The sequence below is a fragment of the Streptomyces sp. NPDC051105 genome (assembly GCF_040682795.1).
GTDB lineage: Bacteria > Actinomycetota > Actinomycetes > Streptomycetales > Streptomycetaceae > Streptomyces.
On sequence record NZ_JBFBBR010000006.1, the window covers coordinates 221,657 to 336,999 of the forward strand.

Consider the following 115,343-nt stretch of genomic DNA (forward strand, 5'->3'; position numbering starts at 1 on the left):
CAGCGACCCTGACGTGGGGGGTTATGTGCTGTGTGGTGGGGGTTTTTTAAACTTAAAACATCGCCCCTCGTCGCGTCCCGGCCGGGTCATGTTTCACGTGAAACATGACCCCGTTTCCCCGCGCTCAGCCCTGCCCGGCCCACCACTCCTTGAGTGCGGCCACCGCAGCGTCGTGCTCCATCGGCCCGTCCTCCAGCCGAAGCTCCAGCATGTGCTTGTAGGCCTTGCCGACCTCCGGTCCGGGCCGGATCCCGAGGATCTCCATGATCTGGTTGCCATCCAGGTCCGGGCGGATGGCGTCGAGATCCTCCTGCTTCTGAAGCTCGGCGATGCGCCCCTCCAGGCCGTCGTAGGCACGGGAGAGCGCCACTGCCTTCCGTTTGTTGCGGGTAGTGCAGTCGGACCGGGTCAGCTTGTGGAGACGGTCGAGCAGGGGACCCGCGTCCCGGACGTAGCGGCGCACCGCCGAATCCGTCCACTCCCCGGCGCCGTAGCCATGGAAGCGGAGATGGAGTTCGACCAGGCGTGAGACGTCCTTCACCAGTTCGTTGGAGTACTTCAAAGCCGTCATACGCTTCTTGGTCATCTTCGCGCCGACCACCTCGTGGTGATGGAACGAGACACGGCCGTCCGTCTCGAAACGGCGGGTGCGCGGCTTGCCGATGTCGTGCAGCAACGCGGCAAGGCGGAGGATGAGGTCGGGACCGTCCTCCTCCAGCGCCACGGCCTGCTCCAGGACGATCAGCGTGTGGTCGTAGACGTCCTTGTGCCGGTGATGCTCATCGCTCTCCAGGCGCAGGGCGGGCAGCTCGGGAAGAACATGGTCGGCGAGGCCGGTGTCGACGAGGAGCGTCAGGCCCTTGCGGGGGTGGTCGGAGAGGACCAGCTTGTTCAGCTCGTCCCGGACCCGCTCGGCCGAGACGATCTCGAGACGTCCGGCCATGTCCTTCATCGCCGCGACCACCTCGGGGGCCACCTCGAAGTCGAGCTGGGCTGCGAAACGGGCGGCGCGCATCATCCGCAACGGATCGTCCGAGAAAGATTCCTCGGGCGTCCCGGGGGTGCTCAGTACACGGGCCGCGAGGTCGTCCAGCCCGCCGTGCGGGTCGATGAACTCCTTCTCCGGCAACGCCAGCGCCATCGCGTTGACCGTGAAGTCCCGCCGGACGAGATCCTCCTCGATGGAGTCGCCGTACGACACCTCGGGCTTGCGCGAGGTGCGGTCGTACGCCTCGGACCGGTAGGTCGTCACCTCGATCTGGTAGCCGTCCTTCTGCGCCCCGACGGTGCCGAAAGCGATACCGACCTCCCAGAGGGCGTCCGCCCAGGGCCGGACGATTTTCAGGACGTCCTCGGGGCGGGCGTCGGTGGTGAAGTCCAGGTCGTTGCCGAGCCGGCCCAGCAACGCGTCCCGGACCGAGCCGCCGACCAGGGCAAGCGAGAACCCGGCCTCCTGGAATCGGCGGGCGAGGTCGTCGGCGACGGGCGCCACCCGCAGCAGTTCGCTCACCGCGCGCTGCTGCGCCTGGCTCAGGGCGGAGGAAGGAGTGTCTTCATTGGCGTTCGGCACAACAGAACAGGGTACGTGGCCCGAGCGGCTCGAAGCGCCTCCATATTCCGGCAGCGCCCCACACAAAGCCTCCATACAAGGGGAGTGGGACAGCTCACGTCATACCCGCACAAGAACAGCGCTCGCCGCTTACATGAGTCTCCCGACGATACTGGATATAGGGGACGGGCCGGTCTCCTCCCCCGATCTTGTGGAGCAGACCGCGGCACTTCCGCTCAGCGCACCTCGTTACCATGCGTGGACGCACATTCCGACGACCACTGACGATGACGAGGGACGGGCGAGCGCGTGGCCGAGGCGGCAGACATCCAGGGGACGCCCTCACCTGCCCGTCGCTGGCTGCGGCGCACCGGGGCACTGCTCGCAGGTGCGCCTCTGCTGGCCGCACTGGTGCAGCTGCCCGCCGCGGTTCCGGCGCAGGCGGCCGACTCGGACACGGTGTCCGTCGCCCTGGACTCGCTCAGCCCCAGCGCCCCCACCGACGGGGACACGCTGACGGTCTCCGGCACGGTGACCAACAACGGCAAGCAGGCCGTCACGAACGCCCATGTGGACCTGCGCGTGGGTTCCCAGCTCAGTGCGCGCTCCGCGATCGACTCCGCCGCCCGGCATCCCGACGACCTGAATTCGAGCCTCGGCACCGCGGTCGGCGGCAAGTACACCGAGGACTTCGACTCGCTCGGCCCGGGGGTCGCCGAGCACTTCAGCATCTCCGTGCCGGTCGACAAGCTCGACCTGGGCCAGGACGGGGTGTACCCGTTCGGCGTCTCACTGTCCGGCCAGACGTCCGCGCAGCCATGGGAGCAGGTGCTCGGCATCCAGCGGACGTTCCTGCCGTGGCAGTCCTCCGAGGCCGGCACAAGGACCAGGACGACGTATCTGTGGCCGCTGATCTCCACCGTCCATGTGACGGCGAAGACGGGCGCGGGTGAGCTGCAGACGCCGGTCTTCCTCGACGACGACCTCGCCAAGGAGATCTCACCCGGCGGCCGGCTGGCGCAGATGCTGGCGCTCGGCAAGGACCTGGACGTCACCTGGGTGATCGACCCGGACCTGCTGGCCTCCGTGGACGCGATGACCCGCAGCTACCGGATCCAGGGTGCCGGCGACAGCACCACGACCGGCACCCATCAGGCGGTGGCCAAGCAGTTCCTGGCCGATCTGCAGGACGCGGTGGCGGACAAGGAGGTCGTGGCCCTTCCCTTCGCCGACCCGGACCTGGCCTCCCTCGCGCACAACGGCACCAGCGTGACCGGCTCGCTGAGTCATCTCAAGGACGCCACCGACGTCGCCGCCACCACAGTGGAGACCGTTCTCCATGTCACACCGAGCACCGACTTCGCATGGCCCGTGAACGGTGCCGTCGACCCGTCGATCATCAAGGTCGCCACCTCGGCGGGCGCCGACAAGGTGATCACCCGCAGCGACAGCCTCCAGGAGACCGGCGGGCTGCCCTACACGCCCTCGGCGGCACGTCCGATCGGTGGCGGCACGACAGCGGTGGTCGCGGACGCACGACTGTCCACGGCGTTCCAGGGCGATCTGACGGAGGCGGACTCGGCCACCCTCGCGGTGCAGCGGTTCCTGGCCCAGAGCCTGGCGCTGAACACCCAGACCGACAAAGAGCGCAGCATCGTCGTCGCCCCGCAGCGGATGCCGTCGGCGAGCCAGGCCCAGGCGATGGCGACGGCGATCACCGCGTTGCAGGACGGCAACTGGTCGCAGTCCCAGGACCTCGCGGCGGCCGCCAAGGCCAAGCCCGACCCCGGCGCGACCACGAAGATCCCCTCGTCGTCCGCCTACCCCTCCGCGCTGCGCAAGCAGGAGCTGCCCAGGACGGCCTTCGAGCAGATCGCCCGTACCCAGGCCAAGCTCGACAACTTCCAGGTGATCCTCAGCAACCAGTCCCGGGTGGTGACTCCCTTCGGGCGGGCCATAAACCGTGAGATGTCCACGTCCTGGCGAGGCCGCGGCAGCGAGGCCGACAGCTTCCGCACGGGCGTGGAGTCCTGGCTCGACAGCCTCATCGGCCAGGTCAAACTGATCGACAAGTCCGAGACCAAGCTCTCCGGCCGCAGTGCCACCATCCCGGTGACCGTCCAGAACAACCTGGTCCAGGGCGTCGACCACCTCGTCCTGCGGCTCACCTCGACCATGCCGACCCGACTGGAGATCGGCGGCAAGGCCTACTACGAGCAGCCGGTCGAGGTCTCCGGCGGCCACACCCAGTCCGTCAAGTTCTCCACGTCGGCCAACGCCAACGGCCGGGTGGAGGTCATCGCCCAGCTCTACACCGAGGACGGCCAGGAGTACGGCGCCCCCGTACGGTTCGACGTGAAGGTCACCGAGGTCACGCCCACCGTGATGCTGGTCATCGGCGGCGGTGTGCTGCTGCTGGTGCTCGCCGGGTTCCGGATGTACACCCAGCGCAAGCGGGCGGCCGCCCGCCGTGCCGAGGAGGGCGACGGTCCCGACGAGACGGGCGAGGGCACCCCGGACACTCCGCAGACCCCGGAGACTCCCGAGGCCCTGGAGACCGAGGGCCCCGAGGACACCGGCCGGGCGGGGAACCCCGACGCTCGTGAGGACCGTCTCCAGGAAGAGTCCGGGGCCCGCTCCGGGGCAGACGACCCGGAGCAGCCGAGTGACCCGACACCGGACACCGCACCGGAAAGCGCCGACCCGTCCGGGACGGGTGAGAGAGTGGACCGTTGAGCGATGTCGTGGCCGGTGTGGCCCGGGACGATGAGGTGGGGTAACCATGAACGCGCCGTACGACGGTGAACGCGGCCAGGGCGCGGCCGGTTCGGGCTACCCCGAGCCGCCGCCTGAGGCCGGCCAGGTCCCGCCGCAGCACGCGGCTGACATGTACCTCCAGGACGCCTACGACCAGGACCCCTACCGGGCACAGGACCTCTCCGCCCAGGACCCGGTCGCCGAGGCGCTCTATGACCGCGCCGCGCACCCCCCGCCGCCCCCGGGCACGTACCCGCAGCAGCCGCTGTACGGCCAGCCCGCGCAGTCGCCGTACGCCCCGGACCCGCATGTGTGGGCCCAGACCCCGCCGCCGGAGCCGGAGGGCCCGACCCAGTACCTGCCGTACGGCGACAACCCGCGCACGACCCAGTTCGTGGGCGTGGACGACCTGGTCACGCACTCCGGTGAGGAGCGCCACGAGCCGGACGCCTTCGCGCACCTCTTCCGGGACCAGCAGCAGGGCAGCGGCAGCCCGCAGACGGACCCCCGGTCCGTACCGGGCCCCGCGGGCCAGTACCCGCCGCCTGCCGGCCAGTACCCGCCGTCCTCGGGCCACTACCCGCCGTCCTCAGGCCAGTACCCGTCGCCGCCACAGGTCCCCGCCGCCCAGAACCAGTACGCGGCCCCCCAGTTCCCGCAGGCACCGTCCGCTCCCGGGGCCCCCGCCGCCGAGCCGGTCACGACCGCCCCGGCGGCCCCCGCATCGCCCTCGGCCCCCGCGGCCAAGAAGGGCGGGCGTGCCTCCGGGCTGCTGAAGTCCAGTGCCGTGATGGCAGCGGGCACGATGGTCTCCCGTCTCACGGGTTTCGTCCGCTCCGCACTGATCGTCTCCGCCCTGGGCGTGGGTCTGCTCGGTGACACGTTCCAGGTCGCCTACCAGCTGCCGACGATGATCTACATCCTGACCGTCGGCGGCGGCCTCAACTCCGTCTTCGTGCCGCAGCTGGTGCGGGCCATGAAAGAGGACGAGGACGGCGGCGAGGCGTTCGCCAACCGCCTGCTGACCCTCGTGATGGTGGCGCTGGGCCTGCTCACCGCGGCCACGATCGCGGCCGCGCCCTTCCTGATCCGCCTGCTGTCCGACTCGGTTGCCAGCGACCCGGCGGCCAATGACGTGGGCATCACCTTCGTCCGCTACTTCCTGCCCTCGATCTTCTTCATGGGCATCCACGTGGTGATGGGTCAGATCCTCAACGCCCGGGGCAAATTCGGCGCGATGATGTGGACCCCGGTCCTCAACAACATCGTCATCATCGTCACCCTCGGCCTGTTCATCTGGGTGTACGGCACCGCCGCGCACTCCGGCATGAAGGTCACCACCATCCCGCCGGAGGGCCAGCGGCTGCTCGGCCTCGGCGTGCTGCTCGGCCTGGTGGTCCAGGCCCTGGCGATGATCCCCTACCTGCGCGAGACCGGCTTCCGGATGCGGCTGCGCTTCGACTGGAAGGGCCACGGCCTCGGCAAGGCCGCCACACTCGCCAAGTGGACCGTGCTGTTCGTCCTCGCCAACCAGGCGGGCGCGCTGGTCGTCTCCCAGCTGTCGACCTCGGCCGGCAAGAAGTCCCCGGTCGACGGCACCGGCTTCGCCGCCTACGCCAACGCCCAGCTGATCTGGGGCCTGCCCCAGGCCATCATCACGGTCTCCCTGATGGCGGCCCTGCTGCCACGGATCTCCCGCTCGGCCGCCGAGGACGACACCGGCGCCGTCCGCGACGACATCTCCCAGGGGCTGCGGACGACCGCCGTCGCCATCGTCCCCATCGCCTTCGGTTTCGTGGCACTCGGTATCCCGATGTGCACCCTGATCTTCGGCTCCTCGGGCATCCACGAGGCCACCAACATGGGGTTCATGCTGATGGCCTTCGGCCTCGGCCTGATCCCCTACTCGGTGCAGTACGTCGTCCTGCGCGCGTTCTACGCCTACGAGGACACCCGCACCCCCTTCTACAACACGGTCATCGTCGCCGCGGTCAACGCGGGCGCCTCGGTCGCCTGTTACGTCCTGCTCCCGGCCCGCTGGGCGGTGGCCGGCATGGCCGCCTCCTACGGCCTCGCCTACGCGATCGGCGTGGGGGTCGCCTGGAAGCGGCTGCGCAAGCGGCTCGGCGGCGACCTGGACGGCTCCCAGGTCACCCGCACCTACGCGCGGCTGTGCTTCGCCTCCGTCCCGGCCGCTCTGCTCAGTGGTGCGGCCTGCTACGCCATCGGCCACACTCTGGGGCAGGGCGTGATCGGTTCCTTCGCCGCGCTGCTGGCCGGCGGAGCGGTACTGCTGGGTGTCTTCTATGTGGCCGCGCGCCGCATGCGGATCGAGGAGCTCAACTCCCTCGTGGGTATGGTGCGCGGGCGTCTGGGTCGCTGAGGTAGGGGTACGCGCACAACCATCGTCCGTCGCCGTGTGTCGTGCATAGCGGCAGACTGTGGGCACAATTGGTTTCGGCGTCGGACAGCGTGCAACGGATGGGGAGGCAGGGAACGACGGTGGCGGAACGGAGCACGGCTGCCGTCGACGTGGCAGACAACAGCGGTGACAAGCCGCTGACCGCCAAGGCGGAGCAGTCCACGGCCGACGGGGTGGCCCAGAACCCGGAGCGGGACACGGACAGCGAAGAGGCACAGGGGAGCGGCACAGCCGCGAGCCCAGGGAAGAAGGCTCTGCCTCCCGAACTGCACAGCGGTCACAAGCTCGCCAGACGCTACCGTCTTGAGGAGTGCGTCACCCGTCTGGACGGATTCAGCAGTTGGCGTGCGGTCGATGAGAAACTGCGGCGTGCCGTCGGCGTGCACATCCTGCCGGCCGACCATGTGCGCACCCGCGCCGTGCTGGCCGCGGCCCGCTCTGCGGCGCTACTCGGGGATCCGCGGTTCGTACAGGTCCTGGACGCGGTCGAGGAGAACGACCTCGTCTACGTGGTGCACGAGTGGCTGCCCGACGCAACCGAGCTGACCGCGTTGCTCGCGGCCGGCCCGCTGGAGCCGCACGACGCCTACCAGATGGTCAGTCAGATCGCGTCCGCGATGGCAGCCGCGCATCGCGAGGGACTGGCCCATCTCCGGCTCAACCCCAACGCCGTGCTGCGCACCTCCACCGGTCAGTGGCGTATCCGCGGCCTCGCGGTGAACGCGGCGCTGCGCGGCATCAGTTCCGAGACTCCGCAGCGCACCGACACCGAGGCGATCGGCGCCCTGCTGTACGCGGCGCTCACCCAGCGCTGGCCCTACCAGAGCGACGCCTACGGTCTGCCGGGGCTGCCCAAGGACGTCGGCCTGATCGCACCCGACCAGGTGCGTGCCGGTGTCCACCGCGGCCTGTCGGAGCTCACCATGCGAGCACTGATCAACGACGGAGCCACCGCCTCCCGCCACGAGTCCGCGTGCACCACGCCGGAGGAGCTGGTGAAGGCGATCGGCGAGATGCCCCGCATCCGCCCGCCGGAGCCGTCGTTCACGGCACCGCCCGAGTACCAGCGCACCACGTACCAGCAAGGCACCTACGGCCGCCCCACGCCTCCCGGCATGACGCAGCCCATCCAGGCGCCGCCGCCCCCGCTCCAGAGCCGTACCGGGAAGGCCCTCAAGTGGGCGGTCTCCGCCCTGCTGATCGCCGCGCTGGGACTGGGCAGCTGGCAGCTCGCGGACGCCCTGATGGACCAGGGCGACAAGCCCGGGGACGCCAACAACACCCAGACCTCGGACGACGGCGACAAGAACAACGCCAGCCCGGCGCCCGCCGCCGCGATAAAGATCCAGAACGCCCAGGAATACGTCGCCAAGGGTGAGGCCCAGCATCCGAACGACGTCCAGAAGACGTACGACGGCAGCACCTCAACGTTCTGGAGGACGAACACCTTCGTGTCCGGCCCGAAGCTCGCGCCGTACAAGCCGGGTGTGGGCATCGTCTACGACCTCGGCTCCGCCAAGGAACTCGCCACGGGGACAGTCTCCCTTCGCTACGCTGGCGATCACACGACGGTCGAGTTGTACGCGGCCGACTCGTTGACCCCGGCGTCGATCGACTCGATGACGAAGATCGGCAGTGTCACCACCACCGGGAACACCGCCACAGTGAAGGTCAGCAAGAAGGTGAAGAGCCAGTACGTGCTCGTGTGGATGACCGCCGTACCGAAGTCTGGTGCGGACCCCGCCGCGTACGCACAGGCCGGCTACAAGCAAGCCATCACCGAAGTGAAGTTCACAGGCTGACGTCTCACCGCAGGCACCGAAGACGGAGGCACCGAAGGCGGAGGGGCAGATGGCGGAGGGGGCCGGATACGACGGAGTGAGCGATCAGGATCTGCTCGCCCGCCATGTGGAAGGTGACCCCGACGCCTTCGGTGAGATCGTGCGGCGGCACCGGGACCGGCTCTGGGCGGTCGCTCTGCGGACTCTGGGGGACCGCGAGGAGGCTGCTGACGCCGTCCAGGACGCCCTGGTGTCCGCCTATCGGGCCGCCCACACCTTCCGGGGCCAGTCAGCCGTCACGACATGGCTGCACCGGATCACGGTGAACGCCTGCCTCGACCGGGCCCGCAAGGCGGCCTCCCGCAAGGCCGCCCCCGTCGACGACACCGAGCGGCTGGAGCAGTTGCTGGAGCCGCACGAATCGGCCTCGGCTCCGGCCGAGCGCAACGATCTGCACCGCCAGCTCCTCGAAGCCCTCGGTACGCTGCCGCACGATCAGCGCGCCGCCCTCGTCCTGGTCGACATGCAGGGCTATCCGGTCGCGGAGGCGGCCCGGATCCTCGATGTGCCCACGGGGACGGTGAAGAGCCGCTGTGCCCGCGGCAGAGCCAGACTCCTGCCGCTGCTCACCCATCTACGGCCGGAAAACACCGGCGACGAGAACGTGCCGGGCCCGGCACGGAACCGGGCGGAGGGGACATCCGTCCCACCGACAGCGAGGCCTCAGGACGGGGGCTCACAGGAAACCGGGCCGAGTGATTCAGCCGCAGTGAAGGGCGGAGGTGGGCGAGCGTGACTTCCACGACAGACACGTCCGGGCACCCGGACGTCGCGGAGATCTCCGACCTCACCGAAGGCCTGCTCCCGGATGCCCGGACCGCGGAGGTACGACAGCACCTGGACGAGTGCGAGCTCTGTGCCGATGTCCACGCTTCGCTGGAGGAGATCCGGGGCCTGCTGGGCGCACTGCCGGGGCCGCCGCGTATGCCGGCCGACGTCGCGGGCCGGATCGACGCCGCCCTCGCCGCTGAGGCACTACTGAACGCCACGGCACCACTGAACGCCACGGCACCCGAGACGCATGTTTCACGTGAAACATCGCCCCTCGCTTCGTCCCCAGTGAACCGTCCCGCCGGACGGTCGAGCGCTTCGACCGGTCCCGGCCGCAAGGACCGCGGACCGGACCGCGGACCGGACCGCGGACCGGACCGCGGACCGGACCGCGGGCAGGCGCACGGAAAGGGACGCGGCCGACGCCGTCGGACCGTCGTTCTCGGAGCTGTCTTCACTGCGGCCGTCCTCGGCGCGGGCTCATTCTTCCTCCAGTCGCTCGGCGGCGATGGGCCCACGACCGCGCAGGGCAAGCCGACAAGCTCGGCCGAGGGCTTCTCCAAGGGCACCCTCCCGACGGAGGTGGAGAACCTCCTCGCCACGAAGGCGAGCCCACGTGGCTCCAATAAGCCGGACCTGGGACTCCAGGGCGAATCCACCTCTCCCGGCTCCAAAGACACGCCCTACACCACCCGGATCAAGCCCTCGGTGCCGGTGCCGCCGTGCGTCCGCCAGGGCATCAGCCAGAACGACGACGTCCTAGGTGCGAAGAGGGGGACGTATGAGGGGAAGGACGCGTTTCTCGTCGTCCTCCCCGATACCTCCGACAGCACCCGGGTGACCGCCTTCATCGTCGACGCCACCTGTGAGAGCCGGTCGTCGGCCTCCCCCGGCGAGGTTCTGCTGACGGAGTCCCTGGCACGTCCCTGAGTGGTCGTGGACCCCTGGGAGCGGAGGGACGCATCGTCCCGCCCTGGCGTGGAAATCCGTACGGTGTGGGATGCCCGTGTGCCCGGACACACCGGGAATGCGCGCCCCGTAGGATCCGTTGGGTGGGGTGAGAGCTTCTGACAAGAACTCCCACCGGTCGAATGACGTAGACCAGAGACGAGGAATCAAGTCGTGAGCGACGTCCGTAACGTGATCATCATCGGCTCCGGGCCCGCCGGCTACACGGCGGCGCTCTACACCGCGCGCGCGTCGCTGAAGCCCCTCGTGTTCGAGGGCGCCGTCACCGCGGGCGGTGCCCTGATGAACACCACCGAGGTGGAGAACTTCCCGGGCTTCCGCGACGGCATCATGGGTCCCGACCTCATGGACAACATGCGTGCCCAGGCCGAGCGCTTCGGTGCCGAGCTGATTCCGGACGACATCGTCTCCGTCGACCTGACCGGTGAGATCAAGACCGTCACCGACACCGCCGGTACCGTGCACAGGGCGAAGGCCGTCATCGTCACCACCGGCTCCCAGCACCGCAAGCTGGGCCTGCCGAACGAGGACGCTCTCTCCGGCCGCGGTGTCTCCTGGTGCGCCACCTGTGACGGGTTCTTCTTCAAGGAGCAGGACATCGCTGTGATCGGTGGCGGTGACACCGCGATGGAGGAGGCCACCTTCCTCTCCCGGTTCGCCAAGTCCGTGACGATCGTCCACCGCCGGGACACCCTGCGCGCCTCCAAGGCGATGCAGGAGCGCGCCTTCGCCGACCCGAAGATCAAGTTCGCCTGGGACAGCGAGATCGCCGAGCTCCAGGGCGAGCAGAAGCTGGCCGGTCTGAAGCTGCGCAACGTCAAGACCGGTGAGCTCTCGGACCTGCCGGTGACGGGCCTGTTCATCGCGATCGGCCATGACCCGCGGACCGAGCTGTTCAAGGGCCAGCTGGACCTGGACGAGGAGGGCTACCTGAAGGTCGCCGCGCCCTCGACGCACACCAACCTTACGGGTGTGTTCGCCGCCGGTGACGTGGTGGACCACACGTACCGCCAGGCGATCACCGCGGCCGGTACCGGCTGCTCCGCTGCTCTCGACGCCGAGCGTTTCCTCGCCGCCCTCGCGGACGAGGAGAAGGCAGAGCCCGAGAAGACCACCGTCTGATCATCCCCCCTTCCGCCTCACCGCACGAACGAGTAAAGGAGCCCGCCGTGGCCGGCACCCTGAAGCATGTGACCGACGCCGACTTCGAGGAGGTCGTCCTCAAGAGCGACAAGCCCGTCCTGGTGGACTTCTGGGCCGAGTGGTGCGGCCCGTGCCGCCAGATCGCCCCGTCTCTTGAGGCCATCGCCGCCGAGCATGGCGAGAAGATCGAGATCGTCAAGCTGAACATCGACGAGAACCCGACGACGGCCGCCAAGTACGGCGTCATGTCGATCCCCACCCTGAACGTGTACCAGGGCGGCGAGGTTGCCAAGACGATCGTCGGTGCCAAGCCGAAGGCCGCGCTCCTGCGCGATCTCGACGACTACATCGCCGAGTGACGTTTCACGTGAAACACGAATGGGCCAACCCCCCGGGGTTGGCCCATTCGTTTTGAAGACGCCTTTCGATCAAATGCAGGGCACTCTCAAAGCGGCCGCAGCGCTGGCTTAAAGCGGCCGCAGCGCTGGTTCCTTCTGTACGGCTCCCAGGAGGCGGTCGAGCGCCAACTCCACGTCCTCCTTCCAGGAGAGCGTCGTCCGCAGCTCCAGCCGCATCCGTGGATGCACGGGGTGCTGCCGGACCGTCTTGAAGCCCACGGCCAGCAGATGGTCGGCGGGCAGCAGACAGGCCGGCTCCTTGTAGCGGGCGTCGCCGAACGCCTCGATCGCCTTGAAGCCCCGGCGCAGCAGATCCTTGGCGACTGTCTGGACCATCACGCGCCCGAGCCCCTGCCCCTGGTAGCCGGGCATGATGTAGCCGGTGATGAGCTGGACGGCGTCCGGTGACACCGGGCTCGTGGGAAATGCCGTGGCGCGCGGGACGTAGGCGGGCGGAGCGTAGAGCACAAAGCCCACAGGTACGTCGTCGACGTACACCACCCGGCCGCACGATCCCCAGTCGAGCAGCACGGCGGAGATCCAGGCCTCCTTCTCCAGCGCGGGTGTGCCCGCCCTTACCGCTGCTTCGCCGCTGACGGGATCCAGTTCCCAGAAGACACACGAGCGACAGCGCTTGGGAAGGTCCTGAAGGTTGTCCAGCGTGAGCGGTACGAGCCGACGCCCCATGAAGGCTGATCCTCGCTTCCTTCGCCCGCAGCATCGCGAGCGGCTGTCAGAGCACTGCGTTGCCTGAGCAGACTGCCGACGAATCCGACGGTCGCGCCCAGTCCCAGGCCCGCGCTCACCAGTCCGGTGCGGCTCATCGATGGCATGGCTCCCGCCTCCCATTCAGAGGTGCTGCCAGCTGTCAGGTGGATCCGCCGTACCCGAACGCATCGTATCCACACAGCGATTCCATCGATAGCGCCTGAAAGCAAAGAGCGGATCGTGTCCGATACACACCGGACACGATCCGCTCTCCGAGCGACAGGGCGCCGCCGAGGCGGGAAACACCCGGTCCCGCGCGAGAAGCACCCGTCACGGCCCCGAGCAGAGCGCCACCGGACGGGGTCAGTCCTCGAACTCCTCAGAGCCCGCGGGGTCGGCGTCCTGGATCCCCTGAGGGAGGACCGGACCCTCGCCCGGGGCAAGCGTGCCGAGGATCCGCTCAAGGTCTTCCATCGAAGCGAACTCGACGGTGATCTTGCCCTTCTTCTGGCCCAGGTCGACCTTCACCCGCGTCTCGAAGCGGTCCGAGAGCCGGGTAGCAAGGTCACTCAGCGCCGGGGAAACCCGGGCACCCGCACGCGGTCCCTTGGCACGGGCCGGCGTCTGCGGCCGCGAGCCCATGAGGGTCACGATCTCCTCGACCGCCCGCACCGACAGACCCTCGGCCACGATCCGGTGGGCGAGCCGGTCCTGCTCCTCCGAGTCATCGACGGAGAGCAGCGCCCGAGCGTGCCCGGCCGACAGGACACCGGCAGCCACCCGGCGCTGCACGGCCGGAGAGAGCTTCAGCAGCCGCAGGGTGTTGGAGACCTGCGGACGGGAGCGCCCGATGCGGTCAGCCAGCTGGTCGTGTGTGCAGTTGAAGTCCTTCAGCAGTTGGTCGTAGGCGGCGGCCTCTTCCAGCGGGTTCAGCTGGGCGCGGTGGAGGTTCTCCAGCAGTGCGTCCAGAAGGAGCTTCTCATCGTCCGTCGCCCGGACGATGGCCGGGATCGCCTCCAGGCCGGCCTCACGGCAGGCCCGCCAGCGCCGCTCGCCCATGATGAGCTCATAGCGCGAGGGACCCAGCTGGCGTACGACGACCGGCTGGAGAAGGCCCACCTCCTGGATGGAGGTGACCAGCTCCTGCAGTGCGTCCTCGTCGAAGACCTCTCGCGGCTGGCGCGGGTTCGGCGAGATGTCGTCGAGGGGGATCTCCGCGAAGTGGGCGCCCACGGGGGAAGCGAACGCTTCCGGAGCCACACCGAAGACCGACGGCTCCTCGGTTTCATGTGAAACAGCCGGCAGCGTCGTCACCTTGGCGGCGGCGACCCCACGGTCGGTCGTCAGCACCGGGACCGCCGCAGGGGACGAAGATCCCGTCCCGCCCACCGCTGTCTGGGCCGGGGTCTTCTCTGTCGGGGCAGCTGGGATCAGTGCGCCGAGACCACGCCCCAGCCCCCTCCGTCGCTCGCTCACTGGATCCCCTCCACCATGCTCGGATTGCTCTGTGCGCCAATGTGGGCCTGCGTCGGGTCGTAGCTGACGCCGAGGCCCTTGAGCGCGATTTCTCGGGCCGCCTCAAGATAGGAGAGGGCACCGCTCGATCCAGGATCGTAGGTCAGTACCGTCTGCCCATAGCTCGGCGCCTCGGAGATACGGACTGAGCGAGGAATACTCGTCCGCAGCACCTCGTCGCCGAAGTGGCTGCGCACCTCATCCGCGACCTGGGAAGCAAGACGCGTCCGGCCGTCGTACATGGTGAGCAGGATGGTCGACACATGCAGTGTGGGGTTGAGGTGCCCCCGCACCAGGTCGACATTGCGCAGCAGCTGACCGAGGCCCTCCAGAGCGTAGTACTCGCACTGGATCGGGATGAGCACCTCGGCGCCCGCGACCAGCGCGTTGACCGTCAGCAGGCCGAGCGAGGGCGGGCAGTCGATGAGGATGTAGTCCAGCGGCTGTTCGTACGCCTGGATCGCCCGCTGAAGCCGGCTCTCCCGTGCCACCAGGGACACCAGCTCGATCTCCGCACCGGCGAGATCGATCGTGGCGGGCGCGCAGAAGAGGCCTTCGACGTCCACTACCGGCTGGACGACCTCGGCCAGCGGCTTGCTCTCGACCAACACGTCGTAGATCGATGGAACTTCGGCGTGATGATCGATCCCCAGCGCAGTGGAGGCATTGCCCTGTGGGTCGAGGTCGATCACCAGGACGCGGGCACCATGGAGTGCCAGCGATGCGGCAAGGTTGACGGTCGTCGTCGTCTTGCCCACACCGCCCTTCTGGTTGGCGACCACCATGACTCGGGTCTGCTCCGGACGTGGCAGGCCTTCGCCGGCGCGGCCCAGAGCCTCCACCGCAAGTTGGGCAGCACGACCGATGGGAGTGTCGTCCATCGGAGGCGGTGTTTCACGTGAAACATCCGCCCCCATCGACTCGGTACGGGGACCGGGGACCGGATCGGTCATCGGTCCCGCGATGTTGGCGTCGGACCGCAAGGATTCACTCTCCTCGACTTCAGGCTCGCAATGAACAGAGCCTCCCATGCCGTCGGGGTCGTGAACCAGTGAGGCCCGTTCTTCTGTGGAGAAATCCACCTCTGTGGACAACTCCCTGCCCCGCAGGAGGGACGGAGTGTCACCAGAGGCCTCTTCTCTGAGGGACCCGAGGGGCTTTCGGTCGCGCGGTTCGGCCGCAGCGCGGCCCCGGCCGATGATGCCGTGCAACAGTGAGCGACGTTTCACGTGAAACACGATGCACAGCGAGCAGTACCGAAAAGCCGCGACACTCCGTCATGCGTAGGTTTGGCAGCTTGTGTGGAGTACGTCTGGTCGTCAGGACGGATCAGCGACGCCTACGCGCCCGACCCGTACGAGCCGCCTTCGCCCGCTTCGCAGCGAAGCGCACACCGCCCGGGCTCTCCCCGACCTCCACCCGCACGACGGTGGACGGCGGGTCCACGACCCCCTCACCCACGTGCAGGATGGACGTGGACACCGCGCCGAGCTTGGTGAGGGCGGTCGCCGCAGCCTTCAGCTCCTCCTCCGCCGTGTCCCCCTTCAGGGCGAGCATCTCGCCGTAGGGACGCAGCAGCGGGATGCCCCAGGTGGCCAGCCGGTCCAGCGGGGCCACGGCACGCGCCGTCACCACATGCACCGGAGGCAGCTTGCCCATGACCTCCTCGGCGCGCCCCCGCACGACGGTCACATGGTCCAGGCCCAGCAGCTCGACGACCTCGGTCAGGAAGTTGGTGCGCCGCAGCAGCGGCTCCAGCAGCGTGATGTTGAGGTCTTCCCGGACCAGCGCCAACGGAATGCCCGGCAGGCCGGCACCGGAGCCGACATCGCACACCGTCACCCCTTCGGGGACGGCCTCGGAGAGCACCGCGCAGTTCAGCAGGTGCCGCTCCCACAGGCGAGGTACCTCCCGTGGGCCGATCAGACCACGCTGCACACCTGCCTCGGCGAGCAGCTCCGCATAGCGGACCGCATCGGCGTAGCGCTCGCCGAACACTTCCCGCGCCTGCTCAGGCGCCGGGGGGAGCTCCGCAGCCTCCGTCACGGGGACCGTCCTTCCGTACAGCGCCGGCGCTCCACGCACCGGCCACCAGAACTACCAGGCTGACAAAGTTCGGCCCCGCCTGCTCAACAGACGGGGCCGGTGAAACGAGGGGACCGATCAGGCGGGCAGCACGACGACGAACCGCTGCGGCTCCTCGCCCTCCGACTCGCTGCGCAGTCCGGCGGACTTGACCGCGTCGTGCACGACCTTGCGCTCGAACGGGCTCATCGGCTTGAGCTTCACGGGCTCGCCGGTGCTCTTCACCTCGGCAGCGGCCTTGGCACCCAGCTCGGAGAGCTCGGCGCGCTTCTTGGCGCGGTAGCCCGCGATGTCGAGCATCAGCCGACTACGGTCACCGGTCTCCCGGTGCACAGCCAGGCGGGTCAGCTCCTGAAGCGCCTCCAGCACCTCGCCGTCACGGCCGACCAGCTTCTGCAGGTCGCGGCCGCCCGCGTCGCTGATGATCGACACAGAGGCTCGGTCGGCCTCGACATCCATGTCGATGTCGCCGTCGAGGTCGGCGATGTCCAGCAGACCCTCGAGGTAGTCCGCCGCGATCTCGCCCTCCTGCTCCAGGCGGGAGAGGGTGTCTGCACCCTCGGCAGCGGAGGTGGTGCCTTCCGTCACGGGATGGGCTCCTTCTTACTTCTTGGACGGGGACTTGGGGCGCTGCGGACCGCCCTTGCGCTGACCGGACTGGGCCCTGCTGCGGCCGTTGGAACCGCCCTTCGGGGGCTGCTGCCGGGCGGCCGGCTTGGCGTCCTGCGGCTCGTCGGACTTCTCCAGCGAGGTCGTCGGCTCGGCGGAGTCCTCCTTCTCGGCGGAGGCCGCCGGCTCACCGGCCGCCTTCGCGCTGCCGGACTGGCGCTGGGCCTTGGTCTGGCGCTTGGGCTGCTGGCGCTTGGCCGCACCGGTGGTCGCGACACCGTCCTCGGTCCCCGCGGTGGCCTGAGCCTCGCCCTTCACCACGGTGCCGTCGGTCTGGGCCACGAGGCCCGCCTTGGTCAGCGCGTTGATGAACTTGCGCTCGAACTCGTTGCGGTCACGGCCCTTGGCGACGATCGCCTTGATGATCGTCTTCTCGCTGCGGCGACGGGTCTTGCCGTGGTGCGTGACGTGCTTGGTGAGGCGCTCCAGGTAGGCGGCCTGGGCCTTGGAGCCCGGGGTCGGGTTGTTGCGGATGACGTACATCTGCTGGCCCATGGTCCACACGTTGGTGGTCAGCCAGTAGACGAGGACACCGACCGGGAAGTTGATGCCGAAGACGGCGAACATGACCGGGAAGACGTACATCAGCATCTTCTGCTGCTGCATGAACGGCGTCTTCACCGTGGTGTCGACGTTCTTCGTCATCAGCTGGCGCTGCGTGTAGAACTGCGACGCCGACATCAGGACGATCATGATCGCGGTGACGACCCGGACGTCGGTCAGGGAGGCGCCGAGCGCCTCCACCTTCGACGACCCGTCCGTGAACTTCGCGGCGAGCGGAGCACCGAAGATGTGCGCCTTACGAGCGCTGTTGAGCAGCGAGTCGTTGATGACGCCGATCGTCGAGCCCGTCGCGATGCCGTTGAGCACGTGGTACAGGGCGAAGAAGAACGGCGACTGCGCGAGGATGGGAAGGCACGAGGAGAGCGGGTTGGTACCCGACTCCTTGTACAGCTTCATCATCTCTTCGGACTGACGCTGCTTGTCGTTCTTGTAGCGCTCCTGGATCTTCTTCATCTCAGGCTGCAGCGTCTGCATGGCCCGGGTCGCCTTGATCTGCTTCACGAAGAGCGGGATCAGGCAGATGCGGATCAGGATCACCAGAGACACGATGGACAAGCCCCAGGCCCACCCCGTGTCGGGACCGAAGATCTTCCCGTACACCGAGTGGAACTGGACGATGACCCATGAAACGGGTGTCGTGATGAAGCTGAAAAAGCTGGCAATCGTGTCCACTAATCATGCTCCTTGGGCATGGGACGAAGTCTCTGCGGCCGGGCTCGAAGGAAGCTCGGAAGCAAGCTTCTCCTCGGTGGCCGGTTCGGCGGCGGAGGGCCCGCCCTTGCGTGTACGCCAGGCGTCACGCAGCTTTTCGTGCCACCGCGGTCGCTTACGCGGAGGAACATGATCCACACCACCGAGCGACCACGGATTGCATCGCAGGATGCGCCAGGCAGTAAGCGCCGTCCCCTTGATCGCACCGTGCCGGTCGATGGCTGTATAGCCGTAGTGGGAGCACGACGGGTAGTACTTGCACACCGGCCCCAGCAACGGACTGATCGTCCACTGGTACAGCTTGATCAGAGCCAGCAGTGGGTACTTCATCGCGCGCCCCCTCCCAGCAGCCGCTCGATGGCGGCGTCCAGGTCTCGGGCCAGCTGTCCATGGTCGGCGTCGCCCGCTCCGGGCAGCGCTCGTACGACTACCAGGCTACCGGGGGGAAACAGGGCGACTCGGTCACGCATCAGGTGACGCAGTCTGCGCTTGACTTTGTTGCGCACGACCGCGCCACCCACTGCTTTGCTCACGACGAAACCCGCACGCGTCGAGGGAGCGCTCTCCCCAGGCGCGTGCGGGTCCGTGGCACCGCTACGAAGATGGACGACGAGGGACGGGCGGCCGGCCCGGCGACCCCGTCGTACCGCGGTCGCGAAGTCCTCGCGCCGCCTCAGCCGATGCTCGGTAGGCAGCACGACGTCATGACCTGATCAGGATCAGGCGGACAGGCTGGCGCGACCCTTGCTGCGGCGGTTCGCCAGAATCGCGCGACCGGCACGGGTGCGCATCCGCAGGCGGAAGCCGTGGGTCTTGGCACGACGACGGTTGTTCGGCTGGAAGGTGCGCTTGCTCACTCGGGGGCTCCAGAAATCAAATCGGTGTGGCGGGTGCCGTCCTGGCTGTCACCGTGCGCCCACGAGTAGCTCGCATCACGCCCGAGTGCACCGCTTCCCGATCACCTTCAGCGATCTGTGCCCATCGGAGGCAGGCGGCAGCAGCCATCGACAACTCGACCTGGTTACGGTACGCGGGGCTACGCCATTCGGTCAAACCAGCAGTGACGGAGAGACACTATCCACAGGCTGGGGACAACAACTTGAACCGCACCCGCCACGCTGACTACCGTGGCTGAACTCCGATTCGTTCCTTTATCCCCGCCCGACCCGATATTCATCCCGACCCGTCCTCGAACCACACGTTCGTGGGACCTGTGAGAGAGCGTGCCCTGTGGCTGACGTACCTGCCGATCTTGCCGCAGTGTGGCCACGAGTACTGGAGCAGCTCCTCGGTGAGGGCCGCGGTCAGGGTGTGGAGGGCAAGGACGAACACTGGATCCGGCGCTGCCAGCCGCTCGCCCTGGTCGCGGACACCGCTCTGCTCGCGGTACCGAACGAATTCGCGAAAAACGTGCTGGAGGGCCGTCTCGCGCCCATCGTCAGCGAGACGCTGAGCCGCGAGTGCGGGCGCCCGATCCGAATCGCGATCACCGTGGACGAATCCGCGGGCGAACCCCCGACCCCGCCGGCACCCCCCGTGCAGACACAGCGTTACGAGGAGCCCGAGCTCCCCTCCCCGCAGTACGAGGGCGGATACGGCCGGCATCACGCCGACCACCCGCCCGAGCAGGGCGGCCGCGACCAGCCGCCGCCCCCGCGCGCCGACCAGCTTCCCACCGCCCGGCCGGCCTACCCCTCCGAGTACCAGCGCCCCGAACCCGGCGCCTGGCCCCGCCCGGGGCAGGACGAATACAGCTGGCAGCAGCCCCGCCTCGGCTTCCCCGAACGCGACCCCTACGCCTCACCGTCCCAGGACACCTACCGCTCGGACGGTTACGGCGACTCCTACTCCCAGGACTACCGGCCCCAGCAGCCGATGGACCGGCCCCCCTACGACCAGCAGCGCACGGAGTACGAACCGCAGCGCCCCGACTACGACCGTCCCGACTACGAACGGTCCGACTACGACCGTGGCGACTACGACCAGCGGGACACCGGCCGCCGCGAGCGGTCCGAGCCGCCGAGCGGCCCGGGCCAGGGCCGCCGGGGCGGTCCGGGACGCCCGGACCTGCCGGCCGCCGCCGGCGCGCCCGGACCACTGGGCGCCAAGCCCGCACCGGCGTCCGGTCCCGGCGAACCGACCGCCCGCCTCAACCCCAAGTACCTCTTCGACACCTTCGTCATCGGCGCGTCCAACCGCTTCGCGCACGCGGCCGCGGTCGCCGTCGCCGAAGCGCCCGCCAAGGCCTACAACCCCCTCTTCATCTATGGAGAGTCGGGGCTCGGCAAGACGCACCTGCTGCATGCGATCGGGCACTACGCGCGGAGCCTCTACCCGGGCACCCGCGTGCGCTACGTGAGCTCCGAGGAGTTCACCAACGAGTTCATCAACTCGATCCGCGACGGCAAGGGCGACAGCTTCCGCAAGCGCTACCGCGAGATGGACATCCTGCTCGTCGACGACATCCAGTTCCTCGCGGACAAGGAGTCGACGCAGGAGGAGTTCTTCCACACCTTCAACACGCTCCACAACGCGAACAAGCAGATCGTGCTGTCCAGCGACCGGCCGCCCAAGCAGCTGGTCACCCTCGAGGACCGGCTGAGGAACCGTTTCGAGTGGGGTCTGATCACCGACGTCCAGCCGCCGGAACTGGAGACGCGCATCGCGATCCTGCGCAAGAAGGCGGTCCAGGAGCAGCTCAACGCACCGCCGGAGGTACTGGAGTTCATCGCCTCCCGCATCTCGCGCAACATCCGTGAGCTGGAGGGCGCGCTGATCCGGGTGACGGCGTTCGCGTCGCTCAACCGGCAGCCGGTCGATCTCGGCCTGACCGAGATCGTCTTGAAGGACCTGATCCCCGGGGGGCAGGACTCCACGCCGGAGATCAGCGCCACGGCGATCATGGCGGCGACCGCGGACTACTTCGGGCTGACGGTCGAGGACCTGTGCGGCAGCTCGCGCGGCCGGCAGCTGGTCACGGCGCGGCAGATCGCGATGTACCTGTGCCGAGAGCTCACGGACCTGTCACTGCCGAAGATCGGAGCGCAGTTCGGCAACCGGGACCACACGACCGTGATGCACGCCGACCGGAAGATCCGAGCGCTGATGGCGGAGCGGCGGTCGATCTACAACCAGGTGACGGAGCTGACGAACCGCATCAAGAACGGTTAGTTCTACGGCGTTCAGGGCGCCCTCGGGAGAGATCCCGGGGGCGCCTTGTCGCCTCCTGGGGTGGTTCGGCCAGGGGCCGCCGCGGGTCCGTCGGTGGTTGCTCGAGCAGTTCCCCGCGCCCCTGACGGGGCGCGTCCACCGAGCGGCGCCGCGAAGGCGTGCCCCCCGCTGTTCGATTACCGGCCCGGGTTACGGGCGTCCTCCACAGATTTGCCGACTTTCTTGCGTCCACACCCTGGGGACTGTGAAGTTGTCCCGAACGCCGTCCACAGGCGGGCAGGCGAAAACGCATCGGGCCAGCTCAGGTGGCTGTGGAATGGTGGACGACGGATCTCCACAGCCTGTGGACGAGGAGAGCTTCCACAGCCTGTGCATGAAGTTGTCCACCGGTACCTCACAGGCTGAGGGGTGGTTGTCCCCAGCGATCCCCAGCTTCTCCACATGGCTGTCCACTGTTCGGCAACGTGACGCGCCTGCTCACCGTGGCGAGTGAAAGGCGTCACACGAAGCTGCCGGGTTGGCCTGTGGGAAAGGTGGGTAAAGCTGGGGACGGCGCTGGGGAGAAGTCGCCTCGGGCTGTGCACGGTGTGTGCAGAACTTTCTGTTCTCCACAGGAGCACCCGGTTGTCCACCGGCTTAACCCACAGGGGCAGTGGACAAAATCTGGCCTCTGAGCTGGGAAAACGGGGTTATCCACGGTATCCACAGCCCCTACTACTACTTCCAACTAGAGAGAGCTGGGAATCCGTTTCGAAGAGGGCCCTGTGCACAACTCGCTCTTCGGCCTCTGACCGCGCCTCGTCACGACTTGACCTCGACGGGCACCAGCTGTCAGTGCGGTGCGTCAGACTGGTCCCCGGTGTTCTTCCCCTCCCGGGGCTCACGACACCGAGTCAGACGACGAAGACGCAGCAGGGCGAGAAGCCCCGGCAACAGCAGGAGGCGGGCTTACGGTGAAGATCCGGGTGGAACGCGACGTACTCGCGGAGGCAGTGGCCTGGGCGGCACGCAGCCTCCCGGCCCGTCCGCCGGCGCCGGTCCTCGCCGGCCTGCTGCTGAAGGCCGAGGACGGCCAGCTGAGCCTGTCCAGCTTCGACTACGAGGTCTCCGCGCGGGTCAGCGTCGAGACCGAGGTCGAGGAGGAGGGCACGGTCCTGGTCTCGGGCCGGCTGCTCGCCGACATCTGCCGCGCCCTGCCCAACCGGCCGGTGGAGATTTCCACAGACGGTGTACGGGCCACGGTGATCTGTGGATCGTCCCGGTTCACGCTGCACACCCTGCCGGTGGAGGAGTACCCCTCGCTGCCGCAGATGCCGAACGCGACGGGCACCGTCCCCGGCGAGGTCTTCGCCTCCGCCGTCTCCCAGGTGGCCATCGCCGCCGGGCGTGACGACACGCTGCCGGTGCTGACCGGTGTGCGGATCGAGATCGAGGGCGACACGGTCACCCTGGCCTCCACCGACCGGTACCGCTTCGCGGTCCGTGAGTTCCTGTGGAAGCCGGAGAACCCCGAGGCGTCCGCGGTGGCCCTGGTGCCCGCCAAGACGCTCCTGGACACCGCCAAGGCCCTCACGAGCGGCGACAGCGTGATCCTGGCGCTGTCCGGCTCGGGCGCCGGCGAGGGGCTCATCGGTTTCGAGGGCGCGGGCCGGCGGACGACCACGCGGCTGCTCGAGGGCGACCTGCCGAAGTACCGCTCGCTGTTCCCGACCGAGTTCAACTCCGTGGCGGTGATCGAGACCGCCCCCTTCGTGGAGGCCGTCAAGCGTGTCGCCCTGGTGGCCGAGCGGAACACCCCGGTGCGGCTCAGCTTCGAGCAGGGCGTGCTGATCCTGGAGGCCGGTTCCAGCGACGACGCACAGGCTGTGGAGAGGGTGGACGCGCAGCTGGAGGGCGACGACGTGTCGATCGCCTTCAACCCGACCTTCCTGCTCGACGGTCTGAGCGCGATCGACTCGCCGGTCGCCCAGCTGTCGTTCACGACGTCCACGAAGCCGGCGCTGCTGAGCGGGAAGCCGGCGCTCGACGCCGAGGCGGACGAGGCGTACAAGTACCTGATCATGCCGGTGCGGCTGAGCGGCTGACGTTGTCCACAGCTGTGCACAGTGCCGCCGCCTTCCTGCGGGTGGCCGGCGCTGTGCCCGTGTGGGTTTCCCCAGGTGAGCGGCTGGGCCCACAACTGTGCACAAAGGGTCGCGATTAGGCTCGGGCGCGGCACGAAAGTGCCTCTCCTGCCACACCGCAACCTAAGGAACCAACTGATGGAGCTCGGTCTCGTCGGCCTCGGCAAGATGGGCGGCAACATGCGCGAGCGGATCCGCCGCGCGGGCCACACCGTCGTCGGATACGACCGCAACCCGGACCTCGCCGACGTCCACAGCCTGGAAGAGCTTGTGGGCAAGCTCAGCGGGCCCCGGGTGGTGTGGGTGATGGTCCCGGCCGGGGCGCCGACCCAGTCCACGATCGACGAGCTTGCCGAGCTGCTCGAGCCCGGTGACGTGGTCGTCGACGGCGGCAACTCCCGCTGGACGGACGACGAGAGGCATGCCGGGGAGCTGGCGGCCAAGGGCATCGGCTTCGTCGATTGCGGGGTCTCCGGCGGTGTCTGGGGCCTGGAGAACGGCTACGCGCTGATGTACGGCGGTGACGCCGAGCACGTCGAGAAGGTGCGGCCGGTCTTCGACGCGCTCAAGCCCGAGGGCGACTTCGGTGCGGTGCACGCCGGCAGGGTCGGCGCGGGTCACTTCGCGAAGATGGTCCACAACGGCATCGAGTACGCGATGATGCAGGCCTACGCTGAGGGCTGGGAGCTCCTGGAGAAGGTCGACTCCGTCACGGATGTGCGCGAGGTCTTCCGCTCCTGGCAGGAGGGCACGGTCATCCGTTCCTGGCTGCTCGACCTCGCGGTGAACGCCCTCGACGGGGACGAGCACCTGGACCAGCTGAAGGGTTATGCACAGGACTCCGGCGAGGGCCGGTGGACGGTGGAGGCCGCGATAGACAACGCGGTGCCGCTTCCCGCGATCACCGCCTCGCTGTTCGCGCGGTTCGCCTCCCGGCAGGAGGACTCGCCGCAGATGAAGATGATCGCCGCGCTGCGCAACCAGTTCGGCGGCCACGCCGTAGAGCCGAAGTAGAGACGAAGTAGCAGGTCACGGGGAGGTCGGCGAAACACCCATGCACGTCACGCATCTGTCGCTGGCCGACTTCCGCTCCTATGCCCGGGTCGAGGTCCCGCTCGACCCGGGCGTCACCGCCTTCGTCGGCCCCAACGGCCAGGGCAAGACCAATCTCGTAGAGGCCGTCGGTTATCTCGCCACTCTCGGCAGCCACCGGGTCGCCTCCGATGCTCCCCTGGTCCGGATGGGCGCCGAGCGGGCGGTCATCCGGGCGCAGGTCCGGCAGGGCGACCGGCAGCAGCTGGTCGAGCTGGAGCTCAACCCGGGCCGGGCCAACCGTGCCCGTATCAACAGGTCCTCGCAGGTCAGGCCGCGGGATGTGCTGGGGATCGTACGGACGGTGCTGTTCGCGCCGGAGGATCTCGCGCTGGTGAAGGGCGACCCTGGTGAGCGGCGGCGCTTCCTGGACGAGTTGATCACGGCGCGGTCGCCGCGGATGGCCGCTGTGCGGTCCGACTACGAGCGTGTCCTCAAGCAGCGGAACACCCTGTTGAAGAGCGCGGCCCTCGCCCGGCGGCACGGTGGCCGTTCGATGGATCTGTCCACGCTGGACGTGTGGGACCAGCACCTCGCGCGGGCCGGTGCCGAGTTGCTCGCCCAGCGGCTCGACCTGATCGCCGCGCTCCAGCCGCTTGCCGACAAGGCGTACGAGCAGCTGGCGCCGGGTGGTGGCCCGGTCGGGCTGGAGTACCGGCCGTCGGCGCCCGGTGAGGCGCACACGCGCGAGGACCTGTACACCCAGCTGATGGCGGCCCTGGTGGAGGCCCGTAAGCAGGAGATCGAGCGGGGTGTCACGCTGGTCGGTCCGCACCGCGACGACCTGGTCCTCAAGCTGGGGCAGCTGCCCGCCAAGGGTTATGCCTCGCACGGCGAGTCCTGGTCGTACGCGCTGGCGTTGCGCCTGGCGTCGTACGACCTGCTGCGTGCGGAGGGCAATGAGCCGGTGCTGGTGCTCGACGACGTGTTCGCCGAGTTGGACGCGCGGCGCCGGGAGCGGCTGGCGGAGCTGGTCGCGCCCGGGGAGCAGGTGCTGGTCACCGCTGCTGTGGACGACGATGTGCCGCACCTCCTGACCGGTGTGCGGTACGCCGTGGCGGACGGGGTGGTGGAGCGCGCGTGAGTTCCGACGGATCCGCTCCGAAGAAGGAACCCTCCGGTGTCGACCTGGCGCGCGTGGCGCTCAGGGCGGCGAAGGAGGCGGCACGCGCGCGTGGTGACGCGGCGCAGCAGAGGAAGCAGGCGCGGCGTGGTGGTCTGCGCTCCGGCGCGCGCGCCGACGGTCGCGATCCCATGGCGCTGGGTTCGGCGATCAACCGGTTGATCACCGAGCGCGGCTGGGAGACGCCGGCCGCGGTGGGTGGGGTGATGGGCCGCTGGCCGCAGATCGTGGGCGAGGACCTCGCCAAGCACTGTGTGCCGCAGCGGTACGACGAGGACGAGCGGGTGCTGGTCGTTCAGTGCGATTCCACGGCCTGGGCGACGCAGCTGCGCCATCTCTCTCCGGCGCTGGTCGCACGTCTGAACGAGGACCTGGGGCATGGCGCCGTGCGGATGATCAAGGTGCTCAATCCCGGCGGTCCGCCCAGGCGCTACGGTCCGCTGCGCGCCCCCGGGAGCACCGGTCCCGGCGATACCTACGGGTGACTTGCGTCACGCCGTCAGCCGAGTGTGGAGCCTTGATGCGACCCCCTCGGCTGATCGTCGTACAACCGCACGCGGTTGCGAATCGCGACCTGACCCCGGAGTAGCCAAGGGTTGACGGGTGGAAGCGCTGAGTGCCTCTGTGAGCCTCTTGGAGCCCCCATCCGTATATCGGGAGTCGGCGGAGGCGGGTTCAGGGCGGCACATGCGGACTCAGGTACCGGCAAACCCCCATCACTGTCGGCGCTACCGGTAGACTGGAAGACAATCCCGCCCCGAACGTGGGGACCGTCCGGGAAAAGCTGAGCAACGCTGATCAAGGCTTACCAACGCAACATGCCGCAGCCGCTCCGGCAACCCGCCGACGAGCCCGGCTCGTGCTGTGCCAGAAAGGGCGCTTCGTGGCCGATTCCGGCAACCCCAACGAGAACATCCCGTCCACCGACGCCGGCGCGAACGGTGAGGTCACCGCCTCCTACGACGCCAGCGCCATCACCGTGCTCGAAGGGCTGGACGCGGTCCGCAAGCGCCCCGGTATGTACATCGGCTCCACCGGTGAGCGCGGCCTGCACCACCTCGTGTACGAGGTGGTGGACAACTCCGTCGACGAGGCTCTGGCGGGCCACGCGGACACCATCGACGTGACGATCCTGGCCGACGGCGGCGTGCGTGTCGTCGACAACGGTCGTGGCATCCCGGTCGGCATCGTGGCGTCCGAGGGCAAGCCGGCCGTCGAGGTCGTGCTGACCGTGCTGCACGCGGGCGGCAAGTTCGGCGGTGGTGGTTACGCCGTCTCCGGTGGTCTGCACGGTGTGGGTGTCTCCGTCGTGAACGCCCTGTCGTCCAAGGTGTCGGTCGAGATCAAGACCGACGGCCACCGCTGGACGCAGGACTACAAGCTGGGCGTCCCGACGGCTCCGCTGGCGCAGCACGAGGAGACGGGCGAGACCGGCACCTCGGTCACGTTCTGGGCGGACCCGGACATCTTCGAGACCACCGAGTACTCCTTCGAGACGCTCTCGCGGCGCTTCCAGGAGATGGCCTTCCTCAACAAGGGTCTGACGATCCGGCTCACCGACGAGCGCGAGTCGGCGAAGGCCGTCGCGGGCGCCGACGAGGCGGGCGCGGACGAGAAGGCCGAGGACAAGACCGTCTCGTACCACTACGAGGGCGGCATCGTCGACTTCGTGAAGTACCTCAACTCCCGCAAGGGCGACGTGGTGCACCCGACGGTGATCGACCTGGAGGCGGAGGACAAGGACAAGAGCCTGTCCCTCGAGGTCGCCATGCAGTGGAACAGCGGCTACAGCGAGGGCGTGTACTCGTTCGCCAACATCATCCACACGCATGAGGGCGGCACCCATGAGGAGGGCTTCCGCGCGGCGCTGACCTCGCTGATCAACAAGTACGCGCGCGACAAGAAGCTGCTGCGGGAGAAGGACGACAACCTCACCGGTGACGACATCCGCGAGGGTCTGACCGCGATCATCTCGGTCAAGCTGAGCGAGCCGCAGTTCGAGGGGCAGACGAAGACCAAACTGGGCAACACGGAGGCCAAGACCTTCGTGCAGAGGGCGGTCTACGAGCACCTGAACGACTGGCTGGACCGCAACCCGGTCGAGGCGGCGGACATCATCCGCAAGGGCATCCAGGCGGCCACCGCGCGCGTGGCGGCCCGTAAGGCCCGTGACCTGACCCGCCGTAAGGGTCTCCTGGAGTCGGCGTCCCTGCCGGGCAAGCTCTCCGACTGCCAGTCGAACGACCCCACCAAGTGCGAGATCTTCATCGTCGAGGGCGACTCCGCCGGCGGTTCGGCCAAGTCCGGCCGTAACCCGCAGTACCAGGCGATCCTCCCGATCCGGGGCAAGATCCTCAACGTCGAGAAGGCGCGGATCGACAAGATCCTGCAGAACCAGGAGATCCAGGCGCTGATCTCCGCGTTCGGCACGGGTGTGCACGAGGACTTCGACATCGAGAAGCTCCGCTATCACAAGATCATCCTGATGGCGGACGCCGACGTCGACGGCCAGCACATCTCCACCCTGCTGCTGACCTTCCTGTTCCGCTTCATGCGGCCGCTGGTCGAGGCCGGGCACGTGTACCTCTCCCGTCCGCCGCTGTACAAGATCAAGTGGGGCCGGGACGACGTCGAGTACGCGTACTCGGACCGTGAGCGGGACGCCCTCCTGGAGATGGGGCGGCAGCGCGGCAAGCGGGTCCGCGAGGACTCGATCCAGCGCTTCAAGGGTCTCGGCGAGATGAACGCCGAAGAGCTGCGTGTGACCACCATGGACCAGGAGCACCGGGTCCTCGGCCAGGTCACGCTCGACGACGCCGCCCAGGCCGACGACCTGTTCTCGGTCCTGATGGGCGAGGACGTCGAGGCCCGCCGCGCGTTCATCCAGCGCAACGCCAAGGACGTCCGCTTCCTCGACATCTGAGTCGGTCTCAGCTGACCGCACCAGGAAGGATCTTCACCGGCTATGACCGACGAGAACACTCCCGTCACCCCTGAAGAGGGCGGCGAGGTCGCGATGCGTGTCGAGCCCGTCGGGCTCGAGACGGAGATGCAGCGCTCGTATCTGGACTACGCGATGTCCGTCATCGTGTCCCGTGCGCTGCCCGACGTCCGCGACGGCCTCAAGCCCGTGCACCGCCGCGTCCTGTACGCGATGTACGACGGCGGCTACCGGCCCGAGCGCGGGTTCTACAAGTGCGCCCGTGTCGTCGGCGACGTCATGGGCAACTACCACCCGCACGGCGACTCCTCGATCTACGACGCCCTGGTGCGCCTCGCCCAGCCGTGGTCGATGCGGATGCCGCTGGTGGACTCCAACGGCAACTTCGGCTCCCCGGGCAACGACCCGGCGGCCGCCATGCGGTACACCGAGTGCAAGCTCGCGCCGCTCTCGATGGAGATGGTCCGTGACATCGACGAGGAGACCGTCGACTTCACGGACAACTACGACGGCCGCTCCCAGGAGCCGACCGTCCTGCCGGCCCGCTTCCCGAACCTGCTGATCAACGGCTCCGCCGGGATCGCGGTCGGCATGGCGACCAACATCCCGCCGCACAACCTGCGCGAGGTCGCGGCCGGCGCCCAGTGGTACCTGGAGAACCCGGAGGCCTCGCACGAGGAGCTCCTGGACGCGCTGATCGAGCGGATCAAGGGTCCCGACTTCCCGACCGGCGCCCTGGTCGTCGGCCGCAAGGGCATCGAGGAGGCCTACCGCACGGGCCGCGGCTCGATCACCATGCGCGCGGTCGTCGAGGTCGAGGAGATCCAGAACCGCCAGTGCCTGGTGGTCACGGAGCTGCCCTACCAGACCAACCCCGACAACCTCGCGCAGAAGATCGCCGACCTGGTGAAGGACGGCAAGGTCGGGGGCATCGCCGACGTCCGCGACGAGACCTCCTCGCGCACCGGCCAGCGTCTGGTCATCGTGCTGAAGCGGGACGCGGTCGCCAAGGTCGTCCTGAACAACCTCTACAAGCACACCGATCTGCAGTCGAACTTCGGCGCCAACATGCTGGCGCTGGTCGACGGTGTGCCGCGCACGCTCTCCCTCGACGCGTTCATCCGGCACTGGGTGGCGCACCAGATCGAGGTCATCGTCCGCCGTACGCGCTTCAGGCTGCGCAAGGCCGAGGAGCGGGCGCACATCCTGCGCGGTCTGCTGAAGGCGCTGGACGCGATCGACGAGGTCATCGCGCTGATCCGGGCCAGTGACACGGTCGAGATCGCGCGTACGGGCCTGATGGGGCTCCTGGAGATCGACGAGATCCAGGCCAACGCCATCCTGGAGATGCAGCTGCGCCGGCTGGCCGCCCTGGAGCGCCAGAAGATCATCCAGGAGCACGACGAGCTCCAGGCGAAGATCACCGAGTACAACGCGATCCTGGCCTCGCCGGTCCGCCAGCGCGGCATCGTCAGCGAGGAGCTGGCCGCGATCGTCGAGAAGTACGGCGACGACCGCAAGACCATGCTGGTGCCCTACGACGGTGACATGTCCATCGAGGACCTGATCGCCGAGGAGGACATCGTCGTCACGGTCACGCGCGGCGGATACGTCAAGCGGACCAAGACGGACGACTACCGGGCGCAGAAGCGCGGCGGCAAGGGCGTACGCGGTGCGAAGCTGAAGGAAGACGACATCGTCGACCACTTCTTCGTCTCGACCACGCACCACTGGCTGCTGTTCTTCACCAACAAGGGCCGGGTGTACCGGGCGAAGGCGTACGAGCTGCCGGACGCCGGGCGTGACGCGCGTGGTCAGCACGTGGCGAACCTGCTGGCCTTCCAGCCGGACGAGGCGATCGCCGAGATCCTCGCCATCCGCGACTACAACGCGGCGCCCTACCTGGTGCTCGCCACCAAGGCCGGTCTGGTCAAGAAGACGCCTCTGAAGGATTACGATTCGCCCCGTTCCGGCGGTGTCATCGCGATCAACCTGCGGGAGCGCGAGGACGGTTCCGACGACGAACTGATCGGAGCCGAACTGGTCTCGGCGGACGATGATCTGCTTCTGATCAGCAAGAAGGCACAGTCGATCAGGTTCACCGCCTCCGACGACACTCTGCGCCCCATGGGCCGGGCCACCTCGGGTGTCAAGGGCATGAGTTTCCGCGAGAGCGATGAACTTCTGTCGATGAATGTTGTTCGACCCGGTACGTTCGTGTTCACTGCCACCGACGGGGGGTACGCGAAGCGGACCCGTGTCGACGAGTACCGCGTTCAGGGGCGCGGCGGCCTCGGCATCAAGGCCGCCAAGATCGTGGAGGACCGCGGTTCGCTCGTCGGCGCGTTGATCGTCGAGGAGAACGACGAGATCCTCGCCATCACCCTGTCCGGCGGTGTGATTCGTACGCGAGTCAGCGGGGTCAGGGAGACGGGCCGTGACACCATGGGCGTCCAACTGATCAACCTGGGCAAGCGCGATGCCGTGGTCGGCATCGCACGTAACGCCGAGGCCGGCAGCGAGGCGGAGGAAGTCGACGGTGTGGACACCGTGGACGAGACCGTCGAGGGTGTCGTGACCAGCGGTACGGACGAGGGTGAGGCGCCCTCGGCCGAGTAGCACGAGGAGAGAGTCATCGTGAGCGGAGCCACGGGCGCCGGATCGGCCGGTACCTCGACGGGTACGGATGCGGACGGCGGCGGCCGTGGCTCCGCCGCGTCCGGCGGGGCCACCGAGGGCGGTGCGCAGCCGATGGATACGCACACCACCCAGCTGAAGGCGGTGAAGGCGTCCGCGCCGGATGCGCAGGGAACCCAGGGGGGAACCGTGACCGACACCCGAGGCCAGGCCGCGGCGGGCGCCCAGCCGGCGTCCGCGCAGCAGCCGAACCCCTCCCCGCTGCCCGGGGAACGGCGCTCGGAGCAGCCCGCAGGGCCCTACCACCCGCCGCAGGCCTATCCGGCGGCCCAGGCCGCGCAGGCACCCGCGGGGACGCCTGCGGGGGCGGTACGACGGCCGCGCACCGGCGCCGGGGCACGCACCGCGCCGCGCACCCGCAAGGCCCGGCTGCGGGTCGCCAAGGCCGATCCGTGGTCGGTGATGAAGGTCAGCTTCCTGCTCTCCATCGCGCTGGGCATCTGCTCGATCGTGGCGTCGGCGGTGCTGTGGATGGTCCTGGACGCGATGGGCGTGTTCTCGACGGTCGGCGGCACGATCTCGGAGGCCACCGGTTCGAACGAGTCGAACGGCTTCGACCTCCAGTCGTTCCTGTCCCTCCCGCACGTCCTGATGTTCACGGCGATCATCGCGGTCATCGACGTCGTCCTCGCGACGGCGCTGGCGACTCTCGGCGCGTTCATCTACAACCTGTCCGCGGGCTTCGTCGGCGGCATCGAGCTGACCTTGGCCGAGGACGAGTAACCGGAGTTCAAACCTCTGCTGACGGTCCTCCGACAACCGATTTTGGGACTGCCCCGGTCGTGCGCTAATCTTCAGGAGTCAGCGCGCGGGACACACACCGCAGAGCGCGGCGGGGCTATAGCTCAGTTGGTTAGAGCGCATCCCTGATAAGGATGAGGCCACAGGTTCAAATCCTGTTAGCCCCACCAGCACGAAGGCCCCCGGTCCGGATGGATCGGGGGCCTTTGGCGTTCGTGGCCGGGGGCCGGGGTGTTTCGCGTCCGGCTCCGGGTATGGAAAGGCCCGGTCGCTGGCGACGGGGGATGCACCAGCGACCGGGTTGCGGCCAGCCTAACAAGGTGGCCTGTGCGGCGGGGGTCAACTTCTCGACCGTCGTGAGCAGTTGTGATCGGGATCACTCAGAGGCGGTCGCGCGGAGGGCCGGTTCAGTCGTCGCAGGGCGGGGCGTAGGCGAGGCGGGGGAGGTACTCCTGCCACTTCGCCTCCGTCAGGACGTTCCGCGTGACCGAGCAGATACGGCTGACCGCCTGGTCGACGTCCAGGCTCCACAGCCGGACCGTGTCGGCGCCGCTGGAGACGCCCAGCATGTTGCTCTTCGGGCTGAAGGACAGGAAGTTGCCCGTCTTGGCGTTGGGGCTCATGGACTGGCCGATGGGGTGGGCGGAGGACGGGGAGGAGACGTTCCAGAGGCGGACCGTGTTGTCGTTGCCGCCGCTGGCCAGGGTCCTGCCGTTCCGGCTGAAGGTCAGGGACACCACCGCCTCGGTGTGGCCGGTGAGGGCCGAGCCCAGCCGGGTCGCACGGGCCGGCTCCGAGACGTTCCAGAGGCGGACCGTGTCGTCGTCGCTGCCACTGGCCAGGGTCGCCCCGTCGGGGCTGTAGGCGAGGGTGTTGATGGGGCCCAGATGGCCTTTGAGGGGGCTGCCCAGGGCCTTGGCACGGGCCCGGTCCGAGACGTTCCAGAGGCGGACCGTACCGTCCGCGCTGCCACTCGCCAGGGTCCTGCCGTCGGGGCTGAAGACCAGGGCGTTGACGTAGCCGGTGTGGCCCTTGAGGGGCTTGCCGAGCTGTTGGGGGTGGGCCGGGTCCGTGATGTCCAGGAGCTGGACCGTGCGGTCGTCGTAGTCGGCGGCCACGGTGCGCCCGTCCGGGCTCAGCGCCAGTGCCTCGGCGCCCGCGTACCGGGTGTTCAGCCGGACCGGCGCACCGTACTGGCTGGGGTGGTCGGGGTCGGAGACGTTCCACAGCTGTACCCAGTTGACGTCGTTCTCGCCGGTCATGATGACCAGAGTGCGGCCGTCGCGGGTGAACACCATCGAGCGCAGGTCCCGCTGCCCGGTCCTGAACGGCTCGCCGAGCGCCGTCGGCCGGGCCGGATCCGTGATGTTCCACAGCCGCATCCGGCTGTCGCCGCCCCCGGTGGCCAGCACGCGGCCGTCCGGGCTGAACGCTCCCGCCTGGCCGATCATGTCGGCCCCCGGGATCGACCACAGCCGTACCTTGCCGTCGCCGCTGCCGGTGGCGAGGGTGTGTCCGTCGGGGCTCCAGCCGACGGCGTACATCTCCCCGCTGCTGCCCGCGAGCGGCTCGCCCACCTGGGAGGGGAAGGCCGGGTTGCCCACGTTCCACACACTCGCCGTGGAGTCCGCGCTGCCCGCGGCGAGCATCGAGCCGTCGGGGCTGAAGGCCACCGACCAGACGGGCCCGGTGTGCCCGGTGAGCGGCGCGCCCAGGGCCCTGGCGTGCGCCCGGTCGGTGACGTCCCACAGCCGTATGGTGTCGTCCTTGCTGCCGCTCGCGAGGGTGTGGCCGTCCGGGCTGAAGGCCACGGAGTGCACGGTCCCGGTGTGCCCGGTCAGCGGCGCCCCGACACGCTTGGGGCGCCGGCTGTCGGAGACGTCGTACAGGAGGATCGAGTTGTCGTCGCTGCCGGCCGCGAGTGTGCGGCCGTCGGGGCTGAAGGCGAGGGAGCGGACGGCTTCGGTATGACCGGTCAGGGTGCCGGCCGACGTGGGGTGGCGCGGGTCGTGCACGTCCCACAGGCGGACGGTGTGGTCCTCGTCGGCGGTGGCCAGGGTATGGCCGTCGGGGCTGAAGGCGACCAGGTAGATCGTGCCGTCGTGACCGCTCAGCGGGGTGCCCAGGGATGCCGGGTGGATCGGGTCGGAGACGTTCCACAGGCGTACCGTGCCGTCGTCGCCGGCGCTGGCGAGGGTCCTGCCGTCCGGGCTGAAGACCGCGCTGGAGACCCAGCTCGTGTGGCCGAGCAACGGCTTGCCGAGAGCCTTGGGCCGGGTCGGGTCGCTCACGTCCCACAGGCGGACCGTGCGGTCGTAGGCGGCGGTGGCCAGTGTCTTGCCGTCGGGGCTGAAAGTGGTGAGGTAGACGGCACCGGTGTGGCCGAGCAGCGGTGTGGCCAGCGGTGCGTTGACGATCGATATCAGGCGGTTGTTGGCGCCCTCGTCGTCCGGGCGCAGACCGTGTGCGACCAGGTCCAGCTGGGCGGAGAGCGCCGGGTCCGAGTACTGGAACCGGTCGGCCTCCGCGATCACCTGCTCGAACATCGCGTCGTCCCGCTGCTGCCGGGCGATCACGGCGGCTCCGCCGGCCAGTACCGCCAGCGCGACCAGCGCCGCAACGGCGGCTCTGCTGATCCACACCGTCCGGCGGCGCAGCCGGACCGAGGCCGCCAGGAACTCCACCGCGCTGCGGGTCAGGAAGGTGTCACCGGCCGACTTCGCCCAGGTGTGGGCCTGCTCCAGCCGTGAACCCCGGTACAGCAGGGCGGAGTCGTGGCCGGACTCGTCCCAGGACCTGCCGTCCTCCTCCAGACGCTGGCGCAGCAGATTGCCGTTGCGGTCCTCGTCGAGCCACTCGCGCAGCCGGGGCCAGGCGTGCAGCAGCGCCTCATGGGTGATCTCCACAGTGTCCGCGTCGAGGGTCACAAGACGGGCCCGGACCAGCGCTTCGAGTGACTCCTCCGTCTTGTTCGGGTCGGTGGACTCGGCGGCCAGCTGACGCCGGGTGCCACGCCTGCGGGTCGCCTGGGTGTCCTCGCCGAGGCGGACCAGGCGGAGTAGCAGCAGCCGGGCGGCGGTGCGGGCGGCCGGGTCCAGGCTGGACCAGGCACGCTCGGCGGTCGCGGCGACAGCGCCCTGGATACCGCCGGCCGCCCGGTACCCGGCCAGTGTCAGACGGCCCCCCTTGCGGCGCTGCCAGGTGGCGAGCAGAGCGTGCGAGAGCAGCGGGAGGACGCCGGCGTCATGGGCGCCACGCGGGCCGTCGGCACTCACCTCGCGGACGATCAGCTCGGCGAGGCCGGGCTCCAGTTCCAGGCCCACCGCCTTGGCGGGGGCGGTCACGGCGTCGCGCAGCTCGGCGGTGGTCAGCGGGCCCAGCACCATGTGCCGGTGCTGGAGCGCGTCGGCCAGCTCGGGATAGCCCAGGCACTGCTCGTAGAAGTCGGCCCGGATACCGAGGACGACCAGGGCGGGGGGCGGTTCGCCGGGGGCAGCGGAGGTACTGGCCGCGTGCAGCAGCCGGACGAAGGTCCGCCGGTCCGCCTCGTCCGCGCACAGGGTGAAGGTCTCCTCGAACTGGTCCACGATCACGACCGGACGAGTCGTATCGGTTCCCGAGGGCCATGTTTCACGTGAAACATTCCCGGCCTTGCGCCCGGCCCAGGCCGTGACCGCTTCCCGCGCGGCCTCCGGATCGTCCAGGTCCCTTAGATCGGCCAGCTCCGGTATACGACAGGTCAGTTCCTTGACGGGGTCCGCTCCCGGGACGAGCTGAAGGACCTCGTGCGGGCGGTTCTCCTCGTCGGCCAGGGCGCCGCTCTGCAGAGCGGTGACCAGGCCGGCGTTCAGCAGCGAGGACTTGCCCGCCCCCGAGGCACCGACCAGCATGACCAGACCGCCGCCCGCCTTCGCCGACCGGAGCTGGGCGACCAGGGCGTCGGTGCTGCTCTCCCGGCCGAAGAACCAGCGCGCGTCCTCACGGCGGTAGGAGGCCAGGCCGCGGTAGGGGCAGACGCTGTCGACCGCCGGTGGTGCCTCCGTCTCCTCCGCCGCCTCCGGCCCGGGCAGCTCGCCGACCGGATCGGCCACGGCCCGCTCCCACAGCTTCTGCCACTGGGACAGGTCGTACAGCCCGGGGGAGACCGGCGCCGGCTGGGAGCGCCGGGCCTGCGGGATGAGGACCTGGAGTACGGCGGAGAGCGCGGCGAACTGCGCGGGCACGTTCTTCGCCCGCCGCCAGTCGCTGATCCGCTGGGCGGAGACCCGCACGGGCCGGCCCCGCTCGTCGACGCGGTGCAGTCGGCCGACCGCCTCGGCGACGCGTTTGAGCGGAGGATTGCCAGCCTCCTTGTACAGCAACGCGAGACGTTCCGCGAAGGCTGTGCGTGCCCCTGCGTCGGGACCCAAGGCTCTCCACCCCTTACTTCCCCCGCTGCTGGCCATCCGGACCGGAAAACTCACTTTATATGGCTGACCTGCGGCGAAGCCCTGGACCGGACGTCATGGCCTCCTCAGATGTGCACCTCGACTGGCAGGATTTCGCCGCAGTAAGGCGGTGGTCGGGCGTCGCCCGGCGGGCCGACCAGCTCAGCGTCCGCAGAGACAGTGCACGGCACCGCATGTTCTCGGTCAGGTTCCACCGGCGATTACCCGCCGGAGTGGCGCGACGACAGCGGCTGCTCTCTCCGGCCGGGCGGGCCGCGGGGCCTGAGGCCATCCGCGCCGTTCGGCACCGGTCCCCACGTGGGGAGGGACCGGAGCCGAGCGGCACGGGGGCACCGTTCTCGTGGGCCGTCGTGGGCGGTCGTAGGCGGTCGTGGGCCGTGGTGGGCCGTCGTGGGCGGTCGTAGGCGGTCGTGGGCCGTGGTGGGCCGAGGTGGGCCGTCGCGGCACCTGGCGCGATGGGCTCGCGCGCCCTGAGCCGCCGCCGTATCGCCGTGGGGCGCTGTGCCCGTCCGCCGCCGGGTCGGGTGCGGCTCCGTGGTGGCTGGTCGCGAGGTTCCCCGCGCCCCTAGGGGGCGAACAGTCCCAGTACCGAGTCCAGGGACCAGCTCTGCCAGCACAACGCGAAGAGGCCGACCGCGGAGATCAGGGCCATCATCAGGTTCTGTCCCTGCTCCGCCCAGTCGTGGATCATGAGGGTCAGGTAGATCAGGTTGAGCAGGAACCCGGCCACCAGGGCGATCGGTGTGAGGAAGCCCAACGTCAGGCCCAGGCCGAGGGCCAACTCCGCATACGCCACCACGTAGGCCATCAGCCGGGGACGTGGCGCGACGACCACGTCGAAGCCCCGCCGGACCACCGGCCAGCGGTGCTTCTCCGCGACACCGGCCGCCCAGCCGATGCCCCCGCCGCCGAACCACTGCTTCTTGTCCTTGTGCCGCCAGCTCTCCAGCCACCACAGACCGAGCCCGATGCGGAGCACCGCGAACCACTCGGCACCGCTCAGCAAGGCTGATCGCATCCCGCACCCTCCCCGGATCCGTCCACTCACCTGACGATCCGTCAGTTCAGCGGAAGGCGGCGCGGGTCGCAAGAGGTCGGGCGGCTCTTGCTGGTACCGGCTCCTGGGCCTAGCCTGAAAGCCGAACCGAAATCTGATGGTCCGTCAGATAATCGGGCATCCAAGCAGGCAGCAGGGGGTAGGCATGGCAGAGAACACGACCGGCACCCAGGATCTGCCCAGGGTCGTCAGCGTGGACGACCACGTGATCGAGCCCGCGCACCTCTTCGAGAAGTGGCTGCCGGGCAAGTACCGCGACAAGGGACCCAAGCCCTTCACGGCCGGCATCGGAGAACTCGCCTACGTCGGAGGCAAGTACCGCTTCACCACCGACCCCGAGGGCCAGATCACGGACTGGTGGGAGTACGAGGGCCTGCTCTTCCCGTACAAGCGGATCATCGCCGCCGTCGGCTTCTCCAGGGACGAGATGACGCTCGACGGCATCACCCGAGAGCAGATGCGGCGCGGCTGCTGGGACCCCAAGGCCCGCCTCGACGACATGGACATGAACCATGTGGAGGCCTCCCTCTGCTTCCCCACCTTCCCCCGCTTCTGCGGGCAGACGTTCGCCGAGGCCGACGACAAGGAGGTCGCGCTGGCCTGCGTCCGCGCCTACAACGACTGGATGGTCGAGGAGTGGTGCGGCGACAGCGGCGGCCGGCTGATCCCGCTGTGCCTGATCCCGCTGTGGGACATCGACCTGGCCGTCGCCGAGATCCGGCGCAACGCCGAGCGGGGCGTCCGCGCGGTCACCTTCAGCGAGATCCCCACCTACCTGGGCCTGCCGTCCATCCACTCCGGCTACTGGGACCCGTTCTTCGCGGTCTGCGAGGAGACCGGGACGGTCGTCAACATGCACATCGGCAGCAGCTCGCAGATGCCCGCCGCCTCCCCCGACGCCCCGCCCGCCGTGCAGGCCTCGCTCAGCTTCAACAACGCCATGGCCTCGATGATGGACTTCCTCTTCTCCGGCGTCCTGGTGAAGTTCCCCCGGCTGAAACTCGCGTACAGCGAGGGCCAGATGGGCTGGATCCCGTACGCCCTGGAGCGCGCCGACGACGTCTGGGAGGAGCACCGCGCCTGGGGCGGGGTCAAGGACCTGGTCCCGGAGCCCCCGTCGACGTACTACTACCGGCAGATCTTCTGCTGCTTCTTCCGCGACAAGCACGGCATCGAGGCGATCGAGACGGTCGGCGTGGACAACGCGACCTTCGAGACGGACTACCCGCACGTCGACTCGACCTGGCCGGAGACCAAGCGGGTCGCCCAGGAGCACGTGGGCGGGCTGGCGCCGGAGGTGGCCTACAAGCTGCTGCGCGGGAACGCGATCCGGATGCTGGAGCTGCCCTTCACGTAACCCGGTTCGGCGGGGCGTCCGGTGGGCAGGGGACTTTCCATGAAGGTCTCCGTCGACGCCGATGTCTGTTACGGGTCGGGTGAGTGTGCCTTCCGGGCACCCACTGTGTTCGGCTTCGAGGACGGGTACGGTTTCGTCCTGCCCGGACGGGAGGAGTCCGGAGACGACGAACTGATCCGGGACATCGCCGAACGCTGCCCGTCCCAGGCGATCCGGATCAACGGCAAAAGGGTCACTGACTAGCGGATGAGCACCATCGGCACGGAACTCAGCGGACGCACCGGACGCACCGGACGCACCGGACTCGCCGGACTCGCCGAACTTCTGGTCACCCTCGGCCGCGGCTACGTCCGGGACTTCCCGGGGCCCTGGGGCAAGACTCTCGCCGCCCGCGCGCTCAACCCTTACCTGCGCGACCACCCGCGCCGACGGGTCGTGCAGACGCGCTCCGGCGCCCGGTTCGCGGTCGACACCCAGGACCTCATCCAGCGCTACCTCTACCTCTTCGGGGTGTGGGAACCGCACATGACCCGCTGGCTGCGCGGCCGGCTGGCGCCGGGGGACTGCTTCGTCGACGTCGGCGCCAACGTCGGCGTCTTCAGCGTCCTCGCCTCCCAGCTGGTCGGGGACCAGGGCCGGGTCGTGGCCGTCGAGGCCTCCCCCGTCTTCCACCGCCGCCTCGAACAGCAGAGCGCGCTCAACGGCTGCCGGAACATCCGGGCGGTCAACGCGGCCGTCTCCGACGCCCACCGCACCCTGACCTTCGTGCTCGCCAGCTCCCGCAACATGGGCGCCAACAGCATCGTCCCGTGGGACGGACCGGCCGAGTCGAGCTTCGACATCGAGGCCGTGCCGCTGCCCGAGCTGCTGCGGCCGGAGGAGATCGAGAGCGCGCGGGTCATCAAGATCGACGTGGAGGGCGCCGAGGGCGCGGTGGTGCGCGGGCTGGCCCCGCTGCTGGAGAAGCTGCGCCCGGACGCCGAGATCACCGTCGAGGTCACCCCAGACCGCATGGCCCAGCTCGGCGACTCGGCGGACGACCTGCTGCGCACCATGACCGACGCCGGCTACCACGTCTACCGGCTCGCCAACAGCTATGCGGCCGACAGCTACCCCGGGGCGCTGTACGGCGAGCCGGTGGCCCCGGTCCGCTGGTACGGACCGGTGACCGAGGAGAGCGACCTGGTGTTCTCACGGACCGACGCGGCGACGCTCTAGCCGGTCGATGCCGCACACGTGCGCCTTCCCGTCGCGGCCCGCACGCGTGCGTCTTCCCGTCGTGGCCGGACGCGTGCGTCTTCCCGTCGTGGCCGGACGCGTGCGCCTTCCAGCCGAGGGCCGGGTAGGTGCGCCCTCCACTCGGCGGTCTCAGCCGTGCGGCGTCCCGTCGGCCGCCGGACGCATGCGCCCTCTTGTTGGCCTAGTCGGGCTGGTCGGGCTAGTCGGCTCAGTCGGGCTAGTCGGCCGCCGTCGTCGGGTACTGCCAGCCGAACTCCGCCAGTGCTCGTGCCCGGGCCGCCACGACCGCCATCCGGGCCTGCCGTTCGGCCGGGTCGGTGTGGGCGGGCTGCCCGGTGACCTGGCCCTCCCACTTGCGGTAGAGCAGCCCGGCGTCCGCCGTGAACCAGCCCCGGCTCACCGCGTTCAGCGCGAGCAGCAACCCGGTGTCCTCGGAGGCCGGCAGCGCCATCCAGCCGCCCAGGGCGAGCAGCAGCTCACGGCGGACGAAGAGGCTCGCCGGGTGGACCTGGGCGAGGTAGCCGTTGGCCGTCCAGAAGTCGAGCACGGCTCCGCGCTCGATCGGGCCCTCCTCCGGGTCGCCGGGGAAACCGGCCGTGGAGCCGTCGGACAACAGGTCGAGGACGCGGGAGGTGGCCCAGCCGACCGCCGGACGGGCCTCGAGGACGGCCAGATCGCGGGCCAGCGCACCCGGCGTGAGCTGGTCGTCGGCGTCGAGGATCCTGACGTACGCCCCCTCGGCCCGCGCCAGCGCGATGGTGCGGGCGACCCCGGGACCGCCGGTGCGGCCCTGCCGGAACGACACCCGGGTGTCGTCGGGGACGTACGGGCGGACCTCGTCCCCGTAGCCGTCCTCCTGGATCAGCCACTGCCACTCCCAGCCGTCCGGCAGCCGCTGCTCGCACAGTGACTTGTACGCCTCCGGCAGGAAACGGGCCGACGGCGCGTGGACCGCGGTGACGACGGTGACGAGAGCGACGCACCGGCTCACGGCGGCGCTCACCACCTTTCCAGGTGCGTGGTGAAGACCAGTTCCGTGCGGTCGCCCGGAAGCGTGACGACGGAGATGTCCACGATGCGGTCGTGGATGTCGTACGACGTCTTGCGCAGCAGGATCACCGAGGTGCCGGCCGGCAGGTCCAGCTCCCGGGCCTCCTCGGGCGTCGGCGGCCGGGCGGTGAAGCGTTCCTCGACGCGGGCGACCTCGATGCCGACGGTGTGCAGCTGGTTCTGGGTGCCGCCCGGCCAGGGCTCCCTGGTCTCGTCCAGGAGCGCCGGGTTCGCCGCGATCATGTCCCGGACGAGATAGGAGCTCACCAGGCTGAAGGGGGCCGACTCGGCCGAGTACCGGGTCCGGTAGGTGCGTTCCAGGAGCATGGTGCCCTCCGGTACCCCGAACGCGTCGGCGAGGTCGCTGGGCGCGATCAGCTCGCGGTACCGGGCGAAGAAGACCAGGTCGTCGAGGACCAGACCGGTCTCGTGCTCGGTCGCGCCGGTCGCGGCCCGGGTCGCCTCCGGCATCCTGGCGCGGTCCTTCTCCCACTGGTGCCGGGTGTTGTCACGGATCGCGCGGGTGCGGGGCTTGCGCACGAAGGTGCCGCTGCCGTGCCGCTTGTCGATCAGACCCTCCGCGCTCAGCAGCCGCAGCGCGTTCTGGATCGTGGGCACGCTCCGGCCGTGGTGCCGGGCCAGCTCCGCCTCGGAAGGCAGCCGCGCACCGGGCTTGAGCTCGCCGTTCCTGATGGAGCGGCGGAGGTCGTCGGCGATCTCCTCGTACGCCTTGGGCACTGCTTCAGCCTACGACTCCTCAAGAGGAGTTGGAGAGTCGAGCGCCCCACCGACGAGGCCCACCGACGAGGCCCCACCCAAGAGGCCCCTCCGAGAAGACGCCACCGAGAAGACGCCACCGAGAAGACGCCACCGACGAGACGCCACCGACGGGGCCGGACATGCGAAGACCCGCGACCGGTTCCCGGTCGCGGGTCTCTTCGCAGTAGGCGCTGGTACGTACGCAAGTCGCCCTTGCGCCGTTGCGTCTGAGCTGTCTGGGGAGGGTCAGCAGTCGAGGGGCGCCGCGGGGGGTTCGGCCGGGTTCTCCTCCGACTCGGTCGTGTCCAGGGGCCGCTGGCGGCAACCGGGGGTCTTGCCGTGGGCCTCGGCCCGGATGCGCTGCTTCATCGTGGGGGGCAGGGACCTTGCCTGGGCCCAGAGCCAGTGCGTCTGTGCCGGGATCATCACCCGGCCGGCCGGGCTGTGGTCGTCGCCGCTGCTGTTGCGCGGGGCCTCGGTCTGCGGTACCGCGGTGGCGGTGGCGGCCGAGACGAATCCGAGCGCCGTGCACAGCGCGAGGAAGGCGGTGACGATGGCGGTCCACAACTTCATGACCTTGGCGTTCCTGGCCATGGCCCCTCACTTTCGGGTTGGGCGATTTGCGTACTTTCCTCATGATGTGTATGGGGATCGCGAAGTGGGGGACGTCGACCTGTGGCGCGGCGATGTTCCGATGAACACCACCCGGACGGACGCATGAGGTCCGAAAAATCGGAAGAAAGGTCCTGAAGGCGGGCGAGACGGAGCAAAGTAACCGTCCGTGGAGGTGTGATCACCCTCCGATCGGAACGGCCCCGTCTTCTCCAACGGCTTGTGCAACACCTTGTGGTGGGCCGGAGTTGGGGTCGGATGCCAGGTCACCGATCGATATCGGTCGGTGTGTATAGTCGGGCGCCAGAGGTCCCCTACGTCAAGGAAGAGACGAGGTCGCGCGGTGAAGAAGCTTCTCCTGGTCGCACTGGCCGCCATCGGCGGGCTCCTCGTGTACCGCCAGATCCAGGCGGATCGCGCCGAGCAGGATCTGTGGACGGAGGCGACTGACTCCGTGCCCACGGGTTCGTGAGTACCGACAACGAACGACACTGAGACCCCGACCGCCTCGCGGTCGGGGTTTTGCGTTGTCCGGGGGGCGCGGAGATCGCGCGAGGCGGGCGTTTCGGACGGTCGTACAAATTGCCGGGTGGCGCGGGGGCGCGAGCGGCAGTATGGGGCCGGGGCCGGACCGGGGCTTCGACGGCTGACGAGCGACGGCTGGGGGCGCGCGTGATACGGCGGTGGCGTACGGCGGCGGGATGGCGCGGCATCGGCACGACGGCCGCCCTGGCACTGACGGCACTGCTGCCGGCCTCTCCGGTTGCGGCGGACGGCGGCAGCGGTTACGGCTTCGCCCCGGGCGCCCGCACGATCACCGGAGCGACGGGCACCGCGGCCGCCGTACCGCTGGAGCCCGGTACGACCTACCGCAGCACCCTGCCGGAGAAGGGCGAACTGTATTTCCGCCTCGAACTCGCCGCCGGCAGCACGGCCTACGTCCCCGTCACCGCCGTCCCGCCGGCCGACGCCACCGTCTCCGCGAGCGACGGCATCGGCGTCTCGATCGAGGACGCCAACGGTGTCTCCTGCGGCTACGACGGCGCCCGCTTCGGCGCCGGACTGAGCCCCCGGCCGGTCACGGCGCTGGGACGGCGGGACACCGGCAAGGCGCTCTGCGAGGGCGCGGGCACCTACTACGTCGTCGTCGAGCGGCTCGCGTCCGGCTCGCGGACCACGTCCCCGGGCAGCTGGGACCTGGAGATCGCCCCCGTCACCGAACCGGGCCTGGCCAGGGCCGGTGCCACCACCGCCCCGGAGACCTGGAACTCCGCGTCCCCCGAGCCGCTCACCGGCGACCCCGAACGCCGCACCGCGGGCGCCGGTTTCACCACGGCCCGCACCCTCGACACGGGCGTCTGGCAGACCGGCATCACCCCGGGCCAGACCCTCTACTACGCGGTCCCGGTCGCCTGGGGACAGCAACTGCACGCCACCGTCGACCTGGCCAGCATCAGCGGCGACGCCCACGGCTACGTCAGCGCCGCGCTCAACCTCTCCCTCTACAACCCCGTTCGCGGCTACGTCGACGACATCTCCCTCGGCTACGACGGCACCCAGAAGTCGTCCTCCCTCGACCCCCTGCCACCCGTGGCCTACGCCAACCGGTACGCCGTCTCCGGCGAGGAGAACTCCGTCCGCTTCGCCGGCGCCTACTACCTCGTCGTCCACCTCACCGGGCAGACCGCGGACACGTTCGGGAAGGGGCCGTACGACGTGACACTCCGGGTCCGCGTCGACGGCACCCCGAACTCCGGCCCCCACTACGCCGGTTCGCCCGTCCCGAAGGACGTCTTCGACCCGCCGTCGGACCAGGGCGGCGGCCTGGCCGCCGCGGCAGGCGACGACGACACGGCGATGCGGGTGCTCGCGGCCGGCGGGATCGGCACGGGTACGGCCCTGCTTCTCGTCCTGGGCGTGTGGACGCTGACCGCCCGTCGCGCTCAGATCCGGGTCAACGCCCAGAAACCCACGACGTAACAGGCCAGCGCCAGCAGCAGGATGGGCACGGCGGCCTTCGCGGGCGGCCCGGGCCGAGGCACCCGCCGCCGACGCCGGCCGTGAGTACGCACCGGCAACTGCGAGACCCGCGACGCCGGCTGCGGGTCACGGGCGGTGTAGGTGGCCGTGTCGGTGGTCTCGGTGGGGTCGGTATGCGGCCGGGCCGGGGGGAGGGGTTGCGCGGGGGGCCAGGGGGTGTGGGGCTGCGGGACGGAGGAGGCCGGAGGCTGTTGCGGCCGCGGCTGCGGTCGAGGCTGCGGTTCGGATTCCGTTCCTGGCCGCGGGTCCGGGCCCGGCCACGATTGCGGCTCCTGGTGGGCGGCGTGCGGCGGGTACGGCGGTGTGGGCTGCGGCGGCTCCGCGTACGGGGCGGGAGGTACCGGCGTCTGAGGCGGTGGGAGCCGGAAGCTGCCGGTGTCGGACATGCCGACGGCGGCCGAGGGAGAGCCGGCGGGGCCGGTGGAGGTGGCCGGGGGCGCGTACGCGGTTCCTGCCTGGGCTCCGGCCGCCGAGCCGGGGTCCGTGCCGGTTGGCGTGCCCGATGCGGCCTCCGGTGCCCTGTCGGATGCGGGCTTCGGTGCCGTGCGGGACGCTGCCTCCGGTGCCGTGCCGAAGCCGGCCCCTGGCGTTGTGTCGAAGCCGGCCTCTGGCGTTGTGCCGGATGCGGATTCCGGTGTCGTGTCGTAACCCGTCGGGGTGGACGCCTCTGACGGCCTCCCCCTGTCCGCTGTCGTGTCCCACCCGGTGCTGGTTCCTGTCAGCGAGGCCGGATCCGCGTCGGCCTCCGCACCCGCGGCCGTACCAGAGGCAACCCCCGAACCCGCGGCCGCCTCCGTCGTACTCCCGGCCCGCGTTCCGGTCCCCGCCGTCCCCGCCGTCCCTGTCGTACCCGTCGTATGCCGCGTCGTATCGACCCCGGACGCCACACGTAGTGGCCCCTCGGGACCGAACCCCGGTGGAAGTGGCCCCAGTTGGTCGAAGATCTCGATCGACTCGTCGTCGATGCCCGGCTCCGGGAGGAGTTCCATGGCCTGGGCGAGGGCCTTGCGGGCGCCCGTGGCCGTGCGGAAGCGGGACTGGGGGTTGGGCTGGAGAAGGGTGGCGACGACCTGCCACAGGGGGTCGGGGATGCCCTTGGGGGCTCCCGGGGTGCCGTGTTCGGCGAAGTGCTGGACGAGCGCCTTGGCGTCGGGCTTGGCGCCTTCCAGCAGGAACAGGGCGACCAGGCCGACGGCGAACAGGTCGGCCGTGAAGTCGGGATCTGCGCCCAGGAGTTGCTCGGGGGCGATGTAACCCGGTGTCCCGACCACGAGGTTGGTCTCGGTCAGCCGGGCCTCGCCGAACCGCATGGCGATGCCGAAGTCGGACAGACGCAGCCGCGGCCGGGCGGTACCGCTGGCCTCCAGCAGGATGTTCGCGGGCTTGATGTCCCGGTGGACCACCCCCTCGGCGTGCACCGCGGCGAGGCCGGAGAGCAGCTGCTCGAGGAGCGTGCAGACGAAGACGGGGGGCAGGGGACCGTAGTCCCCGACGAGGTGGACCAGCGAGCCGCCGGCGACCAAGTCCATCGTGAACAGGACCTTGTCGTCGTCGGCGGCCCAACTGGCCGGAGCCAGGACATGGGGATGGTCGATGCGCAACGCCTGCTCCCGCACGAAGCGCAGCAGCGCGTGGGCGTCGCTCTGCTGGAGCACCTTGGCGGCCACATAGCGCTTGCGCCGGTGGTCCCAGGCACGCCAGACGGCGCCCACGCCGCCATGACCGATCGGGTCGGCCAGTTCGTACCGGCCTGCGAAGACCTCACCCATGACTGCCCGTAGCCTCCCCCTCTAGTCCCCCCTGCCACACCCCCCTTGCTTCCCCCGGATGAGCGATACGACCCCTCTCGCGTGACCCCCTCGGCCAGGGCCGCGCCCCGCCCGGTCCACCGGACCCCCTCCGGTGTACCGGGCCGCGGCTCAGCTCTGGTGCGACTGGTAGTGCGTGACCGCGTCCGAGGTGCGGCCGGCGCCGTAGACCCGGAGGAACTCCGCCAGCTCCGGATGGGACGAAGCCAGCGTGTCCGCCGCGTCGATGATGTCACCGGCGGCGGCCACCGAACGCAGCAGCGACTGGATCTCGCGGACCACCCGCTTGACCGTGGGCGCTCCCGAACCGCTCGTCGTCTGCGTGGTGTTGCTGAGCACCGAGCCCCCCTGGGACTTCTTGATCTCGTCCATCCGCTCGGTCGCCTCGGCCGCGCTCACGCTGCCGTCCGCGACCTGCGCCGCCAGGTCCTGGAGCAGCTGCACCCGCTGGACCACGGCCGGGTTGCCGATCTTCGCCCGCTGCCCGCTCATCAGCTGCGACAGCATGGGTGCGGACAGTCCGAGGACCGCCGCGAGACGTGCCTGGTTGAGCCCCAGGTCGTCGATGAGCTTACGGAAGAGCGCCCCCAACGGCTCTCCGTACCAGTTCCGCTGCAGCTCCCGCGCTCTGGCGGTGGCTTCCTGCTGTGCGGCGTCCATTGCGTCTCCCCATCGCTTCCCCAAAAAATCCACGGTTCGCTACAGCGAACCCCGTCGAGCATCTTACGGAGCGTGGTCATCCGGGGGGACCCCCAATCTTTTTGTGAGGTACGGGGGGTGAACCGGTACTCTGGTCTGCGGCACCGACCAGCGGACCTTCCGCTTGGCCGGTCGCTTCCCGTACGGGGCCTTAGCTCAGTTGGTAGAGCGCCGTCTTTGCATGGCGGATGTCAGGGGTTCGACTCCCCTAGGCTCCACAGCATCGGACCCCTCTGAACTGCGAAAACGCAGTCGGAGGGGTCTTTTTGTCCCGGTCGCCCGCCGGAGAGTCATGTGCACCTTACGTGCCGGGGTGGTTACCTTGGGTGAGCGACCACCTCTGGAGAGAGCGACTGAATTCGACTTCCCCGGCTCGTCACCTGCTGGTGTGCGGGGAAGGCGCGGGCAGTTCGACGGTCATCCGCATCCCGCCGGCGACCCGCTCGCGGGGACGATCTGGCCGGAGGTCTCGATGGCCACGCCGTTCTTCTCCGCGAGGGAGAGCAGCGTTTCGGTGGTGGGCACGCCCGCCCGTCCTGCATCGACCGCACAACAAAGCCCCTCCGACCCGCGGACACGCGGATCAGAGGGGGCTCTTGTTTCACGTGAAACGCGGGGCTCAGAACTCCTTGTCGTCGCGCGACGCCTGCTCCTCCGCCTCCTTGGCCTGGACCTCGGGGTCCAGCGGAGAACTGCCGTCCACCGAGCCGAGACGGCCCGAATCCGGGACCTCCGTGGCAGCGGGAGGCTCGACCAACCAATCCGGGTTGGCCTGCTTGTCCCACCACTTCCACGCGACGAAGGCAGCACCCGCCAGCGCACCGAACACAGCGAACGCCTTGAACGCACGGCCGTACGCCGAGCGCCGCTGGTTCCTGCGCGCCAGCTTCTCGATCTGCTCGGCCGAGACATTGCCACGCAGCGCGGCGAGCGCGGCAGCACCCCGCGCAGAGGCCTCATCACGGACCGGCCCAGCCGCCGCCACGGCCTGCTCGATCCTGGGACGCGAATAATCGGCGGCCTGCCGGGCCGCCTTGCGGGTCAGATCGGCAGCGTCGTGCGCAGCCTGGTCCACCATCGGCGGCACATGCGTCCGGGCCTGCTCCAGACGCGGTACGAGACGGGCGTCATACTGGACGCGGGCCTGCTCAGCAGCCTGCGACACCACGGGCGCGAGCCGTACGCGTGCCTCCTGCGCGTAGTACGCGGCACGCTCCTTGGCCGTGTCGGCGTAGGGCGCCACCACTTCCGCTGCGTGCCGCACGCTGTCCTTCGCCGAGCTGGTCGCAGCGCGCACGCTCTCTTTGCGGGTCACGGGTTTCCTCCTCCTCGGTGGCGTACGGTATTTCGACTATCCACCCTTTTAGGGATCATGCCTCTCCCCGGCCCAAGCGGCGCGCGAGGACGGGCATACGGGTGCAACCAGAACTAAGAGGGGCTTGTCCACGACCATGCCACGGATCGGCGCCCAGCGCTCCGCCTCGGCGCGGATCTGAGGACTCCGCCGGGTTTCCGCAAGCGATTCGTGAGGATCCGCGCCGGGAGACCGCAGGCGGGCCTCCGGACCGCCATACCGTGCGAGGATCGTGCCGGGCCAACCCAGCACCGGGTCACACCCGAGCACACCAGAGCACAACGGAAGGCGGACCGTGGCCGAGCACCTCTACGCCACCCTGAAGACCAGCCTCGGCGACATCGAGGTCCGGCTCTTCCCGAACCACGCGCCGAAGACCGTCAAGAACTTCACCGAACTGGCGCAGGGCGAGCGTGAGTGGACCCACCCGGCCACCGGCACGGTCTCCACCGACCCGCTGTACGACGGCACGGTCTTCCACCGGGTGATCAGCGGCTTCATGATCCAGGGCGGCGACCCGCTCGGCACCGGCATCGGCGGCCCCGGCTACAAGTTCGAGGACGAGTTCCACCCCGACCTCCGCTTCGACCGCCCCTACCTGCTGGCCATGGCCAACGCCGGCCCGCGCACCAACGGCTCCCAGTTCTTCATCACGGTCAACCCCGCGCCCCACCTCAACCGCAAGCACACCATCTTCGGCGAGGTCCTCGACGCGGACAGCCAGAAGACCGTCGACAAGATCGCCTCCGTGACCGTCAGCGGACCGAACAAGCGCCCCGAGAACGACGTCGTCATCGAGACGGTCCTCGTTGAGAAGCGCGAGAGCTGACCGACAGCGCTGACCCGACTGAAGGAAACACCAGAGGGAAGCGCCCAAAAGGAATCGCCCGAAGGGAACCAAACGCCCCGCCCGTCCGTAAGGATGTGCGGGGCAGAGCATTGCCCACGACGAGCGAGGGGACCCCATGGAGGACCAGGCGGCAGGCAGCGCGCGGGACGCACACAGCCTGCCCATGTGCTACCGGCACCCGGACCGGGAGACAGGCGTGCGCTGCACCCGCTGCGAGCGCCCCATCTGCCCCGAGTGCATGGTCAGCGCCTCCGTGGGATTCCAGTGCCCCGAATGCGTCCGCGGCACCACCGCCGGCCCCAGCGGCCCGCCCCCCGCCGACTCCCGCCCGCGCACCATCGCCGGCGGCACCGTCACCGCCGACCCACGGCTGCTCACCAAGATCCTGATCGGCATCAACATCGCCGTCTTCCTGGTCCAGCTCTCCGTCGGAGACAGCTTCACCAGCCGTTTCGAGCTGATCGGACAGGCCTGGTTCCCGCAGTACGGCGACATCGAAGGCGTGGCCCAAGGCCAGTACTACCGGCTGCTGACCGCGATGTTCCTGCACGACAGCTCGAACCCCATGCACATCGCGTTCAACATGCTCAGCCTGTGGTGGATCGGCGGCCCCCTGGAGGCCGCCCTCGGCCGAGCCCGGTACATCACCCTCTACGTCGTCTCCGGCCTGGCCGGCAGCGCCTTCACCTATCTGCTGGCCGCCCAGAACCAGCCTTCGCTCGGTGCCTCCGGCGCGATCTTCGGCCTCTTCGGCGCGACCGCGGTGCTCATCCGCCGCCTCAACTACGACATGCGGCCGATCATCGCCCTGCTGGTGATCAACCTCATCTTCACCTTCAGTGGCGGAATCGCCTGGCAGGCCCATATCGGTGGCCTGGTCGCCGGTGTCGTCACCGGGTACGCCATGGTGCACGCCCCGCGTGAGCGGCGGAACCTCATCCAGCACGGCACCTGCGCGCTGGTCCTGGTGGTGGCGCTCGTCCTGACGGTCGTCAGGACCGCCCAGCTCACCTGACCGGACTCGCCCGGCGCCCGTTTCGCGGGTTCACGGCGGCTCGCCGCGCCGATACCGAACCGTTGTCCACAGTCGGTGGCGGATCTTGTGCACAGGGTGCGTGCACAACTGTGCCCCCTGTCCCTCACTTGCGTTTTCGCAGGTCAGGGAAGGGGGCGAACAGTTACACGAAGGGCGTTGTGGTAGTCGTACCGGCGTCAACGCCCTACGGGTTATCCACAGATCGTCTTCTTTTCCCCAGGTCCATACACAGGCCTGTGGATAACTCAGCGGATAACCCTGGGCAGAGCTACTTCCACTGTGTGGAGACGCCGAAGCCGGCCGCGATGAAGCCGAAGCCCACGACGATGTTCCAGTTGTCGAGGCTGTCGATGGGCAGCGAACCGTCGGTCACGTAGAAGACGACGATCCAGGCTAGTCCGATGAGGAACATGGCCAGCATGACCGGTGCGACCCAGCCGCGACTGTTCAGTTTGAGGGCGGTCGCCTGCTTCGCCGGGGGCGGCGTGTAGTCGGCCTTCTTGCGGATACGTGACTTCGGCACGAGGGTCTCTCCTGTCGATGCGCTGCGTGGCCGCGCAGGTAACTGGGTCGGGCTCGGAGCAGCGTACAAGGGGACAGTAAGGGCGCACTGACCGCTCCCCCGGGCGTCCGTTAGCGTAGTGCTTCCGCGGCGCCGAAGGAGATAAGGGTACGTTGAGCAATTCTGCCGACTCCAACGCGACCGGATCAACGGGTGCGGGCCCGGTCCGCAAGGGTGGCTTCCGGCCGGTGCGGATTCTCACCGTCGCGGTCTTCGCCCTGGCCGGTCTTCTCTTCTTCACCAGCTTCAACACGGCCAAGGGCACCGACATCCGCTCGGACGACAATCTGCTGAAGCTGTCCGACCTGATCCAGGAGCGCAGCCGCAAGAACAAGGACCTGGACGAGTCCAACGCGGGCTCGCGTGACCGGAACGAGAAGCTGGCCGAGCGCGACGACGGTTCCAGCAAGGCCGACGACGACAAGCTCTCCGGGCTGGAGAAGGACGCGGGAACCCAGAAGCTCACCGGCGACGCGATCACCGTCACGCTGAACGACGCCCCGCCGAACGCCACGGCCAAGCTCCCCGGCTATCCCGAGCCGCAGCCCGACTACCTGGTCATCCACCAGCAGGATCTGCAGGCCGTGGTGAACGCGCTGTGGCAGGGCGGCGCCCAGGGCATCAAGGTCATGGACCAGCGGCTGATCTCCACCAGTGCCGTGCGCTGTGTCGGCAACACCCTGATCCTGCAGGGCCGGGTGTACTCACCGCCGTACAAGATCCAGGCGGTGGGGGACCCGGCGAAGATGCAGCAGGCGCTGGCGGACTCGGAGGCGATTCAGAACTACATGGTGTACGTCAACGTGTACGGCCTCGGCTGGAAAGTCACCGAGGACGGGACGGTGACTCTGCCGGGCTACTCGGGCACAGTGGATCTGCACTACGCGAAGCCTGTGGGGTAAGCCGCTCGTCGTCTTCTGGAGCCGCCGGTGCGCGTGATCGTCAGGACCGTCAGCGAGCTCTGCATCACCATCGGTACGCTCATAGTCCTCTTCGTCGTGTATGTGCTGTTCTGGACCGGTGTGAAGGCCGACAGCGTGATGCATGACCAGATCGACCGGTTACAGCGGCAGTGGTCGGACAGTGCCACGGTGCATCCCACTGCCAAGACGTCCGCCGCCCCCGCCGAGCCGGCCGCGTACCACTACGGCAGGCCTTTCGCGATCATGTACATCCCTCGGTTCGGTTTCACGTGGAACAAGCCGGTCCTGGAGGGCACCGGCACCGATGTGCTGAAGAAGGGCCTCGCCCACTACGCCCGTACCGCCCGGCTGGGGCAGGAGGGCAATTTCGCGGTCGCCGGTCATCGGCGCACGTACGGTGACCCGTTCCTGGACTTCCCGAAGCTGCGCAGGGGCGATGCGATCGTGCTGACGGACGGTACGACCTGGTTCACGTATCGGATCGACAAAGGCCCCTACAAAACAGTTCCGACGGACGTTGAAGTGATCGACCCTGTGCCACGTAAGTCGGGGTATACGCGTCCAGGCCGCTATCTCACGCTGACCACGTGCGATCCGGAATGGGGGCACAGTCATCGGCTGATCGTCTGGGCGCATCTGGACTCCACGCAGCCTGTGGAGGCAGGCAAACCCGAGGCGCTGCGCCGTTAGTCTGGTGCAGTACGGCGGGATTCTGGTGCCGTGGTGGAACGGAAGGGACGGCATGTACGGCTGGATCTGGCGGCATCTGCCGGGCAACGTGTGGGTGAGGGCGTTGATCTCACTCGTGCTGGTCCTGGCCGTGGTCTATGTCCTCTTCCAGTACGTCTTCCCCTGGGCCGAACCGCTGCTGCCCTTCAACGATGTGACGGTGGACAACCAGTGAGCGCGCGGATTCTCGTCGTCGACAACTACGACAGCTTCGTCTTCAACCTGGTCCAGTACCTCTACCAGCTGGGCGCCGAGTGCGAGGTGCTGCGCAACGACGAGGTGTCGACGGCGCACGCCCAGGACGGCTTCGACGGGGTTCTGCTGTCGCCCGGGCCCGGTACGCCGGAGGAGGCGGGCGTGTGTGTGGACATGGTCCGTCACTGTGCCTCGACCGGGGTGCCCGTCTTCGGTGTCTGCCTCGGCATGCAGTCGATGCAGGTGGCGTACGGCGGTGTGGTGGACCGGGCGCCTGAGCTGCTGCACGGCAAGACGTCGCTGGTCGAGCACGAGGGCAAGGGGGTCTTCGCCGGACTGCCGACCCCGTTCACCGCGACCCGCTATCACTCGCTCGCCGCCGAGCCGGCCACCGTGCCGGCCCAGCTGGAGGTCACGGCCCGCACCCACGACGGGATCATCATGGGGCTCAGGCACCGTGAACTTCCGGTCGAGGGTGTGCAGTTCCATCCCGAGTCGGTGCTGACCGAGCACGGGCACCGGATGCTGGCCAACTGGCTGGTGGCGTGCGGTGACCAGGGGGCCGTGGCGAGGTCGGCGGGGCTCGCCCCGGTGGTGGGCAGGGCCACGGCGTGACCGCGCTGCGCCCCGAGCGCGAGACCGATACCCCGTACGGGGGTCAGTCGTACGGGGGGTCGAGTGCGCTCGGGGAGACGGCGTATCTCCCGCCGGTCGACGAGGAGACCGTGGCGCTGCGGATCCCCGATCCGCCGCCTATATCGGCTTCTGCGGGCACGGCAGCCTCATCTGCCCCTGGACTCCCAGGGGGCGGCCGAGCGGCCCGCAGAAAGGCAGCCAAGCGGCGTGGTGGCCGTCATGGCGGCGCATCGGAGGCGGCGCCGTCGGAGGAGACCCGTCCGTCGGGGCGGCCGCTCTCCCGGGTCGAGGCCCGTCGGCAGGCGCGGTTGCGCAAGCCGAGTCCGGCCGTCATGGCGAGCCGGGCGATAGGCGAGGTGTTCATCACCACCGGCGTGCTGATGCTGCTGTTCGTCACCTACCAGTTGTGGTGGACGAACGTCCGTGCCCATGCCCAGGCGGGCAAGGAGACGAGCAGCCTCCAGCAGGACTGGGCGAGCGGCAAGCGGGCCCCGGGTGTCTTCGAGCCGGGGCAGGGCTTCGCCATCCTGCACATTCCCAAGCTGGACGTGGAGGCGCCGATCGCCGAGGGCGTCAGCAACAAGAAGGTTCTCGACAAGGGCATGGTCGGCCACTACGGCGAGGGTGCGCTGAAGACCGCGATGCCGCAGGACAAGACCGGAAACTTCGGTCTCGCCGCGCACCGCAACACGCACGGTGAGCCGTTCCGGTACATCAACAGGCTGGTTGCCGGTGACGCGGTCGTCGTCGAGACACAGGACGAGTACTTCGTGTACAAGGTGACGTCGATGCTGCCGGTGACGTCGCCGAGCAACGTGAGTGTGCTGGACGCGATTCCGAAGGGTTCGGGTTTCACCAAGGCGGGCCGGTACATCACCCTGACCACCTGCACACCGGAGTTCACCAGCAAGTACCGGTTGATCGTGTGGGGCAAGATGGTCGAGGAACGCCCGCGCAGCAAGGGCAAGCCAGACGCGCTCGTCGAGTAAGGGCAGAGGCAGAGGAACAGTGGCAGCGACGGCCGACGACACCGAAGAGCAGACCGACGTGCCGGACGGGGCGCCCGCGCCGGGCCGTCGGCCGATCGGCCCGATCGCGATGGCGGTCAGCGTCTTCGGCGAACTCCTCATCACGGCGGGCCTGGTGCTGGGCCTGTTCGTCGTCTACTCGCTGTGGTGGACGAACGTCGTCGCGGACCGCAAGGCGGACCGGGAGGGTGACAAGGTCCGTGACACGTGGGCTCAGCAGGACACCGGTCCGGGGGCGCTGAACACGAAGAACGGCATCGGCTTCCTGCACGTGCCGTCCATGAGGAACGGTGAGGTGCTGGTCGAGAAGGGCACGTCGACGGACGTCCTGAACGACGGGGTGGCCGGCTACTACACCGATCCGGCGAAGGCCACGCTCCCCACCACCGGCAAGACCGGCAACTTCACCCTCGCCGCCCATCGGGACGGTCACGGCGCGAAGTTCCACAACATCGACAAGGTCAAGGTCGGCGATCCGATCGTCTTCGAGACGCGGGACAAGTGGTACGTCTACAAGGCGTACTCGATCCTGTCCGAGACCTCGAAGTACAACGTCAAGGTCCTCTCCCAGGTCCCCAAGGAGTCCGGCAAGACCAAGCCGGGCCACTACATCACCCTGACCACCTGCACACCGGTGTACACGAGCCGGTACCGGTACGTGGTGTGGGGCGAGTTGGTGCGGGTGGAGAAGGTCGACAGCGAGCGGACTCCGCCGAAGGAACTGCGCTGACTGAGCTCCTTGCGGGAGCTCAGTCGCCTCGCATGGCGGAGGCCCGAAGCCGCAAAACGCGGCGATGCTCAGGGCCTCCGGAGACGCTGTCGCGCAGGCTCTTCGATTCCAGCAGTGCTGATTCGTTGATCACGGTTCTGCCCTTCTGTCGGGTTCAGGGCAGAGCACTCGCACCCCATCCCATCCCATCCGATCAACGAGTCGGGACGAGGGAAGGGGCGAGCGAGTGGGGAACTCATGTGCGGCGGGCCTGGGAGACACGCCGGAGCCCCGGCGTCCTTCCGGGAGGAGGGGCGCCGGGGCTCTGTGGAACGGGTGCGGGGCTCAGCCGCTGGTACCGCCGAAGAAGTTGGTACCGCCGTTGTTGTTCCCGCCGTTGTTGCCGACGCTCACCGTGGTCAGGGTGATCTGCGTGTCACCGGGGTTGTCGACGCCGGTGTTGGCCTGCGGGTCCTGGTTGGTGACGAGCGCGTTGTCGCTGGAGTCGCCGTTGAACTGGATCTTGGTGAATCCGGCCGCCTGCAGGGTCTGCTTGGCCTGCTGCACGGTCTGGCCGAGCACGCTCGGTACGGCCGTCTGCTGCTTGGCCTTGCCGATCTGGATGTTCACCGTGGAGTTCTTCTTGACCTGCTGACCCTTTCCAGGGTCGGTCGAGACGACCTTGCCGACGAGGTTGGGGTCGTCGGTGTCCACCTCGGTGCAGTTGCCGACCAGGTTGTTCGCCTGCATCTGCGCCTTGGCATCGTCACAGCTCTTGCCGGTGACGTCGGGAACCGTGACCTTCTCCTCGGCCTTGGCGACCGTGAGGGTGATCGTGGAGCCCTTTTCGAGTTCCGTGTCGCCCGAGGGGTCCTGGCCGATGACGACACCCGCGGTCTGCTCGGAGACCTGGGTCTTCTTCTCGACCCTGAAGCCCTTGGCCGTGAGCTGCTCCTCCGCCTTGTCGAAGGTCAGGCCCTGGACGTCCGGCACAGCGACCTTCGGCGCCCCCGTCGACACCACCAGGTTGATCGTGTCGCCCTTGTTGACGTCCGAGCCGAGGACCGGGTCCTGGGAGCAGACACTGCCCTTCGGCGCACTGTTGCAGGCCTTCTTGGTCGGTGTTCCCAGCTTCAGGCCTGAGTTCACGGCCATCTTCTGCGCGTCCGCGTAAGTCTGGCCGACGAAGTTCGGGACTTTGAAGGGTTTGTCCGCGCCGTCTCCGCTGACCACCCATTTCCCGATCAGGATGGAGCCGACCAGCACCAGGATGCCGGCGACCATGAGCAGGATCGTGGAGGTGTTGCTCTTCTTCTGCTGGCGGCGGCGGTCCGGGCGTTCGTCGTAGCCGTAACCGCCGTCGTCCGGGTTCATCGGCGGCAGCATGGTGGTCGCGCCGGCGTCGGCGCGCAGCGCGGTGGTCGCCTGGTCGTCCGGGTAGCCGTAGCCCACCGAGCCCATCGCCGCGGTGGCGGCGACCGGCTGGCCGTCGAGGCACGCCTCGATGTCGGCGCGCATCTCGTCGGCCGACTGGTAGCGGTAGTTCGGGTCCTTGACCAGGGCCTTCAGGACGATGGCGTCCATCTCGGGGGTGATCTCGGGGTCGAACACCGACGGGGGCTGCGGTTCCTCGCGGACGTGCTGGTAGGCGACGGCCACCGGGCTGTCGCCCACGAACGGGGGTCGTACCGTCAGCAGCTCGTAGAGCAGGCAGCCGGTCGAGTAGAGGTCCGAGCGGGCGTCGACTTGCTCGCCCTTCGCCTGCTCCGGGGAGAGGTACTGGGCGGTGCCGATCACGGCCGCGGTCTGGGTCATGGTCATGCCGGAGTCGCCCATGGCGCGGGCGATGCCGAAGTCCATGACCTTGACCTGGCCGTTGCGCGTGAGCATGACGTTCGCGGGCTTGATGTCACGGTGGACGATGCCGCTGCGGTGGGCGTACTCCAGGCCCTGGAGGATGCCGATGGTCATTTCCATCGCGCGCTCGGGCAGCAGCTTGCGGCCGGAGTGCAGCAGCTCACGGAGCGTCGAACCGTCTACGTACTCCATGACGATGTACGGGATCGAGACCCCGTCGATGTAGTCCTCGCCCGTGTCGTAGACCGCGACGATCGCGGGATGGTTGAGCGAGGCGGCCGACTGGGCCTCCCGGCGGAACCGGGCCTGGAAGGACGGGTCGCGCGCGAGGTCCGCTCGCAGCGTCTTCACCGCCACCGTGCGGCCGAGCCGGGTGTCATGCGCGAGGTAGACCTCCGCCATGCCACCGCGGCCGAGCACGTGGCCCAGTTCGTACCGGCCGCCTAGGCGACGCGGCTCTTCCATAGTTCCCTACCAGCCCTCTCCGTCGGTCCCGACCGGCACGGGTGTGCGGTCGGAGGCTGCCGTCCGGGCCTACCGTACCCGGCTGTGTTTGTGTGACCTGGCCAAGCCCGTAACCCGATACAGGACCGGTATCGCAACGTGCGTCGATGTGAAGGAGACGTGAGCGGTGTCACGTCCCGCGGCGCCGGAGCGCCGCGGCGGGCGGGGTCACTTCTTGGAGTTGATGACCGCCTCCATCACGCTCTTCGCGATCGGGGCCGCGAGGCCGCCGCCGGAGATGTCGTCGCGGTTGGCCTGGTCGTCCTCGATCACCACGGCGACGGCGACCGGCTTGCTGCCGTCGGGGAGCCTGGCGTAGGAGATGAACCAGGCGTACGGGTTCTCGCTGTTCTCCACACCGTGCTGGGCGGTACCGGTCTTGCCGCCCACGGTGACGCCGTTGATCTGCGCGTTCGTGCCGGTGCCCTCCTTGACGACCGTCTCCATCATCGACTGGAGGATCTGGGCGTTCTCGGAGGACAGCGGCTGGCTCAGTTCCTGCGGGTCGGTCTGGGAGATGGTGTCGACGCCCGACGACTGGAGCTTGTCGATCATGTACGGCTTCATCAGCTTGCCGTCGTTGGCGACCGCGGAGGCGACCATGGCCATCTGCAGCGGGGTCGCGGCGGTGTTGAACTGGCCGATCGAGGACAGTGCGGTCTGCGACTGGTTCATGTTGTCGGAGAACACCGAGGCGCTGGAGCGGACCGGGGTGAACTGCTCCTCGTCGAAGCCGAACTTCTTCGCCTCGGCCAGCATCTTGTCGTTGCCGAGGTCGGCGCCGATCTTGCCGAAGACGGTGTTGCAGGAGTACCGCAGCGCGACCCGCATGGTCGCGTTCTTGCAGGGGATGCTGCCCTCGTTCTTCAGCTCGGTGGTGGTGCCCGGCATGACGTATGGCAGCGGGGACTTCGTGGCCTCGTCGGCGGAGGTGTACAGCCCGTTCTGGAGCGCGGCCGCGGCGGTGACCACCTTGAAGGTGGAGCCCGGCGGGTAGGTCTCGCGCAGCGCCCGGTTCAGCATCGGGTCGTTGGGGTTGTACTTCTTCTGCAGCTTCTTCCAGGCCTCGGCGTCGGTGTCCGAGGTGCCCGCGAAGGCCGAGGGGTCGTACGACGGGTAGGAGGCGAGGGCCAGGATCTTGCCCGTGGAGGGGTCGAGGGCGACGACGGCGCCCTTGCCGCCCTGCTTCTTCAGCCCGTTGTAGGCGGCGCTCTGGGCGGCCGCGTTGAGGGTGGTGACGACGTTGCCGCCCTGCTTCTGCTTGCCCGTGATCATGTCGAGGGTGTTGCGGAAGAAGAGCCGGTCGTCGTTGCCGGTGAGGATGCCGTCCTCGAGGGATTCCAGCTGGTTGGCGCCGAAGGCCTGGGAGGCGTAGCCGGTGACCGGGGCCCACATGGGGCCGTTCTTGTAGGTGCGCTTGTACTTCAGGTCGTTCAGGCCCGAGGAGCTGGAGGCGGTGGAGCCGGTGATCGGGTTGCCGCCGACGATGATGTCGCCGCGCGGGGTGGAGTAGCGGGCGATGGTGACCCGGCGGTTGGCGGTGTCCTCGCGCAGGGTGTCGGCCTTGACGTACTGGAGCCAGTTGTCGCGCAGCAGCAGGGTGAGGACCAGGAGGCCGCAGAAGATCGCGATCCGGCGCAGGGGCTTGTTCATGAGGGGCGGACCACCTGGGTCATCTCGGCGTCGGGGTTGGCGGCGGGGGCGGGGGCCGGGCGCCGGGCGGTGTCGCTGATGCGGATCAGGATGCCGATCAGGGCCCAGTTGGCGATCACGGAAGAACCGCCGTACGCGAGGAACGGCATGGTCATACCGGTCAGCGGGATGAGGCCCATGACACCGCCGGAGACGACGAACACCTGGAGGGCGAAGGCGCCGGAGAGGCCGATGGCGAGCAGCTTGCCGAACGGGTCGCGGGCGGCGAGGGCGGTGCGTACGCCGCGTTCCACGATCAGGCCGTAGATGAGCAGGAGCGCCATGATGCCGGCCAGGCCCAGTTCCTCGCCGAAGGTGGCGAGGATGAAGTCGGAGTTGGCGGCGAACCGGATGAGTTCGGAGTGGCCCTGGCCGAGGCCGGTGCCGAGGGTGCCGCCGGAGCCGAACGCCCACAGGGCCTGCATCGCCTGCTCGGAGTGGCCGGCGACGCCCTGACGGCTGAGGGTGTACTCCTTCATCGGGTCGAGCCAGGCCTGGACGCGCTGCTGGACGTGGGGTTCGAAGCTGGCCACGCCGACCGCGCCGGCCCCCGACATCAGCAGACCGAAGACGATCCAGCTGGTCCGCTCGGTGGCGACGTACAGCATGATGACGAACATTCCGAAGAACAGCAGCGAGGTGCCGAGGTCGGTCTCGAAGACCAGGATCAGGATCGAGATGAACCAGACGACCAGGATCGGGCCGAGGTCGCGGCCGCGTGGCAGGTACAGGCCCATGAAGCGGCGGCTGGCGAGGGCGAGCGCGTCGCGCTTGACCATCAGGTAGCCGGCGAAGAACACCGCGAGGACGATCTTGGCGAACTCGCCGGGCTGGATGGAGAAGCCGGCGACGGAGATCCAGATCTTGGCGCCGTAGATGTTCTGGCCGAGGCCCGGCACCAGCGGCAGCAGCAGCAGGAAGAGCGCGCCGACCATGGAGATGTAGGTGTAGCGCTGCAGGGCGCGGTGATCCTTGAGGAAGATCAGCACGACGATGAACAGGGCGATGCCCATCGCGGTGTACAGCAGCTGGCGCGGTGCCGCGGTGCCCGCCTGTTTGATCGACTGGAGCAGCTTGGACTGGTCGAGCCGCCAGATGACGACGAGCCCGAGTCCGTTCAGCAGGGTGGCCAGGGGCAGCAGCAGGGGGTCCGCGTACGGGGCGAACTTGCGTACGGCGAGGTGGGCGACGCCGGCCAGGAGGCCGAGGCCCAGGCCGTAGCTCAGCAGTCCCGCGGGGACCTTGTCGTTGATGGCCAGGCCCACGTTGGCGTAGGCGAACACCGGGATGGCGACGGCGAACACCAGGAGTGCGAGCTCGGTGTTGCGTCGGCTCGGTGTGCCGATGGAGCCGATCGTGGACGTGTGGTGCGTCGACGTGTTGGTAGTACTGCTCATCGTGTGACGGGGCCTCTCACGGCTTGCCTACTGCTTACCGCACAGCGAGACGACCTTCTGCTCATCCTCCGAGAGGGTGGGGCCGGGGCTGGGGGTCGCTGAGGGGGACGGGGACGTTGACGCCGAGGGGGACGCCGAGTTCGAAGGGCTTGGCGAGGCCTTGGACGTGAGAGAGGTCTTGGTGGTTCCCGTGGTGCCGCCGGCCTCGCCCTGGCCGGTCTTGGAGTTGGTCTTGGACTCGGAGGCGGTGCGCTCCGACTCCTTCTTGCAGGCGGAGGCCTGCACGGCCAGCTCCTGGACCTTCGACTGGGCGTCCGTGAGACCGCCCTCGGCGATGGTGGCCTTGACCTGCTTCTGCTGGTACGGCGGCAGGTACTTGAGTTCGATCTCGGGGTGGTCCTTCTCCACCTTCGAGAGCGACACCCAGGCCAGGTCCTGGCTGATGCCCTGGTACAGCGCGACGTGCTCGCCGTTGGCGCCGACGTAGTACTGGGTCTGCGTCCAGCGGTAGCCGCCGTACAGGCCCCCGCCGATGACGGCGAGGGCGAGGATGCCGTAGAAGGATCTCTTCAGCCACCTGCGGCCCTTGCGGGGCTTGACGAAGTCGTCGTCGGTGTAGTCGCCGAAGCTGCCGGCCGGGACGTATCCGGTGGTGTCGCCGGAGCCGGGCGGGCCGAACTCGCCGTCCCCGCCCTGGCCGGGCACCTGGCGGCCCAGGTTCGCGGCACGGCCGGCCGGGGTCTGCATGAAGCCGTTGTCGTGCAGGTGGTGCTGGTTCTCGGCGACGGCGCCGACCACGACCGGGGTGTCGGAGAGCTGCCCGGCGAGGGTGTCTCCGGTGTCCAGGTCGAGGACGTCGGCGATGATGACCGTGATGTTGTCGGGGCCGCCGCCGCGCAGTGCGAGCTGGATCAGCTCCTGCACGGTCTCCTGGGGCCCCTGGTAGCTGGCGAGGGTCTCCTCCAGGGTCTGGTGGGAGACGACCCCGGAGAGTCCGTCGGAGCAGATGAGATAACGGTCACCCGCGCGGACCTCGCGGATGGACAGGTCGGGCTCGACGTGCTCGCCGCTGCCCAGCGCGCGCATCAGCAGTGAGCGCTGCGGGTGGGTGGTGGCCTCTTCCTCGGTGATCCGGCCCTCGTCGACGAGCCGCTGCACCCAGGTGTGGTCCTGGGTGATCTGCGTGAGCAGGCCGTCCCGCAGCAGGTACGCGCGGGAGTCGCCGACGTGCACCAGGCCGAGCCGCTGGCCGGTCCAGAGCAGGGCGGTGAGGGTGGTCCCCATGCCCTCGAGCTGTGGGTCCTCCTCGACCATGGCGCGCAGCTGGTCGTTGGCGCGCTGCACGGCGTGGCCGAGGGAGGTGAGGATGTCGGAGCCGGGCACGTCGTCGTCGAGCGTGACCAGGGTGGAGATCACCTCGGAGGAGGCGACCTCGCCGGCGGCCTGGCCGCCCATGCCGTCGGCGATGGCGAGCAGGCGGGGACCGGCGTAACCGGAGTCCTCGTTGCCCTCGCGGATCATGCCTTTGTGCGATCCGGCGGCGAAGCGCAGTGACAGACTCATGCGCACCTCGCCTGTCGGCTCCGGGTACATCCGCACGGTGCCCACCCTCCGGTCGGGAGCGCGCAGCGGACCGGCGTCAGGTCCGCCACCGCGTGCTCGCTCCGCTCGCGCCTATCCATGATGTAGCACTACTTCCGCAGCTCGATGACGGTTTTGCCGATGCGGATCGGCGCGCCCAGCGGGATCGGTGTGGGAGTCGTCAGGCGGGACCGGTCCAGGTAGGTGCCGTTCGTGGAGCCGAGGTCCTCGACGATCCACTGGCCGTCGCGATCCGGGTAGATCCTGGCATGGCGGCTGGAGGCGTAGTCGTCGTCCAGCACGATCGTGGAGTCGTGGGCGCGGCCCAGGGTGATGGTCTGGCCCTGGAGGGCGACCGTCGTACCCGTGAGCGTGCCCTCGGAGACCACGAGCTTGCTGGGGGCGTTGCGCCGTCGGCCGCCGGAGGCGGCAGGCTGCTGGCCGCGCTGCTGCGGTGGCGCGGCCTGCTGCCGGGCGGCGGGCTGCTGCCGGCGTCCTTCTTCCCTACGCGATCCGCGCTGGGTGACGCGCGTACCGAACAGGTCGCTGCGGATGACCTGCACGGCCACGATCACGAACAGCCACAGTACGGCCAGGAAACCCAGCCGCATGACCGTGAGGGTCAGCTCTGACATTGCCCCCGCTTCACCCTTCGGCTTGCCGGTAAATGATGGTGGTGCTGCCCACGACGATCCGCGAGCCGTCGCGGAGCGTAGCGCGGGTGGTGTGCTGCCCGTCCACCACGATGCCGTTGGTGGACCCGAGGTCCTGGATCGTCGAGGGCGTTCCGGTCCGGATCTCGCAGTGCCGGCGGGAGACGCCGGGGTCGTCGATCCGCACGTCGGCCTCGGTGCTGCGGCCCAGCACGAGCGTCGCGCGGGAGATCTGATGGCGGGTGCCGTTGATCTCGATCCAGTAGCGGGTACGGGAGCCGGGCGACGGGGCGCCGACCGGTCCGGAGGGCCCTGCGGGCCGCTGGGCGGCGGGCTGGGCCGGCTGCGGGTAGCCGTAGCCGCCGGGGCGCTGCGGGGCGCCGGGCGGCGGTGCGCTCGGCATGGGCGGGGCCGCGGCGGACTGCGGGTAGCCGTAGCCGCCCGATCGCTGCGGGGCGCCGCCGGCCGCGGGCGCGCGCTCCGGGGCGGCCTGCTGGTTGCTGGAGGAGGCGAGGGTGCGGCTGCGTACCCGGTACAGGCCGGTGTCCAGGTCCTCGGCCTTCTCCAGGTTGACCTTGATCGGCCCCATGAAGGTGTAGCGCTGCTGCTTGGCGTAGTCGCGGACCATTCCGGCGAGCTCGTCGCCGAGCTGCCCGGAGTAGGGGCTGAGCCGCTCGAAGTCGGGAGCGCTCAGCTCGACGATGAAGTCGTTGGGTACGACGGTCCGGTCGCGGTTCCAGATGGTCGCGTTGTTGTCGCACTCGCGCTGCAGCGCACCGGCGATCTCCACGGGCTGGACCTCGGACTTGAACACCTTCGCGAAGGTGCCGTTGACCAGACCTTCGAGACGCTGCTCGAACTTCTTCAGGACTCCCACAGGGCACCTCCTCTGTCGCGTTGCCCGTACGGCTTGCCTTACCGCTACTGCTCACTGATCGTATCTACGCGCCCGGCAATCAGCCGGTTCCCCCAGCGGCCCCCCTTCGAACTCCTCGGCACGCTTCTTCCTGTCGAGGATCGGCGCTTCTTCTGCCAAGGATCGTAGAGGTGGCCCATGACCAGTGTCCCGCACCTGACTGTGCACCCGATCCGTCTCCTGGACAGATGGCCTCGACCGGTACGAGGTTGATACGTGAATGCCGACTGCTCGGTACGTGAGCGTCGGGACATCGCTGCCCGAGATAAGGGATGTGAACCCACCCCTTCCCACGTGCTAGTGTTCTGCGTGTCGGAAGGCGCCGGGCCGAAGGAAACAGAGGCCGGGACCGGAGGACACACCCAATGCGCGGGTGGCGGAATAGGCAGACGCGCTGGATTCAGGTTCCAGTGCCCGCAAGGGCGTGGGGGTTCAACTCCCCCCTCGCGCACAGAGGCAAAGGCCCATCGTGATCACGATGGGCCTTTTTGCTGTGCCGTTGTGGTTCACGGGGCGGGCGTGTGGTCGGCCAGCCCGGGGTGACGGTGTGATTTTCCTGCCGGTGTGAGGTGTCTCTCACTGGGCGGACCACGGAGTGGGTCACTGGGCGGACCGGTGGGTGGGTCACTGGGCGGACCGCTGGGTGGGTCACCGGGTGGACGGGTGCGGTCTTCGGGTGGCCGCGGCGGCCGGTGCGGTCGCGGCCAGGACCGCGAGGGCCGCGCAGACGGCGGTGGTGGCGCCCAGGGCCGGCCAGGGGAGGGCGAAGGCGGCCGGGGCGTGCAGGACGCGCAGGGCCACCCCGACGGCCGCCAGGTTCAGGGCCGTGACCAGCAGGCCCAGCAGGGCGCCGACCGCGACCACCGTCAGCGCCTCGGCGCCGACCAGCCGCAGCACCTGGCGCCGGGTGGCGCCGGCCAGCCGTAGCGCGGCCAGTTCGCGGACCCGGTCGGAGGTGGCCATCACCATGGTGTTGACCAGGGAGATCCCGGTGTAGAGGAGCGCGATGCCGAGGACCAGGAGGAAGCCGAGGCGAGTGGTGCGGTCGGTCCGCGGGTAGGTCGCCGCGATCCACTGGTCCGCGGTGCGGACCCGGCCGCCGTCCGCCCGGACCGCCCCGCGCAGGCCGGCGGCCACCGCGGCCGCGTCCGCGCCGTCCGCCAGGGCCACGTCGACCCGGTCGACGGCCGCGCCGGCGGCGTTGGCCGGGGTGACGTACACCCCGTTGTCGCCGGTGCCCCGTGTCATCACGGCGGCGATGCGCAGGTTCTTCCGGGTGCCGTCGCCCAGCCACACCCGCACCCGCTGCCCGACGGTGTGCCTCTCCCACTCCTCGTTGACGATGATCGAGCCGTCGTCCAGGCCGGTGGTCCGGCCGGCGGCGAGCGGGAGGCGGGCGGTGGCGGCCAGCGCGGCGGGATCGGCGGCCCTGGCCTCGGACCTGACCAGCGCGACCCCGTCCTCCAGGACGTACACCGCGCTCGCCGAGGTCATCGACACCTCGGTGCCGGGCACCGCGCGCAGCGCCTTGAGCGTCGCTCCGTCGAACCCGTCCGCCGAGGGCGTGACGACGAAGGCCGCGGTGGTCCGGTCGCGGATCTCGGCGGCCCTGGCCGCGTTGAGCGTGGCGGTGGCGCCGAGCAGCGAACCCGCGAGGGCGACCGTCACCAGCACGGGCGCCGCGACGGAGGCCGTACGGCGCACCGCGGCGGCCGCGTTCTCGCGCACCAGCAGGCCGGCGGCGCCCGGGAGCCGCGCCGGGGCCCAGGTGAGCAGCCGGGTCAGCGGGCGGACCAGGACGGGGGCCAGCAGGGCGATCGCCGTGATCAGCAGCATCGGACGGCTCACATAGCTCTTGCGGTGCAGCAGAGCGCCCGGGTCGCCGAGGAACGGGAGCACCGCCGCGGCCAGCAACAGAGCCCCGCCGCACAGCCAACGCCCCCAGGTCATCGGCCTGTTGTCCACGGCTGCCTCGCGCAGCGCCTGCGCCGGTCCGGTCCGGCCCGCCCGCCAGGACGCGGCGACCACTCCGCAGAGCGCGACCAGCACTCCGGTCGAGAAGGCCGCGCAGTACGGCCAGACGGCGTCACCCGTCTCGAACCAGTCCGGGGCGAGTCCGCCGTCGACCGTCCAGCGGACCAGGCGGGGCGCGCCGTAGCGGCCGAGCACACAGCCCGCCGCCGAGGCCATCACGCCGACCAGCAGGGCCTCGGCGGCCACCGTCCGGCGCAGTTGCCCGGGCGTCGCCCCGGCGGCGCGCAGCAGACCGAACTCGCGGCGGCGCTGGGCGACCGCGAAGGCGAACGTCGACGCCACCACGAACACCGACACGAAGGCGGTGACCCCGCCGGCCGTGCCGAAGAGGGCGTTCAGCGCGGTCAGCGCCTCGCGGTCACGGTCGGGATCCGGGTCGGCGTAGCGGCGGTCGGCGCCGGTGAGGACCCGGACGCCCGTGATGTTTTTCACCGCGTTCCGTACGGCCGCGACATCGGAGAATGTGGCCAACTGCACACTGTGGGGCTGGAGTTGCGCGGACCGTGCGTCGGTGTAGAAGACGGCGTGCTCGAAGCCGCGGTCGGCGACCGTGCCGACGACCCTGACGCTGCCGTGCTGCGTGCGCAGGCTCTGGCCGGGCTTCGCCCAGGTGCCGCTGACCACCACCTCGTCGGCGGCGCGTGGGGCACGCCCCGAGGCGATCTCGTACGGTGCGAACGCGGCGACCGACCAGGGGTGGCCGACCAGATCGCCGGGCCCGCCCCGCGCCCGTACGGCGAAGGAGCGGTCCGGGGTGAGCCGGCCGAGCCTCGCCAACTCGGCGACGGCGGCGGGGGGTACGGCACGCGGCTCGGCCAGCTTCTGGGTGCGGTCGCCGATCGGGGTGGGCACGCGCAGGGTGTCGGTGCCCTGGACGACGACCGGGGCGGCGGCGAACCGCTCCGGGGCGCGGGTCGGCGCGTCCAGCGAGGCGGCGAGGGCGAGGCCCATCACGGTGAGCAGCCCGACGCCGAGCGCGAGGGCGACGAATGCGCCGACGAAGGTGACCCAGCGGGCGCGGAGGGTACGCAGGGCGACACTCAGCACGGGAGCGCCTCCGGCTGGGGGGCGGGGGTGGTGCCGGGGGTGGTCGCGGGGGTGGTGCCGGGGGTGGTCGCGGGTGCGGTGCCCGGGGTGGTCGCGGGTGCGGTGTCGGTCGCGGTTTCGGTCCGGGGTGTGGGGTCGGTGTCGGTGGTGGGTCTGGTTTGGGGTGCGGTTTCGGGGCCGGTCGTTGTGTTGGTTCGGGGTGTGGTTCCGGTGTTCGTCGCGGCTTTGGTTCGGGGTGCGGTGTCGGTGTCGGTCGTGGGGGGTTTCTCCAGCTCGGTCATCCGTGCCGCGATGGCGTCGGCGCTCGGGCTCGTCAGTTCGCCGTTGACCCGGCCGTCGACCAGGAAGACCACGCGGTCGGCGTAGGAGGCGGCGACGGGGTCGTGGGTGACCATGACGGTTGTCTGGCCCTGGTCGTCGACCATGGCCCGCAGCAGCGTCAGCACCTCCCGGCCGGTCCGTGAGTCCAGGGCGCCGGTCGGCTCGTCTCCGAAGAGCACCTCCGGGCGGGTGATCAGGGCACGGGCCAGTGCCACCCGCTGCTGCTGCCCGCCGGACAGCTCGGTCGGCCGGTGCCGGGCGCGTTCGCCCAGACCGACCTGCCGGAGCACCTCGCGGACCCGGGACCTCGGCACGCGCCGGCCGGCCAGCCGCAGTGGCAGCGCCACGTTCTGCTCGGCGGTCAGCGAGGGCAGCAGATTGAACGACTGGAACACGAACCCGACCCGCTCCCGGCGCAGCCGGGTCAGCTTCGTCTCGCTCAGCCCGGTCAGTTCGGTCCCGGCCAGCAGGACCGACCCGGAGGTGGGCCGGTCCAGGCCCGCCGCGCACTGCAGCAGCGTCGACTTGCCGGAGCCGGACGGGCCCATGACGGCGGTGAAGGTGCCCTTCGGGAAGCCCAGGGAGACCTGGTCGAGCGCGGTGACGGCGCTGTCGCCGGAGCCGTAACGCCTGCTGACGGAACGCAAGGTGATCGCGTCGCCGGTGCCGCCGGTGCTGTCGGTGCTGTCGGTGCTGTCGGTGCTGCCGGTGCTGTCGGTGCTGTCGGTGCTGTCGGTGCTGTCGGTGCCGCCGGTGCTGTCGGTGCTGTCGGTGCTGTCGGTGCTGCCCGTGTCGCCGGTGCCGCCGGTGCTGCCCGTGTCGCCGGTGCCGCCGGTACTGCCCGTGTCGCCGATGTCGCTGGGGTCGCTGGGGTCGCTGGTCATGTGGCCTCACTGCTCGAAGGGTCGTCTGGTGGTGGCCCGGGTGGGTGGCCGGGTGATGGGTCCACGAAACCGTTCGGGGGTGGGGTGGCGCAGTGCGGCGGGACGGAGATCCGGGGTAGGGCCAGGCATACCTCCACCGCGGTGGCTGGACGGATGGCCGGGGCCGCGGCCCGCCGCCTACGGTGACCGGCATGCAGCCCCCTCCCCGCAGCGTCTGGCAGGCCATGGCCGGGCCCGGCTTCCTGGTCTCCGGCTGGCCCTGGCGTGCCGCCGGCTACCTGCTGACCGGCGCGGTCACCGGTGCCGTACTCCTCGCGGGACTGGTCACCGCGGTCACGGCCGGCGTCGCGCTCGCCGTCGTACTCGTCGGGCTGCCCCTGCTGCTCCTCACGGCGCTCGCGGGCCTTCCGGTGGCCCGGCTCGAACGGCAGCGGCTGCGGCTGGTCGACCGGCATCCGGCGTACGACCCGCATGTACGGCCTTCCGCGACCGGCCTGCGGGCCTGGCTGACGACCCGGCTGCGGGAGCGGGCGACCTGGCGCGAGCTCGGCCACGCCCTGCTGTTCGCGGGCCTGTTGTGGCTCCTGGACGCGCTCGCCGTGACCCTCGCCCTGCTCTGCCCGCTGTCGCTGGTCGCCGCCCCACTGCTGCTGGCCACGGCCGGCGAGGGGCGCGGGACGAAGGTGCTGAAGGTGTGGACGGTCAGTACCTGGCCGGCCGCCTTCGGGGTGGCGATGCTGGGGTTGTCGCTGTTGGCTGTCGGCGGCTACGCGCTGGGCGTCGCGGCCGGTGCGCGGGCCGAGCTGACCCGGTTGCTGATCGCGCCGCGCGAGGCGGAGCTGGGGTCGCGGATGGTCGAACTGGCGCGCTCCCGGGCGCGGTTGGTGGACGCCTTCGAGGCGGAGCGGCGGCGTATCGAACGCGATCTGCACGACGGCGCCCAGCAACGCCTGGTCGCCCTGTCGATGACCCTCGGCCTGGCCCTGCTGGACGCCCCGCCGGGCCCGTTCGCCGAGCAACTCGCCAAGGCCCAGCGGGAGGCGGGCGAGGCGCTCGCCGAACTGCGGGAGATCGTCCACGGCATCCATCCCAAGGTGCTCGCCGACCACGGCCTGGCGGCGGCGGTGGCCGACGCGGCCGACCGCACGGCCGTTCCCGTGGACGTCGACTTCCGGCTGCCCGTACGGCTGCCGCAACCGGTGGAGGCGGCCGCGTACTTCGTGGTGCGCGAGGCGCTCGCCAACGTCGACCGGCACAGTGGCGCGGGCCGTGCCTCGGTGCGCGGCGGGCACCGGGACGGGCGGTTGTTCCTGGAGGTGCGCGACGACGGCCGGGGCGGCGCGGACGCCTCGGCGGGCAGCGGGCTCACCGGACTCGGGGACCGGGTGTCGGTGCTGGATGGCACACTCTCCGTGTCCAGTCCGCCGGGCGGACCGACCCTGCTGCGTGTGGAGTTGCCGTGCGAACCGACCGACCGCTGCGGGTAGTCCTGGCCGAGGACAGCGTGCTGCTGCGGGAGGGGATCGTCGGGCTGCTGAGCCGCTGCGGACACGAGGTGGTCGCGGCCGTGGGGGATGCGGAGGCGCTGGTCGCGGCGGTGGCGGAGCATGCCCCGGACGTCGTCGTGACGGACGTGCGGATGCCGCCGGGCTTCCAGGACGAGGGTCTGCACGCGGCGGTGCGACTGCGCGCGGACCGGCCGACGCTGCCGATCCTGGTGCTCAGTCAGTACGTGCAGCGCAGTTACGCGGCCGATCTGCTCGACTCCGGTGACGGGACGGGCGTCGGCTATCTGCTCAAGGACCGGGTGGGGCAGGTGGCGGACTTCGTCGAGGCGTTGTGCGCGGTGGCCGACGGGGGGACGGTGGTCGACCCCGAGGTGGTACGGCAACTGCTGCGCCGGCGCCGGGATCCACTGGAGCGGCTGTCCCCGCGCGAGCGGGAGGTGCTGGCGCTGGTCGCGGAGGGGAGGTCGAACGGCGCGATCGCCCGGGAGCTGGTGGTCTCGGAGGCGGCGGTGGGCAAGCACATCGGCGGGATCCTGACCAAGCTGGACCTGCCACCGGCGGAGGAGACCCATCGGCGGGTCCTGGCGGTGCTGGCTTTCCTGCGGGCCTGAGGTGGGTCGGAATTCCTGTCCGCCCCCGAAGTTATCCACAGGGCCTGACGCGCTTCCGGCCCCCACCTGTACCGTTTCCACGAATTGATGTTCGTGCCGGTGCCGGTGCCGGTGCCGGTGCCGGTGCGGGTGCGGGTGCGGAGTACGGGGGAGGCGGTCGACGTGACCGGACTGGAAGAGCTGACGATGGCCGGCGCGCGCAAGTTGCCCTCGCCGAAGGGCTTCGCGCAGTGGCCGGTGAAGGGCTCGCCCAAGGAGGAGGGCAAGGCGCTGCGTTCGGCCGTGCCGCGCCGCAGTCATGACGCCCTGGACCTGCACGGCTCCCGGCCCGACGCGGTGAGCGCGGTCGAGGAGTCCAACCGCGACCGCATTCCGGAGCTGATCCCGATAAGGGTCGGCAGAATGGCTGCGAGCCCGTTCGCGTTCCTGCGCGGCTCGGCCGGCCTGATGGCGCACGACCTGGCCCGCACCCCGATGACCATGATCGCCACCCAGATCTGCGGCGACGCCCACGCGGCCAACTTCGGCCTGTACGGCGACCCGCGCGGCGACCTCGTCATCGATCTGAACGACTTCGACGAGACGGTGCTCGGCCCCTGGGAGTGGGACCTCAAGCGGCTCGCCGCCTCCCTCGTGCTGGCCGGCCGGGAGGCGGGCGCCGACGAGGACACGTGCCGCAAGGCGGCGGGTGACGCGGCCGGTGCCTACCGCCGCACCATGCGCCTGCTGGCGAAGCTCCCGGTGCTGGACGCGTGGAACGCCATCGCGGACGAGGAGCTGGTCTCCCACTCCGACGCCCACGACATGCTCGGCACCCTGCGCCGGGTATCGGAGAAGGCGCGCGCCAACACCAGCGGCCGGTTCGCGGCCCGTTCCACCGAGCCCACCGAGAACGGCGGGCGCCGCTTCGTCGACGCCGTGCCGGTGCTGCGCCGGGTCGTGGACGAGGAGGCGGAAGCGGTCGTGGCGGCCCTGGAGGACTACGTCACCACTCTCTCCGAGGACCGCCACCCGCTGCTCTCCCGGCATGCCCCGCACGACGTCGCCTTCCGGATAGTCGGCACCGGAAGCGTCGGCACCCGGTCGTATGTCGTGCTGCTCCTGGACCATCGCGGCGAGCCGCTGATCCTCCAGGTCAAGGAGGCCCGCTCGTCCGCGCTCGTCCCGCACCTGGCGGCGGCCGGCTTCGAGGCGCCCGCCGTCGACCACGAGGGGCGCCGGGTGGTTCTCGGGCAGAAGCGGATGCAGGTGGTCAGCGACGTCCTGCTCGGCTGGACCACGGTGGCGGGCCGCCCCTTCCAGGTCCGCCAGTTCCGCAACCGCAAGGGCAGCGTCGACCCGGCCGCCCTGTCCCCCGACCAGATCGACGACTACGGCCGGATGACCGGCGCCCTGCTGGCCCGCGCCCACTCCCACAGCGCCGACCCGCGCCTGATCGCCGGCTACTGCGGCAAGAACGAGGAGCTGGACGAGGCGATCGCCGCGTTCGCGGTGACCTACGCCGACCGCACGGAGGCGGACCACGAGGAACTGGTGGCCGCGGTACGGACGGGCCGGATCCCGGCGGAACTCGGGGTGTGACGGCCCGCGGAGATCTGGTCGCCGAGTGGGTGGCGGCCACCCTCGAGGACGACAGGCCCTAGTCTGGTCGGGTGACGACCCCGGAAGCTGAGCAGTCTGAGGCACCGCGGCCCGAGGAACGCCTGGAACAGGCCGTGCGGGCCGCCGAGCAGGCGTTGATCGAGTACGAGATCGCGGTCGAGACCTTCCGTGTCGAGGTCGAGAACTTCTCTCGCCTGCACGAGCAGAAGCTCGGCCCCCTCTATCTCCGCCTCGAGGAGCTGGACGCGCGGATCGCCGAGGCCAAGGCCGCCCGCACCGGCGACCCCGAGGACATCCGCGCCGCCGAGGAGGCCCGGGCCCGGGTCCTGCCCATCCCCGGCGTCGAGGAACTGCTGCACGGCTGGATGGACGGTCACGGCCTGTTCCCGGAGGCCGCCGCGATGCTCACCGACCAGGAGGTACGGCCCCCGCAGCGGGTGCGGCCCAGCGAGGAGGCCCGCCGGCTCTACCGCGAGCTGGCCCGCAAGGCCCATCCCGACCTGGTGCAGGATCAGGCCGAGCAGGAGCGGCGCGAGGAGTTCCTCAGCCGGGTCAACGCGGCCTACGCCCGTGGCGACGAGCCCCTGCTGCGGGAGCTGGCCGAGGAGTGGGCGGCCGGCCCGGTCCCGCCCGAGCGCAAGCCGAGCCGCGCCGAGGAGCTGTACGCCCGCCTCGAGTGGCTGGCCGAGCGCAAGGAACTGCTCACCCTGGTCGCGAAGGAACTGGAGGGCGGCCCCATCGCGGGCCTGCTCCGGCTGGCCCCCGACGACCCGGACAGCCTCCTCGACGAGATCGCCGAGAAGCTCTACAAGGACGTGGCCGAGCGGGAGGCTGAGCTGGCCGTGCTGCTCGCCCAGGAGTAGTGGTCGGGTAGCGTCGGAGCCATGAACTTCGCAGCGCGTGTGCCCACGGTCGAGGTCGCGGACCTCAAGGACGGCGACTTCCTGCTGGACGTCCGCGAGGACGACGAGTGGCAGGCGGGCCACGCCGCGGGCGCCCTGCACATCCCGATCAGCGAGTTCGTGGCCCGCTACGGCGAGTTCACGGAGGCCGCTCCCCAGGACGGCCGCGTCCACGTCATCTGCCGCTCCGGCGGCCGCTCGGCCCAGGTCACGATGTACCTGGGCCAGCAGGGCATCGACGCGGTGAACGTGGACGGCGGCATGCAGGTGTGGCAGGCGGCAGGACGAGAGGTAGTGACGGACACGGGCGAACCCGGTTTCGTCATCTGAGGCGCACCCACTGGGGTAGCGGGGCAGCCCCGCCCCGCACCGGGCCGCCCCGCACCGGGGCGCCCCGTAAGGGGCGCGGGGAACTGCGCGGCCGGCCCCCACCGCCCCGCGGTTCCCCTCCGACCGAGCGCCCCCTGACCTCTCATCCCCCTACCCCAGGGGATGCGCGGCCAGCAAATCCCCCAGCGCCTCCTCGTAGGCCCCGGCAGACCCGAGCGCCAGCTCGAGCTGCTTCGCCCAGGCGTGATACCGGTGCAGCACGTACTCCGTGTCGGCCCCGAACCCCCCGTGCAGATGCTGCGCGGTCTGCACCACCCGCCGCACCCCCTCCGCCGCCCAGATCTTCGCCACCGCCACATCCCCGGCCGCCGGCAACGCCCCGGCCGCCCCGGAGGCGATCCGCCACGCCGCCTGCCACAGCGTCGCCTCCATGGCCCGCAGGTCGATGTACCGGTCGGCGGCCTGCACGGCGACCGCCTGGAACGTGGCGACGGGATGCCCGAACTGCTCCCGCTTCCCTGTGTACTCGCCGGTCATCCGCAACACCCGCTCACCCACGCCGAGTGCCAGCGCACACGTTCCGGTCGCCAGCAGTTGCCGCAGCCACTCCCAGGCCCCCGCCGCTGTCACCACCTCCCGCTCCGCGACCCGCGCCGACTCCAGCCGCAGCTCACCGAGCCGTTCCCCGCTGGTCGACACCTGTTCGGCGAGCGTGACCCCGTCACCGGAAGGCGCCACCAGCGCCAGCACGCTCCGGTCGCCGTCGGTATGCGCCGGTACGACGACGAGCTCGGCGTCGTACACCCACGGCACCGCCGTCTGCACCCCGTCCAGCACCCAGACGCCGTCCTCCCGACGTGCGGTCACCGCAAGCTCGGCCGGGTCGTGCCCGGTGCGCCCGCCGGCGGCGACGGTCAGCACCAGCTCGCCGCGCCCCGACCGCGTCAGCAGCCGCCCCCTCAGCTCCTCGTCCCCGTAAGCCTGGACGGCCGCCATGGCCGCGCTGTTCTCCAGCAGCGGTACCCGGGCCAGCACCTTCGCCGACTCCCGGAGCACCAGGCAGAGCGCGATGGCGTCCAGCCCCGCCCCGCCGTACTCCTCGGCCGTCAGCAGACTCAGCAGGTCCGCGGCGGCCAGCCGCTCCCACAGGTCCCGGTCGAAGTGCTCGGCCACGGCGCCGGTGGTCAGCGCGGGGCTCGGCACCGCGTCCGGTGCCACCCCGGCGAACACCCCCCGTGCCGCCTCGGCCGCCGCCAGCTGCTCCTCGGTGAAGGTGAAGTCCACGGTCCTGTCCTCCCGGCGGGTCCGCTGATCTGACGGTCCGTCAAGATAGAACAGGTTCTAGAAGAAGGGAACCGAAAACCTCTGCGATCACCAGCTCCTTCCGTCGTAGGCTGACGCCCGCTGCCCGCCGACGGGGGACGGGTACACGAGGGAGGACACATGGGGATCCGAAGCCTGACCCGCACCGAGGCCGAGCGCCGGTCCGCTCTGATCACGGTCGAGCGGTACGACGTGGACATCGACCTCACCGCCCTGCCCGGCAGACCGGAGATCCGGTGCGTCTCCACGGTGGCCTTCGGCTGCGCCGAGCCGGGCGCCGAGTCCTTCGCCGACTGCGCGGCCGAGGTCCGCTCCGCCACCCTCAACGGCGCCCCCCTCACCCCCACCGACGACGGCCGGATCCCGCTGCCCGGCCTGGCCGCGCACAACGTGCTGCGCGTGGAGAGCGTCCAGGCCGACACCACGGTCAGCCCGGGCGTCCACAAGGCCGTCGACCCCGCCGATGGCGAGGTCTACGTGTGGACCAGCTTCGAACCGGACGAGGCCCGCTTCGTCTGGGCCTGCTTCGACCAGCCCGACCTCAAGGCCCCGCACGCCTTCACCGTGACCGCCCCGGCCGCCTGGACGGTCCTCAGCAACTCCGGCGGCCCCCGCGTCGAGGAGCAGGGCGCGGCCCGCCGCTGGAGCTTCCCGGACACCCCGCCGCTGTCCGTGTACAACACCGTCGTCAACGCGGGCCCCTTCCACGAGATCCGCCGCGAGGCCGACGGCCACGATCTCGGCATCTTCGCCCGCCGCTCGCTCGCCGAGGTCCTGGAACGCGACGCCGACGAGATCTTCACCCTCACCCGCCAGGGCCTCGCCTTCTACGCCGAGGCCTTCGCGATGCCGTTCCCGCAGCGCAAGTACGACCAGGTCTTCATGCCCGAGTTCGGCGGCGCCATGGAGAACTACGGCTGCGTGACCTGGTCGGACATGTTCCTGCGGCGGGCCACGCCGACGCCCGCCGAGCGCGAGCTGCTCGCGGTCGTGCTGCTGCACGAGATGGCGCACATGTGGTTCGGCAACATCGTCACCATGCGCTGGTGGGACGACCTCTGGCTGAACGAGGCCTTCGCCGAGTTCGCCTGCCACTGGGCCGCGGAGGGCGCCACCCGCTACACCGACGCCTGGGCCGGCCACCTCGCCGGCGACAAGCTCAAGGCCTACCTCTCCGACCAGGGCCCGGTCTCCCACCCGATCCACCAGCCCATCCACGACGTCGCTCAGGCCGCGTCGATCTTCGACAACATCACCTACCCCAAGGGCGCCTCCGTCCTCCAGCAGTTGATGACCTACGTCGGCGAGGACCGCTTCCGCACCGGCATGGCCGCCTACTTCGCCCGCCACGCCTGGGGCACCACCACCCTCCAGGACCTGATCGACGCCCTAGCCGAGGCGAGCGGCCGGGACCTCGCCGGCTGGCGGAAGGCCTGGCTGGAGACGGCCGGCACCGACCGCTTCACCCTGGAGCACGACGGCGAGACCGTCACCCTCGTCGCCGACGGCACCCCGCGCCCGCAGGTCCTGGCGGTCGGCGCGTACGAGCGTGACGGCGATGCCCTCGAACGCACCGCCCTGGTCCGCGTCGAGGTCACCGAGGACCGCACCCCGGTCACCGGCCTTCCCGCCACGTCCGACCTCCTCCTGATCAACGACGACGACCTCACCTTCGCCACCAGCCGCCCGGACCCCGCCACCCGGGACGCGCTCTTCCGCGCGGCGGCTCAGCTGCCCACGGCCATCTCCCGGGGCGCGGCCGCCGCCACCGTCTGGGACATGCTCACGGCCGGCGAGGCCACGGCGGCCGAAGCCGGACGGTGCCTCACCGCGGTCCTCGCCGCCGAGACGTCCGACGCCGTGATCGAGCCCTTCCTGGCCCTCGTCCTCAACATCGCCGAACTCTGGGCCCCGGACGCCGACCGCCCCGCCCTGACGGAGGCCGCGGCCAAGGCGTGCCGGCAGCTCGCCGACGACCCGGGCCGCCGCCAGGTGGCCCTGCGCGGCCTGGCCCGCACCGCGACCGGCGCCGAGGACCTGGCCTGGCTCCAGGACCAGGCCGGCGACGACATCGACCTGCGGTGGCGCGCCCTCGTCCGCGAGGCCGAACTGGGCGCCGACGTCACCGCCGCGTCCGCCGCCCTGCTCGCACGCGACCCGGACCCCGACGCCTGGGTCCGTGCCCTCACCGTCCGGGCCGCCACCCCCGACCCGGCCGCCAAGGCGGAGGTCTGGCAGCGGCTGATCGTGGACCGCACGGTGCCCGTCCAGTCGGTCAGGGCGGTGGCGGACGCCTTCTGGCGCCCCGGCCAGGACGCCCTGCTCGCCCCCTATGCCGAGCGCTATCTGGCCGAGATCCCCCAGCTGGACCAGGGCGGAATGATCCCGGCGATGGTCTACACTTCCGCGCTCTTCCCGCCGTACGCCGTCGACTCCGCATACATCGAGAAGGCCCGGCAGGCGGCCCAGGACGCGGCCCCCGTGGTCCGCAACAGTCTCCTGGAACGCGCCGACGCCGTCCGCCGTATGCTCCACGCCCGGGCCGTGAACGACTGATACACCCGCCACACCCGCTACGCCCGGTCCTGGGGCAGATCCACAGTCTCGAGGGCGCGGCCCCCGGGTTCAACCGCTGTGGAAAACCTTCGGCGCGGCCTGTGGACAACTCGCCGGGCGAGGCTCCGCGGGCCGCCCTCGTCCGCCGTCCGACCTGCTGCGACCTGGGCCGCAGGGTCCGGCGGAGCGCTGTGCGGACCGCGGCCGCCGCCGACCGGAGTGGCGATGGCCACGCCCCGGGGCCGGTCCCGGGGGCTGCGCCCGGCGGCCGGGGCTGAGTACCGTTCCGTGCGAGTGCCGGGCACCGGCACACGGGCCGGTCCAGGATGGGCCGTCCGGACGACACGGGACGACGCGGCGGGATCGGGGAACGGGGCGTAATGGACGCGTACGACAGGGACTCGGACGCCCGTCAGGGGCCGGAGGGTCCGAGCGGGACGCGTCCTGATCAGAGGCCCCTCGCGGCGGCCGGTCCGGCGCAACCGCCCCTCGGCACCCAGGAGCCCCCCGCCGCCCCCCGTACCGGCGTCGCCGCCCTCTCCCCCCGCTACCAGGTCGGCGCGGCCCTCGCGCTGGCCCTGGTCGCGGTCGCCGCCTGCGTGCACCTCGGGATGGTGTTCCTGAGCGTCGCGCCGGCGAACACGGTGACGAAGCAGCACGGCAAGGCGATCGAGGAGTGGGTGTACCCGGAGTTCGAGCAGAACTGGAAGCTGTTCGCGCCGAACCCGCTTCAGCAGAACATCGCCGTGCAGGTACGCGCCGACGTGCGGATGCGGGACGGCACCACGACCACCACCGGCTGGAACGACCTGTCCGCCCAGGACGGCAGAGCCATCGACGGCAGCCTGCTGCCGAGCCACACCGTGCAGAACGAGCTGCGGCGGGCGTGGGACTTCTTCGTCACCACCCACGGCACCGACAACCGCCCCATCGGCCTGCGCGGCTCCCTCTCCGAGCAGTACCTGCGCCGGATCGTCGTGATGCGCATGTACGAGGGGGACGCGACCAGTGAGAAGGGCACCATCGAGCGCGTCCAGGTGCGCTCCAGCACCACCAACGTGCCCCCGCCGGACTGGAGCGGTGAGAAGGTCTCCGACACCCCCGCCTACCGGGTGCTGCCCTGGTGGACGGTCACGGCGGACGAGGCCGACGGAGGTGTGCGATGAGCCGCCTCGCCCTGTGCCTGTCCCGTGCCATCGCCCGGGTCACCGAGTCCGCGCTCGGCCCGTACCAGACGGCCGTCGTACGCATCGGCTTCGCCGCCACCTGGCTGCTGTTCCTGCTGCGCGAGTACCCGCACCGCCAGGAGCTCTACGGCCCCGACGGCCCCTGGAGCTTCGGCCTCGCCCAGCAGCTGACCGCGGACAACCACGCGTTCACGGCGCTGCTGGCCTCCGACGGCCGGGCCTTCTTCGAGGTCTTCTACTTCCTGGCCGTCCTCTCCAGCGCCCTGCTGGTGGTGGGCTGGCGCACCCGCACCATGTCCCTGCTGTTCATGGTCGGCGTGCTGTCCCTGCAGAACCGCAGCGTCTTCATGGGCGACGGCGGCGACAACGTGCTGCACCTGATGTCCTTCTACCTGGTGTTCACACGGTGCGGCCAGGTGTGGTCCCTGGACGCGCGCCGGGCGGCACGCGCGCGTGCCGAACAGCAGCCGGTCACCGACCGGGTCGGACCGGCGCTGTGGGCGGTGTCCGGTCTCCTGCTGGTGCTGGCGGCCCTCACCGGCCGCACCGGCGGCGGCTGGCTGGTACCCGCTCTCATGTGGGCGACCTGGGCGGGCGCCGCCGTGTGGTGGGCGGCGGGCCGCTGGGCACGCACACCCGAGCCGCGGATCCTGCTGGACGTCATCGCCAACATCCTGCACAACGGCGCCCTCTTCGTGATCATGGCCGAGGCCTGTCTGATCTACGCCACCGCCGGCTGGTACAAGATCCAGGGCTCCCGCTGGCAGGACGGCACCGCCGTCTACTACCCGCTCCACCTGGACTACTTCTCGCCCTGGCCGGCCCTGGCCGACCTGCTGTCCGCCAACGGCACGCTGGTGATGCTGGTGACCTACGGGACGGTCATCGTGCAGGTCGCCTTCCCGTTCACGCTGTTCAACCGGCGGGTCAAGAACGTGCTGCTGGCCGCGATGATGACCGAGCACGCGGTGATCGCGGTCGTCCTCGGTCTGCCCTTCTTCTCGCTCGCCATGATCGCGGCGGACTCGGTCTTCCTGCCCACGGCCTTCCTGCTCGGGGTCGGCGACCGCGCGGCACGCGCGCGTGACCTGGTTCTCCGGCGCCGCGCCCCCGCACTGCCCCCGTCTCGCTCCCCGGAGACGGAGGAGCAGCCCCGCGTAGGCTTCGGGGCATGACCGACCCCCTGGACCACTGGGCGCGGCTGGCGGGCTCCGCCGTCCTCCTCGACGGCTTCCACGCCCTCAAGCACGCCCTGCGCTTCGGCGCGGAGGTGCCGGTGGCGGTCACCACGGACCGGGCGGCGGCGCTGGCCCTGGCGGACGAGCTGGCGCCGGACGTACGGGAGGCGCTGGCCGCCCTGCTGACGGAGGTGCCGCCGCAGACGTACGCGTCCCTGGTCTCCCGCCCGCATCCCACCGCCGTGGCCGCCCTGGCCGTACGACCGTCCCGCGAGGCCAACCTGCGCGAGCTGGCCCGCGTCCCGCGCACGGCCCCGGTCGTGGTCCTCGACGAGCCGCGCAACCTGGGCAACGCGGGCGCCGTGATCCGCCTGGCGGCGGGATTCGGAGCGAGGGGAGTCATCACCACCGGAACCCTCGACCCCTGGCATCCGACGGTCGTCCGGGGCGGCGCGGGCCTTCACTTCGCGACGGCGGTGGAACGGCTGACGGTGCCCGAGCTGCCGGAGGGCCCGCTGTACGCGCTCGACCCAGAGGGCGAGGACATCCGGGCGGTAAAACTCCCCGACGACGCGATCCTCGCCTTCGGCTCGGAACGGACCGGGTTGTCGAGGGAGCTACGCGCGCGAGCCGACCATCTCCTGCGGCTGCCGATGCGCCCTCAGGTGAGCAGCTACAACCTGGCGACGAGCGTGGCGATGACCTTGTACCACTGGAGTGCTTTGTAAGAGACGGCGACTTGAGCGCCCCGACAGGGGGCTGCATCCATGTGCGGCTCCGCCGCGTGGGCGCGACAAGCCACGATGGTGCCGCACTTGCCGAACGACCGTCCGCCACAACGGCGGGTACTGCCCGGCTCGGCACCGCCGGTCAACGCCGTCGTGGCGGGGCGCCGTTGCGGCGGACAAGAAGCCTCGCTCGGAGACCGCCGCCGAGTGATCCCCACCGGAAAGCTGCGTCGAGTGGTGATCGTCGGCGGCCGAAGCCGCGTCGGATATGCCGCGGCGGCCGAAGCCGCGGCGGCCGAAGCCGCGTCGGACCGCGGCGGCCGAAGCCGCGTCGGCTATGCCTCCCTGCGCACCTCGATCACCCGGAACCTGTTCGCCACGAACGCCCCGTCGCACAGCGCGGCGCTCGCCGCGGGGTTGCCGCCCGAGCCGTGGAAGTCGGAGAACGCGGCCGTCTGGTTGACGTACACCCCGCCGACCAGGTTCAGCGACAGCTGGGCCGCCTCCTCCAGGCAGACCTCCTCCACGGCGCCTTCCACGTCCGTGTCGACGGTGTACGCGCCGACGGTCATCGCGCCCTTCTCCCGGACCGTCCGCCGCAGTAGTTCCACCGCGTCGGCGGCCGAGTCGACGGCGACCGCGAAGGACACCGGCCCGAAGCACTCGCTCATGTACGCGGCCTCGTCGTCAGGCTTGGCCCCGTCCAGCTTCACGATCACCGGCGTGCGGACGACCGCGTCCGGGAACTCCGGGTTGGCGATCTCCCGGGAGGCCAGGGCGACCTCACCGAGTCCGGCGGCGGCCTCCAGGCGGGCCTTGACGTCGGGGTTGACGATCGCGCCGAGCAGCGCGTTCGCGCGGGCGTCGTCGCCGAGCAGACCGTCTACCGCGCGGGCGAGGTCGGCGACCACCTCGTCGTACGTCTTGGAACCTTCGTCGGTGCGGATGCCGTCGCGGGGGATCAGCAGGTTCTGCGGGGTCGTGCACATCTGGCCGCTGTAGAGGGAGAGCGAGAACGCCAGGTTGGAGAGCATCCCCTTGTAGTTGTCGGTGGACTCCACCAGCACCGTGTTGACGCCGGCCTTTTCCGTGTAGACCTGCGCCTGCCGGGCGTTGGCCTCCAGCCAGTCGCCGAAGGCGGTCGAGCCCGTGTAGTCGATGATCTTGATCTCCGGGCGGGTGGCGAGTGTCTTCGCGATGCCCTCGCCGGGGCGTTCCGCCGTCAGTGCCACCAGGTTCGGGTCGAAGCCGGCTTCGGCGAGCACCTGCCGGGCGACCTGCACGGTCAGGGCGAGCGGCAGCACCGCGCGCGGGTGCGGCTTCACCAGTACCGCGTTGCCCGTGGCCAGGGAGGCGAACAGACCCGGGTAGCCGTTCCACGTCGGGAACGTGTTGCAGCCGATGACCAGTGCGATCCCGCGCGGGACCGGCTTGAACGTCTTCGTCAGGGTGAGCGGGTCGCGCTTGCCCTGGGGCTTGGACCACTCGGCCGTGTCGGGGGTGCGGACCTGTTCCGCGTACGCGTAGGCCACCGCCTCCAGGCCGCGGTCCTGGGCGTGCGGGCCGCCCGCCTGGAACGCCATCATGAACGCCTGGCCGCTGGTGTGCATGACCGCGTGGGCGAACTCGTGCGTCCGGTCGCTGATCCGCTTGAGGATCTCCACGCACACCACCGCGCGCGCCTCCGCGCCGGCGTCGCGCCATGCGCGCCGGCCGGCCTTCATGGCGGGCAGCAGTGTGTCGATGTCGGCGTGTGGGTAGGTCACGCCCAGTTCGATGCCGTAGGGGGAGGTCTCGCCGCCCAGCCAGTCGTCGGTGCCGGGCTGGCCGAGGTCGATGCGGCCGCCGAGAAGGGCGTCGAAGGCGGCCTTGCCGGCCGCCGCGTCCAGGCTGCCGTGCTCTCCGTAGGCCTTGGGGTGCTCGGGGTGGGGGGACCAGTACGCGCGCGTGCGGATCGCCTCCAGCGCCTGGTCAAGCGTGGGCCGGTGCTTGGCGATCAACTCGTGCACGGTGAGTTCGGCGGTCATGCGGGACCAACTCCTCGTCTGATGAGCTCCCCTTCGAGCTCATGACCTGGGCGGAAACGGCCGGACAGAGTTAGAGTAACCGAACGATCGGTTGGGACAAGGGGGCCTGCCGCATCTGTGGAAAACCCCGTGCGGGAGGATCGCGCACATGACAGCACTCGACCTCAGCGGCCCCGTGGGGGTCGCCGGCGCCGGCACCATGGGCCAGGGCATCGCCCAGGTCGCACTCGTCGCGGGCCATCCCGTACGGCTCTACGACGCCGTCCCCGGGCGGGCCGGGGACGCTGCCGCGGCGATCGGGACCCGTCTCGACCGGCTGGTCGAGAAGGACCGGATGACGGCCGCCGACCGGGACGCGGCCCGCGCCCGGCTGCTGCCCGCCGAGGACCTCACCGAGTTCGCGGACTGCGCCCTGGTCGTGGAGGCCGTCCAGGAGCGGCTGGAGGCCAAGCAGGAGCTGTTCCGGGCTCTGGAGGACGTCGTCGACGGCGACTGTCTGCTGGCCACCAACACCTCCTCCCTGTCGGTGACCGCCATCGGCGGCTCCCTGCGCAGCGCCGGCCGCCTGGTGGGCCTGCACTTCTTCAACCCGGCACCGCTGCTGCCACTGGTCGAGGTCGTCTCCGGGTTCGCCACCGACGTCACGTCGGCCACGCGTGCGTACGAGACGGCCCGCGCCTGGGGCAAGACGCCGGTCGCCTGCGCGGACACCCCCGGCTTCATCGTCAACCGCATCGCGCGGCCCTTCTACGCGGAGGCGTTCGCCGTCTACGAGGCGCAGGCCGCCGACCCGGCCACCATCGACGCGGTGCTGCGCGAGAGCGGCGGCTTCCGGATGGGCGCCTTCGAACTGACCGACCTGATCGGCCAGGACGTCAACGAGTCCGTCACGCACTCCGTGTGGCAGGCCTTCTTCCAGGACGTCCGCTTCACGCCCTCGCTGGCCCAGCGCCGGCTCGTCGAGTCCGGCCACCTCGGCCGCAAGACCGGGCACGGCTGGTACGACTACGCCGATGACGCCGAGCGCCCCGAGCCGCACACCGCCGAGCCGGCCGACCGGCCCCCCTACGTCGTCGCCGAGGGCAACCTGGGCCCGGCGGCCGAGCTGGTCGCAATGATCCGCGAGGCGGGCATCCAGGTCCGCGAGGAGGACGAGGACCACGGCACCCGCCTGGTACTGCCCAGCGGCGGCCAGCTGGTCCTCGCCGACGGCCAGACCTCGGTGGAGTTCCGCGACGTCGTCTACTTCGACCTGGCGCTCGACTACCGCCGCGCCACCCGCATCGCCCTGTCCGCCGGACACGACACCCTGCCGCAGACGCTCGGCGAGGCCATCGGTCTCTTCCAGGCGCTCGGCAAGCAGGTCAGCGTCATCGGCGACGTCCCCGGCATGATCGTCGCCCGTACGGTCGCCCGGATCGTCGACCTCGCGCACGACGCCGTCGCCAAGGGCGTCGCCACCGAGGAGGACATCGACACCGCGATGCGCCTGGGCGTCAACTACCCGCTCGGCCCCTTCGAGTGGGGCCGCCGCCTCGGCCGCGACTTCGCCTACGACCTCCTCGACGACCTGCACCTGCGCGACCCGAGCGGCCGCTACGCGCCCTCCCTCGCGCTCTACCGCCACGCGTACGCCACCGAGAAGCGGGAGGGCGCCTCATGACCACGGCCAAGCGCGACACCTACACCCTCGAGACCCTGCTCTCGGTGGCCGTCCAGGTCTTCAACGAGCGCGGCTACGACGGCACCTCCATGGAGCATCTCTCCAAAGCGGCCGGCATCTCCAAGTCGTCGTTCTACCACCACGTCTCCGGCAAGGAGGAGCTGCTGCGCCGGGCCGTCAGCCGTGCCCTGGACGGCCTGTTCGGGATCCTCGACGAGGAGCACGCGCGCGTGGGGCGTGCCGTCGACCGCCTGGAGCACGTCGTGCGGCGCATGGTCGAGGTGCTGATCACCGAACTGCCGTACGTGACGCTGCTGCTGCGGGTGCGGGGCAACACCGGCACCGAGCGGTGGGCGCTGGAGCGGCGCCGGGACTTCGACCACCGGGTGGCCGACCTGCTGAAGGCGGCCGCGGCCGACGGGGACGTACGCGGTGACATCGAGGTGCGTCTCGCGACCCGGCTGGTCTTCGGCATGGTCAACTCGATCGTGGAGTGGTACCGCCCGGACGGGCGCGGCGCGACCGAGCGCGAGGTCTCCGACGCGGTGGCGCGCCTGGTGTTCTCGGGGCTCCGCGCGGCCTGACGCCGGCCGTCCCGGCCTCAGCCGCCCGGCCCAAGGTCCTCCTCCTCGAAGACCAGCAGCGTGCGGGTGCTGAGCACCTCCGGGATCGCCTGGAGCCGGGTCAGCACCAGCTCGCGCAGCGCCCTGTTGTCGGGCGTGTGCACCAGGAGCAGGACGTCGAAGTCGCCGCCCACCAGGGCGATGTGGTCGGCGCCGGGCAGCTGCCGCAACTCCTCGCGCACCGTGCGCCAGGTGTTCTGGACGATCTTCAGAGTGATGTAGGCGGAGGTGCCGTGCCCGGCCCGCTCATGGTCCACCCGGGTGCCGAAACCGCGTATCACCCCGTCCTCGATCAGACGGTTGATACGCGCGTAGGCGTTGGCGCGCGAGACATGGACACGTTCGGCGACCGACCGAATCGAGGCCCGGCCGTCCGCCTGGAGGATCTGCAGGATGTCCTGATCAATGGCGTCCAGCGGGCGCGCGGGCGGCAGCGCGGCGCGGTCCTGCGGGCCCTCGGCCATTTGTTCAGGTGGCATGTCCCCCGGCCTTCCTAGGATGGACGTAATGCGTTCATTCCAGGTTGTGGAGAACCGTTTGTCCACAGCCTGGAGCCGCCTGTAGCCAAAATGTGCTGACGACCGAACAATCGGTAGGTGAGAGGGGCACAGCCGACCCGTCTCCCGTAGCCACCCCCACGAGGAGGTGCCGTCATGACGGTCCTGGAGCAGCGAGGCGCCTACCGCCCGTCGCCGCCGCCCGCCTGGCAACCCCGGACGGACCCCGCGCCCCTGCTGCCCGACGAGCGGCCGTACCGCGTCCTCGGGACCGAGGCAGCCGCCAAGGCCGACCCGGAGCTGCTGCGCCGGCTCTACACCCGGCTGGTGCACGGCCGCCGGTACAACACACAGGCCACCGCCCTCACCAAACAGGGCCGCCTCGCCGTCTACCCGTCCAGCACCGGCCAGGAGGCCTGCGAGGTCGCCGCCGCGCTGGCCCTGGAGGAGCGCGACTGGCTCTTCCCGAGCTACCGAGACACCCTCGCGGTCGTCGCCCGGGGCGTGGACCCCGTGGAGGCGCTCACCCTGCTGCGCGGCGACTGGCACACCGGCTACGACCCCTACGCCCACCGCGTGGCCCCCCTCTCCACCCCGCTCGCCACCCAGCTCCCGCACGCCGTCGGCCTCGCCCACGCGGCCCGTCTCAAGGGCGACGACGTGGTCGCGCTCGCCATGGTCGGCGACGGCGGCACCAGTGAGGGCGACTTCCATGAGGCGCTGAACTTCGCCGCCGTCTGGCAGGCCCCGGTCGTCTTCCTGGTCCAGAACAACGGCTTCGCCATCTCCGTCCCGCTCGCCAAGCAGACCGCCGCCCCCTCCCTGGCCCACAAGGCCGTCGGATACGGCATGCCGGGCCGCCTGGTCGACGGCAACGACGCGGCCGCCGTGCACCAGGTCCTCGCCGACGCCGTGCGGCACGCGCGCGAGGGCGGCGGCCCCACCCTGGTCGAGGCGGTGACCTACCGCATCGACGCCCACACCAACGCCGACGACGCCACCCGCTACCGCGGCGACGCCGAGGTGGACGCCTGGCGCGCTCACGACCCGATCCTGCTGCTGGAGCGCGAGCTGACCAAGCGCGGCCTGCTCGACGAGGACTTCGCACGGCACGCGCACGAAGGCGCCGAGACCATGGCCGCCGACCTGCGTGAGCGCATGAACCGCGACCCGGAGCTCGACCCCATGGCCCTCTTCGACCAGGTGTACGCCGAGACCACCACCCAGCTGCGCGAGCAGCGCGCCCTGCTGCGGGCCGAGCTGGAGGCCGAGAAGGCCGACGGGGAAGGCGGCCACTGATGACGACCGTCGCCGTCAAGCCCGCCACCATGGCGCAGGCCCTCACGCGTGCGCTGCGCGACGCGATGGCCGCCGATCCCGCCGTGCACGTCATGGGCGAGGACGTCGGCGCCCTCGGCGGCGTCTTCCGGGTCACCGACGGCCTCGCCAAGGAGTTCGGCGAGGACCGGTGCACCGACACCCCGCTCGCCGAGGCCGGCATCCTCGGCACCGCCGTCGGCATGGCCATGTACGGGCTGCGCCCGGTCGTCGAGATGCAGTTCGACGCCTTCGCCTACCCCGGGTTCGAGCAGCTGATCAGCCATGTCTCCCGGATGCGCAACCGCACCCGCGGCCGGATGCCCCTCCCGATCACCGTCCGCATCCCCTACGGCGGCGGCATCGGCGGCGTCGAGCACCACAGCGACTCCTCCGAGGCCTACTACATGGCCACCCCGGGCCTGCACGTCGTCACCCCGGCCACGGTCGCCGACGCCTACGGCCTGCTGCGCGCCGCCATCGCCTCCGACGACCCGGTCGTCTTCCTCGAACCCAAGCGCCTGTACTGGTCCAAGGACACCTGGAACCCCGAGCACCCGACGGACGTTGAACCCATCGGCCGCGCGGTGGTGCGCCGAACCGGGCGCAGCGCCACGCTCATCACCTACGGCCCGTCCGTACCGGTCTGCCTCGAAGCCGCCGAGGCCGCCCACGCGGAGGGCTGGGACCTCGAAGTCGTCGACCTGCGCTCCCTGGTGCCGTTCGACGACGGGACGGTCTGCGCCTCGGTACGGCGCACCGGGCGGGCGGTCGTCGTACACGAGTCGGGCGGGTTCGGCGGACCGGGAGGGGAGATCGCGGCCCGGGTCACGGAGCGCTGCTTCCACCACCTGGAGGCGCCGGTGCTGCGCGTGGCCGGGTTCGACATCCCCTACCCGCCGCCGATGCTGGAGCGCCACCACCTGCCCGGCGTCGACCGCATCCTGGACGCGGTGGCGCGTCTGCAGTGGGAGGCCGAGGGCTGATGGCACAGGTGCTGGAGTTCAAACTGCCCGACCTCGGGGAGGGGCTGACCGAGGCGGTGATCGTCAACTGGCTGGTCCAGGTCGGCGAGGTCGTCGCGATCGACCAGCCGGTCGTCGAGGTCGAGACGGCCAAGGCGATGGTCGAGGTCCCCTGCCCCTACGGCGGTGTGGTCACCGCCCGCTTCGGCGAGGAGGGCGCCGAACTGCCCGTCGGCGCCCCGCTGCTGACGGTCGCCGTCGGCGGGGCCACCCCGGTCCCCGAGGCGGAGGGCTCCGGCAACGTCCTGGTGGGCTACGGCACCGGGGCACCCCCGGCGCGCCGCCGCCGGGCCCGTCGAACCGCACCGGAGCAGGCCAACGGCACGGCCGGCAGGGCCGCCGCCGTCGAAACGGCGGTCCACGCGCGCGTGCCCGCCTCGCCCCCGCTCGCCGAGGGCCCTGTCCCGGTGATCTCCCCCCTGGTCCGCCGGCTCGCCCGGGACAACGGCCTGGACCTGCGCCGGCTGTCCGGCTCGGGTCCCGACGGCCTGATCCTGCGCGCCGACGTCGAGGACGCCCTGCGGGTCAGCGCGGCCCGCGCCGCCACCAAGACCCCGGCCGGCCCGCTGGATGCCCCGGCCGCCCCGGCGAACGCCCGGACCGGCACCCGTACGCCTCTCAAGGGCATCCGGGGCGCGGTCGCCGACAAGCTGTCCCGCAGCCGCCGGGAGATCCCGGACGCGACCTGCTGGGTGGACGCGGACGCGACCGAGTTGATGCGCGTCCGGACCGCGATGAACGCGGCGGCCGGCCCGAAGATCTCCCTGCTCGCGCTCCTCGCCCGGATCAGCACGGCCGCCCTGGCCCGTTACCCCGAGCTGAACTCCTACGTCGACGTCGAGGCCCGCGAGATCGTCCGACTCGACCACGTTCATCTGGGCTTCGCCGCCCAGACCGACCGGGGCCTGGTGGTCCCCGTCGTCCGGGACGCCCACACTCGCGACGCCGAAGCCCTGACGGCGGAGTTCGCCCGGCTGACCGAGGCGGCCCACGCCGGCAGGCTCACCCCGGGCGAACTCACCGGCGGCACCTTCACGTTGAACAACTACGGCGTCTTCGGCGTCGACGGCTCCACGCCGATCATCAACCATCCCGAGGCGGCGATGCTGGGCGTGGGCCGTATCGTCCCGAAGCCGTGGGTGCACGAGAGCGAGCTGGCGGTCCGGCAGGTCGTCCAGCTGTCCCTCACCTTCGACCACCGGGTCTGCGACGGCGGCACGGCGGGCGGCTTCCTGAGGTACGTGGCGGACTGCGTGGAACAGCCGGCGGTTCTCCTGAGGACGCTTTAGTGCTGTGACCGGAAAGGTTTGCCGGGAAGCTCGCGGCGAGGTGCCGTGCCGGGCGTCGCGAGCCGGTGAACCTTTCCGGTCGCAGCACTAGCTCTGCAGCGCCGGCGCTCCGTCAGGTGTGCATCCCGCGACCACTCCCTGCACAGCACAGCCGCCCCAATCGGTTCCCAGTGATCCGCCCTCCCCCCATACTCGAAAGGTGACCGACACCGAGCCGCCGGCCTACGACGCGATCGTGTTGGCCGGCGGCGCAGCGAGACGCCTCGGCGGAGCCGACAAACCCTCCGTCCGGGTGGGCGGCCGTCCCTTGCTCGACCGTGTGCTCACGGCCTGTGCCGGCGCCCGGGACACCGTCGTCGTGGCGGCCCCCCGCCCCACCTCGCGCCCGGTCCGCTGGACCCGCGAGGATCCCCCGGGCGGCGGCCCGGTCGCCGCCCTCGACGCCGGCCTGCGCCACACCACCGCCGACCGTGTGGTCGTACTCTCCGGGGACCTCCCGTTCCTCGAAGAGGCGACGATGGAGCGGCTGTTGGCGGCCCTGCACACCAGCGGCGCCGACGCCGCCCTGCTCACCGACGCCGACGGCCGGGAGCAGCCCCTGGTGGCGGCGTACCGCACCGCACCGCTCCGCCGTGTCCTGTCCGCCCTCGCCGAAGAAGGCGAGGGCCCCGGTCTCACCGGACTTCCCCTGCGGCGCCTGACCGCCGCACTCGACCTCACCCGCGTCCCCGACCCCGTCGCGTCCTTCGACTGCGACACCTGGGACGACATCGCCGACGCCAGGGCACGCATCAGGGAGCATGGGCACGTGTTGGATGAATGGATCTCCGCAGTCAAGGACGAGCTGGGCATCGACCTGGACGTCGACACCGGCGTCCTTCTCGACCTGGCCAGGGACGCCGCGCACGGCGTCGCCCGCCCGGCCGCCCCGCTGACCACGTTCCTGGTCGGCTACGCGGCCGCACAGGGCAGCGGCGGCCCCGAGGCGGTCGCCGAGGCGGCCCGCAAGGCCGTCGCGCTGGCCCTGCGCTGGGAGGAAGAGGCGAAGGCTGCCGAGCAGTCGGCCTCCGGGAAGCCCGGGCCCGGCCGGTGACCGCCCCAGGCACCCGCGTCGGCGCGTCCGCCGGGGACACCGACGACGATCTCGACGTCGAGGAGGCACTCGCCCTCGTGAGAGAGCCCAGGGAGTCCCGGGATCCCCGGGAGTTCGCAGAGGGCGCCAACGGTGGCCAGACGCCCCCGCCCGCCGCCCCGGGCGAGCACGCCCACGGCGGTCGCTCGGCGCACCGGCACCGCGCCACCCCCTGGCCGCAGGCCCGCGAGATCGCCGCCCGTGCCGCCCGCTCCGGCGCCCGCCGGGCCCCCGTCTCCGTGTCGCTGGCCGACGCCCTCGGGCTGGCCCTGGCCAGCCCGCTGGACGCGCTGACCGACCTGCCCTCCTTCGACACCTCCGCGATGGACGGCTGGGCGGTGGCGGGCCCCGGCCCCTGGGACGTGCGCGAGGAGGGCGTGCTGGCCGGGCACGCGCAGCCCGAGCCGCTCACCGACGGCGAAGCGGTGCGGATCGCCACCGGCGCCCGGATCCCGGCGGACACCACCGCGGTGCTGCGCAGCGAACACGGCCGTACCGACACCCAGGGCAGGCTGCACCCCACCCGTGAGGTCGTGCACGGCCAGGACATCCGCCCACGCGGCCAGGAGTGCCGCAGCGGCGACCAGTTGCTGTCCGTCGGCACCCTGGTCACCCCGGCCGTCCTCGGCCTCGCCGCGGCCGCCGGGTACGACACCGTGCCGGTCGTCCCCCGTCCCCGGGCCGAAGTCCTGATCCTGGGGGACGAGTTGCTCACCGAGGGGCTCCCGAGCGAAGGACGCATCCGGGACGCGCTCGGCCCGATGCTGCCGCCCTGGCTGCGCGCGCTCGGCGCCGAGGTGACCGCCGTACGCCGGCTCGGTGACGACGCCAAGGCCCTGTACAAGGCGATCACCTCGTCCGGTGCCGACCTCGTCATCACCACGGGCGGCACCGCCTCCGGCCCGGTCGACCATGTCCACTCCACCTTGGAACGCATCGGCGCCGAACTCCTCGTCGACGGTGTCAAGGTCCGCCCCGGCCACCCCATGCTGCTGGCCCGCACCCAGCAGAACCAGCACCTCGTCGGCCTCCCCGGCAACCCCCTCGCCGCCGTCTCCGGCCTGCTCACCCTCGCCGAACCCCTGCTGCGCACCCTCGCCGCCCACCCGGCACCCGAGCCATACGCGCTTCCCCTGGCGGAAGCGGTGCACGGGCACCCGTACGACACCCGGCTCGTCCCGGTCGTCCTGCGGGGTGACGCGGCCGTCCCGCTGCACTACAACGGCCCGGCGATGCTCCGCGGCATCGCCGCCGCCGACGCCCTCGCGGTCGTACCGCCGGGCGGGGCACAGCGGGGTGAGGAGACGGAGCTCCTTGACCTGCCGTGGGCGGCCGCGGGGATCGAGGTGTGTTTCACGTGAAACTTCCGGGCCATGACGCCATCGCCCGCCAGGCGGACGAACATCTGGTGACCCAACGGGTGAAACTCCCGACGAAAGTGGTGGAGCGCCCGATCCGCCAGGTCAGCAAACGGCTGTCACTGGCCCTGCTGCTGTTGGTCGCCACCGCGTTCATCGTCTACGCCGACCGCGGCGGCTACAACGACACCTCGGACGGCAGCGTCGACCTCCTCGACGCCTTCTACTACGCGACCGTCACCCTCTCCACCACCGGATACGGCGACATCACCCCGGTCAGTGACGCCGCCCGGCTCACCAACATCTTCGTCATCACGCCGCTGCGCGTGCTGTTCCTGATCATCCTGGTCGGCACCACGCTCGAAGTCCTCACCGCACGCACCCGGGAGGAATGGCGCCAGAACCGCTGGAGGTCCGCCTTGCGGGATCACACCGTCGTCGTCGGCTTCGGGACGAAGGGGCGGTCGGCGATCCAGACCGTCTGTGCGACCGGGCTGAAGAAGGAGCAGGTGGTCGTGGTCGACCCCAGCGCCAAGGCGATCGACGCGGCCACCGCCGACGGGTACGCCGGGGTGTCCGGGGACGGGACCCGCAGCGAGGTGCTGAAGCGGGCCGAGGTGCAGCGAGCCCGGCAGATCATCATCGCGACCCAGCGGGACGACACGGCCGTGCTGGTGACCCTGACCGCCCGGCAGCTCAACAAGGGCGCGAAGATCGTGGCCGCGGTCCGTGAGGAGGAGAACTCCCCGCTGCTCAAGCAGTCCGGTGCCGACGCCGTCATCACCAGCGCCAGCGCCGCCGGGCGGCTGCTGGGGCTGTCCGTGCTCAGTCCGGCCGCCGGCATGGTCATGGAGGACCTGATCCAGCAGGGCACCGGCCTGGACCTGGTGGAGCGCCCGGCGATCAAGGCCGAGGTCGGCAAGACCCCGCGTGAGACGGCCGACCTGGTGGTGAGCGTCCTGCGCGGACACCGGGTGCTCGGCTACGACGACCCGGCCGTCGGCACCATCCAGCTGACGGACCGGCTGATCACGATCGTGCGGGCCTCGCCGGGCACCCAGATCGCCCCGGACATACGGCCGCTGCCCCGGGCCTGACCCGCCGTACGGTCGGTGCCCCGGGCCTGACCGGGACATACGCCCGCTGTCCCGGGCCTGACCGGGTGCGCGGCCGGTCGGGGGGTTGGGAGCTGCTGCCGGTTGACAGTGCTTGGGTGCGTTTGAGAGCGGATGAGTGAGCATTGCGGCTTCGGCGCGGGGATCCGGCGGAACATGAGTTCCTTTATCGAATGCGTGACCTTTCCGGGGGAGGTTCGTTGGCTGCGGTGAGGGATTTACGGCATCGGGCGGGGGTGAGGGGAATGGGCGGGCTGCTCGAGGTGGCAGTGCCGTTCGTCGCCCCCGGCCCTTGTGGTGTGACGATCCGTACCCGGCTCAAGGACCTGACGCCCGAGGATGAGAAGGTGCTGCGCCTGGTGGGTACGCACCTGGGCTCGCTGGCCTCGAAGGATCTCAAAGCGCGTTGCGCTGACGGCCTGGAGCATTCCGCCGAGACGTGGGCGGACCGGAAGCGGGACCTGACATCCGAGGCGTCGTCCAGGTGGGCGGGCAGCATCACGAAGGCCACGCATGATCAGTGGGCACTCGCCCGGCGCGGGCAGTCGGCGCACGTCCAGTGCCTCGAAGCGGGCATCAGGACGCTTCGGCACCGCCTTTCCCTGCCGGTCGGCGAGCAGGGAACCAGGCGCTCGCCCGGCGGCTACCGGTCGGCGCACGAATGGTTCCACAAGACACGCCGCCTGCGTGTACTCGAAGACCGGCTTGCACAGGTTCGCGCGGACCGCGAGGCCGGACGCGTCCGTGTGGCACGCGGCGGCAGACGCCTGCTGGGCACCCGCCACCACCTCGACGCCGCCCAGCTCAGCGAGGCGCAGTGGCGTCAGCGGTGGGAGACGGCGCGCTGGTTCCTGTCTGCTGACGGGGAATCGGGTAAGCGGTACGGCAACGAGACGATCCGCGTTACTCCGGACGGCGAGCTCAGCATCAAGCTGCCCGTGCCGCTGTCCGGCCTGGCCAACGCCAAGCACGGCCGGTACGTCCTCGCCGGCGCGATGCGGCTCGGGCACCGGGGCACCGAGTGGGCCGACCGCGTGGAAGCGAACCGCGCGGTGGCCTACCGCATCCACTACGACACGGGGCGCGGGCGCTGGTATGTGGACGCCTCCTGGACCATCCCGGTCACCCCGACCATCCCGATACAGACCGCACTCGCGCACGGCGTCATCGGCGTTGACACCAACGCCGACCATCTGGCCGCATGGCGCCTTGATCCCCATGGCAACCCGATCGGCCGTCCACGTCGTTTCCTCTACGACCTGTCCGGCAGCCGGGATCATCGCGATGCCCAGGTCCGGCACGCCCTGTCCCGGCTGCTGAACTGGGCCAAGACCTGCGGCGTCAAAGTGATCGCCGTGGAAGACCTCGACTTCCAGGCCGAGAAGACCAGGGAGAAGCACGGGCGCAAGAAGCGCTTTAGGCAGCTCGTCTCCGGCATGCCCACCGGCAGGCTCCGTGCCCGGCTCACCTCCATGGCCGACGCCACCGGAATCGCGGTTATCGCCGTGGACCCGGCCTACACCTCAAAGTGGGGCGCCCAGCACTGGCAGCGCCCCCTGGACTCGAAGACGCACAAGACCACCCGTCACGATGCCGCGAGCATCGCGATCGGGCGACGCGCCCAAGGGCACCCGATCCGGCGACGGACGGCACCGCCCCGTGCACACCAGAGCGATGTACACGGGCATCGGACCGTCCAGGCCGGACCGGAGACCCTTGGACGCGAGGGACCCCGCCCCCGCGTTCCCGGACCACGGACACGATCCGTGCCGCCGGACGCGGAGAGTACGCGGGCGACCAGGACACCCAAAACCGTTCGGGGCGTCCGCAGTGCACAGGTATGGGTACAACACTCACTCCTGCTCACTGATTAGGAACGGTAGCGTCGGCCGTATGTATGCGATCACGATTCCCGAACCTGGTGGGCCCGAGGCGCTGGTGTGGGACGAGGTCCCCGATCCCGTGCCCGGGGAGGGCGAGGTGCTGGTCGAGGTGGTGGCCAGCGCCGTCAACCGTGCCGACATCCTGCAACGGCAGGGCAACTACAACCCACCGCCCGGCGCCTCCGCCTTTCCCGGTCTGGAGTGCTCCGGCCGGATCGTCGAGCTCGGCCCCGGTGTCTCCGGCTGGTCGGTCGGCGACGAGGTGTGCGCACTGCTCGCAGGCGGCGGCTATGCGCAGAAGGTCGCCGTCCCGGCCGGGCAGCTGCTGCCGGTACCGGAGGGCGTGGACCTGAAGCAGGCGGCCGCGCTGCCCGAGGTGGCCTGCACGGTCTGGTCGAACGTCTTCATGATCTCCCACCTGCGTCCCGGCGAGACGCTGCTCGTGCACGGGGGCTCCAGCGGCATCGGCACCATGGCGATCCAGCTGGGCAAGTCGGTCGGCGCCAAGGTCGCGGTCACCGCGGGCACCAAGGAGAAGCTGGACTTCTGCGCCGAGCTGGGCGCGGACATCCTCGTCAACTACCGCGACCAGGACTTCGTCGCCGAGGTGCGGCAGGCCACCGACGGCGCCGGGGCCGACGTCATCCTCGACAACATGGGCGCCAGCTACCTGGACCGGAACGTACGGGCCCTCGCGGTCAACGGGCGGCTCGCGATCATCGGTATGCAAGGCGGGGTGAAGGGCGAGCTGAACATCGGCGCGCTGCTCGGCAAGCGGGCCGCGATCAGCGCGACCTCGCTGCGCGCCCGTCCGCTCACCGAGAAGGCGGCCATCGTCGCGGCCGTGCGGGAGCATGTGTGGCCGTTGATCACGGGCGGGCATGTCCGGCCGGTCGTAGACCGGGAGCTGCCGATGGCCGAGGCGGCCGAGGCCCAGCGGCTGGTGGAGGCCAGCGGGCACATCGGCAAGGTCCTCCTCGTGGCCCCTTAGACCGGCGCTCCCTGGGCCGGTCGCAGCACTAGCTCCGCCGCACCCGCAGGGCGACGAAGGCGAGGGCGAGCCCGAGGCCGATCAGGACCAGGCCGCTGCCCAGCGGCAGGATGTGCAGCACAGGCTCGGAGGCATCCTCCTCGCTGTGGGCAACGGCCTGGTGGGCGGAACGTGACGGGGATGGGGTGGGCGCCACTCCGGCCTCCCGGGGCGGCTCTGCCGAGGTGGCGGCCGGGCTCGCGCCGTCGGTCTCCTCACCGGGCTCGTCCTCACCGGGCTCGTCCTCGCCGGGCTCGTCCTCGTCCTGCCCCTGGACGGCCGCCTCCGGGCCCTGGGGCCGTCCCGGCCGCAGCCGGCCCTCACCGGCCAGGGTTCCGGCCCGGGACGGCTCGGGGGAGGCCGAGGCGCCGGCGGAGTCCGAGGACACGGGCTCGGGGTCGTACGCGACGGCCGTGTCGTACGGCAGCAGGACCGTCGCGAGGACGAGCAGCAGGCGGACGAGCGCGAGCCGTACGCCGCCGAGGGTGGATCGCGGCCTTGGAGTCACGTCGGTGACCTCCTGGAACACAGTCGTCAGAGCCGACGATCACCAGATTCACATGCACCGACAAGGCCGGCATTTCTGGTTCGGCCGATGGGTCTACGCCCGTCGGGGAGCGGCTCGGCGAGGCGGATCGGCTCCAACGGGGGGCACCACGGTGATGAGGTGCACGGGTGCGAGAGAATGACGGCATGGAGATGCCGAGGAACGAACGGTCGCCCGAGAACCCGCAGATCCTGGTCGTGGGCCAGGACGGCATGGCGCTCGGTGGCGGCAACGGGGACGAGGACTCCCGCGAGATCCCGGTGACGGAGATGGTGGAACAGCCCGCCAAGGTCATGCGGATCGGCAGCATGATCAAGCAGCTCCTGGAGGAGGTGCGGGCGGCTCCCCTCGACGAGGCCAGCCGGGTCCGGCTCAAGGAGATCCACGCCAGCTCCGTCAAGGAGCTGGAGGACGGCCTGGCGCCGGAGCTGGTGGAGGAGCTGGAGCGGCTCTCCCTGCCCTTCACCGACGACGTGACCCCGACCGACGCGGAACTGCGGATCGCGCAGGCCCAGTTGGTCGGCTGGCTGGAGGGTCTCTTCCACGGGATCCAGACCACCCTGTTCGCCCAGCAGATGGCCGCGCGAGCCCAGCTGGAGCAGATGCGGCGGGCACTGCCGCCGGGTGTCGGCCACGAGGGCGAGGAACTCGGACCGGCGGCCGGCCGTTCCGGCGGACCGTACCTCTAGGACACCCGAGCAGACTCGGCGCAGACTCCCGACACGGCGAAGGGCCCGGCGACACCGCCGGGCCCTCACTACTGCGACTGCTGTGCCGCGCCTCAGCCGGTGGCCGGGTTGCCCGTCGACACCTTGAGCTCGATGGTCGGCATGTCCTCGGGGTCGACGTCCGTGCCGGAGGACGGGAACTGCTCCATGACCGTGCCGTCACCGTACGTGTTCTCGTCCACGGAGATGATCTTCATCCGCCAGCCGGCGGCCTGGAAGCACTCCTTGACCGACTTGACGTACTTGAACTTGAAGTCCGGGACCTGGATCTTGTCGGCGTCGTCGTACGACTCCTGCGGCTCGGTGCACTCGGTCTTCTCGATGGTCTTCGCGGTGTCCGGCCCGCGGTAGCCCGACGCGTGCGAGGCCCCGGCGCTCGCGGTGCCGCCGCTTCCGCCGTTGTCGTCCTCGCTGCCGCCGCCGTTGTTCAGCGCCAGCGCGAAGATCAGACCGATCACCGCGACCAGCGAGACCGCGATCGACCCGATGACCACCGGCCGGTTGCCCCTGCCCCCACCACCGGAGGACGGCGACTGGGGGCTGATGGTGTACGGCGGCGGGGTCGACGGCGCCGGCTGGGCGTACCCGGCAGGCGTCTGGTAACCCGCCTGCTGCGGATAGCCGTACGCCGGAGCGGGAGCGGGAGCGGGACCCGGGACCGGGGCGCCGTACGGATGCGGGTTCGGGTTCGGGTTCGGCATCGGCTGGTACGGCGTCCGCACCGGCCCGGGAGGCGCCGGCGTCGCCTGGTCGACCGGCGGGAACACCGCGGAGCCGACCCCGGAACCGCTCTGCGTGGGCGGGATGCCCGGCACGATGCTGGGCGCGGCCGGCTGGAGCGAGGCGGCCACCCGCAGGCACTCGTCGCGCATGGACTCGGCGGTCGGGAAGCGCTCGTTCGGGTTCTTCTTCAGGGCGCGGGCGACCAGCGCGTCCACGGCCGGGGGAAGGGCACGGTTGACCGAGGAGGGAGCCACCGGCTCCTCCTGGACATGCGCGTAGGCGATCGCCAGCGGCGAGTCCGCGTCGAACGGCAGCCGGCCGGTGACCAGCTGGAACAGCATGATGCCGACCGAGTAGAGGTCGGAGCGGGCGTCCACGCCCCGGCCGAGGGCCTGCTCCGGGGAGAGGTACTGCGGGGTGCCGACGACCATGCCGGTCTGGGTCATCGAGGTGACCCCGGACTGCATGGCACGGGCGATGCCGAAGTCCATCACCTTGACGACGCCGCGCTTGGTCATCATCACGTTGCCGGGCTTGATGTCGCGGTGCACCAGCCCCATCTCGTGGCTGATCTCCAGCGCGGCCAGCACATCGGCGGTGATCTTCAGCGCCTTGTCCGCGGGCATCGCGCCGCACTGCGTCACGTCCGCGTCGAGCACCGAGCCCAGCGGACGGCCCTCGACGTACTCCATGACGATGTACGGCATGGTCGAGCCGTCGAGTTCTTCCTCACCGGTGTCGAAGACGGAGACGATGTTGGTGTGCGTGAGCTTGGCCACTGCCTGGGCCTCGCGGCGGAAGCGCTCGCGGAAGGCCTGTTCCCGGCCGAGTTCGGTGTGCAGGGTCTTGATCGCGACCTGCCGGTCCAGGATCGTGTCGTACGCCAGGTGCACGGAGGCCATACCGCCCGCGCCGAGCAGGTCGCGCAGTTGGTAGCGGCCGCCGGCCAGAGCCCGCCCCACGTAACGGCTGTGTGCGCCGTCCTGGCTCATTTGCCCCGTCCCCCGTCGGGCGCTCAGGCACCCTTGTTGATCGAATGTCTCATTCCCGGCCCAGTCTGCCGGAGGGCACCGACACGTCAAGCGCGGTGCCCGATCCGTGACCGTACGCGAAAGAAGAGCCGCGGAAGCGTTACAGCTGCCGTACGTCCGGTACACAGAATTTGCACGACAGCGCGTGGTACGGGTTTGATGGCCGGTCCGTCCACGGGCCGGAACCCGGACCTGGGGGTTGCGCGGAGGCTGTAGCGTGGCCGACGGAGACCGTGACAACACCGCGCGCACCGCGGGCAGAAACGACGGCGAGGACCGATGGCACAGACGCACAGCGCCCAGGGCCCGTCCGACCCCGAGGCGACTGGCGGCGGCATGTCAGACACGCCGGAGATGTGGGGCAACGGCGGCCTGGTCGGCGACGGCCGTTACCGGCTCACGCATCGGCTCGGCCGTGGTGGCATGGCCGAGGTGTTCGCCGCCGAGGACGTACGGCTCGGCCGGACCGTGGCCGTCAAGCTGCTGCGCGCCGACCTGGCCGAGGACCCCGTCTCCAAGGCCCGTTTCACGCGCGAGGCACAGTCGGTCGCCGGGCTCAACCACCACGCGATCGTGGCGGTGTACGACTCCGGCGAGGACGTGGTCGGCGGCCAGTCCGTGCCGTACATCGTGATGGAGCTGGTCGAGGGCCGCACCATTCGCGACCTGCTGCTCAACGCCGAGGCGCCGGGCCCCGAGCAGGCCCTGATCATCACGTCCGGGGTGCTGGAGGCGCTGGCCTACTCGCACCAGCACGGCATCGTGCACCGCGACATCAAACCCGCCAACGTGATCATCACCGACACCGGTGCCGTCAAGGTGATGGACTTCGGCATCGCCCGCGCCCTGCACGGCGCGTCCACGACGATGACGCAGACCGGCATGGTCATGGGCACGCCCCAGTACCTCTCCCCGGAGCAGGCGCTCGGCAAGGCCGTCGACCACCGCTCCGACCTGTACGCCACCGGCTGTCTGCTGTACGAACTGCTCTCGCTGCGGCCGCCGTTCATCGGCGAGACCCCGTTGTCGGTGGTCTACCAGCATGTCCAGGACATCCCGGTGCCGCCCTCCCAGACCTCCGAGGGCGCCGCCCCGCCGGAGCTGGACGGACTGGTCATGCGCTCGCTCGCCAAGGAGCCCGACGACCGCTTCCAGACCGCCGAGGAGATGCGCGGCCTGGTCCAGTACGGCCTCCAGATGCTGTACGACCAGGGCGCCCACACCGGCACCTGGAACACCGGCCCGGTCACCGTGCACGACGGCCGGCACGCCTCGGCGGGTGGTTTCGCCGGCACGGCGGTGATGCAGAGCCCGATGGACTCCAACGGGACCTCGCAGATCCCGCAGCCGATCCTGCCGTCCGGCTACGGCGGCGGTGACGACGGCGGCTTCGAGGGTCACGGCAACCGGGGCAGCGGCCGCGGCAAGCTGTGGATCCTGGCCGTCTTCGCGGTCATCGCCATCGCGGCGGGCGTAGCGCTGGCCCTGAACGGGGGCGGCGGCAACGGCGGCGAGGCAGGGACGTCGCAGTCGCCGAGCGCCTCGCAGACCACCAAGGACCACACGCCCAGCGCGAGCCCCTCCGACGAGGCCAGCGCCACGGTCACGGACACGGAGACCGACACCAGCGGCTCGGGCGACAACGGCAACTCCGGTTACACGCCGTCACCCACCCCGTCGTACACCCAGTCCCAGACGGAGAGCACCGACCCGACCGACGAGCCGTCGGACACGGCGAGCGCCTCGCAGCCCACCGACACCGAGAGCTCCCCCGAGACGGACCCCACCGAATCGACGGGCACGGACGGCGGCAGCGGCAGCACGGACGAGGGCAACACGATCTCCGGCGCCGGCCTGGGCAACCCCTGAAGGACACCGACGCCCCTGCGGGGCTGAGCAACGGCCCTCACCCGGCGAACGCGTCGCAGACCGCGTCGTACTCGCCGGTCCACCACCCGGCCAGCGCCGAGGCGGCCGGGAACTGAGGGTCCGCGCGGGTGTCCCCGCGCTCGTAGTGCCAGCGCAGCATCCAGAAGTCGTTGAGCCGTTCCCACCACACGCGGTGCACGGCCGCCGCCAGCTCCGAGGGCGTGGCGCCGGCCGCGCGCCGGTACGCGCGCGCGTACGCCCGCACCTTCGGCAGGTCGAGCGCTCCCGCCGGGCGCACGAAGAAGATCGCCGCGGCGCGGACGGCCTCCTCCGCGCGGGGCTGCACGCCCAGCCGGTCCCAGTCGACGATCGCGGCGGGCGCGTCGTCCTTGTAGAGCAGGTTGAACGGGTGGAAGTCGCCGTGCACCCAGCCCACGGAGGCACCGCGCGGCGGGCGCCGGCCGGCGTGCTGCTCCAGGAGCGCACGGCGTTCGAGCAGCCGGTGCCGGGCGAGTTCGTCGAAGGCGTCGGCGGGCCGGTGCCGGCTGACGTGGGCGAGCAGATCGTCGATGAGCGCGAAGGTGTCGGCGGGATCGGCGCTCTCGACGGGATGGGGGCTCGTGGCCGGGCGGGTACGCCCTTTGGGTGGCATCACGCGCTCCAGACAGGCGTGCACGGCGCCCAGGAGCGCACCGAGCCGCGCACACTCCCCGCGCCTGAGCTGTCCGCCGTGCCGGTGCCGGCCGTCGATCCAGGGGTGCAGCGCATAGGCGTGGCCGCCGACGACGGCGACCGTACGGCCCTCACGGTGGGCCAGCGGCGGGGCGACCGGGACCCCGAGGTCGGCCAGGCGCTGGGTGGCCAGATGGCGTCGCTCGATGGCGGCCGGGTCGGCGGTGTCGGGGTCGAAGTGGTGTTTCAGGAAATACCGGCCGCGGGTGGTGCGGACGCGGTAGCCGCGGTTGAGCAGGCCCTGTTCGACGGGTTCGCAGGTGAGCGCGGAACCGGCGGCGTAGAGCCGGAGCAGGGCGCCCAGAGGGGGCGCATGGGGCATGAGGGGTGGTACACATGGGCGCGGCACGCGGCAGATGCTAGGGCAACGCCTGGGCCTGTGAGCTGGGGATTGTCGCAGGCAGTCGCGGTTGGTCGCTTTCGGTCACGTGGCGGCCCGGGGCGAACGCGGGTGCGAAGGAATCGTCCCAGGACACACCGTCGCGGATGGGCTGACCGTGGGGCGCCGGTGTCGCGGGCGTGGAGCCTTGCATCTTCCCGTGGCCCGGGGTGGCGGGATAACGTGCGGTAGCTCCGGCCTCCTGCAAGGCTCTGACCAGCGACCTTCCGGCCTGTGTCGATTTACTAGGAAACCCAAGCAAAAAATACTTGGATTTCCAAGCAAAATCGCAGGTCAGAAGGGGTTTCACAGAAATGTGGAGCACTGGGTAACGTGCACCTTGCAGGGCGCTCGCCGGGGCACCTGTCACGCCTGTTCCCGGCCGAGTGGCACCCACCCCGTGCCACGGGTGTCGGAAGCAGGTGAGCCGCACTGGTTCACCCGGCAACCCCGGGGGCCGGACCGACGGAGGAGCACACGTGACCGTGGACAGCAGTGCCGCGAGCCAACCGCGACGCAGCGCCGCAGGCAAAGCCGGTACCACCGGCAGCAAGACCGGCACCAAGCGCACCACTCGCACCACCACGCATCGCACCACCACGAAGAAGAGCACCGATCCCGAACTCGTGCAGCTGCTGACCCCGGAGGGCAAGCGGGTCAAGAACGCCGAGTACGACGCGTACGTCGCCGGGATCACCCCCGAGGAACTGCGCGGCCTGTACCGCGACATGGTGCTCACCCGCCGCTTCGACGCCGAGGCCACCGCCCTGCAGCGCCAGGGCGAACTGGGCCTGTGGGCGTCCCTGCTCGGCCAGGAGGCCGCCCAGATCGGTTCCGGGCGCGCCACCCACGAGGACGACTACGTCTTCCCGACCTACCGCGAGCACGGCGTCGCCTGGTGCCGCGGGGTCGACCCGACCAACCTGCTGGGCATGTTCCGCGGCGTCAACCACGGCGGCTGGGACCCCAACAGCAACAACTTCCACCTCTACACGATCGTCATCGGTTCCCAGACGCTGCACGCCACCGGCTACGCCATGGGCGTCGCCAAGGACGGCGCGGACTCGGCGGTCATCGCCTACTTCGGCGACGGCGCCTCCAGCCAGGGCGACGTCGCCGAATCGTTCACGTTCGCCGCGGTCTACAACGCCCCGGTGGTGTTCTTCTGCCAGAACAACCAGTGGGCGATCTCCGAGCCGACCGAGAAGCAGACCCGCGTCCCGCTCTACCAGCGCGCCCAGGGCTACGGCTTCCCCGGCGTCCGTGTCGACGGCAACGACGTGCTGGCCTGCCTCGCGGTCACCAAGTGGGCGCTGGAGCGCGCCCGCAGCGGTGAGGGCCCGACGCTGGTCGAGGCGTACACCTACCGGATGGGCGCCCACACCACCTCCGACGACCCGACCAAGTACCGGGCCGACGAGGAGCGCGAGGCCTGGGAGGCCAAGGACCCGATCCTGCGCCTTCGCCGGTACCTGGAGGCCTCAAACCACGCGGACGAGGGATTCTTCGCGGAACTCGAGGCCGAGTCCGAGGCGTTGGGCAGGCGAGTGCGCGAAGCGGTCCGAGCCATGCCGGACCCGGACGACTTCGCCATGTTCGAGCACGTGTACGCGGACGGGCACGCGCTCGTCGACGAGGAACGAGCCCAGTTCGCCGCCTACCAGGCGTCGTTCGCGGACGTAGAGGGGGTCTGATCATGGCAGCGGAGAAGATGGCACTGGCCAAGGCGATCAACGAGTCGCTGCGCCGCGCGCTGGATGCCGACCCCAAGGTCCTCGTCATGGGCGAGGACGTCGGAAAGCTCGGCGGCGTCTTCCGGGTCACCGACGGCCTCCAGAAGGACTTCGGCGAGAGCCGCGTCATCGACACCCCCCTCGCCGAGTCCGGCATCGTCGGCACCGCGATCGGCCTCGCCCTGCGCGGCTACCGCCCGGTGGTGGAGATCCAGTTCGACGGCTTCGTCTTCCCGGCGTACGACCAGATCGTCACCCAGCTGGCGAAGATGCACGCGCGGTCGCTGGGCAAGGTCAAGATGCCGGTGGTCGTGCGCATCCCCTACGGCGGCGGCATCGGCGCGGTCGAGCACCACTCCGAGTCCCCCGAGGCGCTCTTCGCGCACGTGGCGGGCCTGAAGATCGTCTCCCCGTCCAACTCCTCGGACGCCTACTGGATGATGCAGCAGGCCATCCAGAGCGACGATCCGGTGATCTTCTTCGAGCCCAAGCGGCGCTACTGGGACAAGGGCGAGGTCAACACGGAGGCCATCCCCGGCCCGCTGCACAAGGCGCGCGTGGTCCGCGAGGGCACCGACCTCACCCTGGCCGCCTACGGCCCGATGGTGAAGCTCTGCCAGGAGGTCGCCGACGCGGCCGCCGAGGAGGGCAGGTCCCTGGAGATCCTCGACCTGCGGTCCGTCTCCCCGCTGGACTTCGACTCCATCCAGGCCTCGGTCGAGAAGACCCGACGCCTGGTCGTGGTCCACGAGGCCCCGGTGTTCTTCGGCTCGGGCGCGGAGATCGCCGCCCGTATCACCGAGCGCTGCTTCTACCACCTGGAGGCCCCGGTGCTCCGGGTCGGCGGCTACCACGCCCCCTACCCGCCGGCCCGCCTGGAGGAGGAGTACCTTCCGGGCCTGGACCGGGTGCTCGACGCCGTCGACCGTGCCCTGGCGTACTGAGGAGAGGGTCGTGACGACGATGACGGAAGCGTCCGTACGCGAGTTCAAGATGCCGGACGTGGGCGAGGGGCTCACCGAGGCCGAGATCCTCAAGTGGTACGTCCAGCCGGGCGACACGGTCACCGACGGCCAGGTGGTGTGCGAGGTCGAGACGGCGAAGGCGGCCGTCGAACTGCCCATCCCCTACGACGGGGTGGTGCGTGAGCTGCGCTTCGCCGAGGGCACCACGGTCGACGTGGGCACGGCGATCATCGCGGTGGACGTGTCGGGCGGGACGGCCGCTCCCGTGGCGGAGCCCGCGCCGGCCGCGGAGCCGGAGGAGAAGCCGCAGGCCCGCCAGCCGGTCCTCGTCGGCTACGGCGTCGCGGCCTCCTCCACGAAGCGCCGCCCGCGCAAGGGCCCGGAGGTGACGGTCGCCGAGGCGGCGGCCACGGCGGCGGTCCAGCAGGAGCTGAACGGCCACGGCCCTGCCGAGGTTGCCGCGGTGGTCCCCGAGGCCCCCGCCGTGGAGCATCCCCGCCCGCTGGCGAAGCCGCCGGTGCGCAAGCTGGCGAAGGACCTGGGCGTCGACCTGGCCACGGTGACCCCGTCGGGCCCGGACGGCGTCATCACGCGCGAGGACGTCCACGCGGCGGTGGCGGCCGTACCGGCGGCGGCCCCGCAGCAGGCGCCGGCCGTGCCGACGGCTCCTGCCGTTCCGGCGGTTCCCGTGGCGTCGTACGAGGGTGCGCGCGAGACCCGGGTCCCCATCAAGGGCGTCCGCAAGGCGACGGCGGCGGCGATGGTGGGTTCGGCGTTCACGGCCCCGCATGTCACGGAGTTCGTGACGGTGGACGTGACCCGCACGATGAAGCTGGTGGAGGAGCTGAAGCAGGACAAGGATCTGCAAGGCCTCCGGGTGAACCCGCTTCTCCTCATCGCCAAGGCCCTGCTGGTCGCGATCCGGCGCAACCCGGACATCAACGCGTCCTGGGACGAGGCGAACCAGGAGATCGTGCTCAAGCACTACGTCAACCTGGGCATCGCCGCGGCCACCCCGCGGGGCCTGATCGTCCCGAACATCAAGGACGCCCACGCGAAGACGCTGCCGCAGCTGGCCGAGTCCCTCGGCGAGCTCGTGTCCACGGCCCGGGACGGCAAGACCTCGCCCGGCGCCATGCAGGGCGGCACGGTGACGATCACCAATGTCGGCGTCTTCGGCATCGACACGGGGACGCCGATCCTCAACCCGGGCGAGGCGGCGATCCTGGCGGTCGGCGCGATCAAACTCCAGCCCTGGGTCCACAAGGGCAAGGTCAAGCCCCGCCAGGTCACCACGCTGGCCCTGTCCTTCGACCACCGCCTGGTCGACGGCGAACTGGGCTCCAAGGTCCTCGCGGACATCGCGGCGATCCTGGAACAGCCGAAGCGGTTGATTACCTGGGGCTGAGCCCGGATAGGTTGGGAGAGTGGGCGGTCGCAAATTCGTCTTGCGACCGCCCACTCACTTTCAGAGCTGGTTCAGCACGTAGACCGGCGCCCCTTCCTCCGTCCCGCCCCGCGAGTGGATGCAGGCGTGCTTGCGCAGCAGCCGGAGACACTCGTTGACGCGGTGCACCGTCAGGCCGGTGCGGGCGGCGATCGATTCGAGCGGCTCCCGCAGCTCACCCCGCTCGACGAGGACCGGGGCGATGACGACGGCCACCGTCCACACGTCCTCGGTCACCGACAACCGCCGACGCCAGCCGGCGAGTACGGACTCGGTGGTCGGCAGCGCCAGGGGCGGCCCGTACGGCTTACGACGTTCGAGGACGAGTTCGTCGAGCCGGTCGGCGATTCGTTCCATGGCCCGGACCATGGCCTGCTGCACGGCGAGCGTGCTCTTCTGCAACTCGATCAGTTCGCGCTGCCCGTCCGCCAACTGCTGGTCCAGCTGAAGATTGTGCGCCTCCAGCCGGACGATGGCCTCGGCGACCTGCTCCGGCATGGCGTACGCGACGGGCGCGCCCGGCTCGGTGGGCTGCACCTCGGCCTCTTCGAGAGTGTAAGAACCCTCTCGCTGGACTGTCGCGATGACTTCGGCGACCCACTCTTTGAAGGGGGCGCAGGCGGGCTTCGTGCAGCCGTTGACGAGGATGATCAGGCCCTGGAGATCGATGAGATTCATGTCTCGACGCCAGTCCCTACCTGCGGGAATGCTGAGAGCGTGACTTCCAGTCACGCTCTCGAGACTCTCTCGATGCGTCTCCGGGACGTGATCCGCCAGTGCCTTGCTGGGCGTGGTGTAACCCAGTTCCTTGCACACATCCACCGCCGGGAACCAGTGCGCCCCGTCCGGCATGGTCAGGCGTCGTACCCGGGCTCCGGTCGCCGCGTACACGAAGTCGCTGACGTCGATCGCCTCGTGGGACTTCGCGGGCTTCGCTTGCTTGTTGGGTTCGTTCATGGGAACCACCTCCGCCGCGGAATTTAGGGCGAAGAAAATCGAATATGCCAGTCAAATACTGCGATGTTCACGATTGCGAGGGAAGGATACGAGTTCTGCTGCGCCGGGTCGCTCGGGTATGCGAAAAGGCCCGCCGCAGATGGTGCGGCGGGCCTTCGTCGTCTGTGTGCCGGGCTGTCAGCCGAGGCGGGCGAAGCCGTAGTTGAGGAGCTTCGTGGCGTCCGTGGCGCGCTGGGTGACCGAGGACGACGCGAGGACGGTGCCGATGACCGTCTTGCCGTTCCGGGTCGCGGCGAAGACCAGGCAGTACTTGGCCTCGGGGCCGGAGCCGGTCTTCACGCCGATGGCGCCGCTGTAGCTGCTGAGCAGCGTGTTGGTGTTGGTCCAGGCACCCATGGTGCGGGTGGAACCGGTCTTGGTGATCGTCTTCGCCGTGTACTTCTTCGTCTTGACGACCGTGCGGAACGTGGAGTTCTTCATCGCGCTGCTGGCGATCTTCGTCAGGTCGCGAGGCGTCGAGTAGTTGTTGCCGTTGCCGATACCGTCGAAGGAATCGAAGTGCGTGTTCGTCAGGTGCAGGTTCTTGGCGGCGGTGTTCATCTTGGAGATGAAGTTGGCGACGCGCTTGGCGCGGGTCGTACCGGTGCCGTACTTGTCGGCGAGCGCGTAGGCGGCGTCGCAGCCGGAGGGCAGCATCAGCCCGTACAGCAGCTGGCGGACGGTGACCTTGTCGCCGACGATCAGGTGGGCCTGGGAGGCGTTGTTGGCGACCACGTAGTCGCTGTACGCCTTCTGGATGGTGACCTTGGCGTCCAGGTTCAGGTTCGACTGCGCGAGCACGACCTTGGCGGTCATGATCTTCGTGGTCGAGCCGGTGGACAGCCTGGTGTCCGCCTTCTTCGTGTACAGCGAGGCGGCGTTGGCGTTGTTCATCAGGTAGCCGCCCTTGGCCACAATGGTGGGCGCCGTGACAGCCTGCGCGGGCGCCGCGGTGAGGGCCCCGGTGGCGAGCAACGCGCCGGACGTGACGGCGACGGCGACAGCTCTGCGGAAGCGGGTGCCCTTAATGCCGGTAATCAAGTGAGTTACCCCGAGTCGAGTCGAATGCCCCTGTAGTGCGGCCAAGTTGAGGCGGCAGGGAAGTGCGAGCCGCACGTGTAGGACACGTAAGTAGCACAGATGGTTGTGCGGTTGCTGGGGGAGACATAGGTCACGTCCGCATGGTGGACGACCCGCCAGCATGCGTACGTGTTGTATCTATCCTGTGGGCATGAGCCTGGCCGTCAAGCAGCCCCCCGCCGCCGACCGTGTGTACTCCCATGTCAAGCAAGCTGTCCTGGACCGTCACTACGAGGGCGGCACGCTGCTCACCGAGGGCGAGTTGGCCGAGGCCGTAGGGGTGTCCCGCACCCCGGTCCGCGAGGCGCTGCTGCGCCTCGAGGTCGAGGGCCTGATCAAGCTCTACCCGAAGAAGGGCGCCCTGGTGCTGCCCGTCTCCGCGCAGGAGATCGCGGACGTGGTGGAGACCCGGATGCTGGTCGAGGAGCACGCGGTGCGCAAGGCCGTACCGCCGTCGGCCCTGCTCGTGGCCCGCCTGGAGGAGCTGCTGGACCGGCAGAAGGCCGAGGCCGCCGCCGGCGACCTGGCCGCCGCGGCCGTCACGGATCGCTGCTTCCACGCCGAGATCGTCCGCGACGGCGGCAACGAGATCCTCTCCCGCCTCTACGACCAGCTCCGCGACCGCCAGCTGCGGATGGGCGTCGCGATCATGAACGCCCACCCCGACCGGATCGCCAAGTCGCTGACCGAGCACGAGGAGATACTGGACGCGTTGCGCGCCGGGGACGCCGACCGCGCGGTCGAGCTGGTGCACCGGCACGTCGACTGGTTCGCGCACCTGGCGCGGGGTGAGGTCCGATGAGCCGCGGCAGCGTCGCGTTGCCCGGCGATCCGCCGGGCGGCCGCCGGGCCGTCGCGGTGTGGTCCATAGGCGTCTCGGTCTACTTCGTCGCCGTCATCTTCCGTACGTCCCTCGGTGTCGCCGGCCTGGACGCGGCCGACCGCTTCCACGTCAACGCCTCGGCCCTGTCCACCTTCTCGATACTCCAGCTGCTGGTCTACGCCGGCATGCAGATACCCGTCGGCCTGCTGGTCGACGGCCTCGGCACCAAGAAGGTGCTGTCCATCGGGGCGGTGCTGTTCACGGCCGGCCAGCTGGGCTTCGCGTTCTCCCCGTCGTACGGCACCGCGCTCGCCTCGCGCGCCCTGCTCGGCTGCGGCGACGCCATGACCTTCATCAGCGTGCTGCGGCTCGGCACCCGCTGGTTCCCGGTGCGGCGCGGGCCGCTCGTCGCACAGCTCGCCGGTCTGGTCGGCATGGCGGGCAACCTCGTCTCCACGCTGGTCCTGGCCCGGCTGCTGCACGGCATCGGATGGACCCCGGCGTTCGCGGGCAGCGCCCTGGCCGGTGTGGTCGTGCTGGTCCTCGTGCTGTTCTTCCTGAAGGACCACCCCGAGGGGTACGAGCCGGCGCCCTTCCCGCACCGGGGCGCGGCGTACGTACGCAAGCAGATCGTCGCGTCCTGGCGGGAGCCGGGGACCCGGCTCGGTCTGTGGGTGCACTTCACCACCCAGTTCCCGGCGATGGTGTTCCTGCTGCTGTGGGGGCTGCCGTTCCTGGTCCAGGCGCAGGGGCTGTCCCGAGCCACGGCCGGTGAACTGCTGACGCTGGTCGTGCTCTCCAACATGGTGATCGGTCTGGTCTACGGCCAGATCGTCGCCCGGCATCACGCGGCGCGGCTGCCGCTGGCGCTGGGCACGGTCGGGGCGACGGCCGTCGTGTGGGCGGCGACGCTGGCGTATCCGGCCGAGCATGCGCCGATGTGGCTGCTGGTGGTGTTGTGTGCGGTGCTGGGGGCGTGTGGGCCGGCGTCGATGCTCGGCTTCGACTTCGCGCGGCCGGCGAATCCGCCCGAGCGGCAGGGGACCGCGTCGGGGATCACCAATATGGGTGGTTTTGTGGCCTCGATGACGACGTTGTTCGTCGTGGGGGTGCTGTTGGATGCGACCGGTGACGACTACTCGGTGGCGTTCTCGTGCGTGTTCGTGCTCCAGGCGCTGGGGGTGAGCCAGATCCTGCGGTTGCGGGGGCGGGCGGCTCGGCGGGAGCGGGAGCGGTTGGTTGCGAGCCGGGTGGAGACGGTGCACGTGCCTGCGTGAGTTTTCCTCCCACCCCCGCACACCCGTTTCCGGTCGGCGGAGAGGCGGGGCGACCTGCGGGAGTGATCGCCGTCGGCGGCTTTCCGGGCGTGGATTCGGCTTTTCGCGCCGTCCCGGCCCGTTTCCAGTGGGCGGAGAGGCGGGGCGACCTGCGGGAGTGATCGCCGTCGGCGACTTGCTGAGCGTGCGATGGACCGGCCGGCGGTGCGGTGGCGGTGGGGTGGTCGTCGGCTAGTTCGTTGTTGGTACGAGGGTGAGGTAGGCCAGGCCCAGCAGGCCTCGGTAGGTCAGCCAGGCCGATCGGTGGGTGTCCAGGCGGGCGCGGGTTTCCGTGGCCAGGGGGTGGCCGGGGTGGGTCGCGAGCCAAACCTCCTGGTCCGCCTGGTACGCCGACTCGAACTCCTCCCATTCCGCCAGGCTCGCCGTCTCCGTCCACTCCGGGCGGAAGCCCGCCGCCACCGTCAGGTCGACCAGGGTCGCCAGGTCGTGATGGTCGGCGGTCGACGCGCCCGGCCACATCCCGGACAGCTCCGCCTCGGTCGGGGTGCGCTGCCAGAAGCCCTCGCCGAGCAGGACCCGTCCGCCGTCGGCCACCAGCCGCCGCAGCTCCCGCAGAGCCGTCACCAGGTCGTCGCCCAGCGCCTGACTCGCCCCGAGGCACAGCACCACGTCGGCCGGGCCGCGTCCGGTGTCCACCGCCGACTCCTCGGCGAACTCCACCCGGTCGGCCAGCCCGCGCGCCTCGGCTGCCCGCCGCCCCCGCGCCAGATCCCCGGCGTGCACATCCAGTCCGACGCCGTGTGCGCGGGGTACGGCGTCCAGCAGACGGAGCATCAGCTCGCCCCAGCCGCAGCCGATGTCGAGCACGGTGGTGGGGTGCGTGGCGGCGAGCCGCCCTACCATCGCCTGCGCCCGGGTCTCCGAGAGGGGGCCGTGGAAGGTGAGGCGGGTCAGGCGGGGTGGGAGGTCGTCGTGCGGTGCGGTGGCAGAGGTCATGCCGGGCAAGGTAGGTCTCGAAGGCTGCCGTGGCCCACCGAATTACCGGTGGCCGCCGCAGTTTCTCACCGCTGTTCCTTACGGTGCGACCGCGGATTACGGTGCGACCGCGGATTCCTACTGCGTGACCGCGAAGTTCCGCAGGATCGCCGCCGTCAGTTCCGGGTCGCCCTCCGCCTTCACCCGGTCGGTGGCCGCGTCCGGGGTGATGCGGCCGCAGGCCAGGCGGACGTAGGTCTCCCAGTCGAGGGTGAAGATGGCGGCGGGGCCGAGCGCGGGGGTGGCCTCCAGGGTGCCGCGACCCTGGATGTCGATGCGGATGGTGCGCAGGAACTCGACCGGGCCGTGCACATCGAAGATGACGGCCGAACTGCGCGGGGCCCCCGCTTCGTTGGCGACCACCCGGGGCAGCTCGCCGAGCAGCACGTCCCGGGCGATCTGCGCACCCGGCGAGTCGAGGTTGCCCGGCCGCCCCAGTGCCGTCCGCAGATCCTGCTCGTGCACCCACACGTTGAACGCGTGGGTGCGCATCGCCTCTTCGAGGGTGATCTCCTTGCCCATCGGCCCGCGCACCGCGTGCCCCGGCTCCCGCGACTCGTTGCGCAGCTGGCGGTTGCGGCGGATGACCGTGTACTCCAGCTCCGAGGTCATCTCCGGCGCCGTGTGGTGGCGTCGTACGTCGACCTGCATCTCCGTGTAGCGCTGGGCCTCGTTGGTGACGTGGTAAAGGTCGCGCGGCAGGGTGTGGATGGGCCGCGGGTCGCCGAGCATCTCGCAGTCCAGGCCGATGACATGGGAGACCACGTCCCGCACCGACCAGCCCGGGCACGGCGTCCGCCGGTTCCACTCGCCCTCGGCAAGGGGCGTCACCAGCTCGGATATCGCTTCGATGGAGTGGGTCCAGGCGTCGGCGTAGGGCTGGAGGGTGGGATGCAGACTCACGGAACGGGACCCCTCGGCGGTCGGTACTCGGGCAGGTGGTGGCGGCGCTGCCAGTGGGCGGTAGCTGCTGTCGGCGGGTGTCTTGAGACGTTAAGTTACGCTGCTGTGAGGCACCCCGGCAGTGCTTTCGTGTGACGATCGTAGGCCCGTGTGGACGGCTCGAATGCCAGGACGGTGGTAGTGTGCGCGCCTCGCTCATCCAGATCGACGTAAACGAGGGCGAATCGGTCGAATCCCGTCGGCGGCGCGTGACCGCACTGGTGCGGGAGCGGGAGGACGCCGATCTCGTCGTACTGCCCGAGCTGTGGACGACCGGTGCCTTCGCCTACGAGGAGTTCGCCACCGAGGCCGAGCCGCTCGAAGGCCCGACGTACGAGGCGATGGCGAAGGCGGCGAGCGACGCGGGCGTCTGGCTGCACGCCGGCTCCATCCCCGAGCGAGACCCCGAGGGCCCCCTCTACAACACGGCTCTCCTCTTCTCCCCCTCCGGTGACCTGGCCGCGGCCTATCGCAAGATCCACCGCTTCGGCTTCGACAAGGGGGAGGCGGTGCTGATGGGCGCCGGCCAGGAACTGGTGACCGTCCGGCTCCCGGAGACCACGCTGGGCGTGGCCACCTGCTACGACCTCCGCTTCCCCGAACTCTTCCGCGCACTCGTCGACGCCGGTGCCGAGACGATGGTGGTCTCGGCGGGCTGGCCGGAGCGGCGGCGCGCGCACTGGACGCTGCTGGCCCAGGCGCGGGCGGTCGAGAACCAGGCGTTCGTGCTCGCCTGTGGAACGGCCGGGACGCATGCCGGAGTTCCGCAGGCGGGTCACTCGATCGTGGTCGATCCCTGGGGCGAGGTGCTGGCCGAGGCGGGCGCCGGCGAGGAGATCCTCACCGTCGACCTCGACCCGGCCAAGGTCGCCGTCAGCCGCGAACAGTTCCCGGCGCTCAAGGACCGCCTGCTGGGCCTGGAACCCCCTCGCCGCTAGCCGTCCGCCGGTCTTCCAGGCCCGTCAGTCCTCCTCGCGCTCCTTGTCGGCGAGGTGGATCACGCACACCGCCACCGCGATCAGCAGCGCCGGGTCCGCGTCGTCCCGTACGACGTCGACACCGTAGGTCTCCCGGACGTGCAGCCACCGCCGGGAGACCACGGCCAGCAGCTCACCGTCGTACTCCACGGCGAACTCACGGTCGAGGATCTTGCCGCTGACGTCCAGTTCGATGCCGTCGACCAGGCGCACGCGGTAGTGGTTGCGCAGCAGCGAGAGCCGCTTGCGCCTGATGGTGGCCAGGGGTTCGCCGTCGCGTTCGATCACCATGGTGTCGCGCAGGGCGAACATCTTCTGGCGGATGTCGACGAGCACGCGCCCGTGCCGGTCCTTCAGCTCGAACGTGTCGCGCACCCGCATGGCCTTGCCGTCGACGAGGAAGACCTTGTCGCCGTGCTCGTCCTCGATCCAGTAGTCCTCGCCGAAGCCGAGGAGCCGGTCGCGTACCAGGAATCTCATGTCCGTACCCCTTCCCGGCCCACCGGCCCGAAACGCCGCCGGTAGTCCGACGGGCTGAGCCCGGTCTCGCGCCGCAGCCGTGCGCGCAGGTTGGCCGCGGTGCCCAGGCCGCTGCGCGAGGCCACCACCTCCAGGCGCTCCTCGCCGCGCTCGATCAGCCGGCAGGCGAGCGCCACCCGCTCCCCGGTCAGCCAGGCCAGCGGGGTGGTGCCGAGCTGGGCGCGGAACCCGCGGTGCAGGGTGGCCGGGGAGAGGGCCGCCCGCGCCGCCAGGTCCGCCACGGTCAGCGGCTCATCCAGCCGCTCCTGTGCCCAGGCCAGCAGCGGGCCGAGCGACTCGTCCGGCACCTCGGGCACCGGCCGCTCCACGAACTGCCGCTGTCCGCCGTCCCGGTGCGAGGCGAACACCAGCCGCCGGGAGACCGCGTTGGCGATCTCGGCGCCGTGGTCCTGCCGCCAGATGTGCAGCCCCAGATCGAGCGCGGCCGCGCTGCCGGAGGCGGTGAGCAGGTCGCCGTCGTCGACGAAGAGCACGTCCGGACGGAGCAGCACCCGGGGATGCAGCTGCCGGAAGGCGTCGGCCCAGCGCCAGTGCGTGGTGGCCGACCGGCCGTCCAGCAGCCCGGCCTCGGCGAGCGCGAAGGTCCCGGTGCAGAAACTCACCACCCGCGCCCCGCGCGCGTGCGCGCGCCGGACCGCGTCGAGGACGTCCGCACCGCGCGGTACGACATTGTCCGGGCGCCCCGGCACGACGAGGGTGTCCGCCGCGTCCACCGCCGTCAGCCCGGCCACCCCGCTCAGGGTGAAGAAGCCGTGGTTCATCCGCACCTCGCGGGTGGGCGCGCACAGGGTCACCTCGTACGGCGGCACGGACAGCCCCAGCTCCGGCCGCGGCAGCCCGAACAGCTCGGTGGCGACACCGACCTCGAACGGGTTGGTGCCCGCGTCCACGATCACGGCCACCCGGTGCGTCGACTGCGAGGATCCTTGCGCCATATGCGATTTCTAGCACTCCCCGACCGCCGGGCGAGCGCCCAGGATGAACGCCATGAACGCCATGAGCAGCGAACCCGTCTCCCTCGCCCACGCCCTCGACTCCTTCGAGGACCTGTGGAGCCCCCGGATCGTCACCGTCGTCAACGACTACGACGTCCGCGTCGCCAAGGTCCAGGGCGAGCACCTCTGGCACGTCCACGACCACACCGACGAGTTCTTCCTGGTCCTGGCGGGCGAACTGCGCATCGCCCTGCGGGAGCCGGCCGGCGAGCGCACGGTCGTCCTGCCCAGGGGCTCGGTCTTCACCGTCCCCCGCGGCACCGAGCACAAGCCGGCCGCCCCGGCCGGAGCCTCGATCCTCCTCTTCGAACCGACCGGCACCTCCACGGTCGGCGACCGCCACGACGAGATCCCACCCCACGTGGACGCGACGACGGGCCACACCCTCGCCTGACCAGGGCAGACGGGAGTTGTCCACAGGGGCGAACGCGCTCCCGCCGGCAAGTGGCACCCTTGATCCATGAGCGACACATCCCCGGCCCCCACCCCGCGCCGTGCCCGCGTCCGTGCCCCCGAGCTGATCGGCAAAGGCGGCTGGCTGAACACCGGTGACAAGCAGTACACCCTCGCTGACCTGCGTGGACGCATCGTCATCCTGGACTTCTGGACGTTCTGCTGCATCAACTGCCTGCACGTCCTGGACGAGCTGCGGGAGCTGGAGGAGAGCCACCGGGACACGGTGGTGATCATCGGGGTGCACTCGCCGAAGTTCGTGCACGAGGCGGAGCACCAGGCGGTCGTCGATGCCGTGGAGCGGTACGGCGTGGAGCACCCGGTGCTCGACGACCCGGAGCTCGCCACCTGGAAGCAGTACGCGGTGCGGGCCTGGCCGACGCTGGTCGTGATCGACCCCGAGGGGTATGTCGTCGCCCAGCACGCCGGCGAGGGCCACGCACACGCGATCGCACGGCTGGTCGAGGAGCTGGAGGCGGAGCACGAGGCGAAGGGCACCCTGCGGCGCGGCGACGGCCCGTATGTGCCGCCGGAGCCGGAGCCGACCGCCCTGCGCTTCCCCGGCAAGGCGCTGCTGCTGCCCACCGGGAACTTCCTGGTCAGCGACACCACCCGGCACCAGCTGGTGGAGCTGGCCGAGGACGCCGAGACGGTCGTACGGCGGATCGGCTCCGGGGAGCGCGGCTTCGCCGACGGCCCGGCCGCCGAGGCCGCCTTCAGCGAACCGCAGGGCCTGGCACTCCTCGACGACGGTTCGGTGGTCGTCGCCGACACCGTCAACCACGCGCTGCGCCGTCTCGACCCGGCCACCGGCGCGGTGACCACGCTCGCCGGCACCGGCCGCCAGTGGTGGCAGGGCTCCCCGACCTCGGGCCCGGCCCGCGAGGTCGACCTGTCCTCCCCCTGGGACGTGGCGGTCTTCGGCGGCAAGGTGTGGATCGCCATGGCGGGTGTGCACCAGCTGTGGGCGTACGAGCCGGAGAGCGAGACGGTCGCGGTCGCCGCCGGCACCACCAACGAGGGGCTGGTGGACGGGCCGGCGGACGAGGCCTGGTTCGCGCAGCCGTCCGGTCTCGCCGCCACCGTCGACCGGCTCTGGCTGGCCGACTCGGAGACCAGCGCGCTGCGCTGGGTCGACCTGGACGGCCGCGTGCACACGGCGGTCGGCACCGGCCTCTTCGACTTCGGCCACCGGGACGGCGAGGCCGGGCAGGCGCTGC

Annotated in this window: 95 protein-coding genes, 3 tRNA genes and 1 pseudogene (1 of these 99 cut by a window edge); 60 read left to right on the plus strand and 39 right to left on the minus strand. The window is 70.3% G+C overall.

Annotated features, from left to right (window positions below; all coding sequences use genetic code 11):
* Positions 1–124: 124 nt before the first annotated feature.
* A complete protein-coding gene (locus tag AB0N16_RS17375; protein ID WP_365797480.1) occupies positions 125–1,570 on the minus strand; it encodes a CCA tRNA nucleotidyltransferase in 1,446 nt (481 codons plus the stop codon).
* 288 nt (positions 1,571–1,858) lie between these two features.
* Here AB0N16_RS17375 and AB0N16_RS17380 point away from each other — a divergent pair, with 288 nt between their 5' ends.
* From AB0N16_RS17380 to trxA, 7 genes are all read left to right on the plus strand, one after another.
* Positions 1,859–4,285 carry a DUF6049 family protein gene (locus tag AB0N16_RS17380; protein ID WP_365797482.1) on the plus strand — a complete coding sequence of 809 codons (2,427 nt, stop codon included), beginning with the start codon at positions 1,859–1,861 and terminating at the stop codon, positions 4,283–4,285.
* Positions 4,286–4,331: 46 nt separating this feature from the next.
* Entirely contained in the window at positions 4,332–6,689 is a 2,358-nt protein-coding gene (murJ, locus tag AB0N16_RS17385; RefSeq protein WP_365797484.1) for a murein biosynthesis integral membrane protein MurJ, read from the plus strand.
* Positions 6,690–6,808: 119 nt separating this feature from the next.
* Positions 6,809–8,530 carry a protein kinase family protein gene (locus AB0N16_RS17390; RefSeq protein WP_365797486.1) on the plus strand — a complete coding sequence of 574 codons (1,722 nt, stop codon included), beginning with the start codon at positions 6,809–6,811 and terminating at the stop codon, positions 8,528–8,530.
* Between the two features lie 49 nt (positions 8,531–8,579).
* Positions 8,580–9,305 (plus strand): RNA polymerase sigma factor SigM, encoded by a 726-nt coding sequence (sigM, locus tag AB0N16_RS17395; RefSeq protein WP_365797487.1) that lies wholly within the window; start codon positions 8,580–8,582, stop codon positions 9,303–9,305.
* Positions 9,302–10,270: a hypothetical protein gene (locus AB0N16_RS17400; RefSeq protein ID WP_365797489.1), complete on the plus strand. Its 969-nt coding sequence runs from the start codon at positions 9,302–9,304 to the stop codon at positions 10,268–10,270. Before sigM ends, AB0N16_RS17400 begins: the two co-directional genes overlap by 4 nt.
* 192 nt (positions 10,271–10,462) lie before the next feature.
* The gene (trxB, locus tag AB0N16_RS17405; RefSeq protein WP_365797491.1) at positions 10,463–11,431 is read left to right on the plus strand and encodes a thioredoxin-disulfide reductase; all 969 of its coding nucleotides are present in this window, start codon (positions 10,463–10,465) and stop codon (positions 11,429–11,431) included.
* Positions 11,432–11,478: 47 nt separating this feature from the next.
* The gene (gene trxA / locus AB0N16_RS17410; protein ID WP_351695853.1) at positions 11,479–11,811 is read left to right on the plus strand and encodes a thioredoxin; all 333 of its coding nucleotides are present in this window, start codon (positions 11,479–11,481) and stop codon (positions 11,809–11,811) included.
* 108 nt (positions 11,812–11,919) lie between these two features.
* Here trxA and AB0N16_RS17415 read toward each other — a convergent pair whose 3' ends face one another.
* The 9 genes from AB0N16_RS17415 to rpmH all read right to left on the minus strand — a co-directional run bounded on the left by AB0N16_RS17415 (position 11,920) and on the right by rpmH (position 18,959).
* Positions 11,920–12,537, minus strand: a complete 618-nt coding sequence (locus tag AB0N16_RS17415; protein ID WP_365797494.1) for a GNAT family N-acetyltransferase — start codon at positions 12,535–12,537, stop codon at positions 11,920–11,922.
* 384 nt (positions 12,538–12,921) lie between these two features.
* On the minus strand, positions 12,922–14,034 hold the full coding sequence (locus AB0N16_RS17420; protein WP_365797495.1) for a ParB/RepB/Spo0J family partition protein: 1,113 nt from the start codon (positions 14,032–14,034) through the stop codon (positions 12,922–12,924).
* Positions 14,031–15,104 (minus strand): ParA family protein, encoded by a 1,074-nt coding sequence (locus AB0N16_RS17425; protein WP_351696270.1) that lies wholly within the window; start codon positions 15,102–15,104, stop codon positions 14,031–14,033. Before AB0N16_RS17425 ends, AB0N16_RS17420 begins: the two co-directional genes overlap by 4 nt.
* 298 nt (positions 15,105–15,402) lie before the next feature.
* The gene (rsmG, locus tag AB0N16_RS17430; RefSeq protein WP_365797497.1) at positions 15,403–16,119 is read right to left on the minus strand and encodes a 16S rRNA (guanine(527)-N(7))-methyltransferase RsmG; all 717 of its coding nucleotides are present in this window, start codon (positions 16,117–16,119) and stop codon (positions 15,403–15,405) included.
* A gap of 117 nt (positions 16,120–16,236) precedes the next feature.
* Positions 16,237–16,746 carry a R3H domain-containing nucleic acid-binding protein gene (locus AB0N16_RS17435; RefSeq protein ID WP_365797499.1) on the minus strand — a complete coding sequence of 170 codons (510 nt, stop codon included), beginning with the start codon at positions 16,744–16,746 and terminating at the stop codon, positions 16,237–16,239.
* 15 nt (positions 16,747–16,761) lie between these two features.
* Entirely contained in the window at positions 16,762–18,063 is a 1,302-nt protein-coding gene (yidC, locus tag AB0N16_RS17440; protein WP_365797501.1) for a membrane protein insertase YidC, read from the minus strand.
* 3 nt (positions 18,064–18,066) lie between these two features.
* Positions 18,067–18,432, minus strand: a complete 366-nt coding sequence (gene yidD / locus AB0N16_RS17445) for a membrane protein insertion efficiency factor YidD (protein WP_365797503.1) — start codon at positions 18,430–18,432, stop codon at positions 18,067–18,069.
* Positions 18,429–18,800, minus strand: a complete 372-nt coding sequence (gene rnpA / locus AB0N16_RS17450) for a ribonuclease P protein component (RefSeq protein WP_362727684.1) — start codon at positions 18,798–18,800, stop codon at positions 18,429–18,431. Before rnpA ends, yidD begins: the two co-directional genes overlap by 4 nt.
* 21 nt (positions 18,801–18,821) lie before the next feature.
* A complete protein-coding gene (rpmH, locus tag AB0N16_RS17455; protein WP_005482975.1) occupies positions 18,822–18,959 on the minus strand; it encodes a 50S ribosomal protein L34 in 138 nt (45 codons plus the stop codon).
* Positions 18,960–19,332: 373 nt separating this feature from the next.
* On the opposite strand from rpmH, the gene dnaA reads away from it, so the two are divergent.
* The 9 genes from dnaA (at position 19,333) to AB0N16_RS17500 (ending at position 32,160) form a co-directional block, all read left to right on the plus strand.
* Positions 19,333–21,273 (plus strand): chromosomal replication initiator protein DnaA, encoded by a 1,941-nt coding sequence (gene dnaA / locus AB0N16_RS17460; RefSeq protein WP_365797506.1) that lies wholly within the window; start codon positions 19,333–19,335, stop codon positions 21,271–21,273.
* Positions 21,274–22,226: 953 nt separating this feature from the next.
* A complete protein-coding gene (gene dnaN / locus AB0N16_RS17465; protein WP_365797508.1) occupies positions 22,227–23,357 on the plus strand; it encodes a DNA polymerase III subunit beta in 1,131 nt (376 codons plus the stop codon).
* A 177-nt stretch (positions 23,358–23,534) separates the two neighbouring features.
* Positions 23,535–24,410, plus strand: a complete 876-nt coding sequence (gene gnd / locus AB0N16_RS17470; RefSeq protein ID WP_365797510.1) for a phosphogluconate dehydrogenase (NAD(+)-dependent, decarboxylating) — start codon at positions 23,535–23,537, stop codon at positions 24,408–24,410.
* A gap of 40 nt (positions 24,411–24,450) precedes the next feature.
* Entirely contained in the window at positions 24,451–25,572 is a 1,122-nt protein-coding gene (recF, locus tag AB0N16_RS17475) for a DNA replication/repair protein RecF (RefSeq protein ID WP_365797512.1), read from the plus strand.
* The gene (locus AB0N16_RS17480) at positions 25,569–26,096 is read left to right on the plus strand and encodes a DciA family protein (RefSeq protein ID WP_365797514.1); all 528 of its coding nucleotides are present in this window, start codon (positions 25,569–25,571) and stop codon (positions 26,094–26,096) included. Before recF ends, AB0N16_RS17480 begins: the two co-directional genes overlap by 4 nt.
* 374 nt (positions 26,097–26,470) lie before the next feature.
* Positions 26,471–28,534, plus strand: coding sequence for a DNA topoisomerase (ATP-hydrolyzing) subunit B (gene gyrB, locus AB0N16_RS17485; RefSeq protein WP_365797516.1), 2,064 nt, complete (start codon positions 26,471–26,473; stop codon positions 28,532–28,534).
* A 42-nt stretch (positions 28,535–28,576) separates the two neighbouring features.
* Positions 28,577–31,171 carry a DNA gyrase subunit A gene (gene gyrA / locus AB0N16_RS17490; protein WP_365797518.1) on the plus strand — a complete coding sequence of 865 codons (2,595 nt, stop codon included), beginning with the start codon at positions 28,577–28,579 and terminating at the stop codon, positions 31,169–31,171.
* A gap of 18 nt (positions 31,172–31,189) precedes the next feature.
* On the plus strand, positions 31,190–31,972 hold the full coding sequence (locus AB0N16_RS17495; RefSeq protein ID WP_365797520.1) for a DUF3566 domain-containing protein: 783 nt from the start codon (positions 31,190–31,192) through the stop codon (positions 31,970–31,972).
* A gap of 111 nt (positions 31,973–32,083) precedes the next feature.
* A tRNA-Ile gene (locus AB0N16_RS17500) sits at positions 32,084–32,160 on the plus strand.
* 237 nt (positions 32,161–32,397) lie between these two features.
* Here the strand turns inward: AB0N16_RS17500 and AB0N16_RS17505 are convergent.
* Entirely contained in the window at positions 32,398–36,435 is a 4,038-nt protein-coding gene (locus AB0N16_RS17505; protein WP_365797885.1) for a WD40 repeat domain-containing protein, read from the minus strand.
* 568 nt (positions 36,436–37,003) lie between these two features.
* Positions 37,004–37,456: a DoxX family protein gene (locus AB0N16_RS17510; RefSeq protein ID WP_365797522.1), complete on the minus strand. Its 453-nt coding sequence runs from the start codon at positions 37,454–37,456 to the stop codon at positions 37,004–37,006.
* 184 nt (positions 37,457–37,640) lie between these two features.
* Here AB0N16_RS17510 and AB0N16_RS17515 point away from each other — a divergent pair, with 184 nt between their 5' ends.
* From AB0N16_RS17515 to AB0N16_RS17525, 3 genes are read left to right on the plus strand one after another with little or no spacing between them, the layout of a single operon-like run.
* Positions 37,641–38,852, plus strand: coding sequence for an amidohydrolase family protein (locus AB0N16_RS17515; protein WP_365797524.1), 1,212 nt, complete (start codon positions 37,641–37,643; stop codon positions 38,850–38,852).
* A gap of 39 nt (positions 38,853–38,891) precedes the next feature.
* A complete protein-coding gene (locus AB0N16_RS17520) occupies positions 38,892–39,095 on the plus strand; it encodes a ferredoxin (protein WP_365797526.1) in 204 nt (67 codons plus the stop codon).
* Positions 39,096–39,098: 3 nt separating this feature from the next.
* On the plus strand, positions 39,099–40,070 hold the full coding sequence (locus tag AB0N16_RS17525) for an FkbM family methyltransferase (protein ID WP_365797528.1): 972 nt from the start codon (positions 39,099–39,101) through the stop codon (positions 40,068–40,070).
* A gap of 238 nt (positions 40,071–40,308) precedes the next feature.
* On the opposite strand, the gene AB0N16_RS17530 is transcribed toward AB0N16_RS17525, so the two are convergent.
* The 3 genes from AB0N16_RS17530 to AB0N16_RS17540 form a co-directional block, all read right to left on the minus strand.
* On the minus strand, positions 40,309–41,094 hold the full coding sequence (locus AB0N16_RS17530) for a glycosyltransferase family 2 protein (RefSeq protein ID WP_365797530.1): 786 nt from the start codon (positions 41,092–41,094) through the stop codon (positions 40,309–40,311).
* On the minus strand, positions 41,091–41,879 hold the full coding sequence (locus AB0N16_RS17535; RefSeq protein ID WP_365797532.1) for a GntR family transcriptional regulator: 789 nt from the start codon (positions 41,877–41,879) through the stop codon (positions 41,091–41,093). The genes AB0N16_RS17530 and AB0N16_RS17535 overlap by 4 nt, the downstream gene beginning before the upstream one ends.
* A gap of 267 nt (positions 41,880–42,146) precedes the next feature.
* Positions 42,147–42,494: a DUF6344 domain-containing protein gene (locus tag AB0N16_RS17540; protein ID WP_365797534.1), complete on the minus strand. Its 348-nt coding sequence runs from the start codon at positions 42,492–42,494 to the stop codon at positions 42,147–42,149.
* A 361-nt stretch (positions 42,495–42,855) separates the two neighbouring features.
* Between AB0N16_RS17540 and AB0N16_RS17545 the strand changes: the two genes are divergently transcribed.
* Positions 42,856–42,984, plus strand: coding sequence for a DLW-39 family protein (locus AB0N16_RS17545; RefSeq protein WP_003999697.1), 129 nt, complete (start codon positions 42,856–42,858; stop codon positions 42,982–42,984).
* Between the two features lie 200 nt (positions 42,985–43,184).
* Positions 43,185–44,492: a hypothetical protein gene (locus AB0N16_RS17550; protein ID WP_365797536.1), complete on the plus strand. Its 1,308-nt coding sequence runs from the start codon at positions 43,185–43,187 to the stop codon at positions 44,490–44,492.
* Here AB0N16_RS17550 and AB0N16_RS17555 read toward each other — a convergent pair.
* Entirely contained in the window at positions 44,456–46,321 is a 1,866-nt protein-coding gene (locus tag AB0N16_RS17555) for a protein kinase (RefSeq protein WP_365797537.1), read from the minus strand. The two genes, AB0N16_RS17550 and AB0N16_RS17555, sit on opposite strands and share 37 nt — an antisense overlap.
* 150 nt (positions 46,322–46,471) lie before the next feature.
* Complete coding sequence (locus AB0N16_RS17560; protein ID WP_365797539.1) at positions 46,472–47,020, minus strand: DNA-binding protein; 549 nt, start codon at positions 47,018–47,020, stop codon at positions 46,472–46,474.
* 184 nt (positions 47,021–47,204) lie between these two features.
* Here AB0N16_RS17560 and AB0N16_RS17565 point away from each other — a divergent pair.
* Positions 47,205–47,277 (plus strand) — tRNA-Ala (locus AB0N16_RS17565).
* A 401-nt stretch (positions 47,278–47,678) separates the two neighbouring features.
* Here the strand turns inward: AB0N16_RS17565 and AB0N16_RS17570 are convergent.
* Positions 47,679–48,374 carry a DUF5324 family protein gene (locus AB0N16_RS17570; protein ID WP_365797541.1) on the minus strand — a complete coding sequence of 232 codons (696 nt, stop codon included), beginning with the start codon at positions 48,372–48,374 and terminating at the stop codon, positions 47,679–47,681.
* A gap of 334 nt (positions 48,375–48,708) precedes the next feature.
* Here AB0N16_RS17570 and AB0N16_RS17575 point away from each other — a divergent pair, with 334 nt between their 5' ends.
* Positions 48,709–49,242, plus strand: coding sequence for a peptidylprolyl isomerase (locus AB0N16_RS17575; protein WP_365797543.1), 534 nt, complete (start codon positions 48,709–48,711; stop codon positions 49,240–49,242).
* 136 nt (positions 49,243–49,378) lie between these two features.
* The gene (locus AB0N16_RS17580; RefSeq protein ID WP_365797545.1) at positions 49,379–50,278 is read left to right on the plus strand and encodes a rhomboid family intramembrane serine protease; all 900 of its coding nucleotides are present in this window, start codon (positions 49,379–49,381) and stop codon (positions 50,276–50,278) included.
* 289 nt (positions 50,279–50,567) lie between these two features.
* Here AB0N16_RS17580 and crgA read toward each other — a convergent pair whose 3' ends face one another.
* Positions 50,568–50,822, minus strand: a complete 255-nt coding sequence (gene crgA / locus AB0N16_RS17585) for a cell division protein CrgA (RefSeq protein ID WP_362559127.1) — start codon at positions 50,820–50,822, stop codon at positions 50,568–50,570.
* Positions 50,823–50,974: 152 nt separating this feature from the next.
* On the opposite strand from crgA, the gene AB0N16_RS17590 reads away from it, so the two are divergent.
* The 6 genes from AB0N16_RS17590 to AB0N16_RS17615 are packed head-to-tail and all read left to right on the plus strand — an operon-like array spanning position 50,975 to position 55,102.
* Positions 50,975–51,763 carry a DUF881 domain-containing protein gene (locus AB0N16_RS17590; protein ID WP_365797547.1) on the plus strand — a complete coding sequence of 263 codons (789 nt, stop codon included), beginning with the start codon at positions 50,975–50,977 and terminating at the stop codon, positions 51,761–51,763.
* 27 nt (positions 51,764–51,790) lie between these two features.
* On the plus strand, positions 51,791–52,474 hold the full coding sequence (locus AB0N16_RS17595; protein WP_365797549.1) for a class E sortase: 684 nt from the start codon (positions 51,791–51,793) through the stop codon (positions 52,472–52,474).
* A 52-nt stretch (positions 52,475–52,526) separates the two neighbouring features.
* Positions 52,527–52,688: a hypothetical protein gene (locus tag AB0N16_RS17600; RefSeq protein ID WP_046727640.1), complete on the plus strand. Its 162-nt coding sequence runs from the start codon at positions 52,527–52,529 to the stop codon at positions 52,686–52,688.
* Positions 52,685–53,323 carry an aminodeoxychorismate/anthranilate synthase component II gene (locus AB0N16_RS17605; RefSeq protein WP_365797551.1) on the plus strand — a complete coding sequence of 213 codons (639 nt, stop codon included), beginning with the start codon at positions 52,685–52,687 and terminating at the stop codon, positions 53,321–53,323. Before AB0N16_RS17600 ends, AB0N16_RS17605 begins: the two co-directional genes overlap by 4 nt.
* Complete coding sequence (locus AB0N16_RS17610; RefSeq protein WP_365797553.1) at positions 53,320–54,333, plus strand: class E sortase; 1,014 nt, start codon at positions 53,320–53,322, stop codon at positions 54,331–54,333. Before AB0N16_RS17605 ends, AB0N16_RS17610 begins: the two co-directional genes overlap by 4 nt.
* A gap of 19 nt (positions 54,334–54,352) precedes the next feature.
* On the plus strand, positions 54,353–55,102 hold the full coding sequence (locus AB0N16_RS17615) for a class E sortase (RefSeq protein WP_365797555.1): 750 nt from the start codon (positions 54,353–54,355) through the stop codon (positions 55,100–55,102).
* 324 nt (positions 55,103–55,426) lie between these two features.
* Here the strand turns inward: AB0N16_RS17615 and pknB are convergent, their stop codons facing one another.
* The 6 genes from pknB to AB0N16_RS17645 form a co-directional block, all read right to left on the minus strand.
* A complete protein-coding gene (gene pknB, locus AB0N16_RS17620; protein ID WP_365797557.1) occupies positions 55,427–57,403 on the minus strand; it encodes a Stk1 family PASTA domain-containing Ser/Thr kinase in 1,977 nt (658 codons plus the stop codon).
* 207 nt (positions 57,404–57,610) lie between these two features.
* The gene (locus AB0N16_RS17625; protein ID WP_365797559.1) at positions 57,611–59,095 is read right to left on the minus strand and encodes a penicillin-binding protein 2; all 1,485 of its coding nucleotides are present in this window, start codon (positions 59,093–59,095) and stop codon (positions 57,611–57,613) included.
* A complete protein-coding gene (locus AB0N16_RS17630; RefSeq protein WP_365797561.1) occupies positions 59,092–60,531 on the minus strand; it encodes an FtsW/RodA/SpoVE family cell cycle protein in 1,440 nt (479 codons plus the stop codon). Before AB0N16_RS17630 ends, AB0N16_RS17625 begins: the two co-directional genes overlap by 4 nt.
* A 27-nt stretch (positions 60,532–60,558) precedes the next feature.
* Entirely contained in the window at positions 60,559–62,124 is a 1,566-nt protein-coding gene (locus AB0N16_RS17635) for a Stp1/IreP family PP2C-type Ser/Thr phosphatase (RefSeq protein ID WP_365797887.1), read from the minus strand.
* A gap of 98 nt (positions 62,125–62,222) precedes the next feature.
* The gene (locus tag AB0N16_RS17640) at positions 62,223–62,747 is read right to left on the minus strand and encodes an FHA domain-containing protein (RefSeq protein ID WP_365797563.1); all 525 of its coding nucleotides are present in this window, start codon (positions 62,745–62,747) and stop codon (positions 62,223–62,225) included.
* 10 nt (positions 62,748–62,757) lie between these two features.
* Positions 62,758–63,642 (minus strand): DUF3662 and FHA domain-containing protein, encoded by an 885-nt coding sequence (locus AB0N16_RS17645; protein WP_365797565.1) that lies wholly within the window; start codon positions 63,640–63,642, stop codon positions 62,758–62,760.
* A gap of 406 nt (positions 63,643–64,048) precedes the next feature.
* Between AB0N16_RS17645 and AB0N16_RS17650 the strand changes: the two genes are divergently transcribed.
* Positions 64,049–64,132: transfer RNA gene (locus AB0N16_RS17650), tRNA-Leu, on the plus strand.
* A 197-nt stretch (positions 64,133–64,329) separates the two neighbouring features.
* On the opposite strand, the gene AB0N16_RS17655 is transcribed toward AB0N16_RS17650, so the two are convergent.
* Positions 64,330–66,762 carry an ABC transporter permease gene (locus AB0N16_RS17655; RefSeq protein ID WP_365797567.1) on the minus strand — a complete coding sequence of 811 codons (2,433 nt, stop codon included), beginning with the start codon at positions 66,760–66,762 and terminating at the stop codon, positions 64,330–64,332.
* Positions 66,763–67,028: 266 nt separating this feature from the next.
* Positions 67,029–67,736, minus strand: a pseudogene (locus AB0N16_RS17660) (ABC transporter ATP-binding protein); the annotation flags it as partial.
* 455 nt (positions 67,737–68,191) lie between these two features.
* On the opposite strand from AB0N16_RS17660, the gene AB0N16_RS17665 reads away from it, so the two are divergent.
* From AB0N16_RS17665 to AB0N16_RS17685, 5 genes are all read left to right on the plus strand, one after another.
* Positions 68,192–69,454 carry a sensor domain-containing protein gene (locus AB0N16_RS17665; protein WP_365797889.1) on the plus strand — a complete coding sequence of 421 codons (1,263 nt, stop codon included), beginning with the start codon at positions 68,192–68,194 and terminating at the stop codon, positions 69,452–69,454.
* A complete protein-coding gene (locus AB0N16_RS17670; RefSeq protein WP_365797569.1) occupies positions 69,427–70,086 on the plus strand; it encodes a response regulator transcription factor in 660 nt (219 codons plus the stop codon). The genes AB0N16_RS17665 and AB0N16_RS17670 overlap by 28 nt, the downstream gene beginning before the upstream one ends.
* A gap of 186 nt (positions 70,087–70,272) precedes the next feature.
* On the plus strand, positions 70,273–71,667 hold the full coding sequence (locus AB0N16_RS17675) for a DUF2252 domain-containing protein (RefSeq protein WP_365797891.1): 1,395 nt from the start codon (positions 70,273–70,275) through the stop codon (positions 71,665–71,667).
* 71 nt (positions 71,668–71,738) lie between these two features.
* Complete coding sequence (locus AB0N16_RS17680) at positions 71,739–72,551, plus strand: hypothetical protein (protein WP_365797571.1); 813 nt, start codon at positions 71,739–71,741, stop codon at positions 72,549–72,551.
* Between the two features lie 39 nt (positions 72,552–72,590).
* Positions 72,591–72,920 carry a rhodanese-like domain-containing protein gene (locus AB0N16_RS17685; RefSeq protein ID WP_351738617.1) on the plus strand — a complete coding sequence of 110 codons (330 nt, stop codon included), beginning with the start codon at positions 72,591–72,593 and terminating at the stop codon, positions 72,918–72,920.
* A gap of 150 nt (positions 72,921–73,070) precedes the next feature.
* On the opposite strand, the gene AB0N16_RS17690 is transcribed toward AB0N16_RS17685, so the two are convergent.
* Positions 73,071–74,204 (minus strand): acyl-CoA dehydrogenase family protein, encoded by a 1,134-nt coding sequence (locus AB0N16_RS17690; protein WP_365797573.1) that lies wholly within the window; start codon positions 74,202–74,204, stop codon positions 73,071–73,073.
* A gap of 159 nt (positions 74,205–74,363) precedes the next feature.
* On the opposite strand from AB0N16_RS17690, the gene pepN reads away from it, so the two are divergent.
* The 4 genes from pepN to AB0N16_RS17710 all read left to right on the plus strand — a co-directional run bounded on the left by pepN (position 74,364) and on the right by AB0N16_RS17710 (position 79,892).
* The gene (pepN, locus tag AB0N16_RS17695; RefSeq protein ID WP_365797575.1) at positions 74,364–76,799 is read left to right on the plus strand and encodes an aminopeptidase N; all 2,436 of its coding nucleotides are present in this window, start codon (positions 74,364–74,366) and stop codon (positions 76,797–76,799) included.
* 380 nt (positions 76,800–77,179) lie between these two features.
* Complete coding sequence (locus tag AB0N16_RS17700) at positions 77,180–77,965, plus strand: DUF5819 family protein (protein WP_365797577.1); 786 nt, start codon at positions 77,180–77,182, stop codon at positions 77,963–77,965.
* Positions 77,962–79,161, plus strand: a complete 1,200-nt coding sequence (locus AB0N16_RS17705) for an HTTM domain-containing protein (protein WP_365797579.1) — start codon at positions 77,962–77,964, stop codon at positions 79,159–79,161. The genes AB0N16_RS17700 and AB0N16_RS17705 overlap by 4 nt, the downstream gene beginning before the upstream one ends.
* Positions 79,158–79,892, plus strand: a complete 735-nt coding sequence (locus AB0N16_RS17710) for a TrmH family RNA methyltransferase (RefSeq protein ID WP_365797581.1) — start codon at positions 79,158–79,160, stop codon at positions 79,890–79,892. Before AB0N16_RS17705 ends, AB0N16_RS17710 begins: the two co-directional genes overlap by 4 nt.
* A gap of 335 nt (positions 79,893–80,227) precedes the next feature.
* Here AB0N16_RS17710 and paaN read toward each other — a convergent pair whose 3' ends face one another.
* Positions 80,228–81,919 carry a phenylacetic acid degradation protein PaaN gene (gene paaN / locus AB0N16_RS17715; RefSeq protein WP_365797583.1) on the minus strand — a complete coding sequence of 564 codons (1,692 nt, stop codon included), beginning with the start codon at positions 81,917–81,919 and terminating at the stop codon, positions 80,228–80,230.
* Positions 81,920–82,067: 148 nt separating this feature from the next.
* Here paaN and AB0N16_RS17720 point away from each other — a divergent pair, with 148 nt between their 5' ends.
* Positions 82,068–83,582 carry a 3-hydroxyacyl-CoA dehydrogenase gene (locus AB0N16_RS17720; RefSeq protein ID WP_365797585.1) on the plus strand — a complete coding sequence of 505 codons (1,515 nt, stop codon included), beginning with the start codon at positions 82,068–82,070 and terminating at the stop codon, positions 83,580–83,582.
* Complete coding sequence (locus AB0N16_RS17725; RefSeq protein ID WP_365797586.1) at positions 83,579–84,166, plus strand: TetR/AcrR family transcriptional regulator; 588 nt, start codon at positions 83,579–83,581, stop codon at positions 84,164–84,166. The genes AB0N16_RS17720 and AB0N16_RS17725 overlap by 4 nt, the downstream gene beginning before the upstream one ends.
* 17 nt (positions 84,167–84,183) lie before the next feature.
* On the opposite strand, the gene AB0N16_RS17730 is transcribed toward AB0N16_RS17725, so the two are convergent.
* Complete coding sequence (locus AB0N16_RS17730) at positions 84,184–84,669, minus strand: Lrp/AsnC family transcriptional regulator (protein ID WP_365797893.1); 486 nt, start codon at positions 84,667–84,669, stop codon at positions 84,184–84,186.
* A 189-nt stretch (positions 84,670–84,858) separates the two neighbouring features.
* On the opposite strand from AB0N16_RS17730, the gene pdhA (AB0N16_RS17735) reads away from it, so the two are divergent.
* The 8 genes from pdhA (AB0N16_RS17735) (at position 84,859) to AB0N16_RS17770 (ending at position 94,812) form a co-directional block, all read left to right on the plus strand.
* Positions 84,859–86,001, plus strand: a complete 1,143-nt coding sequence (gene pdhA, locus AB0N16_RS17735; protein WP_365797588.1) for a pyruvate dehydrogenase (acetyl-transferring) E1 component subunit alpha — start codon at positions 84,859–84,861, stop codon at positions 85,999–86,001.
* The gene (locus tag AB0N16_RS17740; RefSeq protein WP_365797590.1) at positions 86,001–87,005 is read left to right on the plus strand and encodes an alpha-ketoacid dehydrogenase subunit beta; all 1,005 of its coding nucleotides are present in this window, start codon (positions 86,001–86,003) and stop codon (positions 87,003–87,005) included. Before pdhA (AB0N16_RS17735) ends, AB0N16_RS17740 begins: the two co-directional genes overlap by 1 nt.
* The gene (locus tag AB0N16_RS17745) at positions 87,005–88,333 is read left to right on the plus strand and encodes a dihydrolipoamide acetyltransferase family protein (RefSeq protein WP_365797592.1); all 1,329 of its coding nucleotides are present in this window, start codon (positions 87,005–87,007) and stop codon (positions 88,331–88,333) included. The genes AB0N16_RS17740 and AB0N16_RS17745 overlap by 1 nt, the downstream gene beginning before the upstream one ends.
* A gap of 199 nt (positions 88,334–88,532) precedes the next feature.
* Positions 88,533–89,426, plus strand: coding sequence for an NTP transferase domain-containing protein (locus tag AB0N16_RS17750; protein ID WP_365797594.1), 894 nt, complete (start codon positions 88,533–88,535; stop codon positions 89,424–89,426).
* The gene (locus tag AB0N16_RS17755) at positions 89,423–90,826 is read left to right on the plus strand and encodes a molybdopterin molybdotransferase MoeA (protein WP_365797596.1); all 1,404 of its coding nucleotides are present in this window, start codon (positions 89,423–89,425) and stop codon (positions 90,824–90,826) included. The genes AB0N16_RS17750 and AB0N16_RS17755 overlap by 4 nt, the downstream gene beginning before the upstream one ends.
* On the plus strand, positions 90,823–91,920 hold the full coding sequence (locus AB0N16_RS17760; protein WP_365797598.1) for a potassium channel family protein: 1,098 nt from the start codon (positions 90,823–90,825) through the stop codon (positions 91,918–91,920). The genes AB0N16_RS17755 and AB0N16_RS17760 overlap by 4 nt, the downstream gene beginning before the upstream one ends.
* Before the next feature lie 263 nt (positions 91,921–92,183).
* The gene (locus tag AB0N16_RS17765) at positions 92,184–93,812 is read left to right on the plus strand and encodes an IS200/IS605 family accessory protein TnpB-related protein (protein ID WP_365797600.1); all 1,629 of its coding nucleotides are present in this window, start codon (positions 92,184–92,186) and stop codon (positions 93,810–93,812) included.
* 19 nt (positions 93,813–93,831) lie between these two features.
* Positions 93,832–94,812 carry an NAD(P)H-quinone oxidoreductase gene (locus AB0N16_RS17770; RefSeq protein ID WP_365797602.1) on the plus strand — a complete coding sequence of 327 codons (981 nt, stop codon included), beginning with the start codon at positions 93,832–93,834 and terminating at the stop codon, positions 94,810–94,812.
* Between the two features lie 28 nt (positions 94,813–94,840).
* Here AB0N16_RS17770 and AB0N16_RS17775 read toward each other — a convergent pair whose 3' ends face one another.
* Positions 94,841–95,359, minus strand: coding sequence for a hypothetical protein (locus AB0N16_RS17775; protein WP_365797604.1), 519 nt, complete (start codon positions 95,357–95,359; stop codon positions 94,841–94,843).
* A 185-nt stretch (positions 95,360–95,544) separates the two neighbouring features.
* On the opposite strand from AB0N16_RS17775, the gene AB0N16_RS17780 reads away from it, so the two are divergent.
* Entirely contained in the window at positions 95,545–96,087 is a 543-nt protein-coding gene (locus tag AB0N16_RS17780) for a bacterial proteasome activator family protein (protein ID WP_365797895.1), read from the plus strand.
* A 92-nt stretch (positions 96,088–96,179) separates the two neighbouring features.
* Here AB0N16_RS17780 and AB0N16_RS17785 read toward each other — a convergent pair whose 3' ends face one another.
* The gene (locus tag AB0N16_RS17785; RefSeq protein WP_365797605.1) at positions 96,180–97,841 is read right to left on the minus strand and encodes a protein kinase; all 1,662 of its coding nucleotides are present in this window, start codon (positions 97,839–97,841) and stop codon (positions 96,180–96,182) included.
* Between the two features lie 318 nt (positions 97,842–98,159).
* Between AB0N16_RS17785 and AB0N16_RS17790 the strand changes: the two genes are divergently transcribed.
* On the plus strand, positions 98,160–99,749 hold the full coding sequence (locus tag AB0N16_RS17790; RefSeq protein WP_365797607.1) for a protein kinase: 1,590 nt from the start codon (positions 98,160–98,162) through the stop codon (positions 99,747–99,749).
* Between the two features lie 37 nt (positions 99,750–99,786).
* Here the strand turns inward: AB0N16_RS17790 and AB0N16_RS17795 are convergent, their stop codons facing one another.
* On the minus strand, positions 99,787–100,803 hold the full coding sequence (locus tag AB0N16_RS17795) for a phosphotransferase (protein ID WP_365797609.1): 1,017 nt from the start codon (positions 100,801–100,803) through the stop codon (positions 99,787–99,789).
* Between the two features lie 536 nt (positions 100,804–101,339).
* On the opposite strand from AB0N16_RS17795, the gene pdhA (AB0N16_RS17800) reads away from it, so the two are divergent.
* From pdhA (AB0N16_RS17800) to AB0N16_RS17810, 3 genes are read left to right on the plus strand one after another with little or no spacing between them, the layout of a single operon-like run.
* Positions 101,340–102,554, plus strand: a complete 1,215-nt coding sequence (gene pdhA, locus AB0N16_RS17800; RefSeq protein WP_365797611.1) for a pyruvate dehydrogenase (acetyl-transferring) E1 component subunit alpha — start codon at positions 101,340–101,342, stop codon at positions 102,552–102,554.
* A gap of 2 nt (positions 102,555–102,556) precedes the next feature.
* Entirely contained in the window at positions 102,557–103,537 is a 981-nt protein-coding gene (locus AB0N16_RS17805; protein ID WP_362558982.1) for an alpha-ketoacid dehydrogenase subunit beta, read from the plus strand.
* A 10-nt stretch (positions 103,538–103,547) separates the two neighbouring features.
* Positions 103,548–104,966, plus strand: coding sequence for a dihydrolipoamide acetyltransferase family protein (locus AB0N16_RS17810; protein WP_365797613.1), 1,419 nt, complete (start codon positions 103,548–103,550; stop codon positions 104,964–104,966).
* Between the two features lie 60 nt (positions 104,967–105,026).
* Here AB0N16_RS17810 and AB0N16_RS17815 read toward each other — a convergent pair whose 3' ends face one another.
* Entirely contained in the window at positions 105,027–105,962 is a 936-nt protein-coding gene (locus AB0N16_RS17815) for a BRO family protein (RefSeq protein WP_365797615.1), read from the minus strand.
* Between the two features lie 177 nt (positions 105,963–106,139).
* Positions 106,140–107,042 carry a D-alanyl-D-alanine carboxypeptidase gene (locus tag AB0N16_RS17820; protein WP_365797617.1) on the minus strand — a complete coding sequence of 301 codons (903 nt, stop codon included), beginning with the start codon at positions 107,040–107,042 and terminating at the stop codon, positions 106,140–106,142.
* Positions 107,043–107,232: 190 nt separating this feature from the next.
* Here AB0N16_RS17820 and AB0N16_RS17825 point away from each other — a divergent pair, with 190 nt between their 5' ends.
* Together AB0N16_RS17825 and AB0N16_RS17830 are read left to right on the plus strand one after the other, a co-directional pair.
* A complete protein-coding gene (locus AB0N16_RS17825) occupies positions 107,233–107,883 on the plus strand; it encodes a GntR family transcriptional regulator (RefSeq protein ID WP_351696027.1) in 651 nt (216 codons plus the stop codon).
* A complete protein-coding gene (locus tag AB0N16_RS17830) occupies positions 107,880–109,181 on the plus strand; it encodes an MFS transporter (protein WP_365797619.1) in 1,302 nt (433 codons plus the stop codon). The genes AB0N16_RS17825 and AB0N16_RS17830 overlap by 4 nt, the downstream gene beginning before the upstream one ends.
* A 231-nt stretch (positions 109,182–109,412) precedes the next feature.
* Here the strand turns inward: AB0N16_RS17830 and AB0N16_RS17835 are convergent, their stop codons facing one another.
* Both AB0N16_RS17835 and AB0N16_RS17840 read right to left on the minus strand, forming a co-directional pair.
* Positions 109,413–110,177 (minus strand): class I SAM-dependent methyltransferase, encoded by a 765-nt coding sequence (locus AB0N16_RS17835; RefSeq protein WP_365797621.1) that lies wholly within the window; start codon positions 110,175–110,177, stop codon positions 109,413–109,415.
* A 117-nt stretch (positions 110,178–110,294) separates the two neighbouring features.
* Positions 110,295–111,119: a maleylpyruvate isomerase family mycothiol-dependent enzyme gene (locus AB0N16_RS17840; protein ID WP_365797623.1), complete on the minus strand. Its 825-nt coding sequence runs from the start codon at positions 111,117–111,119 to the stop codon at positions 110,295–110,297.
* Positions 111,120–111,301: 182 nt separating this feature from the next.
* Between AB0N16_RS17840 and AB0N16_RS17845 the strand changes: the two genes are divergently transcribed.
* The gene (locus tag AB0N16_RS17845; protein WP_365797625.1) at positions 111,302–112,096 is read left to right on the plus strand and encodes a carbon-nitrogen family hydrolase; all 795 of its coding nucleotides are present in this window, start codon (positions 111,302–111,304) and stop codon (positions 112,094–112,096) included.
* A gap of 24 nt (positions 112,097–112,120) precedes the next feature.
* Here AB0N16_RS17845 and AB0N16_RS17850 read toward each other — a convergent pair whose 3' ends face one another.
* Together AB0N16_RS17850 and AB0N16_RS17855 are read right to left on the minus strand one after the other, a co-directional pair.
* The gene (locus AB0N16_RS17850) at positions 112,121–112,615 is read right to left on the minus strand and encodes an LURP-one-related family protein (RefSeq protein ID WP_365797627.1); all 495 of its coding nucleotides are present in this window, start codon (positions 112,613–112,615) and stop codon (positions 112,121–112,123) included.
* Positions 112,612–113,610, minus strand: a complete 999-nt coding sequence (locus tag AB0N16_RS17855; protein ID WP_365797629.1) for a helix-turn-helix domain-containing protein — start codon at positions 113,608–113,610, stop codon at positions 112,612–112,614. Before AB0N16_RS17855 ends, AB0N16_RS17850 begins: the two co-directional genes overlap by 4 nt.
* Positions 113,611–113,671: 61 nt before the next feature.
* Between AB0N16_RS17855 and AB0N16_RS17860 the strand changes: the two genes are divergently transcribed.
* The gene (locus AB0N16_RS17860) at positions 113,672–114,064 is read left to right on the plus strand and encodes a cupin domain-containing protein (protein ID WP_365797897.1); all 393 of its coding nucleotides are present in this window, start codon (positions 113,672–113,674) and stop codon (positions 114,062–114,064) included.
* Positions 114,065–114,130: 66 nt separating this feature from the next.
* Positions 114,131–115,343 carry the 5' portion of a thioredoxin-like domain-containing protein gene (locus AB0N16_RS17865; RefSeq protein ID WP_365797631.1) on the plus strand. Its footprint extends 641 nt past the window's final position, so 1,213 of the gene's 1,854 nt are visible here — the first part of the coding sequence; the start codon lies at positions 114,131–114,133; its stop codon lies beyond the right edge, outside the window.

Coding starts and splice junctions, on each gene's coding strand:
- murJ (WP_365797484.1), top strand. CDS start 4,332: ATGAACGCGCCGTACGACGGTGAACGCGGCCAGGGCGCGGCCGGTTCG.
- sigM (WP_365797487.1), top strand. CDS start 8,580: ATGGCGGAGGGGGCCGGATACGACGGAGTGAGCGATCAGGATCTGCTC.
- AB0N16_RS17415 (WP_365797494.1), bottom strand. CDS start 12,537: ATGGGGCGTCGGCTCGTACCGCTCACGCTGGACAACCTTCAGGACCTT.
- AB0N16_RS17425 (WP_351696270.1), bottom strand. CDS start 15,104: ATGGGAGGCTCTGTTCATTGCGAGCCTGAAGTCGAGGAGAGTGAATCC.
- yidD (WP_365797503.1), bottom strand. CDS start 18,432: ATGAAGTACCCACTGCTGGCTCTGATCAAGCTGTACCAGTGGACGATC.
- gnd (WP_365797510.1), top strand. CDS start 23,535: ATGGAGCTCGGTCTCGTCGGCCTCGGCAAGATGGGCGGCAACATGCGC.
- recF (WP_365797512.1), top strand. CDS start 24,451: ATGCACGTCACGCATCTGTCGCTGGCCGACTTCCGCTCCTATGCCCGG.
- gyrA (WP_365797518.1), top strand. CDS start 28,577: ATGACCGACGAGAACACTCCCGTCACCCCTGAAGAGGGCGGCGAGGTC.
- AB0N16_RS17505 (WP_365797885.1), bottom strand. CDS start 36,435: ATGGCCAGCAGCGGGGGAAGTAAGGGGTGGAGAGCCTTGGGTCCCGAC.
- AB0N16_RS17510 (WP_365797522.1), bottom strand. CDS start 37,456: ATGCGATCAGCCTTGCTGAGCGGTGCCGAGTGGTTCGCGGTGCTCCGC.
- AB0N16_RS17515 (WP_365797524.1), top strand. CDS start 37,641: ATGGCAGAGAACACGACCGGCACCCAGGATCTGCCCAGGGTCGTCAGC.
- AB0N16_RS17520 (WP_365797526.1), top strand. CDS start 38,892: ATGAAGGTCTCCGTCGACGCCGATGTCTGTTACGGGTCGGGTGAGTGT.
- AB0N16_RS17525 (WP_365797528.1), top strand. CDS start 39,099: ATGAGCACCATCGGCACGGAACTCAGCGGACGCACCGGACGCACCGGA.
- AB0N16_RS17540 (WP_365797534.1), bottom strand. CDS start 42,494: ATGGCCAGGAACGCCAAGGTCATGAAGTTGTGGACCGCCATCGTCACC.
- AB0N16_RS17555 (WP_365797537.1), bottom strand. CDS start 46,321: ATGGGTGAGGTCTTCGCAGGCCGGTACGAACTGGCCGACCCGATCGGT.
- AB0N16_RS17560 (WP_365797539.1), bottom strand. CDS start 47,020: ATGGACGCCGCACAGCAGGAAGCCACCGCCAGAGCGCGGGAGCTGCAG.
- AB0N16_RS17580 (WP_365797545.1), top strand. CDS start 49,379: ATGGAGGACCAGGCGGCAGGCAGCGCGCGGGACGCACACAGCCTGCCC.
- AB0N16_RS17600 (WP_046727640.1), top strand. CDS start 52,527: ATGTACGGCTGGATCTGGCGGCATCTGCCGGGCAACGTGTGGGTGAGG.
- pknB (WP_365797557.1), bottom strand. CDS start 57,403: ATGGAAGAGCCGCGTCGCCTAGGCGGCCGGTACGAACTGGGCCACGTG.
- AB0N16_RS17625 (WP_365797559.1), bottom strand. CDS start 59,095: ATGAACAAGCCCCTGCGCCGGATCGCGATCTTCTGCGGCCTCCTGGTC.
- AB0N16_RS17630 (WP_365797561.1), bottom strand. CDS start 60,531: ATGAGCAGTACTACCAACACGTCGACGCACCACACGTCCACGATCGGC.
- AB0N16_RS17635 (WP_365797887.1), bottom strand. CDS start 62,124: ATGTACCCGGAGCCGACAGGCGAGGTGCGCATGAGTCTGTCACTGCGC.
- AB0N16_RS17640 (WP_365797563.1), bottom strand. CDS start 62,747: ATGTCAGAGCTGACCCTCACGGTCATGCGGCTGGGTTTCCTGGCCGTA.
- AB0N16_RS17665 (WP_365797889.1), top strand. CDS start 68,192: ATGGCCGGGCCCGGCTTCCTGGTCTCCGGCTGGCCCTGGCGTGCCGCC.
- AB0N16_RS17675 (WP_365797891.1), top strand. CDS start 70,273: ATGGCCGGCGCGCGCAAGTTGCCCTCGCCGAAGGGCTTCGCGCAGTGG.
- pepN (WP_365797575.1), top strand. CDS start 74,364: ATGGGGATCCGAAGCCTGACCCGCACCGAGGCCGAGCGCCGGTCCGCT.
- AB0N16_RS17700 (WP_365797577.1), top strand. CDS start 77,180: ATGGACGCGTACGACAGGGACTCGGACGCCCGTCAGGGGCCGGAGGGT.
- AB0N16_RS17705 (WP_365797579.1), top strand. CDS start 77,962: ATGAGCCGCCTCGCCCTGTGCCTGTCCCGTGCCATCGCCCGGGTCACC.
- AB0N16_RS17710 (WP_365797581.1), top strand. CDS start 79,158: ATGACCGACCCCCTGGACCACTGGGCGCGGCTGGCGGGCTCCGCCGTC.
- paaN (WP_365797583.1), bottom strand. CDS start 81,919: ATGACCGCCGAACTCACCGTGCACGAGTTGATCGCCAAGCACCGGCCC.
- AB0N16_RS17720 (WP_365797585.1), top strand. CDS start 82,068: ATGACAGCACTCGACCTCAGCGGCCCCGTGGGGGTCGCCGGCGCCGGC.
- AB0N16_RS17725 (WP_365797586.1), top strand. CDS start 83,579: ATGACCACGGCCAAGCGCGACACCTACACCCTCGAGACCCTGCTCTCG.
- AB0N16_RS17730 (WP_365797893.1), bottom strand. CDS start 84,669: ATGGCCGAGGGCCCGCAGGACCGCGCCGCGCTGCCGCCCGCGCGCCCG.
- pdhA (WP_365797588.1), top strand. CDS start 84,859: ATGACGGTCCTGGAGCAGCGAGGCGCCTACCGCCCGTCGCCGCCGCCC.
- AB0N16_RS17740 (WP_365797590.1), top strand. CDS start 86,001: ATGACGACCGTCGCCGTCAAGCCCGCCACCATGGCGCAGGCCCTCACG.
- AB0N16_RS17745 (WP_365797592.1), top strand. CDS start 87,005: ATGGCACAGGTGCTGGAGTTCAAACTGCCCGACCTCGGGGAGGGGCTG.
- AB0N16_RS17765 (WP_365797600.1), top strand. CDS start 92,184: ATGGGCGGGCTGCTCGAGGTGGCAGTGCCGTTCGTCGCCCCCGGCCCT.
- AB0N16_RS17770 (WP_365797602.1), top strand. CDS start 93,832: ATGTATGCGATCACGATTCCCGAACCTGGTGGGCCCGAGGCGCTGGTG.
- AB0N16_RS17780 (WP_365797895.1), top strand. CDS start 95,545: ATGGAGATGCCGAGGAACGAACGGTCGCCCGAGAACCCGCAGATCCTG.
- AB0N16_RS17785 (WP_365797605.1), bottom strand. CDS start 97,841: ATGAGCCAGGACGGCGCACACAGCCGTTACGTGGGGCGGGCTCTGGCC.
- AB0N16_RS17790 (WP_365797607.1), top strand. CDS start 98,160: ATGGCACAGACGCACAGCGCCCAGGGCCCGTCCGACCCCGAGGCGACT.
- AB0N16_RS17795 (WP_365797609.1), bottom strand. CDS start 100,803: ATGCCCCATGCGCCCCCTCTGGGCGCCCTGCTCCGGCTCTACGCCGCC.
- AB0N16_RS17805 (WP_362558982.1), top strand. CDS start 102,557: ATGGCAGCGGAGAAGATGGCACTGGCCAAGGCGATCAACGAGTCGCTG.
- AB0N16_RS17815 (WP_365797615.1), bottom strand. CDS start 105,962: ATGAACGAACCCAACAAGCAAGCGAAGCCCGCGAAGTCCCACGAGGCG.
- AB0N16_RS17825 (WP_351696027.1), top strand. CDS start 107,233: ATGAGCCTGGCCGTCAAGCAGCCCCCCGCCGCCGACCGTGTGTACTCC.
- AB0N16_RS17830 (WP_365797619.1), top strand. CDS start 107,880: ATGAGCCGCGGCAGCGTCGCGTTGCCCGGCGATCCGCCGGGCGGCCGC.
- AB0N16_RS17835 (WP_365797621.1), bottom strand. CDS start 110,177: ATGACCTCTGCCACCGCACCGCACGACGACCTCCCACCCCGCCTGACC.
- AB0N16_RS17850 (WP_365797627.1), bottom strand. CDS start 112,615: ATGAGATTCCTGGTACGCGACCGGCTCCTCGGCTTCGGCGAGGACTAC.
- AB0N16_RS17855 (WP_365797629.1), bottom strand. CDS start 113,610: ATGGCGCAAGGATCCTCGCAGTCGACGCACCGGGTGGCCGTGATCGTG.
- AB0N16_RS17860 (WP_365797897.1), top strand. CDS start 113,672: ATGAGCAGCGAACCCGTCTCCCTCGCCCACGCCCTCGACTCCTTCGAG.